The 115,343-nt window shown below is 41.4% G+C and carries 106 protein-coding genes, 1 other RNA gene, 29 pseudogenes and 1 other annotated feature (2 of these 137 cut by a window edge); of the genes and pseudogenes, 34 read left to right on the forward strand and 102 right to left on the reverse strand.

What is annotated here, in order from left to right; genetic code table 11:
* The 5 genes and pseudogenes from JCM19033_RS05115 to JCM19033_RS05135 all read left to right on the forward strand — a co-directional run.
* Positions 1-805, forward strand: the 3' portion of a protein-coding gene (locus tag JCM19033_RS05115) for a Na+/H+ antiporter subunit D (protein WP_054635511.1). 680 nt of this gene lie to the left of the window's left edge; 805 of the gene's 1,485 nt are visible here — the last part of the coding sequence; the start codon falls outside the window, past its left edge; it ends in the stop codon at positions 803-805.
* A 5-nt stretch (positions 806-810) separates the two neighbouring features.
* Positions 811-1,286, forward strand: a pseudogene (locus JCM19033_RS05120) (Na+/H+ antiporter subunit E).
* Positions 1,286-1,567: a Na(+)/H(+) antiporter subunit F1 gene (locus tag JCM19033_RS05125; RefSeq protein ID WP_054635512.1), complete on the forward strand. Its 282-nt coding sequence runs from the start codon at positions 1,286-1,288 to the stop codon at positions 1,565-1,567. The pseudogene JCM19033_RS05120 and the gene JCM19033_RS05125 overlap by 1 nt, the downstream one beginning before the upstream one ends.
* Positions 1,548-1,916, forward strand: a complete 369-nt coding sequence (mnhG, locus tag JCM19033_RS05130; protein WP_054635513.1) for a monovalent cation/H(+) antiporter subunit G — start codon at positions 1,548-1,550, stop codon at positions 1,914-1,916. The genes JCM19033_RS05125 and mnhG overlap by 20 nt, the downstream gene beginning before the upstream one ends.
* A gap of 506 nt (positions 1,917-2,422) precedes the next feature.
* Positions 2,423-2,695, forward strand: coding sequence for an HU family DNA-binding protein (locus JCM19033_RS05135; protein WP_054635514.1), 273 nt, complete (start codon positions 2,423-2,425; stop codon positions 2,693-2,695).
* Between the two features lie 132 nt (positions 2,696-2,827).
* On the opposite strand, the pseudogene sigK reads toward JCM19033_RS05135, so the two are convergent.
* Positions 2,828-3,540: pseudogene (gene sigK / locus JCM19033_RS05140) on the reverse strand (RNA polymerase sporulation sigma factor SigK).
* 453 nt (positions 3,541-3,993) lie between these two features.
* On the opposite strand from sigK, the gene JCM19033_RS05145 reads away from it, so the two are divergent.
* Both JCM19033_RS05145 and JCM19033_RS05150 read left to right on the forward strand, forming a co-directional pair.
* Complete coding sequence (locus tag JCM19033_RS05145) at positions 3,994-4,290, forward strand: HesB/YadR/YfhF family protein (protein ID WP_054635515.1); 297 nt, start codon at positions 3,994-3,996, stop codon at positions 4,288-4,290.
* Between the two features lie 745 nt (positions 4,291-5,035).
* The gene (locus JCM19033_RS05150) at positions 5,036-7,024 is read left to right on the forward strand and encodes a S9 family peptidase (protein WP_054635516.1); all 1,989 of its coding nucleotides are present in this window, start codon (positions 5,036-5,038) and stop codon (positions 7,022-7,024) included.
* A gap of 45 nt (positions 7,025-7,069) precedes the next feature.
* Here JCM19033_RS05150 and JCM19033_RS05155 read toward each other — a convergent pair whose 3' ends face one another.
* On the reverse strand, positions 7,070-7,276 hold the full coding sequence (locus JCM19033_RS05155; protein ID WP_232725404.1) for a hypothetical protein: 207 nt from the start codon (positions 7,274-7,276) through the stop codon (positions 7,070-7,072).
* Between the two features lie 145 nt (positions 7,277-7,421).
* Between JCM19033_RS05155 and JCM19033_RS05160 the strand changes: the two genes are divergently transcribed.
* Positions 7,422-8,054 (forward strand): CoA pyrophosphatase, encoded by a 633-nt coding sequence (locus JCM19033_RS05160; protein WP_269757972.1) that lies wholly within the window; start codon positions 7,422-7,424, stop codon positions 8,052-8,054.
* Positions 8,055-8,185: 131 nt separating this feature from the next.
* Here the strand turns inward: JCM19033_RS05160 and JCM19033_RS05165 are convergent, their stop codons facing one another.
* Together JCM19033_RS05165 and mtnN are read right to left on the reverse strand one after the other, a co-directional pair.
* The gene (locus JCM19033_RS05165; protein WP_054635517.1) at positions 8,186-8,458 is read right to left on the reverse strand and encodes a YrhC family protein; all 273 of its coding nucleotides are present in this window, start codon (positions 8,456-8,458) and stop codon (positions 8,186-8,188) included.
* Positions 8,459-8,575: 117 nt separating this feature from the next.
* Positions 8,576-9,268, reverse strand: coding sequence for a 5'-methylthioadenosine/S-adenosylhomocysteine nucleosidase (mtnN, locus tag JCM19033_RS05170; RefSeq protein WP_054635518.1), 693 nt, complete (start codon positions 9,266-9,268; stop codon positions 8,576-8,578).
* A gap of 106 nt (positions 9,269-9,374) precedes the next feature.
* On the opposite strand from mtnN, the gene JCM19033_RS05175 reads away from it, so the two are divergent.
* Complete coding sequence (locus JCM19033_RS05175; RefSeq protein ID WP_054635519.1) at positions 9,375-9,590, forward strand: DUF2536 family protein; 216 nt, start codon at positions 9,375-9,377, stop codon at positions 9,588-9,590.
* 399 nt (positions 9,591-9,989) lie between these two features.
* On the opposite strand, the gene JCM19033_RS05180 is transcribed toward JCM19033_RS05175, so the two are convergent.
* The 13 genes and pseudogenes from JCM19033_RS05180 to JCM19033_RS23180 form a co-directional block, all read right to left on the reverse strand.
* Positions 9,990-10,760: a YrrS family protein gene (locus tag JCM19033_RS05180; RefSeq protein ID WP_054635520.1), complete on the reverse strand. Its 771-nt coding sequence runs from the start codon at positions 10,758-10,760 to the stop codon at positions 9,990-9,992.
* Between the two features lie 204 nt (positions 10,761-10,964).
* Positions 10,965-11,441: a transcription elongation factor GreA gene (greA, locus tag JCM19033_RS05185; RefSeq protein ID WP_054635521.1), complete on the reverse strand. Its 477-nt coding sequence runs from the start codon at positions 11,439-11,441 to the stop codon at positions 10,965-10,967.
* Positions 11,442-11,720: 279 nt separating this feature from the next.
* Positions 11,721-12,998 carry a U32 family peptidase gene (locus JCM19033_RS05190; RefSeq protein ID WP_054635522.1) on the reverse strand — a complete coding sequence of 426 codons (1,278 nt, stop codon included), beginning with the start codon at positions 12,996-12,998 and terminating at the stop codon, positions 11,721-11,723.
* 13 nt (positions 12,999-13,011) lie between these two features.
* A complete protein-coding gene (locus JCM19033_RS05195; protein WP_054635634.1) occupies positions 13,012-13,944 on the reverse strand; it encodes a peptidase U32 family protein in 933 nt (310 codons plus the stop codon).
* Between the two features lie 5 nt (positions 13,945-13,949).
* A complete protein-coding gene (locus JCM19033_RS05200) occupies positions 13,950-14,597 on the reverse strand; it encodes an O-methyltransferase (protein WP_054635523.1) in 648 nt (215 codons plus the stop codon).
* 145 nt (positions 14,598-14,742) lie between these two features.
* Positions 14,743-15,234 (reverse strand): endolytic transglycosylase MltG, encoded by a 492-nt coding sequence (gene mltG, locus JCM19033_RS27135; RefSeq protein WP_306301229.1) that lies wholly within the window; start codon positions 15,232-15,234, stop codon positions 14,743-14,745.
* Positions 15,234-15,755: an endolytic transglycosylase MltG gene (locus tag JCM19033_RS27140; RefSeq protein ID WP_306301230.1), complete on the reverse strand. Its 522-nt coding sequence runs from the start codon at positions 15,753-15,755 to the stop codon at positions 15,234-15,236. The genes mltG and JCM19033_RS27140 overlap by 1 nt, the downstream gene beginning before the upstream one ends.
* Before the next feature lie 253 nt (positions 15,756-16,008).
* The gene (locus JCM19033_RS05210) at positions 16,009-16,308 is read right to left on the reverse strand and encodes a DUF1292 domain-containing protein (protein ID WP_054635524.1); all 300 of its coding nucleotides are present in this window, start codon (positions 16,306-16,308) and stop codon (positions 16,009-16,011) included.
* A 43-nt stretch (positions 16,309-16,351) separates the two neighbouring features.
* The gene (ruvX, locus tag JCM19033_RS05215) at positions 16,352-16,768 is read right to left on the reverse strand and encodes a Holliday junction resolvase RuvX (RefSeq protein WP_054635525.1); all 417 of its coding nucleotides are present in this window, start codon (positions 16,766-16,768) and stop codon (positions 16,352-16,354) included.
* Positions 16,765-17,037, reverse strand: a complete 273-nt coding sequence (locus JCM19033_RS05220) for an IreB family regulatory phosphoprotein (RefSeq protein ID WP_054635526.1) — start codon at positions 17,035-17,037, stop codon at positions 16,765-16,767. The genes ruvX and JCM19033_RS05220 overlap by 4 nt, the downstream gene beginning before the upstream one ends.
* Positions 17,038-17,233: 196 nt before the next feature.
* A pseudogene (gene alaS / locus JCM19033_RS05225) lies at positions 17,234-19,869 on the reverse strand (alanine--tRNA ligase).
* A 417-nt stretch (positions 19,870-20,286) separates the two neighbouring features.
* On the reverse strand, positions 20,287-21,756 hold the full coding sequence (gene putP, locus JCM19033_RS05230) for a sodium/proline symporter PutP (RefSeq protein ID WP_054635527.1): 1,470 nt from the start codon (positions 21,754-21,756) through the stop codon (positions 20,287-20,289).
* A gap of 27 nt (positions 21,757-21,783) precedes the next feature.
* Positions 21,784-21,933 (reverse strand): hypothetical protein, encoded by a 150-nt coding sequence (locus JCM19033_RS23180; RefSeq protein ID WP_157049743.1) that lies wholly within the window; start codon positions 21,931-21,933, stop codon positions 21,784-21,786.
* Between the two features lie 173 nt (positions 21,934-22,106).
* Between JCM19033_RS23180 and JCM19033_RS05235 the strand changes: the two genes are divergently transcribed.
* From JCM19033_RS05235 to JCM19033_RS05245, 3 genes are all read left to right on the forward strand, one after another.
* Positions 22,107-23,513, forward strand: a complete 1,407-nt coding sequence (locus JCM19033_RS05235) for a sigma-54-dependent Fis family transcriptional regulator (RefSeq protein WP_054635528.1) — start codon at positions 22,107-22,109, stop codon at positions 23,511-23,513.
* Positions 23,514-23,767: 254 nt separating this feature from the next.
* Complete coding sequence (gene pruA, locus JCM19033_RS05240) at positions 23,768-25,318, forward strand: L-glutamate gamma-semialdehyde dehydrogenase (protein ID WP_054635529.1); 1,551 nt, start codon at positions 23,768-23,770, stop codon at positions 25,316-25,318.
* Positions 25,319-25,574: 256 nt separating this feature from the next.
* Positions 25,575-26,486, forward strand: a complete 912-nt coding sequence (locus JCM19033_RS05245; RefSeq protein WP_054635530.1) for a proline dehydrogenase family protein — start codon at positions 25,575-25,577, stop codon at positions 26,484-26,486.
* Here JCM19033_RS05245 and JCM19033_RS05250 read toward each other — a convergent pair.
* The 12 genes and pseudogenes from JCM19033_RS05250 to JCM19033_RS05295 all read right to left on the reverse strand — a co-directional run bounded on the left by JCM19033_RS05250 (position 26,464) and on the right by JCM19033_RS05295 (position 34,750).
* Entirely contained in the window at positions 26,464-27,018 is a 555-nt protein-coding gene (locus tag JCM19033_RS05250) for an AI-2E family transporter (protein ID WP_054635531.1), read from the reverse strand. The two genes, JCM19033_RS05245 and JCM19033_RS05250, sit on opposite strands and share 23 nt — an antisense overlap.
* Positions 26,981-27,388 carry an AI-2E family transporter gene (locus JCM19033_RS05255; RefSeq protein WP_198153409.1) on the reverse strand — a complete coding sequence of 136 codons (408 nt, stop codon included), beginning with the start codon at positions 27,386-27,388 and terminating at the stop codon, positions 26,981-26,983. Before JCM19033_RS05255 ends, JCM19033_RS05250 begins: the two co-directional genes overlap by 38 nt.
* Positions 27,389-27,731: 343 nt before the next feature.
* A complete protein-coding gene (locus tag JCM19033_RS05260; protein WP_054635533.1) occupies positions 27,732-27,929 on the reverse strand; it encodes a hypothetical protein in 198 nt (65 codons plus the stop codon).
* Positions 27,930-27,944: 15 nt separating this feature from the next.
* Complete coding sequence (locus JCM19033_RS05265; protein WP_054635534.1) at positions 27,945-28,139, reverse strand: hypothetical protein; 195 nt, start codon at positions 28,137-28,139, stop codon at positions 27,945-27,947.
* A gap of 210 nt (positions 28,140-28,349) precedes the next feature.
* Entirely contained in the window at positions 28,350-29,516 is a 1,167-nt protein-coding gene (locus JCM19033_RS25095) for an AAA family ATPase (RefSeq protein WP_269757973.1), read from the reverse strand.
* Complete coding sequence (locus JCM19033_RS25100) at positions 29,507-30,115, reverse strand: helix-hairpin-helix domain-containing protein (protein WP_269757989.1); 609 nt, start codon at positions 30,113-30,115, stop codon at positions 29,507-29,509. Before JCM19033_RS25100 ends, JCM19033_RS25095 begins: the two co-directional genes overlap by 10 nt.
* Complete coding sequence (locus JCM19033_RS25105; RefSeq protein ID WP_269757974.1) at positions 30,084-30,608, reverse strand: ATP-dependent RecD-like DNA helicase; 525 nt, start codon at positions 30,606-30,608, stop codon at positions 30,084-30,086. Before JCM19033_RS25105 ends, JCM19033_RS25100 begins: the two co-directional genes overlap by 32 nt.
* Positions 30,609-31,268, reverse strand: a complete 660-nt coding sequence (locus JCM19033_RS05275) for a lipopolysaccharide assembly protein LapB (protein WP_054635535.1) — start codon at positions 31,266-31,268, stop codon at positions 30,609-30,611. It abuts the gene before it with no gap.
* An 81-nt stretch (positions 31,269-31,349) separates the two neighbouring features.
* Positions 31,350-32,470: pseudogene (gene mnmA, locus JCM19033_RS05280) on the reverse strand (tRNA 2-thiouridine(34) synthase MnmA).
* A gap of 17 nt (positions 32,471-32,487) precedes the next feature.
* A pseudogene (locus tag JCM19033_RS05285) lies at positions 32,488-33,634 on the reverse strand (cysteine desulfurase family protein).
* 104 nt (positions 33,635-33,738) lie between these two features.
* Positions 33,739-34,158, reverse strand: coding sequence for a cysteine metabolism transcriptional regulator CymR (gene cymR / locus JCM19033_RS05290; protein ID WP_054635536.1), 420 nt, complete (start codon positions 34,156-34,158; stop codon positions 33,739-33,741).
* Complete coding sequence (locus tag JCM19033_RS05295; RefSeq protein ID WP_306301231.1) at positions 34,091-34,750, reverse strand: YitT family protein; 660 nt, start codon at positions 34,748-34,750, stop codon at positions 34,091-34,093. The genes cymR and JCM19033_RS05295 overlap by 68 nt, the downstream gene beginning before the upstream one ends.
* Positions 34,751-34,979: 229 nt before the next feature.
* On the opposite strand from JCM19033_RS05295, the pseudogene JCM19033_RS05300 reads away from it, so the two are divergent.
* Positions 34,980-36,255: pseudogene (locus JCM19033_RS05300) on the forward strand (replication-associated recombination protein A).
* Positions 36,256-36,520: 265 nt separating this feature from the next.
* Positions 36,521-37,142 (forward strand): annotated as a pseudogene (locus JCM19033_RS05305) (RsfA family transcriptional regulator).
* A 48-nt stretch (positions 37,143-37,190) separates the two neighbouring features.
* Here JCM19033_RS05305 and JCM19033_RS05310 read toward each other — a convergent pair.
* The gene (locus JCM19033_RS05310) at positions 37,191-37,961 is read right to left on the reverse strand and encodes a ThiF family adenylyltransferase (protein WP_054635635.1); all 771 of its coding nucleotides are present in this window, start codon (positions 37,959-37,961) and stop codon (positions 37,191-37,193) included.
* Positions 37,962-38,048: 87 nt separating this feature from the next.
* Positions 38,049-38,229, reverse strand: a non-coding RNA gene (ssrS, locus tag JCM19033_RS21960) — 6S RNA.
* Between the two features lie 163 nt (positions 38,230-38,392).
* Between ssrS and JCM19033_RS05315 the strand changes: the two genes are divergently transcribed.
* Positions 38,393-38,716: a hypothetical protein gene (locus JCM19033_RS05315; RefSeq protein ID WP_269757975.1), complete on the forward strand. Its 324-nt coding sequence runs from the start codon at positions 38,393-38,395 to the stop codon at positions 38,714-38,716.
* Between the two features lie 282 nt (positions 38,717-38,998).
* On the opposite strand, the gene aspS is transcribed toward JCM19033_RS05315, so the two are convergent.
* From aspS to JCM19033_RS05370, 13 genes and pseudogenes are all read right to left on the reverse strand, one after another.
* Complete coding sequence (gene aspS / locus JCM19033_RS05320) at positions 38,999-40,777, reverse strand: aspartate--tRNA ligase (protein ID WP_054635537.1); 1,779 nt, start codon at positions 40,775-40,777, stop codon at positions 38,999-39,001.
* Positions 40,774-42,053, reverse strand: a pseudogene (gene hisS, locus JCM19033_RS05325) (histidine--tRNA ligase). Before hisS ends, aspS begins: the two are co-directional and overlap by 4 nt.
* Before the next feature lie 113 nt (positions 42,054-42,166).
* Positions 42,167-42,388 (reverse strand) — a binding site (T-box leader).
* A gap of 300 nt (positions 42,389-42,688) precedes the next feature.
* On the reverse strand, positions 42,689-43,129 hold the full coding sequence (dtd, locus tag JCM19033_RS05330) for a D-aminoacyl-tRNA deacylase (protein WP_054635538.1): 441 nt from the start codon (positions 43,127-43,129) through the stop codon (positions 42,689-42,691).
* 34 nt (positions 43,130-43,163) lie between these two features.
* A pseudogene (locus tag JCM19033_RS05335) lies at positions 43,164-45,334 on the reverse strand (bifunctional (p)ppGpp synthetase/guanosine-3',5'-bis(diphosphate) 3'-pyrophosphohydrolase).
* A 130-nt stretch (positions 45,335-45,464) separates the two neighbouring features.
* Positions 45,465-45,977 carry an adenine phosphoribosyltransferase gene (locus tag JCM19033_RS05340; protein WP_054635539.1) on the reverse strand — a complete coding sequence of 171 codons (513 nt, stop codon included), beginning with the start codon at positions 45,975-45,977 and terminating at the stop codon, positions 45,465-45,467.
* Positions 45,967-47,793 carry a single-stranded-DNA-specific exonuclease C-terminal domain-containing protein gene (locus JCM19033_RS05345; RefSeq protein ID WP_306301232.1) on the reverse strand — a complete coding sequence of 609 codons (1,827 nt, stop codon included), beginning with the start codon at positions 47,791-47,793 and terminating at the stop codon, positions 45,967-45,969. The genes JCM19033_RS05340 and JCM19033_RS05345 overlap by 11 nt, the downstream gene beginning before the upstream one ends.
* The gene (locus tag JCM19033_RS27145) at positions 47,700-47,996 is read right to left on the reverse strand and encodes a DHH family phosphoesterase (protein ID WP_306301255.1); all 297 of its coding nucleotides are present in this window, start codon (positions 47,994-47,996) and stop codon (positions 47,700-47,702) included. The genes JCM19033_RS05345 and JCM19033_RS27145 overlap by 94 nt, the downstream gene beginning before the upstream one ends.
* Positions 47,879-48,331: a hypothetical protein gene (locus JCM19033_RS27150; protein WP_306301233.1), complete on the reverse strand. Its 453-nt coding sequence runs from the start codon at positions 48,329-48,331 to the stop codon at positions 47,879-47,881. Before JCM19033_RS27150 ends, JCM19033_RS27145 begins: the two co-directional genes overlap by 118 nt.
* A gap of 75 nt (positions 48,332-48,406) precedes the next feature.
* Positions 48,407-48,703 (reverse strand): lipopolysaccharide assembly LapA domain-containing protein, encoded by a 297-nt coding sequence (locus tag JCM19033_RS05350; RefSeq protein WP_269757976.1) that lies wholly within the window; start codon positions 48,701-48,703, stop codon positions 48,407-48,409.
* Positions 48,704-48,763: 60 nt separating this feature from the next.
* Positions 48,764-49,681, reverse strand: coding sequence for a cation diffusion facilitator family transporter (locus tag JCM19033_RS05355; RefSeq protein WP_054635541.1), 918 nt, complete (start codon positions 49,679-49,681; stop codon positions 48,764-48,766).
* Positions 49,682-49,891: 210 nt separating this feature from the next.
* A pseudogene (gene secDF / locus JCM19033_RS27945) lies at positions 49,892-52,087 on the reverse strand (protein translocase subunit SecDF); the annotation flags it as partial.
* 169 nt (positions 52,088-52,256) lie between these two features.
* Positions 52,257-52,586: a post-transcriptional regulator gene (locus JCM19033_RS05365; RefSeq protein WP_054635542.1), complete on the reverse strand. Its 330-nt coding sequence runs from the start codon at positions 52,584-52,586 to the stop codon at positions 52,257-52,259.
* Positions 52,587-52,605: 19 nt separating this feature from the next.
* The gene (locus JCM19033_RS05370; RefSeq protein ID WP_269757977.1) at positions 52,606-53,031 is read right to left on the reverse strand and encodes a small multi-drug export protein; all 426 of its coding nucleotides are present in this window, start codon (positions 53,029-53,031) and stop codon (positions 52,606-52,608) included.
* Positions 53,032-53,210: 179 nt separating this feature from the next.
* On the opposite strand from JCM19033_RS05370, the pseudogene spoVB reads away from it, so the two are divergent.
* A pseudogene (spoVB, locus tag JCM19033_RS05375) lies at positions 53,211-54,745 on the forward strand (stage V sporulation protein B); the annotation flags it as partial.
* Positions 54,746-54,777: 32 nt separating this feature from the next.
* On the opposite strand, the gene JCM19033_RS21965 reads toward spoVB, so the two are convergent.
* Both JCM19033_RS21965 and JCM19033_RS05385 read right to left on the reverse strand, forming a co-directional pair.
* Entirely contained in the window at positions 54,778-55,428 is a 651-nt protein-coding gene (locus JCM19033_RS21965; RefSeq protein WP_083465278.1) for a DUF421 domain-containing protein, read from the reverse strand.
* A gap of 153 nt (positions 55,429-55,581) precedes the next feature.
* A pseudogene (locus JCM19033_RS05385) lies at positions 55,582-56,873 on the reverse strand (ArsB/NhaD family transporter).
* A 236-nt stretch (positions 56,874-57,109) separates the two neighbouring features.
* Between JCM19033_RS05385 and JCM19033_RS05390 the strand changes: the two are divergent.
* On the forward strand, positions 57,110-57,487 hold the full coding sequence (locus JCM19033_RS05390) for a TIGR04086 family membrane protein (RefSeq protein ID WP_054635544.1): 378 nt from the start codon (positions 57,110-57,112) through the stop codon (positions 57,485-57,487).
* A 173-nt stretch (positions 57,488-57,660) separates the two neighbouring features.
* On the opposite strand, the gene yajC is transcribed toward JCM19033_RS05390, so the two are convergent.
* The 10 genes and pseudogenes from yajC to JCM19033_RS05440 all read right to left on the reverse strand — a co-directional run bounded on the left by yajC (position 57,661) and on the right by JCM19033_RS05440 (position 65,074).
* Positions 57,661-57,915, reverse strand: a complete 255-nt coding sequence (gene yajC, locus JCM19033_RS05395; RefSeq protein ID WP_054635545.1) for a preprotein translocase subunit YajC — start codon at positions 57,913-57,915, stop codon at positions 57,661-57,663.
* 40 nt (positions 57,916-57,955) lie between these two features.
* The gene (gene tgt, locus JCM19033_RS05400) at positions 57,956-59,095 is read right to left on the reverse strand and encodes a tRNA guanosine(34) transglycosylase Tgt (RefSeq protein ID WP_054635546.1); all 1,140 of its coding nucleotides are present in this window, start codon (positions 59,093-59,095) and stop codon (positions 57,956-57,958) included.
* Entirely contained in the window at positions 59,076-60,134 is a 1,059-nt protein-coding gene (gene queA / locus JCM19033_RS05405; RefSeq protein WP_054635547.1) for a tRNA preQ1(34) S-adenosylmethionine ribosyltransferase-isomerase QueA, read from the reverse strand. The genes tgt and queA overlap by 20 nt, the downstream gene beginning before the upstream one ends.
* A gap of 78 nt (positions 60,135-60,212) precedes the next feature.
* A pseudogene (locus JCM19033_RS05410) lies at positions 60,213-60,432 on the reverse strand (DUF2905 domain-containing protein).
* Positions 60,425-61,427 (reverse strand): annotated as a pseudogene (gene ruvB, locus JCM19033_RS05415) (Holliday junction branch migration DNA helicase RuvB). The pseudogenes JCM19033_RS05410 and ruvB overlap by 8 nt, the downstream one beginning before the upstream one ends.
* A gap of 19 nt (positions 61,428-61,446) precedes the next feature.
* Positions 61,447-62,046, reverse strand: coding sequence for a Holliday junction branch migration protein RuvA (ruvA, locus tag JCM19033_RS05420; protein WP_054635638.1), 600 nt, complete (start codon positions 62,044-62,046; stop codon positions 61,447-61,449).
* A gap of 341 nt (positions 62,047-62,387) precedes the next feature.
* Complete coding sequence (locus JCM19033_RS05425) at positions 62,388-62,984, reverse strand: BofC C-terminal domain-containing protein (protein WP_054635548.1); 597 nt, start codon at positions 62,982-62,984, stop codon at positions 62,388-62,390.
* 71 nt (positions 62,985-63,055) lie between these two features.
* On the reverse strand, positions 63,056-63,811 hold the full coding sequence (locus JCM19033_RS05430) for a YebC/PmpR family DNA-binding transcriptional regulator (RefSeq protein WP_054635549.1): 756 nt from the start codon (positions 63,809-63,811) through the stop codon (positions 63,056-63,058).
* 172 nt (positions 63,812-63,983) lie between these two features.
* The gene (locus JCM19033_RS05435) at positions 63,984-64,292 is read right to left on the reverse strand and encodes a YhcN/YlaJ family sporulation lipoprotein (RefSeq protein ID WP_054635550.1); all 309 of its coding nucleotides are present in this window, start codon (positions 64,290-64,292) and stop codon (positions 63,984-63,986) included.
* Complete coding sequence (locus tag JCM19033_RS05440; protein WP_054635551.1) at positions 64,259-65,074, reverse strand: hypothetical protein; 816 nt, start codon at positions 65,072-65,074, stop codon at positions 64,259-64,261. Before JCM19033_RS05440 ends, JCM19033_RS05435 begins: the two co-directional genes overlap by 34 nt.
* 1,039 nt (positions 65,075-66,113) lie before the next feature.
* Here JCM19033_RS05440 and JCM19033_RS27950 point away from each other — a divergent pair.
* Positions 66,114-66,170 (forward strand): annotated as a pseudogene (locus tag JCM19033_RS27950) (hypothetical protein); the annotation flags it as partial.
* Positions 66,171-66,238: 68 nt separating this feature from the next.
* On the opposite strand, the pseudogene safA reads toward JCM19033_RS27950, so the two are convergent.
* Positions 66,239-66,433: pseudogene (gene safA / locus JCM19033_RS27955) on the reverse strand (SafA/ExsA family spore coat assembly protein); the annotation flags it as partial.
* Positions 66,434-66,629: 196 nt separating this feature from the next.
* On the opposite strand from safA, the pseudogene JCM19033_RS05450 reads away from it, so the two are divergent.
* Positions 66,630-67,174 (forward strand): annotated as a pseudogene (locus JCM19033_RS05450) (transcription repressor NadR).
* A gap of 29 nt (positions 67,175-67,203) precedes the next feature.
* On the opposite strand, the gene pheA reads toward JCM19033_RS05450, so the two are convergent.
* The 4 genes from pheA to JCM19033_RS05470 form a co-directional block, all read right to left on the reverse strand.
* The gene (gene pheA, locus JCM19033_RS05455; protein ID WP_054635553.1) at positions 67,204-68,094 is read right to left on the reverse strand and encodes a prephenate dehydratase; all 891 of its coding nucleotides are present in this window, start codon (positions 68,092-68,094) and stop codon (positions 67,204-67,206) included.
* A gap of 40 nt (positions 68,095-68,134) precedes the next feature.
* Positions 68,135-68,542 (reverse strand): ACT domain-containing protein, encoded by a 408-nt coding sequence (locus JCM19033_RS05460; protein ID WP_054635639.1) that lies wholly within the window; start codon positions 68,540-68,542, stop codon positions 68,135-68,137.
* A gap of 231 nt (positions 68,543-68,773) precedes the next feature.
* Entirely contained in the window at positions 68,774-70,057 is a 1,284-nt protein-coding gene (obgE, locus tag JCM19033_RS05465; RefSeq protein WP_054635554.1) for a GTPase ObgE, read from the reverse strand.
* Between the two features lie 10 nt (positions 70,058-70,067).
* On the reverse strand, positions 70,068-70,610 hold the full coding sequence (locus tag JCM19033_RS05470; protein WP_054635555.1) for a Spo0B C-terminal domain-containing protein: 543 nt from the start codon (positions 70,608-70,610) through the stop codon (positions 70,068-70,070).
* 203 nt (positions 70,611-70,813) lie between these two features.
* On the opposite strand from JCM19033_RS05470, the gene JCM19033_RS05475 reads away from it, so the two are divergent.
* Complete coding sequence (locus tag JCM19033_RS05475) at positions 70,814-71,074, forward strand: hypothetical protein (protein ID WP_054635556.1); 261 nt, start codon at positions 70,814-70,816, stop codon at positions 71,072-71,074.
* A gap of 202 nt (positions 71,075-71,276) precedes the next feature.
* Complete coding sequence (locus tag JCM19033_RS05480) at positions 71,277-72,242, forward strand: agmatinase family protein (RefSeq protein WP_054635557.1); 966 nt, start codon at positions 71,277-71,279, stop codon at positions 72,240-72,242.
* A 41-nt stretch (positions 72,243-72,283) separates the two neighbouring features.
* On the opposite strand, the gene hemY is transcribed toward JCM19033_RS05480, so the two are convergent.
* From hemY to JCM19033_RS23185, 8 genes and pseudogenes are all read right to left on the reverse strand, one after another.
* Positions 72,284-73,705: a protoporphyrinogen oxidase gene (hemY, locus tag JCM19033_RS05485; protein ID WP_054635558.1), complete on the reverse strand. Its 1,422-nt coding sequence runs from the start codon at positions 73,703-73,705 to the stop codon at positions 72,284-72,286.
* Positions 73,706-73,720: 15 nt separating this feature from the next.
* Positions 73,721-74,658, reverse strand: a pseudogene (hemH, locus tag JCM19033_RS05490) (ferrochelatase).
* On the reverse strand, positions 74,655-75,710 hold the full coding sequence (gene hemE, locus JCM19033_RS05495; RefSeq protein ID WP_054635559.1) for a uroporphyrinogen decarboxylase: 1,056 nt from the start codon (positions 75,708-75,710) through the stop codon (positions 74,655-74,657). The pseudogene hemH and the gene hemE overlap by 4 nt, the downstream one beginning before the upstream one ends.
* Before the next feature lie 454 nt (positions 75,711-76,164).
* Complete coding sequence (locus JCM19033_RS27160; RefSeq protein ID WP_306301236.1) at positions 76,165-76,911, reverse strand: penicillin-binding transpeptidase domain-containing protein; 747 nt, start codon at positions 76,909-76,911, stop codon at positions 76,165-76,167.
* Positions 76,866-77,156, reverse strand: coding sequence for a penicillin-binding transpeptidase domain-containing protein (locus JCM19033_RS27165; protein WP_306301237.1), 291 nt, complete (start codon positions 77,154-77,156; stop codon positions 76,866-76,868). Before JCM19033_RS27165 ends, JCM19033_RS27160 begins: the two co-directional genes overlap by 46 nt.
* Entirely contained in the window at positions 77,147-77,533 is a 387-nt protein-coding gene (locus JCM19033_RS27170) for a hypothetical protein (RefSeq protein WP_306301258.1), read from the reverse strand. Before JCM19033_RS27170 ends, JCM19033_RS27165 begins: the two co-directional genes overlap by 10 nt.
* A pseudogene (locus tag JCM19033_RS27960) lies at positions 77,452-78,281 on the reverse strand (transglycosylase domain-containing protein). Before JCM19033_RS27960 ends, JCM19033_RS27170 begins: the two are co-directional and overlap by 82 nt.
* Before the next feature lie 7 nt (positions 78,282-78,288).
* Positions 78,289-78,435, reverse strand: coding sequence for a hypothetical protein (locus JCM19033_RS23185; RefSeq protein ID WP_157049746.1), 147 nt, complete (start codon positions 78,433-78,435; stop codon positions 78,289-78,291).
* Between the two features lie 128 nt (positions 78,436-78,563).
* On the opposite strand from JCM19033_RS23185, the gene JCM19033_RS05505 reads away from it, so the two are divergent.
* Positions 78,564-79,196: a cytochrome c biogenesis CcdA family protein gene (locus tag JCM19033_RS05505; RefSeq protein WP_306301239.1), complete on the forward strand. Its 633-nt coding sequence runs from the start codon at positions 78,564-78,566 to the stop codon at positions 79,194-79,196.
* A 250-nt stretch (positions 79,197-79,446) separates the two neighbouring features.
* Positions 79,447-80,616, forward strand: a complete 1,170-nt coding sequence (locus JCM19033_RS05510; RefSeq protein WP_054635560.1) for a M20 family metallopeptidase — start codon at positions 79,447-79,449, stop codon at positions 80,614-80,616.
* A 12-nt stretch (positions 80,617-80,628) separates the two neighbouring features.
* Here JCM19033_RS05510 and JCM19033_RS27965 read toward each other — a convergent pair.
* The 5 genes and pseudogenes from JCM19033_RS27965 to JCM19033_RS05535 form a co-directional block, all read right to left on the reverse strand.
* Positions 80,629-81,305, reverse strand: a pseudogene (locus tag JCM19033_RS27965) (EcsC family protein).
* 122 nt (positions 81,306-81,427) lie between these two features.
* Positions 81,428-82,645 carry an ABC transporter permease gene (locus JCM19033_RS05520; RefSeq protein WP_054635561.1) on the reverse strand — a complete coding sequence of 406 codons (1,218 nt, stop codon included), beginning with the start codon at positions 82,643-82,645 and terminating at the stop codon, positions 81,428-81,430.
* On the reverse strand, positions 82,642-83,385 hold the full coding sequence (locus JCM19033_RS05525; RefSeq protein WP_054635562.1) for an ABC transporter ATP-binding protein: 744 nt from the start codon (positions 83,383-83,385) through the stop codon (positions 82,642-82,644). Before JCM19033_RS05525 ends, JCM19033_RS05520 begins: the two co-directional genes overlap by 4 nt.
* Before the next feature lie 167 nt (positions 83,386-83,552).
* Positions 83,553-84,044: a PCYCGC motif-containing (lipo)protein gene (locus JCM19033_RS05530; protein ID WP_054635563.1), complete on the reverse strand. Its 492-nt coding sequence runs from the start codon at positions 84,042-84,044 to the stop codon at positions 83,553-83,555.
* Positions 84,045-84,203: 159 nt separating this feature from the next.
* Positions 84,204-85,794: pseudogene (locus tag JCM19033_RS05535) on the reverse strand (long-chain-fatty-acid--CoA ligase).
* Between the two features lie 225 nt (positions 85,795-86,019).
* Here JCM19033_RS05535 and JCM19033_RS27970 point away from each other — a divergent pair.
* The 4 genes and pseudogenes from JCM19033_RS27970 to JCM19033_RS05555 all read left to right on the forward strand — a co-directional run bounded on the left by JCM19033_RS27970 (position 86,020) and on the right by JCM19033_RS05555 (position 88,931).
* Positions 86,020-86,447, forward strand: a pseudogene (locus JCM19033_RS27970) (HIT family protein).
* Positions 86,448-86,672: 225 nt separating this feature from the next.
* Positions 86,673-87,756, forward strand: a pseudogene (serC, locus tag JCM19033_RS05545) (3-phosphoserine/phosphohydroxythreonine transaminase).
* Between the two features lie 141 nt (positions 87,757-87,897).
* Positions 87,898-88,272: a YtxH domain-containing protein gene (locus tag JCM19033_RS05550; protein WP_054635564.1), complete on the forward strand. Its 375-nt coding sequence runs from the start codon at positions 87,898-87,900 to the stop codon at positions 88,270-88,272.
* A gap of 97 nt (positions 88,273-88,369) precedes the next feature.
* A pseudogene (locus JCM19033_RS05555) lies at positions 88,370-88,931 on the forward strand (HTH-type transcriptional regulator Hpr).
* A 24-nt stretch (positions 88,932-88,955) separates the two neighbouring features.
* Here JCM19033_RS05555 and JCM19033_RS05560 read toward each other — a convergent pair.
* Positions 88,956-89,294, reverse strand: a complete 339-nt coding sequence (locus JCM19033_RS05560) for a DUF1878 family protein (RefSeq protein ID WP_054635565.1) — start codon at positions 89,292-89,294, stop codon at positions 88,956-88,958.
* A gap of 600 nt (positions 89,295-89,894) precedes the next feature.
* On the opposite strand from JCM19033_RS05560, the gene JCM19033_RS05570 reads away from it, so the two are divergent.
* Positions 89,895-90,161, forward strand: coding sequence for a DUF3267 domain-containing protein (locus JCM19033_RS05570; protein ID WP_054635567.1), 267 nt, complete (start codon positions 89,895-89,897; stop codon positions 90,159-90,161).
* A 17-nt stretch (positions 90,162-90,178) separates the two neighbouring features.
* On the opposite strand, the gene JCM19033_RS05575 is transcribed toward JCM19033_RS05570, so the two are convergent.
* Positions 90,179-90,754, reverse strand: coding sequence for a YpmS family protein (locus JCM19033_RS05575; protein ID WP_198153411.1), 576 nt, complete (start codon positions 90,752-90,754; stop codon positions 90,179-90,181).
* A 145-nt stretch (positions 90,755-90,899) separates the two neighbouring features.
* On the opposite strand from JCM19033_RS05575, the gene JCM19033_RS05580 reads away from it, so the two are divergent.
* Complete coding sequence (locus tag JCM19033_RS05580) at positions 90,900-91,085, forward strand: hypothetical protein (protein WP_054635569.1); 186 nt, start codon at positions 90,900-90,902, stop codon at positions 91,083-91,085.
* A gap of 212 nt (positions 91,086-91,297) precedes the next feature.
* Here the strand turns inward: JCM19033_RS05580 and JCM19033_RS21970 are convergent, their stop codons facing one another.
* Positions 91,298-91,381: a YjcZ family sporulation protein gene (locus tag JCM19033_RS21970; RefSeq protein ID WP_035710302.1), complete on the reverse strand. Its 84-nt coding sequence runs from the start codon at positions 91,379-91,381 to the stop codon at positions 91,298-91,300.
* A gap of 463 nt (positions 91,382-91,844) precedes the next feature.
* Here JCM19033_RS21970 and JCM19033_RS25120 point away from each other — a divergent pair.
* A pseudogene (locus tag JCM19033_RS25120) lies at positions 91,845-92,428 on the forward strand (peptidylprolyl isomerase).
* Positions 92,429-92,476: 48 nt separating this feature from the next.
* On the opposite strand, the gene JCM19033_RS05595 reads toward JCM19033_RS25120, so the two are convergent.
* The 15 genes and pseudogenes from JCM19033_RS05595 to JCM19033_RS05660 all read right to left on the reverse strand — a co-directional run bounded on the left by JCM19033_RS05595 (position 92,477) and on the right by JCM19033_RS05660 (position 104,145).
* A complete protein-coding gene (locus JCM19033_RS05595) occupies positions 92,477-92,752 on the reverse strand; it encodes a sporulation YhaL family protein (protein WP_054635572.1) in 276 nt (91 codons plus the stop codon).
* Between the two features lie 82 nt (positions 92,753-92,834).
* The gene (locus JCM19033_RS05600; RefSeq protein ID WP_054635573.1) at positions 92,835-94,181 is read right to left on the reverse strand and encodes a cell wall metabolism sensor histidine kinase WalK; all 1,347 of its coding nucleotides are present in this window, start codon (positions 94,179-94,181) and stop codon (positions 92,835-92,837) included.
* Positions 94,178-94,855, reverse strand: a pseudogene (locus JCM19033_RS05605) (response regulator transcription factor). The gene JCM19033_RS05600 and the pseudogene JCM19033_RS05605 overlap by 4 nt, the downstream one beginning before the upstream one ends.
* A 123-nt stretch (positions 94,856-94,978) precedes the next feature.
* Entirely contained in the window at positions 94,979-95,866 is an 888-nt protein-coding gene (locus JCM19033_RS05610) for an ATP-binding protein (protein WP_054635574.1), read from the reverse strand.
* A 94-nt stretch (positions 95,867-95,960) separates the two neighbouring features.
* Positions 95,961-96,425 carry a hypothetical protein gene (locus JCM19033_RS23190; protein WP_157049748.1) on the reverse strand — a complete coding sequence of 155 codons (465 nt, stop codon included), beginning with the start codon at positions 96,423-96,425 and terminating at the stop codon, positions 95,961-95,963.
* A gap of 71 nt (positions 96,426-96,496) precedes the next feature.
* Complete coding sequence (locus JCM19033_RS23195) at positions 96,497-97,888, reverse strand: AAA family ATPase (RefSeq protein ID WP_198153412.1); 1,392 nt, start codon at positions 97,886-97,888, stop codon at positions 96,497-96,499.
* A complete protein-coding gene (locus JCM19033_RS05625) occupies positions 97,873-98,844 on the reverse strand; it encodes a hypothetical protein (RefSeq protein WP_054635577.1) in 972 nt (323 codons plus the stop codon). The genes JCM19033_RS23195 and JCM19033_RS05625 overlap by 16 nt, the downstream gene beginning before the upstream one ends.
* A gap of 38 nt (positions 98,845-98,882) precedes the next feature.
* Entirely contained in the window at positions 98,883-99,107 is a 225-nt protein-coding gene (locus tag JCM19033_RS05630) for a metallophosphoesterase (RefSeq protein ID WP_198153413.1), read from the reverse strand.
* 189 nt (positions 99,108-99,296) lie between these two features.
* Positions 99,297-99,869, reverse strand: a complete 573-nt coding sequence (locus JCM19033_RS05635) for a hypothetical protein (protein WP_054635579.1) — start codon at positions 99,867-99,869, stop codon at positions 99,297-99,299.
* 96 nt (positions 99,870-99,965) lie between these two features.
* Positions 99,966-100,589 (reverse strand): membrane protein insertase YidC, encoded by a 624-nt coding sequence (yidC, locus tag JCM19033_RS05640; RefSeq protein WP_269757979.1) that lies wholly within the window; start codon positions 100,587-100,589, stop codon positions 99,966-99,968.
* Positions 100,590-100,685: 96 nt separating this feature from the next.
* Positions 100,686-100,949 (reverse strand): hypothetical protein, encoded by a 264-nt coding sequence (locus tag JCM19033_RS05645; RefSeq protein WP_054635580.1) that lies wholly within the window; start codon positions 100,947-100,949, stop codon positions 100,686-100,688.
* 134 nt (positions 100,950-101,083) lie between these two features.
* Entirely contained in the window at positions 101,084-101,629 is a 546-nt protein-coding gene (locus JCM19033_RS05650; RefSeq protein ID WP_157049751.1) for a lytic transglycosylase domain-containing protein, read from the reverse strand.
* 358 nt (positions 101,630-101,987) lie between these two features.
* Positions 101,988-102,170 (reverse strand): hypothetical protein, encoded by a 183-nt coding sequence (locus JCM19033_RS27190; protein WP_374701194.1) that lies wholly within the window; start codon positions 102,168-102,170, stop codon positions 101,988-101,990.
* Between the two features lie 2 nt (positions 102,171-102,172).
* Complete coding sequence (locus tag JCM19033_RS05655) at positions 102,173-103,252, reverse strand: ABC transporter permease (RefSeq protein WP_306301241.1); 1,080 nt, start codon at positions 103,250-103,252, stop codon at positions 102,173-102,175.
* A pseudogene (locus JCM19033_RS05660) lies at positions 103,245-104,145 on the reverse strand (ABC transporter ATP-binding protein). Before JCM19033_RS05660 ends, JCM19033_RS05655 begins: the two are co-directional and overlap by 8 nt.
* A 223-nt stretch (positions 104,146-104,368) precedes the next feature.
* On the opposite strand from JCM19033_RS05660, the gene JCM19033_RS05665 reads away from it, so the two are divergent.
* Entirely contained in the window at positions 104,369-104,596 is a 228-nt protein-coding gene (locus JCM19033_RS05665; RefSeq protein WP_054635581.1) for a YhzD family protein, read from the forward strand.
* Positions 104,597-104,912: 316 nt separating this feature from the next.
* On the opposite strand, the gene JCM19033_RS05670 is transcribed toward JCM19033_RS05665, so the two are convergent.
* The 5 genes from JCM19033_RS05670 to JCM19033_RS05690 all read right to left on the reverse strand — a co-directional run bounded on the left by JCM19033_RS05670 (position 104,913) and on the right by JCM19033_RS05690 (position 109,119).
* Entirely contained in the window at positions 104,913-106,433 is a 1,521-nt protein-coding gene (locus tag JCM19033_RS05670) for a coproporphyrinogen III oxidase (RefSeq protein WP_054635640.1), read from the reverse strand.
* Between the two features lie 145 nt (positions 106,434-106,578).
* Positions 106,579-107,448 carry an HAD hydrolase family protein gene (locus JCM19033_RS05675; protein WP_198153414.1) on the reverse strand — a complete coding sequence of 290 codons (870 nt, stop codon included), beginning with the start codon at positions 107,446-107,448 and terminating at the stop codon, positions 106,579-106,581.
* Between the two features lie 105 nt (positions 107,449-107,553).
* Positions 107,554-107,907, reverse strand: a complete 354-nt coding sequence (locus JCM19033_RS05680; protein ID WP_054635583.1) for a YlbF family regulator — start codon at positions 107,905-107,907, stop codon at positions 107,554-107,556.
* A 77-nt stretch (positions 107,908-107,984) separates the two neighbouring features.
* Entirely contained in the window at positions 107,985-108,659 is a 675-nt protein-coding gene (locus JCM19033_RS05685) for a DUF445 family protein (RefSeq protein ID WP_083465281.1), read from the reverse strand.
* A 4-nt stretch (positions 108,660-108,663) separates the two neighbouring features.
* Positions 108,664-109,119, reverse strand: coding sequence for a DUF445 domain-containing protein (locus tag JCM19033_RS05690; protein ID WP_054635585.1), 456 nt, complete (start codon positions 109,117-109,119; stop codon positions 108,664-108,666).
* A gap of 131 nt (positions 109,120-109,250) precedes the next feature.
* On the opposite strand from JCM19033_RS05690, the gene JCM19033_RS23200 reads away from it, so the two are divergent.
* The 3 genes and pseudogenes from JCM19033_RS23200 (at position 109,251) to JCM19033_RS24090 (ending at position 110,133) form a co-directional block, all read left to right on the forward strand.
* Positions 109,251-109,424, forward strand: a complete 174-nt coding sequence (locus tag JCM19033_RS23200) for a hypothetical protein (protein ID WP_157049752.1) — start codon at positions 109,251-109,253, stop codon at positions 109,422-109,424.
* A 251-nt stretch (positions 109,425-109,675) separates the two neighbouring features.
* Positions 109,676-109,901: pseudogene (locus JCM19033_RS24085) on the forward strand (YheE family protein).
* A 64-nt stretch (positions 109,902-109,965) separates the two neighbouring features.
* The gene (locus JCM19033_RS24090; protein ID WP_198153415.1) at positions 109,966-110,133 is read left to right on the forward strand and encodes a hypothetical protein; all 168 of its coding nucleotides are present in this window, start codon (positions 109,966-109,968) and stop codon (positions 110,131-110,133) included.
* 275 nt (positions 110,134-110,408) lie between these two features.
* On the opposite strand, the gene JCM19033_RS05700 is transcribed toward JCM19033_RS24090, so the two are convergent.
* The 5 genes and pseudogenes from JCM19033_RS05700 to JCM19033_RS05720 form a co-directional block, all read right to left on the reverse strand.
* Positions 110,409-110,585: a hypothetical protein gene (locus JCM19033_RS05700; RefSeq protein ID WP_269757980.1), complete on the reverse strand. Its 177-nt coding sequence runs from the start codon at positions 110,583-110,585 to the stop codon at positions 110,409-110,411.
* Between the two features lie 149 nt (positions 110,586-110,734).
* Positions 110,735-110,947: an alpha/beta-type small acid-soluble spore protein gene (locus tag JCM19033_RS05705; protein WP_054635587.1), complete on the reverse strand. Its 213-nt coding sequence runs from the start codon at positions 110,945-110,947 to the stop codon at positions 110,735-110,737.
* Positions 110,948-111,059: 112 nt separating this feature from the next.
* Positions 111,060-113,005, reverse strand: a pseudogene (locus tag JCM19033_RS05710) (AMP-binding protein).
* A 17-nt stretch (positions 113,006-113,022) separates the two neighbouring features.
* A complete protein-coding gene (locus tag JCM19033_RS05715; RefSeq protein WP_054635588.1) occupies positions 113,023-114,552 on the reverse strand; it encodes an acyl-CoA carboxylase subunit beta in 1,530 nt (509 codons plus the stop codon).
* Positions 114,553-114,565: 13 nt separating this feature from the next.
* Positions 114,566-115,343, reverse strand: the 3' portion of a protein-coding gene (locus tag JCM19033_RS05720; protein ID WP_054635589.1) for an enoyl-CoA hydratase. The gene runs 2 nt beyond the window's last position; 778 of the gene's 780 nt are visible here — the last part of the coding sequence; its start codon straddles the right edge of the window (only 1 of its three bases is visible, at position 115,343); the stop codon is at positions 114,566-114,568.

A 115,343-nucleotide genomic window follows, 5' to 3' on the forward strand; every position in this document is an offset into this window, starting at 1 on the left:
CTGGCTCCCACGCTCATACTACGGGCCTCCTGCAGCTATTGCAGCCTTATTTGGCGGTTTACTTACAAAGGTTGGTATTTATGCGATAATTAGAGTGTTCACCTTAATTTTCACTCATGATCCAACCTTTACACACAACATTATTCTTGCATTAGCAGGGTTGACCATGTTCTTTGGAGTCCTTGGAGCCGTATCTCAATTTGACTTTAAACGGATTCTTTCCTATCACATTATCAGTCAGGTTGGATACATGGTTATGGGGTTAGGAATTTACACACCATTAGCGATTGCAGGGGCAATCTATTATATTGCCCACCATATTATCGTTAAAGCTGCTCTGTTCTTATTTGCAGGTGCTGCCGAGAAAATAACTGGGACAACTAATTTAAAGAAAATGGGAGGGCTCCTCGGAACTCACCCGTGGCTTGCATGGCTGTTTTTTATCTCAGCTATCTCACTAGCCGGTATTCCACCTTTAAGCGGGTTTTTCAGTAAATTTGCTTTGATGGTCGCCGGTTTTGAAGAACAGCGTTATATTATAGTGGCTGTTGCCTTAATTGTCGGGCTCCTAACACTATTTTCAATGATGAAAATCTTTATTTATGCGTTCTGGGGAGAACAAAAACATTCAGAGGAACAAGCTAAAATCAAAATTACGGATGTCTTGCTCCCTATCGCTCCATTAGTCGCTCTAACTATCATTTTAGGATTTGCCGCTGAGCCTATCTTTAGCTATTCACTAGAAATTGCTGAGGAACTATTGGACCCATCGGTTTATATTAATTCAGTTCTAGGGGAGGAGTAGAAGGTATGGCATTTCAAGTTTTATTAAACGTCATTCTTGCCATCATATGGGTTCTGCTGCAAAACAGCTTTACTCTTATCGATTTTTTCCTTGGCTATATTGTCGGGATTTTCATTCTCTTGCTGCTGCGCGGTGTAGTCCCTTTGACTTCTATATCCGGCGGGTTTACGCAGCCTTTAAGCTTGTATTGTTGTTTAGTAAAGAATTAATTTTAGCCAACATTGATATGATCAAAATTGTGCTTAGCCCGAAGATGAATATCGAACCAGGTATTGTTGCTGTTCCTACTGAACTTGAGTCAGAGTGGGAAGTTACACTGCTCGCTTCTCTCATTTCTTTAACACCTGGTACATTATCAATGGATTTTTCAGAAGATAGTAAGATCCTTTACATTCATAGTGTTCATGTACCTGACAGAGAAGAAGCGATCAAACAAATTCACGATACCTTCGAAAGAGCAATTAAGGAGGTAACCCACTAATGTTAGATATCATCTTGCTCGTTTCACTTGTGATAATGGCTATTTCCCTAGGGGTCTGTTTCCTGCGTGCGGTGATGGGTCCGACAATGTCAGACCGTGTCGTTGCATTAGACACGTTTGGTCTAATGTTAATCGGCTTTATTGGGGTCTTAATGATGATGCAGGGTACGTCTGCATATGCTGAGGTGGTGCTGGTCATTGGGATCCTTGCCTTCATTGGGTCAGTAGCCCTGGCTAAGTTCCTGGAAGGAGGTGTCGTCATTGACAGAGGTACTGATTAGTATATTCGTCCTCATTGGAGCATTTTTCAGCCTCCTTGCAGCCATAGGGATTATACGGATGCCCGATGTTTATGGACGGCTCCACGCGGCAACGAAAAGCGCTACACTAGGGGTTATCTCTCTTATGACAGGCACCTTTTTATACTTTCTGCTTGTTGAAGGCCTATTTGTAGCCAAATTCCTATTAGTTATTTTGTTCGTCTTCCTGACTGCTCCGTTAGCGGCCCAAATGATTTCCCGCTCTGCACATCGTATCGGGGTTTCCTTATGGGAAAAGAGCTCAATGGATGAACTTGAAGACAGCTATCCTGAAGAAGTAAAGAAAAAAAGAAAACAGCAGACTTCCTGAAAACCAGCTGGGATTGGCTATCAAGCCTTTCCCAGTTTTTTTCTTTCCCCCACTCATCAGTAGAATGTAGAATGATATACACTCCTTGGTTAGCAGTCCCCTCTTTTACTTTTCCCAGTTAAAACATAGATGTATGTATCCTTCGAGCATCCTTCTTGTTTCAGATTTTGCCTATGCCCGCTTGTTATTTCAGAGCGTAACGTTCAGAAAAAAACAGACTACATTACAAAAACAAAATAACGAATGGAAAAGCCCATTTTAAATGCTAGAGCTTTCTTCTTTCACTACACTGGTTCGGCGGAACCCTTACTTTCACTGCATTTTTTTATAAAAATAAAAATTCGACATAATTCTGTTACTAAAACCTCCAATATTTGGTTATAATAGATTCCAAATACCATCAATTTTCTCGTTTTTCCCTGCAAACACTTGACATGACAGGGTTTTTAAGAGTAAATTTGTAATGTACAAGCTCTATATAATTAGGAATGAAAGGGAGTTTTTTCATGAACAAAACAGATTTGATTAATGCGGTAGCTGAACAAGCAGACCTTTCTAAAAAGGATGCTTCTAAAGCAGTAGATGCAGTATTCGACAGCATTACTGATACTTTGAAACAAGGCGACAAAGTTCAGCTTGTTGGCTTCGGAAGCTTTGAAGTACGTGAGCGCGCTTCCCGTAAAGGCCGCAACCCGCAAACTGGAGAAGAAATTGAAATCCCGGCTACGAAAAACCCTGCATTCCGCCCAGGAAAGCAGCTTAAAGACAGCGTAAACTAAGATAATAATTGAACTTGAAAAGACCCTCTCTGGATTTTCCTTTGCGAGGGTCTTTTTCATCCTTCCCCTGCAGCCTCTCGACAAAATAAAAAGAGGAGAGCCTTTGCACTCTTCCTCCTTTACAACGAATGATTAAGATTTACCCGAATTTTTCTGGTGTCTGTAAAACTCCTGAAACAACTTAAACAGCGCCCGTTTTTCAATTCGAGAAACATAGCTTCTTGAAATGCCAAGCTCCTTGGCAATCTCTCTTTGTGTTCTTTCTTTTTGCATATCCAAACCAAATCGTCCTATAACCACTTCTCTTTCTCTTTTATCAAGGGTATCCAAATATGCAAGGACTTGTTTTTTTCCATTTTTAATTGGATAGCATCTGCGATGTCGGGGCCCTCTTCCTGTAAAACGTCGATGAGAGAAATCTCATTTCCTTCTTTGTCGCTTCCAATCGGATCGTGAAGAGATACATCTTTTTTTACCTTTTTTAATGCACGTAAATGCATGAGGATTTCGTTTTCTACACACCTGGCTGCATAGGTTGCTAATTTTGTCCCTTTATCAGGGGAATAGCTTTCTATGCCTTTTATCAGGCCGATAGTACCTATGGAAATCAGATCTTCTGTATCTTCCCTGGTATTTTCAAATTTCTTTACAATATGAGCAACTAGGCGCAAGTTATGTTCAATTAGGATATTCCGAGCATGCTGGTCGCCTTCCTGCATCCTTTGAAGGTATTCTTTTTCTTCTTTTTTTGAAAGAGGCTGAGGGAAAGCATTATTTTTTACATAAGAAACAAAAAGAAGAATCTCTTTCATTGCATAAGCGAGAGCTGCAAGTACACCGGACAAACGCCGCACCTCCTCTTGCATGCATTTAATACAATGTATGCAAACATAAGCGTGGCTTTGTCTGTCCCAGTCCTTTTCCTTCAGAAAATACAACAGCTACTCTTTGTCAGGCTCTTCCGCCTCCCCTGCCAGTTGCGATTCGCTCATTCTTTAATTACCTTTTTTTCCTCTTCTGTCAGCGGTCTTCCTAATCGCTCTTCAAATTCTTTCTTTATGGTGTAATACAACAACGATAAACTAGACAAATGATCACCTTATCAATACATTATTCAACTACCTAATCCTAAACTCCCTTAATATTACCAAAAAAGGAAATGAGATAGTATGAAATTGTGTATTTTTTAAAAGTTTTTGATATAAAACTAATTCACCATTGCTTTTCTTTGATGTTTAAGATCAAGTTTCGCTATAATGATGGAATAGACTTTATGACAACATTCAGGAGTGAACAAAATGGAGATAACAATCAGCCAGCCGGCACTCAAATGGTTTGAAGAAGAAATGGAGCTTAAACAAGGAGACTCGATCAGGTTTTTTGTCAGGTACGGAGGACATGCTCATATACACACAGGATTTTCTCTTGGGGTGGGAAAAGAAGCTCCCTTTGAGCCTGCAGCATCTCTAGAGAAAAATCATTACCTGTTTTATGTTGAAGAAAAAGATATGTGGTTTTTTAAAGATCATAACCTTCAAGTAAAATACAGCCGTAAGGCGGGCGAAATTGAATTTGAATTTCCTCCTCGATCCTGACGACAGTGCAAAGATGGCACTGTCTTTTTTATCAAATTATCACGAGCCTATTATTTTATTATCTTCCCACCCACTTCCTGCTATCTTCATTCCTGATCAAACAATTACACCTGACCTAAGAAAACAGTAAACCTAAATTCAAAAAAAAACTGCTTGCCATACAGTTGGCAAGCAGCATCAAGGGGAGAGAGTAGTGTTCGGAGAGTGTTCATGAACCCAATGGCCACATTCAACTCTATTCATATACCGCTTGGGTGGGAACGGGTCTACTATATGAGCAGGAGAGCATCACGTACGTAGAATGAAAACGATAAGTTGAATGGCCTTGAATCACCCTGTATTAGTAGTGTAATTGAAGAAGCTGAATTGTACATTGTTTATGGAAGATCTTCTTACAGGAAAATTAAAATCTCCTGTAGAAAGCTTCAGGGTTTGTATATTGTATAGGATCACTTGAGTTTGGAAAGCTATAGTACAAATACTGAATTGCTTTTTCTTCGGTACACATACATGCTTTATTGGAAGGTATTATTTGGATGGTAATTTAAACTATTCTTACTGTTTGAGTTTTTTTAAAACATTTACTATACTTGATAGCACAAAGGCCAAATTAACATGTAATGATAGATTGCTAAACAGTACACTAATGTCCTCGTTTTGCAGTCATGCCCACAAGAACATATTCCAGGCAATACATACGGTTTTTGCTTATCGCAGCGGAGCCAATAGAAAAGGGGGAAAATATATGGGACTAAATAAAAGACCTATTACAGCTGACGATTTAAAAAGAATTTCAGTAGTTGGAGACCCGCAGATTTCTCCAGACGGTGAAAGGTATGCTTATGTCCAAACTCACATTGATGAAAATGAGGAATACCGCTCTCATTTGTACATTCATACCTTAGGAGATGACATTCCTGTTCAATGGACATTCGGCAAAGTGAAGGATCAGTCACCAAGGTGGTCTCCGGATGGCTCAGAAATGGTGTTCTCGTCTAATCGAAGCGGCACTTCCCAGCTATGGATCATGTCAACAAGCGGCGGAGAAGCCAGACAGCTCACCACTTTAAAAAATGGAGCTCATTCCCCTGTCTGGTCACCTAATGGCCGTTATATTCTCTTTTCCACTCTGATGGATCCAGACGGCGTTCCTGAAGAAGAAACAAAAGAAGACGGCAGCAAAAAGCAAAAGCCTAAACCGCTTGTTGTCGAAAGATTAAAGTATAAATCTGACATGCGTGGATTCCACGACGAAAAGCGAAATCACCTTGCCTTGTATGATCTGAAGGCCCAGAAAGTTATTCAGTTGACCTCAGGACAGTTTGACCATACTCCTGGCAGCTGGTCACCTGACAGCAAGCACGTAGTGTTTACGGCAAACAGGGAAACAGATGAGGACAGGACCTTATATCAAGATCTGTTTACGATAGACATTGAAAGCAGAGAAGTAACAAAGCTAACTGATACAACTGGTGCATTTTCTCTCCCAAACTGGTCTCCTGATGGCCAAAAAATTGCTTGTTTTGGTCATCAATATGAATTCAAAGGAGCTACACTAAACCAAGTCTGGATTATTGATGTAGATACAAAAGAAAAAACTTGCATGACGCTGAAATGGGACGTTCAAATTGGCGATGCGATGATTGGCGACATTCGTTCCAACAGCCCCAATCCAGGGCCGGTTTGGTCTCTTGAACAAGAATATATTTACTTTACTGCCAGTGACCACGGCAATACAGGATTGTATCAAATGGACATGGAAGGCGAAATAACAACTATTCATGAAGAAGAAAATCATGTTTTTGGATTTACTTATCACAGAAACACAGACAGATTTATCGCTGGCATCAGTGACCCTTCCAACCCAGGAGACTTCTTTAAGATCCGGAGAAACGAAAGAGGAAAAATCCGCCTTACTGACGTCAACGAGAAATTTTTAAGAGAGGTCCATCTTTCCATACCAGAACCCGTTACCACAAAAGCTGAGGACGGCTGGGAAATCCATGGCTGGATCATGAAGCCTGCTGATTTTGAGGATGGCAAAAAGTACCCTCTTGTGTTAGAAATACATGGTGGTCCTCATGCCATGTACGGAAATACGTTTTTCCATGAGCTCCAGTTGTTGGCTGCTCAGGGATACGTTGTACTTTATACAAACCCACGAGGAAGTCACGGATATGGGCAAACGTTTGTAAATGCCTGCCGGGGAGACTATGGAGGCAGAGATTATACTGATCTAATGAGTGCCGTGGATCACGTGCTAGAAAATTTCGACTGTATTGATCAAGAACGACTAGGTGTCACTGGCGGAAGTTATGGAGGGTTTATGACGAATTGGATCGTCAGCCACACTGATCGTTTTAAAGCTGCCGTTACCCAGCGCTCTATTTCAAATTGGCTTAGCTTCTATGGAGTAAGTGATATTGGTTATTTCTTCACAGAATGGGAAATTGGATATCATTTGTTTGATGATCCTGAAAAGCTGTGGCACCATTCTCCTCTCCGTTATGTAAAAAACGTCAACACACCTCTTTTAATTTTGCATGGAGAGCAGGATTACCGTTGTCCAATTGAACAAGGTGAACAGCTATTTATCGCTTTGAAGCATTTAGAAAAAGAAGTGAAATTCGTCCGCTTTCCAGAAGCAAATCATGAGTTAAGCCGCAGCGGTCCTCCAACATTGCGGCTGGAGCGCTTAAATCACATTTGCAAGTGGTTTAAACAATATATCTAAAAATGAGAAAAAGAGGGGGGTTCCCCTCTTTTTCTCATTCTATCCTTAATACGGTCTATATTTTTTTTCCGTTGCAGATGTGTCTTTTGTTTTATCCTTTTTGCGATGGTCTTCCTCTTCAATTTTTTGTTCTTCAAGAGGAAGTTCATCTACAGGCATTGTTGACTGGTCACGTTCCATCTGCTTGTCCTTATCTTCTCGAAAAACCTTAGCATCACTCTCAGAAGCAGCTTTTTTATTTTGTTCTGCCACTGAAATCACCTCACTATTTTTATAGGATCACTTTTTACACTCATACCACTTACGTCGTTTTTCAAACATCCTGGTAAATAATATCTGCTTGTATTGCAAGATAAATTTTTAATAGAAAGAATATGATATGGGGGAGGAGCCTCATTTGAATAAAAACATGGAAACTATAAAAAAGAATCTTTTAGGAAGAAAGCAAGGTGTAATTGGGGAAAAAACATCCTCAAAATTCAGTGTAGTTATTCCTCTTATTCAAAAAGATGGAGAACTCCACATTCTTTTTGAAGTAAGATCTCCCTATTTAAATAGCCAGCCAGGAGAAATATGTTTTCCCGGAGGAAGAGTAGACCCCGAAGACCCATCGGAACAATACGCTGCGGTTAGAGAGCTTTGTGAAGAAGTCGGGCTAGAGGAAAAGGATGTAGAGATCATCGCCCCGCTCGATCGTTTTGTACCGCCGTTTAACCGAATCATCTATCCATATGTTGGCTTAATTGGAGAAAGTGCTACTCTTTCAGCCAATGAAGCAGAAGTAGCAGAACTGTTTACTGTCCCACTTCATTTTTTTCAAAAAAACGAACCAGAAAAACATGAAGTATTTCTCCAAGTTAAGCCTGGGGATAGTTTTCCTTATCACTTAATACCAGGCGGTGAAAATTATTCTTGGCGTGTCGGCAGTATCCCAGAGTATTTTTATATATATGAAAGCTACGTCATCTGGGGACTGACAGCAAGAATTCTGATGCATTTTCTTGAGGAGGCATCTCTTTTAGTGGATTGATATTTTTCAATCACCTTTACCTCTGTTCCTTTTAAGGAGTTGCAGCCTATTAACCGCAGTAACCGTAGGCACTTTCCTTCTTCTTAACAAAAAACAAGCAAGATCCTTATTCAGGGACCTTGCTTGTTTGTTTATAAATTCGAATCTTTTTCTTCCCAGCATTTCATGCTTATTCTATGAAGAACCATTGCAGCGCCACATAACGTAAATACTGTTAGGATCGTAATTTGCGGATACTCAGTGAATCCCGTGTTAGTATCTGGAAGAAAAAAACCTATTGTAATAAAAGCAGCAAGAGACAGCAATATGAAACTAAACCTCTTGTAATCCCCGGCTTTTGCTCTATCTGCTCTTGAGAGTTTTCGGCTGATTTTCTGTCTATCTTTCTGTTGTCCATTATCCATGCACCCTCTTCTTTAATATGCATTCCTACATATTTTAACATGGACAAGTAGTCAGTGAGTGAATAATTTTTGCCAAATTCGTAAATAATTCCCTTAATCTTTTTGTACTAAACCTTTTTATTGTATTTCTTTTACGATTTTCATTACTAGATTAGCTGAATGCACGGATGCTTTCTCAAGAAATTGATCATATGACATCTTTGCATCCTTGCCTGCGACATCACTTAAAGAGCGGATAATCACAAATGGAACCTCAAATTGGTGGCATACATGGGCTATTGCTCCTGCCTCCATTTCAGCGCATTGGGGTTCCTTGAATGTTTCTTTTACCAAAGCTACTCTTTCTTCTTCACTCATAAATGAATCACCTGAGACAATTAAACCAGTAACCGATGGAATGCCGATTCCCTGGGCACATCGCTGAGCCGCTTGAACCAGGCGGGTGTCTGGAGAAAACTCGGCAGGCATTCTAGGAACCTGGCCAAACTCATAGCCAAAAACTGTCGCATCAACATCGTTATAGCGAACTTCACTTGAAATAACAAGGTCTCCAGTCTGCAGAGCGGGATCGAGCCCTCCGGCTGACCCTGTATTAATGACAGCCTCTGGTTTGTAAAGCTGCAGGAGAAGAGTAGTTCCTATAGCAGCATTTACTTTTCCGATACCGGACTTAAGAAGCACCACATCCTGGCCCTCGAGTCTTCCATGATAGAAGAGCGCTCCTCCCACTGATGTCTCTTCTACGTCATCCATCTTACTACGTAATAGTTCTACCTCTTCTTCCATAGCACCTATAACAGCAATTCTCATTATGTAACCTCACAATCGAAATTATTATATTTTCTTCACAAGTTATGAATACTATTTTATAATACAAAAGCAGCTGCGAAAAGAGCAAGTAAAGGAGGAGTAACTGTTGAACCTGAACCTACAACCTATACACGACAAGGTAGAATTTTTTGAAGCCGAAAGCTTAAAAAAACTGGAGGAAAAAATCTCTTCACAAATTGAGACCAATGACGCCATCATGCTGGAGGTTCATCATGTTGGACACCATGTCTCTATTCATCCGAAAACATCTCAGCCATATTATACAGCAGTCGTTCATTTTAAGGCTAAAACAAGCAAATAAAAAGGTAATTGAAAAGAGAATCTTTCTCTCATTTTTTCATAAGCAGGCTTCTTATTCTGTTCCCTAAGTTTTACTTCAGGGCTCAAGTGAGATGGTCCTTTGTGGTGAATAACGGCCTGCATGGACATCTAAATAATAGGCTTTGTTACATCTGTTGTTGTAAAACGCTCCCTAACACAGGAAAGTACAAGTGCGACATCCATTCATGCCTCGCTTCATTTCCATTCACGGGGTGTCTTCTATGCCTGGGAGATGGCCTCAGCTTCGGTGAGACAACCACTTTGCTGGATCTTTGCCTCTGCTATTTCCGATTATTTATAAACAGAGCCGCATATTGAAAACAGGCTGTTGAGAGATTGTGCTCAACAGCCTGTTTTTCCCCTTTACAGGTTTATTTAATTAATTGGTGTAAGGGTTGCCGTCTAGTACTTCTACGTTTACCGGCTTCCACCCTTCCCCTTCAATGAATTCGATCGTTACACGGTAAGGCTGATGCCTTTCCTCATAGAGTCCGACAGTACCCACAGCCGTAGTAGCATTTCCGCCGTTTTCTAGTCGCCAAATTGTCATGTCGTCACGGCTGATTCCTGTTGCGTATTCCATAGCCATTTCCATTTCATTCCAATTTTGACTTCCACTGCTGAAATTATGGGTAAATGATCCAGACTGCTCTGTTCCGATGGGCTCCCAGTCACCTTCATTTTCTGGAATCTGAGGTCCATCGATTTCACTTCCTTCTTCATCAGAATCTTCCCGTGCTTCCTCTTCTTCTCTTTCATCAGCTGCGTCATCTCCGTCAGAATCCGCTTCTTCTTCCTCTTCTTCTCTCGCTTCCTCGTTTTCTTCTATAGCCTCATCATTTTCCTCTTCTTCGTATGCTACTGTGTCTGCTTCTTCTGGAACAGCATGCTCTTCAACTTCATTCTCTTCCATTGTATCCTCGTTCAAGTTCTCATCTGCTTCCTCTTCGGTTGCTACGTCATCTGCAGGGTCTGGAGAATCCTGCTCAGCCACCTGTTCATTTCCCCCAAAGAATAGAGTACCCCCAAAGAAAAGGACTAGAGCTGCCACAATTCCGATAGCCGTGTTAAGAATTCTGTTCATTTTCCTTCTTTTCCGCAATTCAAAACGTGTGTCCTCGCCAAATCCTCTATTATTATTATTATTCATTTCACTTATCACCTGCACTATTTCTATTTGATATCTTGATAAGCCGTGAATTTGCCTGACTCTTAATACCCTGTATATATCATAAAAGATTTTGTTAGAAGAATCGAGTGGTTTTCGACCTTTTTTTCATTCTTTGACACATTTTGATAAAGAAAAAGAGAGCGGCTCAAAAGTCAGACTTTTTGAGCCGCTCTCTTTCATTCATTAACTTACTTCAATAATTTCAACCTCTAGTTCACCGCCAGGTGTGTTAACCATGACTTTGTCACCGACTTTGCGTCCTAACAGGCTTTGTGCCATTGGAGAGGAATTGGAAATTTTACCTTCTAAAGGATCAGACTCAGCACTTCCGACAATTGTATATACTTCCTCATCTCCGTCAGGGAGTTCTTTGAATTTAACTGATTTCCCAAGCGCCACTTCTGAATTGTTGGAAGCATCTTCTTCAATTATTTCAGCATTTTTCAGCATCTTTTCAATTTGTGCAATTCTTCCTTCCACGAAGGCTTGCTCATCTTTTGCTGAATCATACTCTGAGTTCTCGGAAAGGTCGCCAAAGCTTCTAGCTACTTTAATCCGTTCAACCACTTCTTGGCGGCGCTCTGTTTTAAGAAACTCTAATTCCTCTTCCAGCTTTTTTCTTCCCTCTTCCGTCATATAATGCTTTTGATCTTCAACCATATCTTTCACTCCTCTTAAGCGCTTTACATCTTATCTAGGTAGTTATAAGAAATAACATATTTGGGAGTAATCGTCAGCGCCTTGCCCTTCCACAAGGAAAACACAATCCACTTGAAATCTCCGCTTATACAATAAGATAAGAAGAAAAGCAAGGTTACCCTCGCTTCTCTGAAAACCCTTTAAAATATTATTTCTGCCATATATCATACGCAGAAACAAGCATAATTACAATTATTTTTTTAATTAATTCTCTGATTAACCAATTTTTTCTTTTTTGGACTATGCCTGACTTTTATCCTTCCTCATCATATTGTAGGGATTCACAGGCTTATCCACTTTAAAAGAGACCGTTTGAAGAGGATGGCGGGCTGCATCAATGCTTTCTCCATCTTCATCATAAAGTTCTGTAACCACTTGGGAAAAGGGCTCAATATCCGGTCCGAAGAATTCAACAATATCTCCCGGCTTAAAGTAGTTTCGCTGCTGGAGAGTCACCATTTGATCCTCTTCATTATATGAAAGAACTAAACCGGCAAAATCAAAGGTAGTTTTCTTAGAATTTCCTCCCCACAATTGTTCTTTGTAGGATGGGGTATTTTCAAAGAAAGCAGGAGCTGTATCTCTATTTGCACACTTATCAAGCTCCCTCAGCCACTCTTTGTTAATCCTAAAGTTATCGGGGTCAGCACAGTAGGCATCGATTACTTTTCGATACACGGAAGCCACAGTAGCCACGTAATGTATAGATTTCATTCGTCCTTCTACTTTCAAACTGTCAATTCCCGCCTCAATCACTTTCGGGATGGATTGGATGAGATTTAAATCTTTCGGGCTCATTGTAAAGTTTGCGTCATCTTCTGCAAACAAAGGATTCTCAATTCGTCCTTCCCCATCTGCTCCTTCTTCATACAAATCGTAATTCCAACGACAGGACTGACAGCAGCCTCCACGGTTAGAATCACGAGCCGTCATATGATTGCTCAATACACACCGTCCTGAATAAGAAATACACATGGCTCCATGAACGAAGGCTTCCACTTCAATGTCTACATGTTTCTTTATTTCAAGCATTTCTTCCATGCCTACTTCTCTTGCCAGAACCACTCGTTCAAGCCCTTGCTCTTTCCAAAACTTCACAGCAAGCCAGTTAGCTAATGACTGCTGGGTTGACAAATGAACCTCAAGTTTTGGAGCTGCCCGGCGGCATGTCTCAATAATTAAGGGATCAGCTACAATAATGCCCGTAACCTCAACCTCTTCCAGGTCTTTCAAATATTCCTCCAGCCCATCCATATTTTCATTGTGAGCGTAAATATTTGTGGTCACATAAACCTTAGCCCCGTACTTTTTAGCAAATTGTACCCCCTCGCGCATCTCTTCTTTCGAAAAGTTATCCGCGTTTGAGCGCAGGCCGAATTCCTGTCCGCCAATATATACAGCATCTGCTCCGTAATGAACCGCTATCTTTAATTTTTCGAGATTTCCGGCCGGAAGCAAAAGTTCAGGCTTTTTTGTAATAACCCGTTTTCCTGCTTTGCGTTCTGCAATAGCTTCCATCATTTTTCCTCCTTTAATATACCGTTTCTTTAAAGAAGAAGCCGGTATCTAAACTGCGGTGCTCAGGCTGCAACGCCTCTGCCGCTTTAAGAAAATCTTCTCGTTTCTCATTATATTCATCCGGAGAATTTCTATAGAGATCAATGGCTTCTCTGTACAAGGCTGTAACGTTTCTAATATACTCAGCATTTTTAAGAATTCCATCTATTTTAAAACTGTCAACTCCAGCATCAAGCATTTCATCGAGCTCATCAATGATACACATATCGTTTGGACTCATGATATGGGTCCCATTACTGTCTTCAAAAATAGGATATTTCGCATCTCGTTCAGGGTCATACAAGAACATACCCCGGTCCTTGCTCCTGCGCTCTACTTTTAAGCTTTTCCCCTGGTATTCCATATAATTGCCGACTAACCGTCGTTTTGACTGGAACATGGCAGTCATTCCATGGACCTGGACTTCTATTTCCACGTTTGCATTTTCTTTTGTTTCGACGACGGCATCCAAATTAATCTCTCTAGCAAGGACTGCACGCTTTGCTCCTTTTTCTCCCCAGTAATTGGCTGTAAACCAGTTGGTTGCTGTCGTTTCCGTGTTCCAATGAAGAGGAAGATCTGGAGCCGCTTCTCTGGCTGCCATCAGGACTGCCGGGTCTCCAAATACGACAGCGTCTCCTTTGATCTCTTTCACATAACGTAAATAATCAAACAGGTCGTTAACCTGGTCATTATGAAAAATGGCATTCATAGCTACATAAGCTTTGATTCCTGCTGTATGAGCTGCTTCCACTGCCTTCTTTAATTCACCTCTGTCAAATTCTCCTGCTAAACGCAGACCATATGCCTCCTCGCCAATCAGGACTGCGTCCGCACCAGCCTCAGCAAGGGGGGCAATATCCTCAACTGACAATGGAGTCACAAGTAATTCAGGTCCTTTATCCATTATCATCACCAGCTTTCCTTTCTTGTGGTTACTGCAATTCCATCACCAACGGGAAGAATTGCCGTAGTATATTCAGGATGATTTAATAACCATTCGTTGTATTCTTTTACTTTACGTACCATCGTCTTCATTCTTTTCGGGCTTTGCTCAGGATCAGTCACGTACCCTTTAAAAAGAACATTGTCTGTAATAATTATCCCGTGATTATTTAGAAGCGGGGTATACATAGTAAAAAAGTTCTTATACTGGCCTTTGGCAGCATCAATAAATAATACATCATATGGAGCCATTTCTTCAAGCTTTTTACGTTCTTCTAATGCATCACCATACACAAGGGTAATCCTATCCTCTGCTCCGCTGCGAGCGATAAATTCAACTGCCTGGTTATATCTTTTCTCATCACGCTCGATGGTTGTTACAGTTAATCCCTTGACCCCTTTTGCCATACGCAAAGCAGAATATCCAATAGCCGTTCCAATCTCCAAAACTTTACTTGCATTATGCACTCTCAAAATCTGCAGTACTGCTTCAAGGGAGATGGTGTCAATTATAGGGATATTCTCCTGTCTCGCTGTCATTTCCATCTCCTTTAAGAGATCTTTCTGCTCAGGGTACAATGAGAGTAAATATGCTTCTATGGTTTCACCGTTCATTACTGTCTCCTTTACACTTTCTTATCTTGCGTCATTTTACCATAGAATATCTTTAATTTCTAAGCGTCGCACCATTTCCTTGCAGAGAAGAGATGAAAGGGTGACAGCATAAAAAAGGCTGCCCTGTCTGGACAGCCTGCAGAAATTACTCTGCTTCTTCTTCCTGATCTCCTCCGCCTTCTACCCATTCATGACGATACTCCTGATGTACCCGATTATGCTCTTCATAGGTCTCATTATAAATAACTTCTCCATTATACCGGGCATAGAAATATAAATAGCTGCTATCTTCAGGATTTAGCACAGCTTCTATAGAGTCCCGGCCAGGACTTGCAATCGGGCTTGGAGGCAGTCCTCCGTACATGTACGTATTATATGGTGAATCCTCGGCGGTGTGGTCAAAGGTTGTCATATATTGGTGCTCTCCAAGGGCATAAGATACCGTAGGGTCTACCTGCAATCGCATGTCTTCATCTAATCTATTAAACAAGACGCCAGCAATTAATGGCCGGTCTTCATCCTGCTGTGCTTCTCTTTCCACTATGGAAGAAAGAGTGAGCAATTCATGAATGGTCAAATTAGTATCTGCCATTTGCTCTTCATAATCACCAAGGACATCCTCAGTTCTATCCAACATTAATTCAACAACTTCTTCGATTGAAGGGTCTTCTTCATAGAATCATACCTTGATGGAAAGAAGTATCCCTCAAAGGCATAACGAATTTCCTCATCCAAAATATCATCAGTTAAAATATCATAACGATCAATCAAGCCTTCTACGTACTCTTGATCCTGTATCACATCCATAATGTCCTCTACATCATGGGGAGTATACTCAGCAACCGTCTCTACAATGGACTCAAGCCAATATCCCTCTGGTATAGTAAAAATGATTTCTGGTTCTTCATCTATACGGCCTTCTTTAAGCTCTTCAATAATCTCGTCAATATCCATGGCTCTTGAAAGCTCATATTCACCAGCCTGAAAGCCTCCTTCGTTTTGATAGCGGACATAGTAGCGGAAAAAGGTTCCATTTTGAATGATATTTTCTTCTTCTAATATTTCTCCAATCTGTGCTGTCGAAGAACCGATAGGTATTTCGACAATTTGTCCTTCCGCTTCTTCCTCCTGGGGGCCAATAGCAGATTGTACATACATGTAGCCCCTGCGAGTATTCCTGCTATAGCAATTACAATAACAAGCAGGGAAATCATTACAATTTTCCGTATAATTCTGGCTTGTTTCGCTCTTTTCGTCATTGATTTTTCTACTTCTTCTTTGTCAATATCCCGCACTCTCTTCCCCTCCCCGTACTATTATATAATATTAGTCAAATTTCGCTAAAGTCGGAGCCTTTTTTATGTATGAATAAAAAAGCCTTTCTGCTTTATGCAGAAAGGCTGAAATTCACTTAAATCTGATCTTCCGCGCTTAAAGTTTCAATCATCTCTTCAACCATATCCCACTCTTCATCTGATTCAATTGGATAAAGGGCCTGCTCCGCATCTTCTCCATCCTTTTCCTCGTAACGAAAAGCGTAAACTTCAATTTCTTCTTCCTCTTCTTCTTCTTCATCCTGCTGCTCACCAGCTGAAGTTAAAACCATATATGAATGGCCTGTCTGCTCCAGGTCAAAAGTAAACAGGATATCTAAAAGATGCTCATTACCTTCATCATCAGTTACTGCGATTGTTTTGTTTTCTTCTGCCATATCATACACCTCCTACTCTTTGTGTACCCTGATTCATTTTAGTTTACCCATGTTGATCCAAATATCCTTGTAAAATCATAACTGCTGCCATTTTATCCACTACTTGTTTTCTTTTCTTACGGCTTACATCGGCGGAAATAAGGGTTCTTTCCACTGCCTGGGTGGTCAGTCTTTCATCATACATTACAACTGGCAGTGAAACCTCTTTTTCCAGAGACTGGGCATACTCCTGGCATTGTTCCCCTCTTGGACCGATGGTTCCATTCATGTTTTTAGGGAGCCCGACAACAATTTTTGTTATTTCATACTCCTTGATAAGCTCTTTGATGCGAGGAAACGACGTCTCAACATCTTCATCTTTGAGATGAATGGTCTCTACCCCTTGAGCAGTCCACCCCATTGCATCACTAACAGCGATGCCAATACGCCGTGTCCCTAAATCTATGCCTAATACTTTCATTTTGATTCCTTTCTCGTGTGGTTCAAATAAGAACGTACTAATTCCTCAATCAACTCATCACGTTCCAGTTTCCTAATAAGAGAACGCGCTTCTTTGTACCGGGGAATGTATGCTGGATCTCCAGACAACAGATACCCTACAATCTGATTAATGGGATTATAGCCTTTCTCTTCTAAAGCTTCATAAACTGTTAAAAGTACCTCTTTTGCCTCTGCATCAAAAGAATCGTCGGGAACGTTAAATTTCATTGTGTTGTCATTAGAACCCACTGCACACACCTCTTTCTTCTTAGGTTAACGGTGAAGGCAACCAAGGAACAAACCGTACCTTTATATCATGAAAGTCCTGCTTTGAGACTGATATGGCATTAAAAGAGAATTTCCCATACATACAGTAACCTGTCCAAAGTGAAAGCTGCAACGTTAACCTATCCTCTTTTTTCCATTGTACATCAAATAATTCGGTTTAGGAAATGGCGCTGATTATACCCGGAACAGCGGCAAGAGCTTCTTGTAATTTTTCTGGCTTCTTTCCGCCTGCTTGAGCCATATCTGGGCGGCCCCCGCCGCCTCCGCCGCAAATGGAAGCTGTTTCTTTCACAATTACGCCTGCTTTATAGCCATTTTCAATTAAATCTTTTGTTACACCTGCGACAAAATTGACTTTCCCGTTATTTTCAGCTCCTAATACCACAATACCAGATCCTAGCTTGTTTTTCAGTTCATCAACTGTATTTCTCAAAGCATCCATGTCGGTTGCAGTTACTTGTTTTGCAATGACCTTAACTCCATTTACTTCCTCGGCCTCATCAATCAGGCTTCCTGCTTCCATGTTACCCAGCTTAGCCGAAAGAGATTCATTTTCTCTTTGAAGATCACGGATTTGCTGACGAAGGGCTTCTACACGCAGAGGAACATCTTCTGGTTTTTTCGCTTTTACTATATTCTCTGTTTCCCTCAGTATTTGTATTTGATCATTCATGACTTCATAAGCTTTTTTCCTGTCACAGCTTCTATTCTTCTGACCCCAGCGCCAATACCTGCTTCAGAAACGATCTTAAACAACCCTATTTCAGCAGTGTTCCTTACATGACAGCCCCCGCAAAGTTCAACGCTGTAGTCTCCAACTTGTACTACTCTGACTCTTGAGCCGTACTTTTCACCAAATAAAGCCATAGCTCCCATCGCTTTAGCTTCTTCAATATCTTTTTGCTCTATGACTACGGGAATTGCTTTCCAGACATGTTCATTTACAATGGCTTCAATTTTTTCAAGCTCTTCTTCTTTTACTTGTCCAAAATGAGAAAAATCAAAGCGGAGACGCTCTTGGCTCACAAGGAACCAGCCTGATTAACATGCTCTCCAAGTACATCTTTTAAAGCTTGATGGAGCAAATGAGTGGAAGTGTGGTTCTTAACAATATCAATTCTTTCCGTTTCTTCCACTGTAGCCTGTACTGTCATTCCCTTTTTTAAGGTTCCTTCTTTCACTTCAATCGTATGAAGGTGCTGCCCGTTCGGAGCTTTTTGTACATCCTTTACTAAAGCGTATACCCCGTCGCCTGTTAAAGACCCCTGGTCAGCGACCTGTCCTCCGCTTTCGGCATAAAACGGTGTCTTGTTTAAAATGACTTTCGCTTCACGACCGGCTGAAAGCGCATCTACTGTTTCCTTTTGATACACAATAACCTCCACTGCCGATTCAGCAGATAATTGTTCATAACCGGTAAATTCACTGTCAATTTTCACATCAGAGAGCACAGATTCCTGCGTCTGCATAGAGCCGCTGTCTTTTCGAGCTGCTCTTGCCCTCTCTCTCTGTTCAGCCATTTCCTTTTCAAATCCGGCTTCATCAATGGTAAAGCCTTTTTCTGTGACGTATTCTTCTGTTAAGTCTGCCGGAAATCCATACGTATCATATAACCTGAAGACCTCTTTTCCAGAAATAACCGTTTCTCCATTTCTCTTCGCTTCTTCCATCACATTCGACAGGATGGAGAGCCCTTCACTTAACGTTTCATGGAAACGCTCTTCTTCATTTTTTATTACTTTTTGAATAAAGGTTGATTTATCCTCTACTTCCGGATAGTAATCTTTCATAATTTCTCCTACTACCGGAACAAGTTCATACATAAAAGGACGATTGATATCTATTAATTTTGCATAGCGGACGGCCCGGCGAAGCAGCCTGCGCAGGACGTACCCTCGTCCTTCATTTGATGGGAGAGCTCCATCACCGACAGAAAAGCTAACAGTACGTACATGGTCGGCAATCACTTTAAAGGACTCATCTATTTGTTTGTTCTTCCCGTATTTTTTCCCCGAGATTTCTTCTGTTGCACGAATAATAGAGGAACAAATCAGTATCAAAATTCGTCTCTGCATCTTGAATGACAGAGACTATTCGTTCAAGTCCCATCCCAGTGTCAATGTTTTTCTTCGGAAGCGGTGTATAGGTATGGTCTGGATTGTGGTTAAATTGAGAAAATACAAGATTCCAAATTTCAAGGTACCTCTCATTTTCTCCTCCAGGATATAATTCAGGGTCATTTGAATCATCTCCGTATTCTGGTCCACGGTCATAGAATATCTCTGTGTTCGGACCGCTCGGACCCTCGCCAATGTCCCAGAAATTTTCTTCTAAACGTATAATTCTTTCTTCAGGAAGGCCTATTTTGTTTTTCCAATATTCAAATGCTTCATCGTCTTCAGGGTGAACGGTAACTGACAGCCGTTCAGGATCAAACCCAATCCACTTTTTGTCGGTTAAAAATTCCCACGCCCACTCAATAGCTTCATTCTTAAAATAATCTCCAATGGAGAAATTGCCCAGCATTTCAAAAAAAGTATGGTGTCTTGCAGTTTTTCCTACGTTTTCAATATCATTGGTACGGATTGATTTCTGGGCATTTACGATTCTAGGGTTCTCAGGAATCACTCTTCCATCAAAATATTTCTTTAACGTAGCTACCCCGCTGTTGATCCAAAGCAAGGATGGATCCTCATGGGGAATTAAAGATGCACTTGGTTCTACTGAATGGCCTTTTTCTTTAAAGAAATCTAAAAATTGCTGTCTAACTTCTGCAGCTGTAAGTCTTTTCATATATATCCTTCCTTTCATTTTTCAATTACGTGTCTCGCTTCTGGGACCAATAAGAAATCAGGCCAGATTGCGGCTGTTCGCTGTTCCAGGAAAGCTCCAGTAAACCAGCTAAGCTGTTTCAAGCACAAAAAAATCCCGTCCCTCCTTCAGGGACGAGAATATATCACGCGGTACCACCCTGGTTACGGATACAAGTCATCCGTCAACTCAGTCGGCCGTAACGTGGCCAGCGGCAGGGTTTTCCCGCACTCTGGAGTAGCTATTATGCCAATCTTCGCCTAGATTCCTTTCAGCCTCGGGAATCTCTCTCTGTTAGACGGGCTTTGGCTTTTCATTCCGTCATCGTATTATTATTTCTTTACATTTATCCTCTCTTATATATTAAACAATATTTATCCCCTATATTTCAAGTTTCCATTAGTTTTTTACCGAATTGAATTCATCAATAATCTCTTGCACTGGCTTTCGGTCCATGAGACTGACTGCAATAATCATTAATCCTCCAAATACAAAGCCTGGCACGATTTCGTAAAGGTCAAACAGACCTCCGCTTAGATTGCTCCAAATAATAACCGTTACTCCCCCGGTTACCATCCCAGCTAATGCTCCCCATTTGGTCATCCTTCTCCAAAAAAGAGACAGTAAAATAACCGGACCGAATGCAGCTCCAAACCCTGCCCACGCATATCCAACCAGATCTAATATAGTGCTGTCTGGGTTGTAAGCGAGAAGTGTTGCGATTAGGGCAATTCCCACGACTCCAATTCTCCCTATCCAGACAAGCTCTTTTTCCGTGGCAGCCGGCCTTAGAAGCCCTTTATAAAAGTCTTCTGCCAGCGCACTTGAAGAAACGAGGAGCTGTGAGTCAATTGTGCTCATGATCGCCGCTAAAATGGCAGCCAGTAAAAAGCCAGCTACCCATGGGTTAAACAAAACCTGGGTAAAAAGTATAAAAACGGTTTCTTCCGCACCCTCTGCAATAGGTGTACCAGGTCCGCCCCCTGCAAAGTAGGCAATTCCTGCAAATCCAGTAAATATGGCACCAAATAAGGCTAAAACCATCCAGCTCATTCCAATAAAGCGGGCTTTCCCCACTTCCTGGACAGATTTAATAGCCATAAACCTCGTAATAATATGAGGCTGGCCAAAATAGCCCAGTCCCCAGGCAAGAAGAGAGATAATCCCAATGGCTGTGGTTCCTGCAAACACGTCTAAATATGCAGTGTCCACTTCTCCTACAGCCTGAACACTTTCTCCCCAGCCGCCCATTTCATAAATGGCGACAACAGGAACAATAAGCAGGGCTAAAAACATAAGAATACCTTGAAAGAAATCGGTCCAGCTGACCGCTAAAAATCCTCCAAGAAAAGTATAGGAAATGATAACCGCCACTCCGATCCAAAGGGCGGACTCATAGGTCAGACCAAAGGAAGCTTCAAATAACCGAGCGCCTCCGACAAGGCCTGCAGAGGTATAAAAAGCAAAGAAAAGAAGAATAAACAGGGCAGAAATAATTCTCAGGATCTTCGTACGATCATGGAACCTGTTTTCCAGAAAATCAGGAATCGTAATGGAATCCTTTGCTACCTCCGTATATTGTCTAAGCCTTTTTGCTACAAACTGCCAATTTAAGTAAGCTCCAATAGCCAGGCCGACAGCAATCCATATTTCACTCATGCCTCCGACATACAACGCTCCAGGAAGACCTAACAAAAGCCAGCTGCTCATATCTGACGCCCCTGCACTTAAAGCGGCGACTCCTCCACCAAGAGACCTTCCTCCCAGGACATAATCCGACAAATTATGAGTGAGACGATAAAAAATAAGGCCGATAACAAGCATCCCTACTAGATATACAATAAAAGTAATTAATGTTGTTGTTTCCATTTCTAGTCCCCCTTTCCTCGTGAAGGATCAAACTTCCAAGTAATAAAAGATAAAATGATGAGCAGCGGCATTGGCACTAACAACCAAAACCATGTTGCTGCAGTTAGCGTGTACTCCACAAAACTCCCCCCTTTTGATCACGTCTACTATCATTGCAAGAACAATGCCAAGTTTCAACTATATCCTTTCCTTCTTATATATGCCAGAGCCTAGTCTGTTATTTCCCCTTGTCATGTGAATGAGTAAATTATAAAATAAAGCAAAAATGTTTTGCATTTACTGAAAATTTTTGCACTTTTGTTCTGCATCAGCAGTCTCCTGTCATACAACTATACCTGCGAGGTGAGGAAATGGAAGAAAAAATAAAAAGCGAGTTAATCGAGCCCCTTATACATCAAACAATCCTGGATAATATTGACCTAGGAATCAGAGTTGTAGATTCCGAGGCAAAGCCTATTATTTATAATAAAAAGATGCGTTCCATTGAATCCATGACCATGGAGGATTTTTCGAAAAAGAAAATTACTGATGTATTTCGATTTAAAAATAAACTGGACAGCAGGCTTCTTCAAGCATTACACCATGGAAGATCCTTTCACAATGAAAAACAAAACTATTTTAACAATAAAGGTGAAGAGATTACCACTATTAATAATATATTTCCGATAAAAAAAAGAGGAAAAACCATTGCAGCTGTTGAAATCGCTAAAGACATCACCCAGGTGGAGAAGCTGATTAGAGAAAATATAAAACGTAAGAGTAACACTACCTACACATTTGACAATCTAATCGGTGATTCACCACCGTTTAAAGAAGTAATTGAAAATGCTAAGAGAGCTACAAGGACCTCTTCTTCTGTTTTAATTGTTGGGGAAACTGGAACTGGCAAAGAATTATTTGCTCAAAGCATCCATAGTGGCAGTGAGAGAGCAGCTGGGCCGTTTATTACTCAAAACTGTGCCGCCTTACCAGAATCTTTAATTGAAGGCATACTTTTTGGCACAGTAAAGGGAGCCTTTACTGGTGCAATTGAACGCCCTGGGCTGTTTGAAGAAGCTGAAGGAGGGACTTTACTTCTTGATGAAATTAACTCTCTCCCCACTTCTCTTCAAGCTAAGCTCCTGCGAGCCATTCAAGAAAGAAAGGTAACAAGGATAGGAGAAACAAAAGAACGTCCCATAAATACACGTATAATAGCGACTATTAATGAAGACCCCATCGATGCAATTGCAGAAGGACGTTTACGAAAGGATCTTTATTATCGTTTAAGTGTCGTTACTCTTTTTATTCCGCCTCTTAGGGACCGAAAAGATGACACTTTCCCATTGGTGGAAGCTTTCTTAAGAAAATATAACTACCTTTTTCAAATGAACGTCAGCGGGATAACCGATGGCGTACGTGAGACCTTCCACTCCTATCATTGGCCTGGAAACGTCAGAGAACTTGAGCACGTGATAGAAGGGGCTATGAACTTAATTATTGAAGAAGAAAAAATTTCACATTCTCATCTTCCACCACACTTTCAGAATAAAATGAGGTTTGCTCACCACAGCCTGAAAGATGAAAATACCCTTCCCTTTTCATTAAAAAACGGAAACACTATGCCTCAAATGCTTGAAGAAATGGAAAAGTCCATGATCAAACATGCACTGCAAAATAATGAATATAATATAAAAAGATCAGCCAAAAAGCTAGGAATAAGCAGACAAAGCCTTCAATATAAGCTTGAAAAATTCAAAATTAATAAACAGGATTAGGAATGTTGTCTGCCTTTACCTCGTTTACACATTCGATTACCCGGCCTTCTTGGAATTTTACTAGGAAGGTTTTTCTATAACTTACATTTTCTTTACCTCTATGCAAAAAAATTTGCACTTAAATGCAATATATTTTTGCACTTTTCAGTCTCTTCTTGTTTTTCCTCACTGTTTTTATAAGCTTTTTATTTTGGCACGCTTTTTGCATTATTAAGTGGTGAAATCATTTATTAACGTAAAGGAGCTGATTTGTCATGGTATGGGCATATAGACACGAGCCATTCACTGATTTTACTAATCCCGATAATAAAAAAGAGTTTGATGAAGCCCTAACATTGGTTAAGCAGGAGCTTGGAAAAGAATACCCCCTTATTATAGGCGGAGAACGAGTAATGACAGAGGATAAAATAGTTTCTGAAAATCCATCTGACAAAAAAGAAATTGTCGGTTATGTATCAAAAGCGACAAAAGATCATGCAGAGAAAGCACATCAAAGTGCTCAGAAAGCCTTTGAATCTTGGAAAAAGTGGAAGCCAGAAGCACGGGCTAATGTTCTTTTTAGAACAGCAGCGATTGTTAGAAGAAGAAAGCATGAATTTTCTTCTTACCTCGTATATGAAGCAGGAAAGCCGTGGAAAGAAGCAGACGCCGATACAGCCGAGGCCATTGACTTTCTGGAGTACTACGGACGTCAAATTCTTACATTGAAAAATGGTGTTCCTATTCATAGCAGGGAGGAACTTGAGTTTAACCAGTTTACTTACATCCCCCTCGGTGTGGGTGTAACGATTTCCCCATGGAACTTTGCTTTTGCCATCATGGCCGGTACGACTGTCGGCCCCATGGTCTGCGGAAATACTATCTTGCTCAAACCAGCAAGCACAACACCTGTTATAGCATACAAATTTATGGAAGCTTTAGAGGAAGGCGGAATGCCTAAAGGGGTTGTCAATTACATCCCTGGAAGCGGCTCGGAAATTGGTGACTTTTTAGTTGATCATCCAAAGACAGCCTTTATTAATTTTACCGGTTCAAAGGATGTAGGAGTGCGTCTTTATGAGCGGGCAGCTAAAGTACAGCCAGGGCAAAAATGGTTCAAGCGGGCCAGCATAGAAATGGGCGGAAAAGACACGATCATTGTAGATAGTGAATGTGATATTGATACTGCCGTTGAATCTATCGTATACTCTGCCTTTGGATTCTCCGGGCAAAAGTGCTCCGCCTGCTCTCGTGCCGTTGTACATCAGGATGTATATGAGGAAGTGCTTAACAGAGTGACTGAACGAACGAAAGAATTAACTGTTGGAAACCCTGAAGAACCTGATAACTTCATGGGGCCGGTGAACGACCAGGCTGCCTATGATAAGATCATGGACTATATTGAAATTGGAAAAAGAGAAGGCACCTTAAAAGCAGGTGGCTTTGGTGACGACTCAAAAGGGTATTTTATCAAGCCTACTGTGTTTTCTGATGTGGAGCCTGAAGCGAGAATTATGCAGGAAGAAATATTTGGTCCTGTTGTGGCTTTCTCTAAAGCCAAGGATTTTCAGGAGCTCTTAGACATTGCCAATAATACGGATTACGGTCTTACTGGTGCTGTGATTTCAAATAATAGGGAACACCTCGAGAAAGCCCGTGAGGAATTCATGGTTGGAAACCTTTATTTTAACCGGGGATGCACAGGAGCTATTGTAGGATACCAGCCATTTGGAGGATTTAATATGTCCGGTACAGACTCTAAAGCCGGAGGTCCTGATTACCTTCTCTTATTTATGCAGCCAAAAACTGTGACTGACCAATTCTAGAACATATAAAGGGGGTGTCCTATTAGGCAAACAGGGTATCGTTTTAACTAACCTAGGCTGAAATACAGGTAGACTCCAGACCCGCAGGCATAGAGGATATCGTGGAGGCACATGAAGTGAGCGTAAAAATGTTGATTTACTTGTGCCTTTATGAAAAGTGAAGTGTATATCTCCTGAAAAGAGCCTTTTGAGGACACCCTAGTTGTTCACTCATACCATGGTTACTTAAATTCATCGGTGCGTGGAGGGGTTGTAATTGAAAAATGTATCCAGAAGTTTTTTCCTTTATCTTTCACAAAGTAAAACGTTAAATAAAAGTGCCAAAAGATGGGGGCTTCGATTAGGGGCCTCCAAGGTTGTGGCGGGTACGACAATTGAGAGTGCCATGTCCACAGTCAAATCCTTAAATGCACAAGGCATTTTGTGCACGGTTGATCACTTAGGTGAGTATGTAACTGATGCAAAAGATGCTGCGGAAGCTCGAGAGTACTGTATCAAAATACTACAAGCAATAGCTTTAGAAAAAACTGACTGCCACCTATCTTTAAAACTGACTAAGCTTGGCTTGGACATTGACCGGTCTCTTTGCTTAGACAACATGAAGAGCATAGTAAGTGAAGCTAACGAACATGGTTTGTTTGTAAATATTGACATGGAAGACTACGGCCGTTATCAAACAACATTAGATATTCTGGCAGAGCTTCGAAAAGAATTTGATAATGTCGGCACAGTAATTCAAGCTTATTTATACCGTGCAGAAAGTGACCTTGATGCATTAAAAGGCATACCGCTGAGGGTAGTAAAAGGAGCCTACAAAGAGCCTCCCACCGTTGCCATGCAATCAAAAAAAGATATAGACGCCAACTTTTTAAAGCTAATAAAAAAACATCTTTTAAATGCCAGCTATACAGCCATTGCAACCCATGATCATGTAATTATCGAAGAAGTAAAGAAATTTGTGGATGATCACAATATTCCAAGAGATCTATTTGAATTTCAAATGCTGTATGGCTTCCGCAATGAGCTTCAACTTCAATTGGTTGGGGAAGGATATCGTTTTTGTTCCTATGTTCCTTTCGGTAATGACTGGTACGGCTACTTTATGCGCAGGCTTGCCGAACGGCCTCAAAATGTAAGCTTTGCAGTTAAGGGGCTGTTTTCCAGGTAGTTTTCTGTTCATTAAAGGCCCTTATCACTTTACTTATAATAACAAATACAGGTACAGCCAGAATCAGTCCAAGAACACCTGCTACTTCAAATCCTAACAATAAAGCAAATATAATAAGGAGGGGGTGTAAGTGCACGCTCTTACCTACTATTAGAGGTGAAAGAAGATTCCCTTCGATTTGCTGAATAATCAGGAGGGTAATACTTGTAATGATCAGCACCCTGAATGAGACTGTAGCTGCAACAAGGAGGGCGGGGATTGCCCCCAGGAATGCTCCGAAATAAGGTATAAGTTCCATTAAGGCAGCAAAAATCCCTAATAAAACAGGGAAAGGAACTCCGATAAGCCACAAGGCTGACGTTGTAATCAGTCCTATTGCCAAAGCAACAAGTACCTGTCCTTTTATGTACCCACCCAGTGCTTCATCTACTGCTCTTACTAATAAAAGACCCTCATCTCTCCACTTCTTTGGTGTAATTTGAACAACTGTTTTTTCAAAAGCCTCTAAATCTTTTAATAAATAAAAAGACAAGAAATGGAAGCAAAAAGATCACAATCATTCCATCAAACATTAGCTGCCAGCTTTCAAGCAAAGAACCAAGTCCTCTTTGAATACTTTGTTCTACTCGATCAATTCCTTCTTCCATTGCATCATGAAGAGCCGGGGGGAATTGGTCCGCTCTATGGTGAATCCATGTCATAGTCTGACTGAACTCCTGACTCCACTCTGGAATCTGCGTGATTAAACTTTCCACTTGATCAAATAAATAGGGCCCTCCCTTAATCACTCCCCACACGGTTCCGCCGATAAATAAACCATAAATCAGGAGAATGGAAAGAAATCTTGGGACTTTCCATTGTTCTATCTTATCTACTAATGGATGCAGAAGGTAAGTAATCAATCCGGCAAGAAGAAAAGGAAGAAGAATCTTTCCTGCTTTCTTTACTCCTTCCACCACCAGGGGAGAGAAGCATTAACAAATAAAAGCCTATCAGGATCAAAACAATGATTAAAATTCTAAGAACCCAGATTGTTTCTTTCTTCCTTTCCACCTTTCACCACCTCTATTTCCTAGCATGACTTTTTTTTACAAAAGTATGTACTCCCTCTAAATTAACTTGATATATGCCAGCCAATAGACAACATCCTGAAGCCGCTTTAACGCTCCTGTCTTTCTTCATCGGAAACAAACTCCGAAAGGTCAAAAAAACACCCTTTCCCGCAGGAAAGAGTGCATATATTTGTTAAATAGCCTTATTTACTCTTCGTCTGATACGCTGCATTGCTGAGCTTCGAGCCGGCATCCATTCTTCGACATCGAAATTCATCATTGGCTCCATCATACGCTGCCACATGTTCTTTCTTCTTCGCCCTTTTGTCATGGCGTATGCCGCAGAGGTTACCCCTAAGGCAAGCATTGAAGTCCACATTGTTGTGCGCATGCTGTTTTGCCTCCTTTACCCTTCAGCTTCTATTTTCATCTCTTCTTCTTCAAATAGATCATCCAAAGAACTTAAAGAGCCGTCTTCTTCCACTTGGTATAAAGAGCAAACACCATCAATGACAGTTAATTCAACAAAACAATTCCAGCAATAATATTGGTTTGCGCTTAATTTCCCCAGGTCTTTGCGCTTACAATTGGGACATTTCATTACAGTCACCTCTACCTAGAGGCTCTCTACAGCCTCTTTTTGGTAACCATCATGTCCTCTTTGCTGGAATTATATACTTATTTATCCAGTGAATCTCCTTTTCTCCATACTCCAACTACTCGGAGTATGTTTAGAATGTGACAAAAAGTGATCACTCATGCTGGTGAGTATCTTCCAGCAGGGCTTCCTGGAGCTTTTCCTTCAAACGAGTCAAACGGCTGTCCTTATTATGCTGCTGATGCCAAATTCCAGTGCCCTGCTTTCCCCGCAAAGGATCAAGTAATCCTTTGCCCTTGTGACTGCTGTATAAATAAGATTTCTTCTAAGCATTCGACGGTAGGACATCACCATTGGCAAAACAACGATGGGAAACTCACTCCCCTGGGCTTTATGAATTGAGGAACAATAAGCAAGTGTAATCTGTTTAAGATCTTGTTTTGTGTATGTTACCTCTATTCCATCAAAAGAAATCACGATTTGAATTTGCCTATCGACTGTTTCTTTTGCCGTAAATATCGCTACAATTTCTCCACGATCCCCATTAAAGACCTGTTCTTCAGGGTTGTTTACAAGCTGAAGAACAACATCCCCAGTGCGGTATATCTTTTCACCAAACTGCACTTCACGCTTCCCTTCTTTTGCCGGGTTAAACAGTTCTTGGAGGCCTTCGTTTAGCATATCCACTCCCGCAGGACCCCTGTACATAGGAGCAAGCACCTGTATTTCTTTTGGTTTGTAGCCCCGTCGCACTGCCCCCTCGCAGACCTGTTCAATCACTTGTGCTACCTGGTGTTTTCCGCAAGGAAAAAACCTCCGGTCACTTTTAGGCTGTTCCAGCTTCTCAGGAAATTCACCATTTTTTATGATATGAGCCAAATCAATAATGGAAGACCCTTCTGCCTGCCGGTAAACTACTGACAAGGAGACAACAGGGACGCATTCGGAATGAATCAAATCCCCCAACACCTGTCCGGGACCCACAGAGGGAAGTTGATCTTCATCACCCACTAAGATCACCTGCATGTCATCTGGAACTGCTTTAAACAATTGATTGGCAAGCCACATATCGACCATGGACACTTCATCAATAATAAGAAGTTTTCCTTCTAATGGCTGCTCTTCACTTTTTTCAAAGCCTTCCTCTTCCGCTTCTCCTTTATAGCCCAGCAATTTGTGAATAGTGGTGGCAGGTAGTCCTGTCGATTCTTTCATTCGTTTTGCAGCCCGTCCAGTCGGTGCTGCCAAAAGGACCGGAAAGGGTTCATCATTTTTGTAATCGTTTTGATCTAAAGAGTACCCATGAAGACTAGCAAATATTTCCACAATGGCACGTATAACAGTGGTTTTGCCTGTCCCGGGGCCGCCTGTTAGGACCATAAGGGGGAATGTATGGCTTTTTGTATAGCCTCACGCTGTTGATTTTCATATTCAATGGTAAACCGTTCCTCTGCTTCACCTAATGCTTTTAAAAATTCCGCTTCCGGGAATGGATCTTCTTCGTCCTTTGTTAATAATCTCCGGACATTCGTGACAAATCCCTTTTCAGCAAAATATAAAGAGGTAATATAAGCTCTTTCATCCTCAACAGCAACTTTTCCGTCTTCAGCAAGTTCCAGAAGACCGTTCCACACTTCATCTTTTGATATAGCTTCTGATTCCTCACTAAGAAGTTCAACAGATTTCTCTTCAAGAAGATGCTGTGGCATATACACGTGACCGTCCTGCATAGTATGCTCGTACAAGGCGTACAGCACACCTGCCTTAATTCGTTCCATGTTATTATCCTTAATTCCCATCTTTCTTCCCAGTTTGTCTGCTTTATGAAAGCCAATTCCTTCTACATCCCAGACAAGTTGATAAGGATTATTCTGAACAGTTTCCAAGGTCTGGTCTTTATACGTATTATAAACCTTGACTGCAAGATCAAGGCCAAAGCCATAACGGTCAGTAAGAGCATCGCCCTCTCCATCCCTGATTTTCCATCAATTGATCAAATAAGAGAGTACGCTTTTTTTCGTTTAATCCTTGTACTTCCCTTAAAACGTCTGGATTATCAAGGATTTTATTTATGGCATCATTACCCAGGCTTTGTACAATCGACGCAGCTGTTTTCTTCCCAATCCCCGTAAAACGGTCACTGGATAAATAAGAGATAACAGCTTCTTCTTCTGTAGGAATATCCTTTCGATATGATTCTGCCTGGAGCTGTTTCCCAAACCGTGGATGCTCTTTGAAAGATCCTTCAAATTCATACGTTTCTTCTGGTTCAATGACTGGAAAAAACCCGACCACGGTAACCGTGTCACCTTCCACAGAAGGCTGGGCCTTTTTCACCTTCACTTTTGCTACTGTGTAGCCATTATCGTCGTTTCGAAAGATAAGATGAAGGACACTGCCCCGAATATAGGGACGGTCTTCTTCCTCTGTATTAAATTGAGAAGAATGATCCACCATTACTTTTTCCTCCACTTAATTTCCCAGCAGCTCTTCTACTCTTTTTTTCCCGTTGGCAGCAAGCATGTGATCCGGCTGGATCTCCAAAGCTTTCTCAAAATGATTCAGCGCTTCTTCTGCTTTCTCTTGGTAAATCATTGCCACACCAAGGTTGAAATGGGCATCTGCATGCTCTTCATTTTCATTGATCACTCGCTCAAATTCCAAAATGGATTCTTCTATCTGCTCCGACTGGGCCAGACATAAACCATAGTAAAAGCGCGCTTCTGTATCCCCTTCATTCTGCTCCAGAGCCCTTTTCAGTGAAGCCAGGGCCCTTGGAATCCTTCCAGACTGATAATACACAAGCCCCATCATATAATGTAAATTCGGATCATCCAAACCTGCTTTTAATGCCTGCTGGTACATGGTAAGAGCCTCTGCCATTTTATCTTGATTATATAATACATTGCCTGAGCCGTAATAGGCAGTAGCAGCATTTTCATCCAGCTCTAGTGCTTTTTGATAAAACTGCAGAGCCCTGTCTTCCTCTCCCACGCCGGCTAAGAGGTTGCCAAAATTAATAAAGTTAACCGGATCGTTTGGATCTTCCTCAATAGCTTTATGTAATGCTTTTGCCGCTTCCTCCATATTTCCTTCCTGCAGGGCTTGTCTAGCTTTTTCATTTTCATGCATGGTACTTCTCCTTTCTTCATCAATGACCTTTTCAAATTGTCCTTTTACATCTGTACGATGAAAGAGGAAAAGGGAAAACGCTTAAGAGTGCACGCTTTCCCTTTTAATGGCTCGTTCAATTGTACCTCCGCCCAGGCACACATCACCGTCATAAAATACTACGGCCTGGCCTGGAGTAATCGCACGCTGAGCTTCCTCAAATATCACTTTTACCTCTCCGTTTTCCAGGGGATGAACGGTAACTTTTTCATCAGTTTGGCGGTATCTGAATTTCGCTGTACACGAAAACGGCTCATTGAATTCCTTACCAGTGATCCAATTCAGCTCTGAAGCATACAAGCCTTCAGAGTATAACGCTTCGTGGTGATAGCCTTGGCCTACCAATAGAATATTATTTTCCAGGTCCTTGTCGAGAACGAACCATGGCTCTCCTGCTCCGCCAATACCAAGCCCCTGCCTTTGTCCAAGGGTATAGTACATTAATCCCTCATGAGTTCCTTTGACTTCGCCGTCGAGTGTCTGCATTTCTCCAGGCTGTGCTGGCAGGAAGGATTGTAAAAACTCCTTAAAGTTTCTTTCTCCAATAAAACAGATGCCCGTACTGTCTTTTTTCTTTGCTGTAGCGAGCCCTCGATCTTCTGCTATTTCACGGACTTCCTTTTTGGCAGATGGCCAAGTGGAAACATCACCTTGCTTAGCTGCTCCTGGTTTAATTGATTTAAGAAATAAGTCTGGTCCTTGTTGTCGTCAACTCCGCGGAGCATTTCTACTTTCCCGCTTTTGCTTCTGCGAACTTGAGCATAATGGCCGGTGGCGAGATAATCCGCTCCCAGAGACATCGCGTGATCTAGAAATGCTTTAAACTTAATTTCTTTATTACACATGACATCAGGGTTAGGTGTCCGGCCTGCTTTGTATTCATCAAGGAAGTAGGTGAATACTTTATCCCAATATTGCTTTTCAAAGTTCACAGCGTAATATGGAATGCCTATCTGGTTACACACCTGGATAACATCCTCATAATCTTCTGTAGCCGTACACACACCATTTTCATCGGTGTCATCCCAGTTTTTCATAAAAATACCGATGACTTCATATCCTTGTTCCTTCAAAAGAGTGGCTGCCACAGAAGAATCTACACCTCCCGACATCCCAACGACCACACGGGTATTTTCCGGTGACTTTTCTTTTGTTGAATTCATGTTCTTTCACCCCGTTTTCATTCAGCCTGAGCGCTCAAACGCTCAGTAACCTTTTTCAACTCCTCAGTAACGTGCTCAATTTCTTCCACGGAATTGCCGTACCCAAGGCTAAACCGAATAGAAGAATAAAGTTTTTCTCCTTCTCCGTACATTGCAGCCAGTACATGAGATGGTTCAATAGATCCCGCCGTACAGGCTGAACCACTAGAAGCAGCAATCCCGGCTAAATCCAGGTTTACAAGCATGGACTCTACATTTATCTTAGGAAAGCTGAGATTTAGAATATGAGGGAGTGACTTATTTCTATTTCCATTAATATATCTTCTTACTTCCTTCTCTTCAAGACGGTCCAGAAAAAGATCAGTTAACTGTCTGTATTTGTTCCATCGCTCTTCTTGTTCCTTAACGGCCAGCTCAGCAGCTTGGCAAAGCCTACAATCGACGGAACGTTTTCTGTTCCAGCCCGTCGTTTCCGTTCTTGTTCGCCCCCCGTCACAGTCGGGGAGATATTTATCCCGTTACGGACATATAAAAAGCCTGTCCCCTTGGGTCCGTTAATTTTGTGCGAAGACACAGACAGCATATCCACAGGCAAAGTCTTCATAGTAAGAGGAAGAAGACCGTATACCTGAACTGCATCAGTATGAAAGGCTACCTCTTTTTCCCTTAATAAGGCCCCTATTTCTTCAATAGGCTGGAGAGTACCCACTTCGTTATTACCATACATAATCGAAACTAGAATTGTATCCTCCCGGAGAGATGATTCTATTTCCTGTACAGAGACAAGTCCCTCTTCAGAAACAGGGAGATACGTAACATCATACCCCATTTTTTCAAGTCTTTCACAAGTATGAAGGATAGCATGATGCTCAATTTGAGTGGTAATAATATGCTTCCCTTTTCCTTGATTGGCTTCTGCATAACCTATTAAAGCAAGGTTGTCCGCTTCTGTTCCGCCGCTTGTAAAGATGATTTCTTCTGGAGAGGATTCAATAGATTGTGCAATCGTCCTTCTTGATTCATCTAATGCTTGACGTGATCGTCTTCCAAATTGATGAATGCTGGACGGGTTTCCAAAGTGCTCTTTCATGAAGGCAGCATTGCGTCAATTACCTCTTCCCGGACCGGGCTGGTGGCAGCATGGTCCATATATATCGACTTCATAATTTTTACATACCCTCCTTCATCACCATGAACTGCCTGTTTTCTTGCAAGTATTGACTAAAGACTTTCATGTAAAGCAGTCTATTTCATTTTTCTATTATTATCTAAATATAAAACATAAAGTATTCCTGATCGCCTTTATCTTCATATGTGGCTAAATCATGAAGCGTGGTATTATCAAGGACCTCTTTCACCGCATCTCGAATTTGAATCCAGAGATTTCGTTTCGCTGGCTCTTCATTTTCCATAACTTCCACAGGACTAATGGGGCCTTCAAGCACCCTAATAATATCACCTGCTGTAATTTCCTCTGCGCTTTTTGCAAGCATATAGCCACCATAGGCGCCTCTAACGCTTTTTACAAGCATAGCATTGCGAAGCGGAGCAATAAGCTGCTCAAGGTAATGCTCTGATAAATTATGCTCTTTTGCAATAGACTTTAAAGAAACAGGCCCTTCACCGTACTTCTTTGCCAACGCCATCATAATGGTCAGCCCGTATCGTCCCTTTGTTGAAATTTTCATCCATACCACCTCTTTTAATCAATCGATCAACAAACTGCTGGCATTGTGGCAGTGTAATGCCCACTACTGCTCCAATTCCAAAACAAAATAATATTGTCCCCAGAAAAACTGGTCCTCCCAGGAGCCAGCCGACTGTTAAAACAACGATTTCCATAATGCCCCGAACTCGTGATACCTTCCAGCCTGTCTTTTGAGTCAGGGCAAGCATCAAACTATCCCTCGGGCCAGCTCCACAATTTGGAGCAATATACAAACCTATTCCATAAGCAATGACAATGATACCGCCAAGCAGCATTAGAAGCTGCCATAAAAAAGTTCCTCCTGCCGGGAGTACAAAGAGAAAGACATCTATAAAAACCCCGACAAGCACCATGTTAACGACTCCGCCAAGCTGAGGACGTTCTTTTGTCAGCAAAGACGTGAATCCAATGATAAATATCCCCATAATGATGCTCCATGTTCCCACTGTTAACCCAAATTGAAGAGTAAGTCCTATATGGAGGACATCCCAAGGGGCGCTTCCTAATTCGGCCCGGATCATCAAGCAATACCAAAAGACATAATAATTAAGCCAATCATAAAGATCAGCCACCTTAAAGTTAAAAGCTGGGCTTTCCCCATTATCCCTTCCATGGTAAACCTTCTCTCTATTGTCTCAAATTGCACATAACGCTTTTCGTCCCTATGAATTCCCTGCTATTATAGCATGGATAAATACCAAATTGCATGATTCTGTTTCCGATATTCTTTATATGTTTACAAAGATATTAAAAGGAATTAGAATAGAACTAATGTTCGACGTACAGAACGGAGGCAAGAAGATGAGGAAAAACCAGCCCCTCGCTTACCGTATGCGCCCTCAAAGCATTGAGGAGATTCTAGGGCAGGAACACATTACAGGAAAAGGCAGGCTATTGCGGAGAATGGTTGACGCTCGCAAGCTCTCATCCATGATTTTGTATGGTCCTCCCGGCACAGGGAAAACCTCTATTGCACGGGCAATTGCCGGAAGTACAGACACCTCTTTTAAAATGCTTAACGCTGTGGTCAATAACAAAAAAGATATGGAGATTGCAGTAGAAGAAGCAAAGATAAGCGGCCAGCTGATCGTTATCATGGATGAAGTCCATCGGTTAGACAAAACCAAACAAGATTTTCTTCTTCCTCATTTGGAAAAAGGCTTGATTATTTTAATAGGAGCCACTACAGCTAATCCTTATCATGCAATAAATCCAGCTATTCGAAGCAGATCTCAGATTTTTGAGCTCCGGCCTTTATCCGAAGAGAACGTTAAAACAGCATTAAAAAGAGCCGTCGAAAATAAAGAAAACGGGTTAGGAAAAATGCCGATAGCAGTCGATGAGGAAGCTCTAAACCACCTTGCCACAGCCAGCGGAGGTGATTTGAGGGCTGCATTGAACGCCCTGGAACTTGCTTCTCTTTCCACGCCTCAAAATGAAAATGGGGAAATCCCCATTACATTAGAAGCGGCTGAGGAATGTATACAAAAGAAAAGCTTCACTCATGACAAAGATGGAGACGGTCATTATGATGTTTTATCTGCCTTCCAGAAATCAATTCGCGGAAGCGATGTCGATGCAGCTCTTCATTATCTTGCCCGTCTTGTTGAAGCAGGTGATCTTGTGAGCATCGGGAGAAGACTAATCGTAACAGCTTATGAAGATATTGGACTGGCCAATCCCCAAGCAGGGCCAGAGCCTGGCTGCAGTTGAGGCAGCTGAACGTTTAGGTTTCCCGGAAGCACGTATTCCTCTTTCCAATATTATTATTGAACTCTGTCTATCACCGAAATCTAATTCAGCCTATAAAGCTCTGGATGCGGCAAGACAAGATCTCCTTGACTCAGCCACCCCTGAGATTCCCCTTCATCTGAAAGATGCCCACTATAAGGGAGCGAGCAAGCTTGGAAGAGGGGTTACCTATAAATATCCCCATGATTATACAAATGGGTGGGTTTCTCAGCAGTACCTTCCAGATAAGTTAAAATATAAACAATACTATCATCCTAAAGACAATAGTAAATTCGAACAGACATTACAAGAGATCTATGTAAAGCTCAAGCCTAAACATAAATAAAAAAGACGTGATCTGGCAATCTGCCAGGTCACGTTTTTTTATGAAACATCATAGTAGAAGCTAAAATACCCGAGCATACCCAGTCTTCCTCTTCAAGTTTTCCTTATATAAGGGGAATACCTGTCTAAAAAGGTATAAAAAAGAAATGTTTGTCTACATTAAGAGACTAATAAGGTGTTTCCTGACTGCTATATTCATTTTTGTATCTCTTATTTTACATCAAATTTATATATTAAATCCTGAAAGCATATAAGGAGTGATCATTGTGAAAATCAGGCAAGATGCATGGTCCCATGAAGACGATCTATTATTAGCTGAAACAGTTCTCAAGCATATTAAAAACGGAAGCACTCAGCTCCGTGCGTTTGATGAAGTCGGAGACGAATTAAACAGAACTTCTGCTGCATGTGGTTTCAGATGGAATGCAGTGGTAAGAAACCAATACGATAATGCGATTCAACAGGCTAAACGGGAAAGAAAGCAGAGACAGCGACAGGTTGCTATTCAAGCAGTAGCCCCGCAGAGCTTTTCTTCTCCCCAGACCAGTTTTTCTCCTCCCATGGAAGAAGAGATGAGTTTGCATAAGGTTATTACCTATTTATCTTCTCTTTCCTCCCAGTCAAATGATAGATACGCTGTTAACCAGGAAAACAGTCAATTAAAAGAGGAAATTACTGCCTTAAAAAAACAAATTACTTCCTATCAAAATGAACTAAAGCAACTAAAAGAAAAAATATACTTCAGTAGAAGAAGATTATAAATCACTTATTGAAATTATGAACCGTGCTCGCCGGATGGCTTTTTTAGGTGACGAAGACAGAAACATGACCTCCAGTTTCCGGATGGATAAAAACGGTAACCTTGAAAAAATCGCCAAAGCGGAATAGGCAGCGAAACCATAGTGAAGAGTGAAAAGGGTAACCCGTTTGTCCGGGTTACCCTTTTTCCTTATCATATCTCTGAATTTCAATGGGCTCCAAAAGGCGGCTCATGACATGGCCCGTAGCGATTAATCCAGCTACCGAAGGAACAAAAGCATTGGAAGAAGGAGGGATCTTTGCTTTTCGTATTTCTGCCTTTTCAGGAGCAATTTCTTTTCTTACTTCCTCTTTGATCTGAATAGGAGACTCTTCTGAAAAGACTACATCTATTCCCCCGTAAATTCCCTCTTTTCTAAGCTTTCTTCTTATCACTCGTGCCATCGGATCATAAGATGTTTCGGAAATATCTACAACTTTCAGCTGCGTCGGATCCATTTTGTTTGCAGCACCCATGCTTGAAATAATAGGAATATCCCTTGTTAAGCACTCTTTCATTAAATGTACCTTATAGGAAATGGTATCAGAAGCATCAATAACGAAATCGAGCCCATGTTCAAAAAAAGCTTCATAGGTCTCTTCTGTGTAGAACATTTTTAAGGCAACAATGTCACACTCAGGATTAATATCTAAGAGTCGTTCCTTCATCACGTCTACTTTCGGTTGTCCGACAGTGGAAAGTAAAGCGTGAAGCTGGCGGTTTACATTTGTAATATCTATATTATCCTTGTCTACCAACACTACTCGTCCTACGCCTGAGCGACCCAGTGCTTCAGCTGCAAAAGAACCTACTCCCCCGATTCCAAGCACAGCTACAGTTTTATTTTTTAATAGCTCCAGCCCTTCTTGTCCGATAGCTAACTCATTTCGCGAAAATTGGTGTAACATGCTTTTCTCCTCTCCCTTTATCTTCATGCGGTGACAAAATAAAAAACCCGGGGATTCCCCCTCGGGTTTGTTCGTTATGTAGGTCAAAAAAGTCCCGCGGTGCCGTAAAATTGACCTTGTTTTGAAGCCTGCTCCTGGCAGGTGGGTGCCTTGTTCAGATCTTCATACTTCCACAAAAAGAGGCGTGTACTCCGAAAAGAAACGACAGGCTCCCGATGTTGAAGTGTTGGCTCAAAACGTATAGTACCTACGTACACCTCAGGACTCTCTTATTGCTTAAATATATGATAGCATGAGAACCATAGGCGGTCAATATAATTTGCTCTTTTACGAAGAACACTAAATAGGTCCTAATTTCTCAAAAAAGGAGGAATTTTGGTTTATTTTTTTCAACCTTTGGGTATAAATGTCACTTGCTGATTGAAAGGGAGGTGAATGAAAAAAGAGTTCTTCTCTTTTCAGAACCTATGACCATGGAACCGTTAGCTATTCAAGAAGTGCTGTATATTGAACAAAAAATTGAATGGACTGAAAAATTTACCGTAGAACACATTGAATCAATGAAGCTTTTTGATGACAGGATAATAGTATTTGACCAGGAATATTATCTCACCCATATATTTGATATTTCTTACCGTCAGGAAAGCTGTAAAATGGGTTTTTTATACCTTCATACGAGCAAGGGCGTACGAACCTATTATATTCGAAAGGATCCTTCCTCTTTTATTCAGGCATTTAAACAGCAGCAATCTTAAAAAAGAAGATTGAGCAAAACAGAACCCTTAAGGATAAAAAAGTTTTGATCATCATAATCCGAGGAAAAGCTAAAGCCTTTTCCTTGATTCACCTTTGGGGAAAGCTGCGCTAGCAGCCATTGTCCATAATTTCCTGAAACGAAACAAGTGACCCGCCTGTTTCAGGAAACAAAGCAGATTGCAAAGAAAATCCAGGATATGCCCTATCCTGGATTTTTCTCTACCTACATGTGATTTTGAGACAGCCTCATTCTTTTTCTCGGTTGTCTTCCGTCTCTTTCTTTATTCTTTCTTTCCTTTGGATACTATTTTTAAGTTAAGCTCCTTTAACTGCTTCTCGCTTACTTCTGATGGAGCTTTTGTCAAGAGGTCGCTGGCACTTGCCGTTTTAGGAAAAGCGATGGTATCCCGAAGGTTGGTGCGGCCTGATAAAATCATAACCAGTCTGTCAAGGCCAAGGGCAATCCCGCCATGTGGCGGAGTACCATACTCAAAAGCTTCTAACAAAAAGCCAAATTGGTCTCTGGCTTCTTCTTGAGAAAAGCCAAGAGCTGTAAACATTTTTTCCTGGAGTTCCCGTTCATAAATACGCTGAGAGCCTCCTCCAAGTTCGTAGCCGTTAAGGACAAGATCATATGCTTCTGCTCTCACCTGAGCCGGATCCTCATCCAGTACATTAATGTCTTCTTTTACCGGACGTGTAAACGGGTGGTGCATAGCAACATGGCGATTTTCATCCTCATCGTATTCCATAAGAGGAAATTCAGTAACCCATAGGAAATTAAATACAGACTTATCAATTAAGTTAAGTTCTTTTCCAAACTTCAAGCGCAAAGCACCCATAGCATCGAATACTACTTGCGGCTTATCTGCTCCAAAGAAGAGAAGGTCCCCCGGCTCCGCATCTAAAGCCTCGCGAATTGCTGCTGTTTCCTCATCACTGAAGAACTTCGCTATTGGTCCTTTTAATGCGTTCTCCTCAACCTTCAGCCAAGCTAGACCTTTTGCTCCATAAATGGCTACAAAGTCGGCAAGATCGTCTATTTCCTTACGAGACATAGTATCAGCCACACCTTTTACATTCAGGCCTTTTACAATGCCGCCATTTTTTACTGCCTGGGCAAAGACTTTAAAATCACTGCCTTTGACGATCTCTGAAAGCTCTACAAGTTCCATGCCAAAACGTGTATCCGGCTTGTCCGATCCATAACGATGCATCGCTTCTTCATATGTCAAACGAGGGAAAGGCGTTTCAATTTCTACACCATGTATATCCTTAAGCAAGGTAGCCATTAACTCTTCCATCATGGCCAGAAGATCTTCTTTATCCATGAAGGAGGTTTCAATATCGACTTGCGTAAATTCAGGCTGGCGATCGGCTCGTAAATCTTCATCTCTGAAGCAGCGAACGATTTGGTAGTACCGCTCAAGTCCAGATACCATTAACAACTGCTTGAATAGCTGCGGTGATTGAGGAAGAGCATAAAACTCACCATGATGCACCCGGCTTGGCACTAAATAATCTCTCGCTCCTTCAGGAGTGCTTTTTGTAAGCATTGGTGTTTCCACATCAAGAAATTCATGGTTGTCGAGGAAGTCACGAATGATCTTGGTAGTTTTATGACGAAGCTTGATTGTCTCTGTCATTTCTGGCCTTCTTAAATCTAGATAGCGGTATTTCAGGCGAACATCCTCCGTAATCTCCCCGTCGCTGTCGACAGCAAAGGGCAGAGCTTTTGAAGGGTTAAGAATTTTAATTTCATTTACCTGAACTTCAACCGTACCGGTCGGAATTTTGTCATTATAGGTTTCTTCTTCTCTTTTAATTACAGTCCCTTTTACATCTAACACATATTCACTTCTCACCCTGTCTGCTGTCTGAAGGGCCTCCTCAGAAATCTCCGGATTGAAAACAATTTGTACAATACCTGATCGGTCACGTAAATCAATAAAAATAACCTGTCCTAAGTCACGTCTTGTTTGAGCCCAGCCTTTCAACTGTACTTTTTCTCCAATTAATGCTTCTGATATTTCCCCGCACTGATGTGTTCTTCCAATCATATTGATTCCTCCATATTCTCTTTCATGTAAGTAATAAAATCACTAAGTGCTATTTCTTTTTGTTCACCTGTTTCCATATGCTTTACATTGATCTTTTCCGCTTCCAATTCATTTTCACCAAGAATGGCAGTGTATCTGGCCTTTAAACGATCTGCTGATTTAAACTGCCCCTTAGGTTTTCGGTCAATGTAATCCTTATCAGCTGTCAGGCCCTCTTTTCTTAATTCGTATAAAAGAACTGCTGCTTTATCTTTAGCTTTTTCTCCCATAGCAACTAAATAACAATCTATGGATTCTTTTATTTCAAGATTAATTTCCTGAGCTTCAAGTGCCATAAGGAGTCTCTCTAAGCTTAACGCGAACCCTATACCAGGTGACTCGGGTCCCCCAAGCTCTTCCACAAGGCCGTTATAGCGGCCTCCGCCGCTTAATGTCGTGATTGCCCCAAATCCTTTTCCTTCAATCATAATCTCAAAGGCTGTATTGTTGTAATAATCTAATCCACGGACCAACGCAGGATCAACCTCATAAGAGACTCCCATCTGGTCAAGGAGGAATTTAACCTTTTCGAAATAAGCCGTTGATTCTTCATTTAAATAATCCAAAATAGATGGAGCTGTTTTCATTAGCTCATGGTCCGCATCCTTCTTACAATCCAAAATGCGAAGAGGATTTTTTTCTAATCGCTCCTGGCAGTCACTGCAAAATTCATTGATTCTTGGTTGAAAATGATCAATTAGTGCTTGTCGGTGAGCTTCACGGCTCTCTTTATCTCCTAAGCTGTTAATCACCAATTTTAATCCTTTTAAACCAAGTTCGCTGTAGTAATCCATAGCAAGTGCAATTACTTCAGCATCTACGGCAGGATCGGCACTTCCAATTGCTTCAACACCAAACTGTACAAACTGTCTCATCCTTCCGGACTGAGGTCTTTCGTAACGAAACATTGGCCCGATGTAAAACAGCTTTGTCGGCTGCTGTGCTTCCCCGTGCATTTTATTTTCAACATAGGACCGTGCAACAGACGCGGTGCCTTCAGGGCGAAGTGTCAAGCTTCTCCCGCCTCTGTCTTCAAAGGTGTACATTTCTTTTTGTACAATATCAGTTGTGTCGCCAACCCCTCTTTGAAAAAGCTCAGTTTGCTCAAAAACAGGAGTTCGTATTTCTTTGTAATTATACCTTCTGCAAAGGTCGCGGCTTTTTCTTCAATATATTGCCACTGTTCGACTTTTCCAGGAAGAATATCTTGTGTTCCTCTAGGGATGCGTATATTCATGGTCAGTTCTCCTCTCCGATTTATACTTTCTTGATATCATTTCTTCGTTTCCGTCGGAATACACCTTAATTTTCCTATGTAAATAAACAAAAAAGTCCCGTCCCCTCGCTAAAACGAGGGACGAGACTTTCCCGTGGTGCCACCCTTTTTGAAACATATAGTTTCCACTTTTACAGTTAACGCCTGCTTACGGTGCTTTTTACTAAGATATCTTTTCAAAAGCACACCTAAGGAGTGTTCTTTCATCAAGTTGTTCGCAGAAGGGCTTTCAGCCTCGGGCACCTTCCTCTCTGACCGACTTGCACTTGACTACTTTTCTCCCTCATTGGTTCATTTCGTCTAAACTATTTGCTGTTTTCTATCATACGAATGAAGAGAAAACTTGTCAACAACTTCTCTTTTGCAGAGCTACCGAAGTCTGGACTTCTTCTTGCAAGCTGTCCTCTCTAGAGGAGCAGTAACCCCCCAAGGAGAAAGACTACTTTCTTCTAATTCCATCTTTTCATACGGAAAAGGGTCAGCCTTTATGCTCCCTTGAAGCGATTCATTAGAGACAGCTGTAGACATTGGAACCTTCACTACTCTCACCCTTTTAAAGTATTTAAAAAGTAGTATGGCCCCTTTGATTTTTTTAATCAAGGATTTTCAATAATCAATGTTACTGGGCCATCATTGTTTAATTCAACATCCATCATTGCTCCAAATTCCCCAGTTTCTACCTTGATGCCTTTTTCTCTTAATGAATCATTGAAATGCTCGTAAATAGTAACAGCATGATCTGGTTTAGCTGCACTCATAAAATTAGGACGCCGGCCTTTTTTGCAGTCGCCATAAAGAGTAAATTGAGAAACCGATAAAACCTCTCCATTCTGATCTAAGAGAGAACGGTTCATTTTCCCCCCTTCATCTTCAAAAATGCGAAGGTTGGCTATCTTTTCTGCTGTCCAATCTGCATCTTGTTCTGTATCCTCATGAGTGATGCCCACCAAAGCAACGATCCCTTTTCCTATCGAACCGATCACCTCGTTCTCAACTGTTACTTTTCCGTAACTCACACGCTGAATAACTACTCTCATGTTATTTAAACCCCTGTCCTGCTATTCAATAAATTTAATTCATTACACGGCGAACAGAATATATATCTGACAGCCTCTTAATTCTTTCCACCACTTGATGAAGGTGATCTACGTTGTGAATGGCAATACTCATATCAATCACTGCCAGTTTATTTTTGTCAGACCGGCCAGATACAGCATTAATATTTGTTCTTGTTTCAGTGACTGACTGTAGAACTTCATTGAGAAGGCCCCGGCGATCATACCCGGTTATTTCTATATCTACATTGTAGTTTTTCCGCTTTTCATCTGCCTCCCACTCTACTGGCAGAAGCCTTGTTTTTGCTTCTTCGGTATTAACGTTAGGACAGTCCTCACGGTGTATGGTGACCCCTCTCCCCTTTGTGATAAAGCCTACTATGTCATCTCCCGGGACGGGATTACAGCATTTAGAAAGACGGATTAACAGGTTGTCTACCCCTTTTACTCTCACACCGATACTTGTTTTTCTTCCAGAAGATTGGGGAGTCAGCTCTTTTACTGCCTCTGCAAGTGATTTCTCCTCCTGCTCTTCCTCTTTCTTTTGGCGGTATTTTTCAGTTAAGCGGGTCACCAGCTGCTTAGGACTGATTCCATTATAGCCAACTGCCGCAAACATGTCCTCTTCACCTGTAAAGCTGAACTTATTGGCAACTTCAGCAAGATTTTGTTCCGTCATAATTTCCTTTGGGTCAAAATCCTGTGTCTTAAGTTCCTTTTCAACCATTTCTCGTCCTTTATTGATGTTCTCTTCCCGACGTTCTTTTTTGAAAAATTGCTTGATTTTGTTCTTGGCATGAGAGCTCTGTGTCAGCTTCAGCCAATCCTGGCTCGGACCGTATGAATGCTTAGACGTGAGCATTTCCACAATATCCCCGGTTTTGAGTTCATGGTCCAGGGGCACCATTTTGCCATTTACTTTAGCGCCGATCGTCCTGTTTCCAATTTCGGTGTGAATCCGGTAGGCAAAGTCAATAGGAACGGACCCCCGTGGGAGCTCGATAACGTCCCCTTTTGGCGTGAAGACAAACACCATATCAGAAAACAAGTCGATTTTTAACGACTCCATAAATTCCTGGGCATCAGAAGCTTCGTTTTGCCACTCTATTATTTCCCTGAACCATGTCAGCTGGTCGCCTAAGGATTTTGACTCAGTTCCCCCTTCTTTATATGCCCAGTGAGCAGCAACCCCGTACTCTGCCACTCTGTGCATATCTTCGGAGCGAATTTGAACTTCCAATGGTTCTCCTTTAGGCCCCAGTACAGTAGTGTGAAGGGATTGATACATGTTTGCTTTTGGCATGGCAATGTAATCCTTGAAGCGTCCTGGCATCGGCTTCCAACAGGTATGAATGATGCCCAGAACCGCATAGCAGTCTTTAATGCTTTTTACAATTATTCTCACGGCAAGTAGATCGTAAATTTCATTAAACTGTTTCTTTTGCTTGACCATCTTATGGTAAATACTGTATATATGCTTTGGGCGTCCTTGTATATCTGCTGAGATATGAATGTCCTGCAGACTATTATTAATATTATCTATAACTTCTTCGATATATTGCTCTCTCTCTGCTCTCTTTTGCTTCATCAGGTTTACAATCCGATAATACTGTTGAGGGTCGAGATAACGAAGGGCTGTATCTTCAAGCTCCCATTTTATTGTTGATATCCCTAAACGATGAGCTAACGGAGCAAAAATTTCTAACGTTTCATTAGAAATGCGACGTTGTTTTTCCGGGGGAAGATGCTTTAACGTTCTCATGTTGTGAAGCCTGTCTGCCAGCTTGATTAAAATCACTCTTATATCTTTGGCCATCGCAACTACCATTTTGCGATGATTTTCTGCCTGCTGCTCTTCTTTTGATTTATATTTGATCTTTTTCAGTTTGGTGACTCCATCAACCAGCATGGCCACTTCACTGTTAAATGCTTCTTTCAACTGTTCAACCGTTACATCAGTGTCCTCAACAACGTCATGCAAAAAAGCACCAGCAATTGTGTCCGGGTCCATCTCTAGATCCACCAATATCCCTGCCACCTGGATAGGATGGAGGATATAGGGTTCTCCGGACTTGCGATATTGATCCTTATGGGCTTCTTCTGCATACTTATAGGCTCTGTCTAAAAAGAAACATCCTCTGCCGATAGGTACACTTTTGCCTTTTCCAACACTTCATCGATGGTCATGGAATCACCCTGCAAGCCTTTCATATTTCTTTATATTATCTTTAAGTTTATCATTCCTGTAAAGTACCATGCTTCTTAATATAAAACAAAGAGCGCTCCTAAGAGAGCACCCTCTGACGGCAGTCTATCCTTAAAAATCAACCAGTGAAAATAATTCGTATTGATCCAAACCGCTCCGTCCTTCAAGATAGGTGAGTTCGATCATAAAGGCCAGCCCTGCAACGATTCCCCCAAGCTCTTCTACAAGCTTGACAGTGGCCTTGACTGTTCCACCGGTGGCAAGAAGATCATCTGTAATAATAACTCTTTGTCCCGGTTTAATAGCATCCTTATGAATGGAAAGAGAATCGCTGCCATATTCCAATCCGTAATCCGCATCAATGGTTTCTCGAGGAAGCTTTCCTTTTTTTCTTACTGGGACAAACCCTTTTTCCAATTCATAAGCAATCGGACAGCCGACCACAAATCCTCTTGCTTCAGGCCCTACTATAACATCTGCGTTTTGTTTTCGGGCGAACTCAGCCATCTCATTTATAGCTTGCTTATATACCTTTCCCTCTTGCATTAACGTTGTAATGTCTTTAAAACGAATGCCAGGTTTCGGATAATCTTCGACTACTGTAATATGTTCTTTAAAATCCATGTTCTACCTTCTCCTTATTATCTTGTTCTCCTATATATAAAGAAACCTGGTTTTTTAATTCTTTATAGGAAGCGTATAAAAGTTCCTGTTCAACACGCGTACGCTCTTCATAACTGCGATACGTGGGGGAATCTTTGAGGTCTCTTTTAGCCGGAGCATCTTGCACTGTTATTAATCCGTTATTTATTGTAACAAAATCCAGCTCAGAAAACACCTTTGCCATTAATGAAACAGTGGAAGAAGACCATCCTTTCTTCTTGGCAAGAAGCTCTCCATGCTTTTTCAAATCGAAGGTGCCCTGCTTCTTTAAGAAACCGTAAAACCATTTAAAGTGATCCCTTGTAAGCCTGGTTTCAAAAAAGAAGCCGCCATGGTCTTTGAAGAGCAGATAGACCCTTTCAATCTGTTTAAGGTGCTTTAAAGCTTTGGAGAACTCTTCCATAGTCTTAGGCAAATCGACCATCACGATATACGTTTCCTTTTCTTTTTGAGGTGAAACATCTATTTCACTAACATGTATGATATCCAGATCTAAGACTTCTCTTCCAAATACCTCTACTGTTTCTCTTTCAAATGCTACACCTATCGTCTTATCAGAAGGAAGAGTTTTCAATAATTCAGTTGGCTTTTTCTCCCGACGACGGTCAAAAAGCTGCCATTCTCTCACAGCAAGATCTTCTAAAAAGAACTGTGGCTTTCGGTAACCATTCCATTCATTTATAGAAAGCTCCCCTACCGCAGAAACTTTCGTACCCGATTCAACTTCCTCACATAAATATCCAAGATGAAAGCCTACCCCTTCTAATTGATAATTTTCTTTTCCAAATAGCATTTTAAGATGGTTTTGGTTAGACCCGATCTTCTTTGCCGATTTAAGATCAACATCTTCAAGCATAATCTTCGGCTTAGGATTAGCTATTCCATAGGGCTCAAGCTGCTTCATTTCTTCGATCACAGCAAGCGTTGCTTGTTCAAGAGGCACAATCATGTCCACAGAAGTGACAGGAATAAAATCCTCCTCGCTCATTTCTTCATTTGCCTGTGAAATCAAGCGTGCTCTCAAGTCCTCAATATCTTCAACTTTCATCGTAAGACCGGCAGCCATCGGGTGGCCTCCAAAGTGTGGAAGGATGTCTCTGTTCTTGGACAGGTTTTTAAACATATCAAATCCCTTAATACTTCGGGCTGAACCTTTGGCTTCGCCTTTTTCCGGGTCAATCGCCATAACAATTACCGGCCGGTAAAACCTCTCTGTAAGACGGGATGCCACAATCCCAATTACACCGGGATTCCAGCCTTCCTTTGCTATAATAAGTACAGAGTTGCTTTCCGGAGGATATGCCCTCTCTACTTCCTCTACTGCTTCTTTCGTCATCTCACTGACAATTTCTTGTCTTTCCTTATTTAAATCATCGATCACTTCAGCCCACTCTTCGGCTTCTTCCGCGTTTGAAGTGGTAAGAAGGTGAACTGCAGGATCAGCAGAGTCCAGGCGGCCGGCAGCGTTTAAACGGGGGCCAAAAGCAAAGCCTACGTTGTCTGCTTCCATGACCTGTCCATCTACCCCGCAAAGTTTCTTTAAGGCCTGAATCCCTGGCTTGGAAGAGGATGTTAACTGTCTCAATCCGTAGGTTGCGAGCACACGATTTTCGTCTATAAGAGGAACTAAATCACTTATCGTACCAATCGCTACAATATCCAGCCATTCCTCAGGAAGCCGTCCTAACAAAGCATGAGCAAGCTTGAAGGCAACCCCGACCCCGGCCAATTCTTTAAAGGGATACGGACATCCAGGCTTCTTGGGTTGATAATACAATATGCCTCAGGTAATTCAGGAGGGGGTTCATGGTGATCGGTTACAATGACGTCAATTCCCAGCTCTTTGGCTGCAGCAATTTCCTTTACGGCAGCAATACCGGTATCGACAGTAATGACAAGGGAAACCCCTTCTTCTTTCGCTTTTTCGAAAGCTGGAATGTTTGGCCCGTACCTTCCGTGAAGCGATTGGGAATATACCAGCCAAACTCAGCTTTTAATTCCTTAAGCAGGAAAATCATAATAGAGGTGCTTGATACCCCATCAGCATCGTAGTCCCCGAAAACCAATACTTTTTCATTATTACTGACCGCTTCTTTTAATCTGTTAACCGCAGTCTCCATCCCATCCATAAGAAATGGATCGTGCAGCTGTGATATTTCTGTATGTAAAAACTTCAAAGCTTCTTCGGCACTTGTAATCCCGCGGTTCCATAATAACCGTGCGGTAACCTCTGAAATTTGCAGTTCTTTACTAAGTCGTTCAATATTTTCATTGGTCTCTTGTTCAACAATCCATTTTCGTTTCGATTGCAGCATAATAAAACACCCCTTGACCCACCTATTATACTAAAGGGGACAAGGGGAAACAATTGTTATCTTCTTTCATTTTCGTTATTTTCTTGAGCTTCTGCCTGCATTTGCTGTACCATCGGCTCCTCCAGTCCTTCTGCTGTTCTCCCGGGCATTCTTCTCATTTTTTGAATGACTGCCTGTACCAGAAGCCTGTTTTAATTGCTTATTTTCTTGCTGGAGACGGTAGACTTTTACCATTCCTACAAAACCCACAAGAAGTCCTCCCATTAAAACAGATCCTAAAATAATCAGCACTAAAGGCCAGTCAGCTGTGCCAAATAAATAGTTCACTTCTACCGGATCGACATTTATTACCGCAAATACTGCAATTAGCAAAGCGATGATAAGGCCGATAATTAACCGTATTGCCCCTTCATAGCACTCGCTCCTCCCAAATCAGCGGTTCTCTTTTTCTTCGGCTTCTTCGTATGGATTCACATGGACTAATACGTTATGCACATAATTTTCTTTCATTAAAATTCGTTTTACTTCTTTTCCGATTGCATGACCTTCCTCTACTGTAATTTTCGGATCAACCGCTATTTTTATATCAATAATGACATAGTGGCCATGTTCTCGGGCAAAGAATTCATCAATCTGAAGGACACCAGGCACCCCTTGTGCTTCTTTTTCCATTTTCTCAGTATCTTCTGGATGAAGAACATGATCAAGAGCATTGTGAATCGATTCTTTTCCAAGCTTCCAGGCCATTTTCATAATCAGGCCTGCAACAAAGATCCCGGCAGCCAAATCAGCATAGGCAAGCCAATCGATTCCATAAGCTCCTCCAGCAATGGAAGCGCCGATTCCTATTAAAGCAGCTAACGAGGAAAAGACATCAGATCTGTGGTGCCAGGCATCTGTCATCAATGCCTCGCTTTTATACTTTTTACCCAATTTATATTTATAGCGAAACATTAATTCCTTTACAACGATAGAAACGATAACTGCGTATAAAGCCAGGGTCTGAGGGACAGTTACAGGTTCAGTCATGTCCTGAATGGAGGAAAGGGCAATTTCGAAACCAACCACAAACAACAAGACGGCTACAATAATTGCTGCAACGGATTCAGCTTTCCCGTGTCCATAAGGATGATCTCGATCTGGAGGCAGCTTTGCAGCCCGGACTCCGATTAAAACGGCAACCGAACCTACCACATCAGAGGCGGAATGGACGGCGTCAGCTACTAAGGCACGGCTGTCAGCGATTACGCCAATCACTCCTTTTAAAATAGCCAATACAATGTTTCCAATGATTCCTACCCAGGCACCGAATTTCACTTTACTATAACGTTCTTCTTCAAATGTGGACATCGCAGCCTCCCTTCATCTCTTTTCACCTTTCTTTATTTTATCTAATATCGCTGAACTTACGCAGAAATTTTCAACCTCTCCAAACCCAATATCATTTGGTTTAATCTTCCATTTTATGAAAGCAGATAAAAAGCCATGGCTGCCGTACCATGGCTTTTTTATTCTTTTTGATTTACGCTTCCCTCTCTGCTGTTTCTGCAGGCTCAGGCTCTTAAATTTCCGTCTTTCAATTTGCTTCCACTTCCAAATGAGCCATACCTGCGAGGCGAGAAACAGAGACGAATACGTTCCTGCTACAAGCCCTACAAGCAATGCAAAGGAAAAGGATCGAATAGCTTCTCCTCCAAAAAGGAAAATAGCTCCTGCGGCAAACACGACAGTCAGGACTGTATTAATCGATCGGGCTAAGGTCTGTACGAGACTTTTGTTTACCACCGCAGACAGGTCTTCAAAGGTTTTGATTTTCTTTGCAAACTTCATATTTTCCCTGATTCTGTCAAAGGTAACAATTGTATCATTAATTGAATAGCCGACAATAGTGAGCACTGCTGCTATAAATGGTACATTCACTTCAAACTGAGTGATGCTGAACACCGCAATAATAAAGAAGGCATCGTGGACCAGGGCAAGGATAGCCGCTAATCCATACAAGAATTCAAATCGTATCGTCACATAAATGATAATACCCACAGAGGCAATCAGGATAGAAATCAAAGCGTTCATTGCCAGCTCCTGGCCAACCTGGGGTGAGACGGTACTTACATTCGGCTCTACTCCATATTCCTCGATAAAATAAACTTGAATTTCTGCAATCTCTTCTTGCTCGAGCATACCGATGAACCGGGCATGAGCCAATTCATTGTTGTCACCAGCTAAGGTTACATCGTCAGGTTCATATCCCTCACCAATTTGAGCGAATTCCTCATACACCATTTCTTCCGTAAAAGGCTCATCGCCTTGTACTTCGACCCGAGAGCCGCTTTCAAAATCAATCCCTAAATTTAATCCAAGAGTGGACAGAAGGATGACACCAATTAACATAAACGCGAGTGAAATACCAAAAAACTTTTTTCGGTGCTTAACAAAATCAATGTTCCGATTCTCAAAGTTATAGTTCACTGATTTCACTCTCCTTTACACCAAAAACCCTGGGCTTTTTATTAAATACCCGGCTTTTCACCCATAGACCTAAAAGGAGACGTGAGCCATACACTGAAGTTAAGAAGCTCGTTAAAATGCTGACAATCAGCATGACTGCAAAGCCTTGCACTGAACTGGTCCCGTAATAGAACAGAACACCTGCAGCCAGAATCGTCGTAATGTTTGCATCAAGTATGGTTGATAACGAACGGCGGCTTCCAGCTTTAAATGCCGACATCACAGATTTCCCTGATTTCAGTTCTTCTTTTATCCTCTCATAGGTAATAATGTTCGCGTCAACAGCCATACCGACACCAAGGATTAATGCTGCTATTCCAGGAAGAGTCAGCACGCCTTGAATCAGATTGAACATTAACATCACGATATAAATATAAGCAGAGAGGGTGATCGCGGCAATAATTCCCATAAACCTGTAATAGATGAGCATGTAGGCCAGGATTAACGCAATCCCGATAAAACCTGCATAAATTGTCATTTCCATTGCCTGTTCACCTAAAGAGGCACCAACGGCGTTTGAATATACTTCATTTAATTCAACGGGCAGGGCACCGGCATTCAATACTTCTGCTAAAAACCTGGCTTCCTCGATGGTGAAGTCACCTTGAATGACTATATTTTCTGTATACAGAGGCTGGTGTACCGTTGGTGCTGACAAGTACTTAGGATCAGCCTGCTGGGCTTCTTCATAAAATGAATCACCCTCTTCATAATCAAGCCAGATAACAAGGCGGCTTTCATACTGATCATAACGTTCCATAATGTCTTCTGTAATTTCACCAAAAGCATTTCCATCTCTTAATGTTACCCCGACTTCCGGCTGATTGGCTTCATTAAACGTGACACTTGCCCCATTTTCCGCAAGCTCGTCCCCAGAAAGCATTAAATTATCGTCCACATCCCGGAACGTGAGGTTGGCTTCTGTAGCCAAAAGCTCTCGTGCCTGCTGCTGATCCTCAACCCCAGCTAACTGGACACGAATTCTATCCTCTCCTTCAATCGAAATGTACGGTTCGGATACACCCAGGACGTTCACTCGTTGATTTAAAGCACTTACGGTTGCGTTCAGTGCGTCTTCCGTAATCTCTGTATCCTCCGTAGCTCTACTTGATACAAAATCTCAAAGCCGCCTTGCAGGTCGAGTCCTAAGTTTGTATCAGCTGCAAGATCGTCTGCAGTCTGGTAAATGACGCCTCCAAGCAAAAGGACAATCACAAAAAACACAGCAATTCTCCACATTCTTCCCATGTACCTTTCATCCTCCTTCGGCTCTATGAGCCTTTTCCCTGCTTTCAAACACAGGGAGAACCCCGGACAGATTAGCTCTCCGGGGTCAATGCTTAAGCTATGATCTATGTACGGTTTACAATAGTGTGCGCTGCAATATTTAGATTATACTGATAGACTCTTACACCTGTCAATCTGCTCTGGTATCTTCCGGCTTTTCCACTTCCCCCAACAAAGCCCCAAGTTCATCTTCATAGGAACTGCTAAGCAGGTCTGGGCCTTTATACGCTTCAATTGTAAGCTGATTCATATAATCGCTTACCCTTAATGTGAAAATTTCGTTAACAAGAGCATGAAACCTGATAAACTCTTTTTTCTTCTTTACTTTGTGCATGACACACTGCCATACTTCCTCATTTGTGGCCTTATCATAACCCATTAATTGAAATTCCTCTGTTTTGCTTGATAAGACTGGTTCAAGGTCATTCTTCCATACGTCGAATTGCTGTTCATTCTTCACAACAAAACCTCCTTGAAAGTTAAATGAAAAGAGGGTATGAAGCAATCCCTATAATGGTGGTGGCAATCACTACTCCAAAGCTTATCGCAAAAAACGCGGCACGAAAAGGGATAAAAAATAACACTGCCGCCAGGCAGGCCGAATAGGCCCCGGTCGTCGGCAACGGAACGGCCGTAAATAATATTAAGCCTGCAGCCCCCCATTTTTGAACTTGGGCCCCCTTTTTCATCGTGCGTTCAAAAACCCAATCATAAAACTTCTTGTAATACTGAAACCTGAGCAGCCACCTGCTGACAGGACGAAATAATAAAAGCACAGGTGCAATGGGCAAGAGATTGCCTAACAGGGCAAATAACAAAGCGGATTCAAACGATACCCCTAACAAGGCAGCTGCAGGAATACCTCCTCTTACCTCAATGACTGGAAATGCCGACAAAAGCAGCACAAGCAGTTCAGAAGGAAAAAACCAAAAGACTCCATTATCAACTCTGAAAAGGCCTCTTTCATGAATGACTCCCTTTCTGTCTGATTTCTTTCATTCTATGAAACTTGTCATGCTTGACCCTCTTCTTAGCATATTAATTATTGCGCGGAAATACCATCCTTTTTTGAAGGAGGAGGGAGATGTCAAAACAAACCTTCCTGCAGGGAACATTGATTTTAATTATGGCAGGACTGATCACACGCTTTTTAGGCTTTATTAATAAAATTGTTGTAGCAAGGATAATGGGGGCTGAAGGGGTAGGATTATATATGATGGCTGTTCCTACCCTGTTATTAATTATCACTTTAACTCAGCTTGGTCTGCCCGTAGCTATATCAAAATTAATTGCCGAGCTGATGCCGAAAACGACACAAAAAAGATGAAAAAGATTTTGGTTGTTTCTTTAGCTGTAACAGGATCTTCAAGTATTATCTTTACAATAGGAGTCATGGCAGCTGCTCCTTTTCTTTCCTCATTTCTCCTGACAGATGCCCGGGCTCTTTATCCCTTATTAGCGATTATTCCTATCGTCCCTATTGTTGCATTGTCTGCCGTGCTGCGAGGTTATTTTCAAGGCCGTCAGAATATGAGACCTACCGCATATTCTCAAGTTATAGAGCAGGTTGTCCGCATTACCTTAGTTGCTATATGCACGAAAGCTTTTCTTCCTTATGGAGTTGAATATGCTGCTGCAGGGGCCATGCTTTCAGTAGTAGCTGGTGAGCTTATATCTTTGCTCTATATGATCTGGATGTTTAAAGCTAAGAAACCTATGAAAGTTCGCAAACAGTTTTTCTCCTACGTCAAAGGAGGGAAGAAAACATTTAACGATCTCATGACGATTGCCCTGCCGACTACCGGCAGCCGTCTTGTAGGGTCCCTGTCGTTTTTCTTTGAACCAATTGTCGTTGCCCAGAGTCTTGCCATTGCCGGCGTCGCTACTGCGGCTGCGACTGCTCAATACGGTGAGCTCAGCGGCTTTGTGATTCCATTACTCACTCTGCCTACTTTCATCACTGCTTCCCTTTCAGTCTCACTCGTACCTGCCATTAGTGAAGCTGCAGCTAGAAATGACTACCGTACAATTCAAAAAAGGCTGAGACAGGCTTCCAGAGTAGCTTTTATTTCTGGTGGAATTTCAGTCGTGGTCTTATATGTATTTGCTGCACCAGTCATGGACCTTATGTATAACGCTCCTCATGCAGCTGTCTTTTTGCATGTAATGGCTCCTTTTACCATATTCCTTTATTTCCAAGGACCGCTCCAGGCAACCCTGCAAGCTTTGAATATGGCAAAAGCTGCTATGTACAACAGCCTGGCTGGGGCGATTGTTAAAATAGGAACCATTGCTGTTCTAGCCTCCCAGCCTGGCTTGGGAATCATGGGGGCAGCTCTTGGCATTACTGTCAGCATGGTTTTAGTGACACTGCTTCATTTTACAGCTGTGGCAAAAACGATCAGCATTACAATCGAAACAAGAGAAATTCTTTCCATACTGGTTATCATGCTTGGTTCAGGTTGGGCCGGACACTGGTTTTTTCATGAAGCCCTTCAGCATTCCCTCCTTCTTCCAAGGACAATACTTGCCCTCATTTTTACAGTGCTTTGTTACGTGGCAGGGTTATTTCTCTTTAGAATCGTAACGATAAAGCATGTGTTACGCTTGCCCTTCTTTACATTTTTTCAAAAAAATAGCCCTTACGCGGGCTATTTTTTGTTATCATCCAAATCCACAAACATGGTGCCATCTGCCCGGAAGGCACAGTATGATACTTCTTTAACTGTTTTAATTCCCGCTTTTCTTAATTCCCTTCTCAGCCAAAGTTCATTTTTGCCTGCTTTTTTTAAATGAGAATGCTGAATAACCCCGTCAATGATAAAGGGGAGAGGCATAGAAATTTGGTCTTCATCATTTTCTTCAAATACAGAGAGCTCTCCTGAAGGCTCCAGAATAGCAAATTCTACATCAGAAAGATCTTTTATGTTTTTTTGCCTTAACTGCATCATCAAGTCATCAAAATTGTATCTTTGTCTACGCATTTCCTTTTCATCTATTTTTCCCTCTTTAATAATGTATGAAGGAGTACCGTCTACCAAGTGGCGGATTTTTTCACTTTTCAAAGAAAGAAATGCTAAAGCAATTTGGATGACAGATAAAAGGACAATAGGAAGAAATGCTTCCAACATGGACATCCGAATATTTTCAATGGAGATGACCGCTAATTCTGCAATCATTATCGATACTACAAAATCCAATATCGAAAGCTGCCCAAGTTCTCTTTTACCCATAACTCTCAGGATGATCAGCAAGAAAATATAAACAAGCAATGTACGAATAAGGATAGTTACCGGATCCATACTATTCACCCTTCTTCCCGCTGCAATTTCTAATCACGGAATGTTAGTATGCCCCCTTTACTTTTTTTCATAAAGGAAACAAAGATACAAAAAATCCCTCGCTTTTTACAAGCGAGGGATTTTTTAGTTTGCTCTGGAAGTTGAAGTCAGTTTTTAGTAGAACATTAAATACCTTACATAAAGATAAATCGTTGATATCAGAAAAGACACTAAAGCAGTAGGGGCACCGACTTTAAAAAATTCATAATAAGAAAAGCCCTGATTTGCTTTTGCTGCAAGACCAGCAACAATCACATTAGCCGTAGCTCCAATAATCGTGGCATTGCTCCAAGGCACGCTCCAAGAGCCAACGCCCACCATAAAGGCTCAAGATGGCCAATACCATAGCTTTCAAATTCCAGTATAACTGGAATCATGGCTGCCACAAAAGGAATATTATCTACAAACCCTGATACAATGCCTGAAACCCAGAGAATAAGCAAGGAAGTCTGAGGCACGTCTCCCCCTGTATAATAAATCAGACTTCGTGCCATTTCTTCAATCAAACCTGATTCTTCTAAACCTCCAACGAGCATAAATAAACCGATAAAAAAGAAGATCGTTACCCATTCAACCTGTTTAAAAACCTCTTCTACATTAGACTCTTCATGCGTTAAAAACAAGAGAAGAAGGGCGCCACCCATTGCAATAGCCGTTAATTCCACCTGAAGCATAGGCTGGGCAATAAAAGCTGTTACCGTCAGAAACAAGACAAACACTGATTTAATTAAGACGGATTTGTTTTTAATATAAGAAGCTGCGTTGATTTCCATCAGCTTCTTTTGAGCCATATTGTTTTGATTCGTTTGAAACTCACCCTTGTAATAAAATGCAAGTCCAGCCATCACCACGATGAAAATTAACACTACCGGAGGTCCCAGGTGAACAATAAAATCATTAAAGGTTAAGTGGGAAACAGCCTGGCCGATCATAAGATTTGGCGGGTCTCCAATTAAGGTGGCCGTCCCTCCAATATTTGACGCCATTACGATAGCTATCAAAAAAGGAACAGCGCTCATTCCCAGGATTCCGGTTAAGGTAAATATAATAGGTGCTACCAAAAGAACTGTGGTGACGTTATTTAAAAATGCAGATCCTACTGCAGTGAGAACCGAAAACATAATTAACAGAGATATTGGCTTTCCACGCACGATTTGCGCAGCTTTCACGGCTACATATTCAAACATACCACTCTGACTGGAAACAGACACCAGGATCATCATCGAAAAAAGTAAAGCGATGGTATGCCAGTCGATGTACCGAAAAAAAGCCATATCCAAGTCAATAATTCCTGCAAAGAGCATTAAAGAGCCGCCTGCACATGCTACTAAAGCCCGGTTCCCCTTTTCTGTAATAAGAAAGAAATAGCTGAAAATGAAAATAGAGATGGTTAAGATAGCTTCAATCACAAGGCCGCCACCTTTTCTCGGGGTTTGTACTATTTGTATGAGCAGGCTGCCCTTAACATGAAACTTGTTTTTCTGCTTCGTACAAATCAATCTCCAATGGCAGGGACTAACAAGCTCTTGCTCTTAATTGATCTATAAAAAATTTTAAAAAGATCCTTTGAAAAGGATAGTACATTCTATTTAAGACGGGCCATGAATATACATGAGTACAAACTGTAAAAGAGGTGTGGACCATGGCGGAACAGCAACGGTTAATGACGGCAGTGTTCTATGGAACCGGGACCATCATTGCTCTTGTTTTTTTGTTTAGCTTCGTACTGTCTTTAATTCTTCGATTCACTAGTTTTTCCGAGCAATCTCTAACATGGCTTGTGGTTACTCTGTCTATTGGCGCAATGCTGGCTGGAGGAATCACAGCAGGGGTACGATCCTCTTCAAGAGGTTGGCTGACAGGATTTCTTGCGGCTCTTCTTTTTGTTTGCTTAGCTTTTTTAGTTCAATTCTTAGGCTTTGATAATGCCTTTACAGGACACCAAATGTTAATGCATGCCTTATTTCTCGGAACTGCAACGTTAGGAGGCATGATAGGAGTCAACCTTTCTTCTAATTAAGATTGTTTACTACGCTGACATTGCTGACAATCTTGCATTGCAGCTAAATAAGAAACAGGCAATATCCGTATAAAGGCCTGACTCATTGAATTAAGTTTTATTTCTATAAGCAAAAAAGCACACAGCCTATGTATGAGCTGTGTGCTTTGTATGTAGAAGTCATGAAGACTTAATTAATCTTCATTGACAACTTCTCTTACTGCACTGCGGTCAAAAGTCAGCTTACGGTTATCGTTTACAAGAACGATAATCGTATTTTCATCTAACGCATCGATCGTTCCGTGCAGTCCGCCAATTGTGACAACCTTGTCCCCTTTTTGCAAGTTATCGTGCATCTCACGCACTTGCTTTTGACGTTTTTGCTGAGGACGAATCAGCAGGAAGTAAAAAATAGCAAACATCAGGATCAGCATAATTATAGCTTCCATGAATGAAGTCCCTCCCTTCTTAACCTAATTGAATGAATTGTTAGAAGTTCTTGGCACCGGGCTTATTAAACCCATATTTCTCAAAGACCTCGTCACGGAAGTCCAGCAGACGGTCTTCTCGAATCGCTTGTCGAACCTGCTCCATTAATTCTAACAAGAAATAAAGGTTGTGGTAAGAGGTTAACCGAAACCCGAATGTTTCATTGCATTTGACTAAATGACGAATGTAAGCCCGAGAGTAATTTCTGCAAACATGACAGCTGCAATTTTCATCTAATGGCCCAAAGTCTCTGGCATACTTAGCATTCCTGACCACAACTCTTCCAGTACTTGTCATACAGGTCCCGTTGCGCGCAACACGAGTAGGCAGGACACAATCAAACATGTCAATGCCTCTGATAACTCCGTCGATCAATGAATCAGCTGAACCTACCCCCATTAAGTAACGAGGTTTCTCTTCAGGCAGCAGGGGTGTGGTGAATTCAAGCACCTTATTCATTACATCTTTCGGCTCTCCTACCGATAATCCACCTACAGCATACCCGGGAAAGTCAAGAGAAATCAAGTCTTCTGCTGATTGTTTCCTCAGATCTTCATATTCTCCTCCCTGTACAATCCCAAATACAGCTTGTTTTTCAGTATTTTTATGAGCCTCCAGACAACGCTCTGCCCATCTGCTTGTCCGCTCTACTGATTTCTTCATATAGTCTCTCTCTGCTGGATAAGGAGGACACTCATCAAACGCCATCATAATATCTGAGCCGAGAGAGTTTTGAATCTGCATGGCCTTTTCAGGGGAAAGAAAGAGTTTTTCACCGCTAATATGATTACGAAAATGCACTCCTTCTTCCTTTATATCCCGCAGATCACTCAAACTGAATACTTGAAACCCTCCAGAATCTGTGAGAATAGGCTTTTTCCAGTTCATAAAGCTGTGAAGGCCGCCTGCTTCTTCAATAATATCTTCCCCAGGTCTGAGCCAGAGGTGATAGGTATTGCTTAAAATAATCTGAGAACCCATTTCTTCTAGTTCTTCAGGGCTCAATGTCTTTACTGTGGCAAGGGTGCCTACGGGCATAAAAATCGGAGTCTCTATCGATCCATGAGGGGTATGGATGCGGCCTAAGCGCGCCCCGGATTGCTTACATGTCTTAATCAATTCATATGTTACTGCTGTCATTTGAATCCTCCCTGTGGGTAATAAACATAGCGTCTCCAAAACTGAAAAAACGGTATTTCTCCCTCACCGCTTCGTTATAAGCCTTTAGAATAGTTTCTCTTCCGGCGAGCGCACTCACGAGCATGACTAACGTGGACTTTGGCAAGTGAAAATTTGTAAGGAGAGAATCAATACCTTTAAACTGATAACCTGGATAAATAAAAATATCTGTCCAGCCTGAGTCTTCACGAAAAGACCCATTATTTCTGCCAGCTATTGTTTCCAGTGTCCGTGCTGAAGTTGTCCCTACTGCAATAATATTGCCGCCCTGCTCTTTTGTTTTATTCAATAAATCTGCCGTTCCTTGACTCATTTGATAAAATTCAGAGTGCATGACATGTTCACTAATTTCATCTACAGCAACAGGGCGGAAGGTACCTAATCCTACATGAAGCGTAATGGTTGTCACGTGAATACCTCTGGCTCTTGTCGCGTCCAGAAGCTCATTAGTAAAGTGAAGGCCTGCTGTTGGAGCAGCTGCCGACCCATCTTGTTCCGCGTAAACGGTCTGATAGCGTTCACGATCATCCAGCTTCTCTTTAATATAAGGAGGAAGCGGCATTTCACCTAAGGATTCAAGGACCTCAAGGAAAACACCTTCATATTGAAAATCAAGCACACGACCTCCATGTTCTAACACATCAGTGCAAACAGCTTTTAATCGGCCGTCTCCAAATTCAATCACTGTACCTGGTTTGACCCTCTTTGCAGGCTTTACCAGCGTTTCCCATTCATCGCCTTTTACTTGTTTGAGTAGCAGGACTTCTGCCTGACCACCGGTTTCCTTTTGGCCGAGAAGGCGAGCTGGAAGCACCCTTGTGTCATTTAAGACAAGGGTGTCTCCTTCTTTCATGTAATCTAAAATGTCCGGAAAATGTCTGTGCTCTACATTTCCATCAGCAGGGTTTACTATCATTAATCTGGAAGCATCTCTTTTTTTCAGAGGAGTTTGAGCGATCAATTCCTCTGGTAATGTAAAATCAAAATCATTGACGTTCATTACGTCTACCTCTTTTCTTTCTGGCGCTGCGTAAACAATCTTTCTCATCATACAAAAAACAGGTATCTGTGACAAGCTTTACCTAAATCGTCCAATAATAAAAAGGATAATCGACAATACCACACTGATAATGATTGAAGTAACAATCGGAAAATAAATCGTTGTATTTCCTCTTTTTAAAAAGAATATCCCCTGGCAGCTTGCCAAGAGATATGAATTTTCCTCCTACTTGCCAAATCAGCCCAAAGATAATTAATGCTATTCCTATTCCGATAATTATTTTGGGAAAATCAGCCATTTTTTGGCACCTCCATATTGAAATGCTCGTAAACAAGGTGGGTTACAACTCTTCCTCTCGGGGTTCTTTGCAAAAAGCCGATTTGCAGCAGATAGGGCTCATATACGTCCTCAATGGTGTGAGACTCTTCGCCTATCGTAGCAGCAATGGTTTCAAGCCCTACCGGACCGCCACGGAACTTTTCAATAATATTTAATAAAAGCTTGTGATCGATATGATCTAACCCCAGCTTATCTACCTGGAGCCTTTCAAGCGCATCCATTGCAAGCTCTGTTGTGATTATCCCGTTTCCCTGCACCTGGCAAAATCTCTGACCCTTTTTAACAGACGGTTTGCTATTCTCGGGGTTCCTCTGGATCGGCGGGCCATTTCCCCGGCTGCCTCTTCCTCCATCTCTACCGTAAGCAGGTCCCCTGTCCGACTCACAATATCAGCAAGTTCTTCTTCTTTATAGTATTCCAGTCTTGAGAGGACGCCAAACCTGTCCCTTAACGGAGCAGACAGCATCCCCGCCCTCGTAGTAGCTCCTACCAGGGTAAAAGGAGGAAGATCCAATCGGACGGATCGGGCGGTTGAATCCTTTCCAATGACTATATCAATACAAAAATCCTCCATAGCCGGATAAAGAACTTCTTCGACCGACCTTGGCAGTCTGTGAATTTCATCAATAAATAATACATCCCCAGGCTCTAAAGCAGTCAGAACCGCTGCTAAATCACCAGCCTTTCAATGGCAGGGCCAGAAGTCGTCCTTATATTGACTTGCATTTCATTAGCTATGATCATCGCAAGCGTTGTTTTACCAAGTCCGGGGGGACCATAAAGCAGGACATGGTCCAGGCATTCCTCTCTCATCCTGGCTGCTTCAATAAAGATCTTCAGGTTTTCTTTTACCTTTGTCTGCCCAATGTATTGGTCAAAATCAAGAGGGCGTATCCCTTGATCAAAGGATTCTTCTTCAGCCTGGGCTTCTTGTGAGATAATTCTCTCGTCCATACTTACCACCCTCTCTTCATTAATTTAACATGAGCTGAAGAGCTTTTTTCACATATTGGTCAGCAGAAAGCTCTTCTTGTTTGAGTTTCGGAGTGACTTTGCTGATTTCCTTTTCACCATATCCTAAGGCCCTTAAAGCCTCCAATGCCTCCTCAAGGGATGACATTGAAGCTGTGGATTCCTTGTGGGATGCTTCTGCAAACAAGCCTTCGGCCTCTACATATCCCAGCTTTCCTTTCAGGTCTAAGATCATCTGTCTGGCTGTCTTTTTGCCGACACCAGGAAATTTAACTAGAAATTTTTCATTTTCCTGTTCGATGGCTTCAACTACTTGATCCGGTCGTCCAGATGCTAAAATGGCCAACGCACCTTTTGGCCCAATTCCGGAAACCTGTAGAAGCTGCTGAAAAAGCTCTCTTTCCTGACGAGCCGAAAAGCCGTATAAGCGAATTGCGTCTTCTCTGACATGCTGGTATGTATAAACGGTTACTTCTTTTCCTTCATCCTTTTGATAAATGAAGGGATTAGCACAATAAACAAGGTATCCGATTCCTTGAACATCCATCGTAATAAATTCAGTCTCTATATAAACGATCTTTCCTCTGACAAACTCAATCACTGTTGCTTCTCTCCCCATGGCATTCAATTATAAATGCGAACGTGCATTTCCTTTATCATAGCAAATATATGGCAAGGTGGAAAATAACTCTTTTGTCGAATCTTTTCCATGTCAATGATTTTCCCCTATTCGAAGGCTTTATTTTGACTGATCTCATGAAAAAAAGCAGCCTTTCGGCTGCTGGAGCTTAGAGCTGTTGGGTATGTCCTCTCAACAGCCTGCTATTTTAGTAATAGGCCTTTCTTGCACGATAAGCGAGGTTTTGGTCATGAAATATATAAAGAAGTGGCTCTCACCAAGGGTGAAACCCCTTGTTTACCAGACTTTTATCCAAGCCTCATTCACATTTGTTCTGCTTTGGCTTCTTCAAGGACTTTTAGGACACTTTCGTATGTTTCTTTGGTTTTTACAGGAATTCCTTCCCCTAACTGCTCAAGATAATGACTTTCCAATCTCTCTGTATCAATTTGGTAAAAAGACTGAATGACTTCATTACCCTCTGGTCTTCCTTTAAATATAGTAAGAACACCGTTTTCATCTAAGCCAAAATAGCCGCTCCATTTTAACAGGGGAGAAATATCTTCAATGTCCTGTGTAAAAACAATTCTTTCATTATTTTGATCCTTTAACGACCATCCGGAATAATGAGCCCAAAAATCTTCTTGTGCCCAAATGGTCTCCTCAATCGTCTCTTCACTTATCTGGCCATCTAAATAACGTCTTTCAAGCACTACTTTTACCGTTTTAGGCCCTTTGACTGTTTCAACACTTTTTTCTAATTCCAGACTTTCCTCTTGATTGATCCTGCTTTCTCCACTTGTATTTTCTTCAGAACCAAGTAGAGCTGTAGAGGCATAAGAAATGACAAACAATAAGGCTAATAAAGCTGTCATCAAGAAAATAGCTGATTTCTTTACGCTTACTTCTTTTTTACTCATACTTTTCACCGCCAAAAAAAGCTTCCATTTTGGTATAGTGTCACCAATATTGGAAGCTTTTATGCAGGAGTTTAAACCTCGAGCCGATCAAGCTGCTTTTGATCTATTTGAAAATTATGGTACACACTTTGTACATCATCGTTATCTTCGAGGGCATCAATAAGCTTAATCATTTTTTCAGCATCGTTGTCCCCAAGCTCGGACATGGTTGTAGGAACCATCGTAACTTCCGCTGTTTTAAAGGTGTATTCAGATTTTTCAAGGGCATTTTTCACGCTCTCAAAATCCTCCGGATCTGTCAATAATTCGTATGATTCTCCCAACACTTCAACCTCTGCAGCCCCTGCTTCTATGGCATCCAGCATTAAATCCTCTTCATCTCCCTCTGCCGATTCCTTATCTATGGCAAGTACCCCTTTTCGTTGAAACAAGAAGGATACACACCCATTTTCACCTAGGTTCCCGCCGTTTTTGTTAAAAGCAAGTCGCACATTAGCGGCAGAACGGTTCTTATTGTCCGTAAGAACTTTCACCATAACAGCAGCCCCTCCCGGGCCATATCCCTCATAAGTTAATTCTTCGTATGTAACTCCTCCCTCTTCACCTAGAGCTTTCTTAATTGTACGTTCAATATTATCGTTTGGCATATTCTCAGCTTTGGCTTTGCTTAATGCCAGCCGTAATCTCAGGTTCGTTTGTGGATCATCTCCACTTTCTCTCACTGCTGCAAATATTTCAGTGGATATTTTGGTAAAAACCTTCGCTCTTTTAGTATCCTGACTTTCTTTTCTTCGTTTTATATTATTCCATTTAGAATGTCCTGCCATTAGGCTTCACCCTCTCTCCTTGCATTCCGTATTCTATACTATCATAACAGAGGTCAGCGAACTCCCTGAGTAAAATGAGCGAGTAAATATCAGAAAAATTTGTTGCCTGTCATATTTCTCATATTAAAAAAGGGCCCGACAAAAGCTAGGCTTTTGGGACCCTCTTCCAAAGTTAACGGCTGCGTTCAAAAGGACGTTGAGCAAAGTTTGCTACATCTTGAATCATATCGGTTATTGTTTCTCCAACTTCTTCAACAGGCGCTCCGCCTCTAAGCTGCTCATCAATGTTTCTAACGTTGGTATATTGCTCTTCATCAGACACGACATAAACATTTTTTTGTCCGTCAAATGCCTGCTCTACTTTTCTCTCGATACGGTTGCCTAACGTTTGTTTTTGTTCATCATTAATACCAGTGGTGTCGATGCCAATCAATACATCATCTTCTCTTACAATGACACGAGATTCGTTAACAGTGTCCATTTTTCAACTGCATTTGAAATCTTCTGTGCTGTTTGTGCATCATAATCTTGATGGTAATTTCCTAATGCCTGAGGCTGCTGTTGAGTTCCAAATCCTCGATTTCTTTGAACTCCCTGGCCAGCTTGCCCTTGCTGTTTCTGGGCCCCCTGACCTGTAATTCCTGCCCCGGTACCTGCTCCACGCTGCTGCTGGCGAGCATTCAACGTGCCATTTTCACCAACCATACCAGGCCCGCCTACACGGCCGGTACGAGGAGCCAGCTGGTTTTGCATTCCATGGGTCATCTGCCTTCTTTCATTAAAAGCGCCAGTACCTGTCATTGTTCCGCCATAGGTACGGTCACCCCCGGCAAATCCGGTAGTTCCTCCCATTTGGCCGGCTCCCCTGCGGTTGCCTTGCCCCAATCCAGCTCCTGCTCCCATGCCATCTCCTGCACGGTTTGCACCTACATTACCAGTACCTGTCTGGTGTCCTCTTGTTCCCATATTACCAGCGCCCATACGATGACCAGTTCCCATACCTGCTCCCCAGCCTGTTCCACGCTGGATATTGTCACCTGTACGGCGGTCATCCACAGTCAGCATATCTGTAACGGGACCTTCACCACGATAATTATTACGCTGGCCAAATTGACCAGTATCACCACGTTGATCTAAACCTTCATATCCAAAATTTCTTGTATCTTGAGCGCCCATGTCGGCATTTTGATTATCTGCTCCACATCCAGCCAGCCCTCCAGCAATTATAGAAGCTGCTGTAATACTTAAAGCGAATTTTTTCATATTTTAAAACCTCCTTTCACCGATTAGGGTGAGTAAAGGAGGCTTAAAATAAACTGTTAGTTAGAGGAAAGAGTGGTAATCTCCCTAACGTTCTTTATACACTAGGTTTTATTCTTCGTCTTCCTCTCGCTGATATGGCTGAGGAGCTTCCATCTGACCATTTGGCCACATTCCATTGTAAAAATTTTGAGGGAACTCACCATTCATTGGCTGCATCATACCGCCATTGGTGAAATAATCTTCAAAGCCTGCCTGTGGCCACTGCTGATCTGGCCATTGCTGAGCCGGATCAAATTCCTGGCCAAGGTCGTGCATAGGCATCATCGGCTGCATTGGCTGCATCATCGGCTGCATCATTGGCTGCATCATTGGCTGGGCTCCATATCCAAAATAATCCGGATAAGCTCCCATCCCCATACCATAAGGATGAGGTGCAGGCTGATAACCTAAAGGAGCACACCCTGGCATCACCGGAGTCACAGGAATCCAATGCACAGGAGATGGTGGGCACGGATAAGGTTGCTTCAATGGTTTATGGACCTCTGGTGCTTTCGGCATTGGCTGGTGGACTGGCAATTTAGGTGCCGGAGCTGTAGGTGCCACTTTTTTAGGTTTCTTCATTTCAGGTTTTTTTATCTCTGGTTTTTTTATCTCTGGTTTTTTTATCTCTGGTTTCTTTATTTCAGGCTTTTTCATGTAAGGCTCTTTCTTAGGTGCAGGTTTTTTTACAGGAGGTTTTACTGGCATTTTTTTCTTAGGTTCTGCTTTTGGTTTTGCAGGGGGCTTCGGTTTAGGCTGTACCTGCGGCTGGTATGGTGATTTGTAAAAGTTGATATTCATCTGCTGCTGCGGCTGAATGTGTGACACATGAGGCTGCTGTGGTTTCATTTCTGGCATTTTAATTTCTGGCATTTTAATTTGTGGCGGTTTTGGCGGCTTTGGAGCTTCTTTTTTCTTTGGGGCTTTCTTTACAGGCTCTTCATAAACAGGCTTTTCCTTCACTGGTTTTTCTTTCACCGGCTTTTCCTTCACTGGCTGTTCTTTTACAGGTTGTTCTTTTACAGGCACTTCTTTTACCGGCTGCTCTTTAGGTTGATATTCTTTCTTTACTTGCGGCTTTTTAGGTTCTTCTTTTTTAATTTGAACGCTTTTTGAAGGAACCTTAATTTTCATTCCCGGCATAATCATATCAGGGTTAGCCAGATGAGAATTCGCTCCCTTTAATTCTTCAAAGTCCACCCCGTATTTTTGTGCCAGATTCCACAACGTATCTCCTTTTTGGACGATATGAATTTTCATGCATTTTTCCCTCCTATAGGAACTGCAAATATTTATATAAATAACAATAAGGCCACACATTCTTCTTTGAATACAAACTTGATTTTCGTTCAAGCTACTCAGCACAACATATGCTGAAATCTCTAGTCATATGCCAAGGGACTCTTCGCACACGACAAGGGGAGCATGGTACAATAAGGAGTGTACTTAGGAAATAAATACTAATAAAGTCTGCACGTTTCTGGCATGCACTTTACCATAAACGGAAGGGAGAATAGTGGTGGAAGTTAATAAAGAAAAGATACTTGGAGAAAAACGCAGGAACTTACTTTTACAATGGCTTCGAGAATCTTCCAGCCCATTAACCGGAAGCAAACTTGCTGAACGTACCAATGTAAGCAGACAAGTCATTGTACAGGATATCTCTCTCCTTAAAGCAAGAAACTATCCAATTTTAGCCACAGCACAGGGGTATATGCTTATTCCCGGGGAGACGGAAAACATGAAACGCAAAAAATTGTCTGTTTTCATGAAGATGATCCTGCAGTAACTGCTAAAGAGTTAAACTTGATTGTAGACCATGGCGCCACAGTTATCGATGTTTCCATTGAACATCCTTTATATGGGGATATCACTGCCTCTTTAATGCTTTCAAGCCGAAGAGATGTAAAACAGTTTATCGATAGGCTCTCATCAAGTAATGCTGGCCTGCTTTCAGCCCTGACTGATGGAACGCACTTACACACGATAGAAGCCGCATCAGACGAAGTCCTTGATGAAGTAGTACAGATTCTTGATCAGGAAGGGTTTCTCTTAAAATAGTTAATAACATGCAAAAAACCCTGCTCCATTTATTTAGGAACAGGGTTCTTAACGCCTTCTTCTACGTTTTGTAACGAAAAACAGGGATAACTCCCAAGGACTCTTACCCCACAGCCGAGCGCTTCAAGCTCTTGAACTACTCCAGGGATTAACACCTCATCCATTGCCTGATCCACATCGATCACAAAAAAGTAATTACCCAGGCCCGTTTTCATGGGACGAGACTCTATCTTTGATAAATTCAGCTTTCTCCATGCAAAGGCTGAAAGCACCTGGTGAAGAGCTCCTGAATAATCGGAAGGGAGGGTTACCATTAAAGTTGTTTTCTCACCGGTCTTTAAAGAAGAAGAGACTTGAAACGAAGTCTCTGGCCTTTTTAAAATGACAAACTTTGTATGGTTATTCACATAGTCGTGAATGTTTTTCTGGGCGATTACAAGGCCGTATTTTTGTGCTGCAAGTTCATTAGCAATAGCAGCAATAGGCCGGTCAGACTCTTCCAGCACTTTTTTAGCGGCCGCTCCTGTGGAATTTGTATATTGCAAGTCACTTCCAGGCAGCTCTTTGTTGAGAAAGTCATGGCATTGTGCAATGGCATGGGGATGAGAATAAATTTCTGTACATTCCTTCCATTTATCTGCCATTGAGGGGGCTACAAGAAGATGTTGTTCTATAGGAACTACTATCTCTCCTATTATCGGGAGGGTATGCTTGTGTATTAAGTAATCCATGGATAAGTTAACTGAACCCTCAATTGCATTTTCCAAAGGCACAACTGCTAGATCTGCTTCCTTATTTGCAACAGCATCCATACACGCTGGAATAGTTGAAAATGGAAGGTGGGATCCTTCTTTAAATAACCCTTTTACCGCCAACTCCGTAAACGTTCCTTGGGGGCCTAAATAACCTATGGTCTTCATATTCTTTAAACAATCCTTTCTTCCGGTCTCCTGTCATCTCTTATGAACCTGAACCGATGATTTCCACGCTTACCACCGCTTCAATTTCCTTAATCTTGGAGACAAGCTGGCGCAGCTCCATGCTTATAGCAGCAGTATCTATGGTTAATGTTACATTTGCTCTTCCTTGCAGTGGGATGGTCTGGTTGATCGTAAGAACATTAGAGTTCGCTTGTGCCACTACTCCTAACAACTCTGATAAGGAACCAGACCGGTCTTCTAAATGTATTGACAGAGTAATGATTTTCTCTTTTATCATCGTATGAAAGGGAAAAATGGCGTCCCTGTATTTGTAAAACGCACTTCTGCTCAAATCCACCCGTGTGACAGCGTCTCCTACTTTCGTTTCCTTGCCGCTTTCTAAGAGTGCTTTTGCATCTAATGTCTTTTGCATCGCTTCAGTGAGCATATCCTGCCTTACTAAATAAAATCGGTCAATGCGATCTGCCACAATTGTTCACCACCAGCGTTTTACTAATACTTAAAATAAGATTAGTCATGTCTTTACTCATTTGTCATCCTGACAAATAGTATAACTGTTTATTCATTATAAAGATGTATGACTTTTTTGACAATGTTTCTTGTTATGATATGGGCCCCTCATACATGGAAGAAGGCTGCTTTTACAGCAGCCTTCTCGCTATTCGATAAATTCAAATTCAAAATCAAGGAGACGTACGGTATCTCCGTTTTTTGCTCCTCTCTCTCTTAATGCTTCGTCTACTCCCATGTTACGAAGCTTTCTTGAGAACCTTCGAACAGATTCATCATGAGTTAAGTCTGTCATTTTAAAGAGTTTTTCAATACCGGCCCCTGACAAAACAAAGGTGCCATCATCATCCCTTGAGACAATAAAAGGTTTCTGTTCTTTTTCATATTTGTAAAGGACTCGCTGCTCTTGTTCTTCTTCATCATAGAGTGGAAATTCAGGTGTCTGTTCAATTAAGTCAGCGACCTTTAATAACAACTCTCTCAGTCCTTGTCTGGTCAGGGCTGAAATTGGGAAAACAGGGTAGTCTTCTGAAAGCTGTTCTTTGAATAATTCTAATTGAGCTTCGCTATCCGGCATGTCCATTTTGTTTGCTACGATGATTTGAGGGCGCTCAAGAAGTCGCATATTGTATTGTTTCAGCTCATCATTGATCTTAAGGAAATCTTCATAAGGATCTCTTCCCTCAAGGCCGGACATATCAATGACATGAACAATAACTCTCGTCCGCTCAATATGACGAAGGAATTGGTGGCCAAGACCTACTCCTTCATGTGCTCCTTCTATTAAACCAGGAAGGTCAGCCATCACAAAGCTTCTTCCGTCACCTGCTTCTACTACTCCAAGATTTGGGCTCAACGTTGTAAAGTGATAATCAGCGATTTTAGGTTTAGCGGCTGAAACAACGGATAGAAGGGTTGATTTACCTACACTTGGGAAACCCACCAGCCCCACATCAGCCAGCACCTTTAACTCCAGGTTTATAAATCGTTCTATTCCTGGCTCCCCATTTTCACTGATTTCAGGAGCCGGATTTGCCGGAGTAGCAAAGGTTGAATTTCCCCTTCCTCCTCTCCCTCCGCGTGCAACTACAGCTGTCTGCCCGTGAGTAAGAAGATCTGCTAATACTTCTCCTGTCTCATCATCGGTTACAGTTGTCCCCGGGGGAACTTTAATAACCAGGTCTTTTGCATTTTTCCCATGCTGGTTTTTGGACCTTCCATTTTCCCCGTGTCCTGCTTTAAAATGCTGCTGATAACGAAAGTCCATCAGCGTCCGCAATCCCTCATCCACTTCCAAAATAACATTAGCACCTTTTCCACCGTTCCCGCCAGCAGGCCCGCCTTCCGGTACATACTTCTCACGGCGGAAAGCTACCATTCCATTCCCGCCGTCACCGCCTTTAACAAAGACTTTTACCTTATCTATAAACACTAGGGTCACCTCATTTATCATTCATCATTAAAACTAATACTTCTTCGTTCTTTATTACAGCTTCCTTGGGAACCCAAGAAGTCTTTTGCTGCCACTGCCGCTCCACCCATTCCTCCATGGAAGCTTTATTCTTTAACTCCCCTTGAAAGTCCATTTCAATGTAAGGGGCATCTGTTAAATGGAACGTTACCAAAAGGTGGTTGTCTCCTTTTTCACTCACTGTTTTGTCAAGATGCTTTGTAAAAGAAGTGATTAATGTATACCAGTCTTCTTCAAACCCGGCATAATCATTCGTTTCCCCCAGTACTTCTACATCTAAGATAAACCAATGGTTTCCCCAGTTGAAGGTTAATAAAAAATCAGCAACTTTTGGTACATTCATTGTCGACAGTCTGCTCTCGTGTCTTGCTTTCTGGACAATACCCCTTATAATTTCTTCCACGCGCTCATATCTGCCCAATGATATATTTCCCTGAATAAGCTGTATTTGATTCAGCCAATCATGTCTAGCATGCTTTAGTATTTCTACTGCCCTTGTACTATTTTCCGCCATAATTGCACTCCTATAACTCTAAACTTCGAGCTTTTTATTGCAGATAACTCATATTGTACCATAAAGTAACAAAAAATTGGCAGAGAGGCTTTTTTAAGGAAGTATCCTTGATTTATATCGCTGTTGCTTACTGATGTATATTCTAGGAGCCAGGGGACAATATAAATATCGCTACACCATTTATCTTTTCAGGGAGGTTCATTATGCCACAACAAAACCAGCAAGCTCAACAAGCCCAACAAGCAATTCAACAAGCTCAACAAGCTGTACAAAATGCCCAGAATAATCCCCAGCAGCTTCAGCAGGCTCAACAGCAGCTTCAGCAAGCTCAGCAAATGCTTCAACAGGCTTCCCAGCAGGCCCAGCAGCCTCAGCAGGCCCAGCAGCAGCAGTTCCAGCAAATTCAACAAGAGCTTCAGCAGGCTCAGCAACAGCTTCAGCAGGCTCAACAGTCTCAACAATAAATCATGCAATGTTAAGCGGAGTCGGACCTATCCGATTCCGCTTTTTTTAGAAATGCCGTTTTGTAGAACAACCAGAACCATTTATCCATTCACACTCTGGGACATAGCTGCTTCAAACTCATTAAGGCATGAGAATTTTAATGTTTGATTATTTTTAATTAGGGAATTTTTAACCTTATACTTATGTTGAAAGGAGCCGCCTATGTCAGAGGAAACAATTTATGGAAATACTCCTTGCTTTTTAAACAGTGAAAACTTAGTTAATAACCGGGATAAAATGAGCGAAAAGGATATAGTTTTTTATGGAGTGCCATGGGAAGGAGCTGTCACATGGGGGGATTATACAGGCTGTGAACTTGCTCCTAAGGTAATCCGCCTCTGTTCAGCGAGATACAGCTGCTATCTCCCAGAACTTAATCATATGGACATGGCAGAACACCTTACCATGGGCGACCTTGGAGATGTGGATGTAGTGCCTGCTCAAGTAGACGAAACAATGGAAAGAATCCAATCTTTTTCCGGAGAAATATGGAAAAGCGGTGCCTTTCCGATTGCTTTTGGAGGCGATCATGGCATCACCTATCCAATTATCGAATCCTTAACCAAGGAGACCGAAGGCAAAGTAGGTATTATACACCTTGATGCCCATTATGATAATAACCTCCGCTCCGGGGGCGATTTGTATGGACGCGGGTCTCCCTTTGCCCGCCTGTATGAAACCGAAGGAGTGAGAAATGAAAGCCTTGTCCACCTTGGAATACACGGTCCTAGAAATAAACCCGAAAATGGAAAGCTTGCTAAAGAAGCAGGAGCTTCAACGTTTACGATTAAAGATATTCGTGAAGCTGACAGCCTCGAGAACTTTTCCAAAAAGATTTATGATATTGCCTCTGAAGGAACAGATAAAGTGTACCTGAGCATTTGCAGTGATGTGCTAGACTATGCTTTTAATCCAGGGGGCCCGGCTGACGGAAACGGACTTACACCTTATGAACTTGTCACTATGATACATGAGTTTGCCAGCATGGGCCTTTGCGGGATGGATTATGTAGAAGTATATCCTCAGCAAGACACAAACGACTTTTCATCTCACTTTGTTTCGACAGCCGTGCTTTATGCGCTGGCAGGTGTAGTAAAGAATCGCCAGTCCGATCAAGCTGAAGCGTAGAATAAAAAAGAAGCCGCTCTCTTTTAAGTGCGGCTTCTTTTTTACTTAGAAACAGCCATAGGTTTTTCGGGAACAGAAGAAAGAACTTTGTGTACTGCTTTTTCCCCTTGAGTAATACAATCAGGAAGACCAAGCCCTTCATAAGAAGCCCCGGCCAAATGTATACCCGGCATTTCCTTATCAAGGAGTTCCCTCATTTTTTTAAGTTTCTGCTTGTGTCCGACTTCGTATTGTGGCATTGACTGCCTCCACCTTGTAATGCGGGAAAAGGAAGGCCTGCCCTCTACGTTCATGATTTTGTTTAAATCCTTCAATACAACCTCAAGGATCTCTTCATCACTTTTCTCAACGATTTCTTCTTCTCCTGCTCTTCCTACATAGCACCTGAGTAATGCTTTCCCTTTAGGAGCTACATGTGACCATTTTTTATGAGTCCACGTACAGGCAGTAATCGTATAGTTACTTTTTTTCGAAACGACAAAGCCAGTTCCTTCAAATTCCTGTTTTACCTGCTCTTCGTCAAAGGCCATAGCTACTGTGGCTACTGATGTTGAAGGAATTTCCATAAAATCGTCAGTATGGAGATCTTCAGGCAGCATGTTCTTCACTACATCCAGCGGGGTTGTGATAATGACTCTGTCAAAATAAGCTGTGGACTGATCTTTAAAGTTAATTTCATACCCGCTTTCCTTCTTTTTAATAAGGGTAATCGGCGCATTTTTATGAACTACATCCTCATCAAGATGATTTTCAATACTATCAACGAGGGATTGCAGCCCTTTTTTAAAAGAAAGAAAATTACCTTTTGCTTTTCCCTGAGCAGGCTGTTCTTCCTTCTGAGCCATTGAGGACTTCATGCCAAGGATTAAACTTCGATGTTTCTGTTCTATTTCTTCAAATTGCGGGAAAGTTGCTTTTAAGCTTAAATTATCTATATTCCCTGCATAAATACCTGAAAGAAGCGGATCAATTAAGTAATCAACCACTTCATCACCCAGGCGAGTGCGAAAAAATTTCCCTAGTGATTGATCATCGCTTCCGTCACCAGATTTAGGGATGATTAAGTCTCCGGCAGCCCTTGCCTTCCCAAGAGGAGAAAAAAGCTTGGTCTTTACAAATGGCCCCCACTTTGTCGGAATCCCCATCACAGCCCCTCCTGGAATTGGATGCAATGTTTCCTCTTTAAGCACATATGCCTGGCCGGTCTGGTTGTAAAGGAGCTCCCCTTCAAGTCCAACTTCTTTTGCCAGACGGGAAGCGCTCATTTTTCGCGCCAAAAATGAATCTGGCCCTTTTTCAATAATAAATCCATCCGAGTAATCAGTTTGTATTTTTCCACCTAAGCGGCTGTCTGCTTCATACAAATGATACTCAGCATCCAGATTCTTGGCCAAAATTTCTTTTTGCAAGTAATAAGCGGCTGATAACCCTGTAATTCCTCCACCTATAATGGCTATTTTCATATCTCATTCCCCGTTTTAAATGATCCGTACTTTTTCAAGCTTGTCACTCACAATGTCTGCCAACGCATCTATAAAAAGCGGCTCGGCATTAGGCATGGCCGGACGATAATACTTGGCTCCAATTTCATCAGTCACCAGCTTACATTCCACATCGTTGTCAAACAGTACTTCTAAGTGGTCCGCGACAAATCCAACCGGACAATACACAAAAGAGGTATACCCATGTTTGTTGTACAAATCCCTGGTTAAATCCTGGACATCAGGACCAATCCATGGTTCAGGAGTGTTCCCTTCGCTCTGCCACCCGATTTCATAATTCTTAATGCCAGCTCTCTCAGCTATCAAGTCAGCAGTTTCTCTCAGCTGTTCAGGGTAAGGATCATTGTTCTGGATAATTTTCTCTGGAAGGCTGTGCGCAGAGAAAATGACGACGGTCTCATCCTTATTTTCAATTTCGGCAAAAGTGCTTTCAACTTGTTCTGTCCAATATTGAATAAATTTGGGATGATCATACCAGCTTTCGATACTGGCAATCTCAGGACCACCGATTCTCCCTGTTTCTTCCTGGGCCCGTCCGTTATAAGACTTCACACTAAACGTGGAGAAGTGAGGAGCGAGGACAATGCTCACGGCTTTTTCAATCCCGTCTTCCTTCATTTGTGCAACAGCATCTTCAATAAACGGATCAATATGCTTCAGTCCAAGGTAAGGATAAATTCTTGATCTGGGTGGATTTCATTTAGACGCTCCGCAAGGCGATGTGCCTGCTCTTCTGTTATTTTTGCTAAAGGAGAGATTCCCCCAATCGCTTCATACCTGGAAATCAAATCTTGAAGGGCCTCATCGGAAGGTTTTCTTCCTCTGCGAATGTGCGTGTAATAAGGCTCCACTTCTTCAAGACTTCTAGGTGTTCCATACGCCATGACCAATAATCCTATTCTTTCTCTAGTCATGCCTCTCTCTCCTTTTTTCTCTGTGAAGTATAGTCATGTACAAATGCAGTTAACTTTTTTAAAGTTTCCGGCTTTACTTCTGGAAAAACGCCATGACCTAAATTAAAGATGTATCCATCATCTTCCAAGCCTTGATCCAGAATCTTTCTTGCATGCTCTTCGATTACTTCCCAAGGTGCCAATAAAATGGAAGGATCAAGGTTCCCTTGCAGGGTCTTGGTTACCCCCATTTCCCTTGCTTCTTTTACTGACAGGCGCCAGTCAAGACCAATTACATCCAACGGAAGGTCATCCCATTCTTTAATTAGATGACTTGCACCAACACCAAACATGGTTAGTGGTACCCCTTCTTTTCTAATGGCTGTAAAAATCTTGTTCATAACGGGCTTTACAAATGTGCGGTAGTCCTCTACATTCAGCGTGCCCACCCAGGAATCAAATATTTGGATAGCCTGGGCTCCTGCTTTCACTTGTGCCTGCACATAAGTTATTGTCATTTCCCCAAGCTTATCCATCAACTCGAACCAGGCTTCTTGCTCAGCATACATAAAGGCCTTTGTTTTATGATAGTTCTTTGACGGGCCGCCTTCTATCATATAGCTTGCAAGAGTAAAAGGCGCACCGCTGAAGCTGATTAAGGGAACAGATAACTGCTCTCTTAAAAGTTTAATCGTCTCAAGTACATAAGGAACGTCTTCTTCCGGATTGATTTCCCCGAGCTTTTTCACATCGTCCAGTCCTGTTATCGGGTTATCAATTACCGGGCCTATCCCTGATTTAATCTCTACATCTACCCCTATGGCAGGAAGAGGAGTCATAATATCTTTATATAAAATAGCTGCATCATTGTTATATTGATCTACCGGAAGCTTCGTCACATAAGCACACAGTTCAGGCTGCCTTGTAATTTCAAATAATGAATATTTTTCTTTAAGCTTTCGGTATTCGGGCTGAGACCGTCCTGCCTGTCTCATGTACCACACTGGTGTATGATCTGCTTTTTCCTGCCGGCAGGCTTTTAAATAGGTATTATTTTCTGGCTGTTGCGCCATATATAGCACTCCTTTATTTCCTAGTAAGTTATATCAGTATGTACTCTTTATTATTGTTTCACACGAGCAAATTCCAATCCCTTTTTACCATAACCCCATCCTTTTGTCATGTATAGTCCAAATAAAAAATGTTCATAAAATAGAAGAAAACAACCCCTATTCTGTTTGCTGCCGCCTAATATCAGCGTATGTTACCTTTACCACTTTCTATTAAAAATTGATACAGCAGCATAAACCATTATATCCTGACAAGTTTGTCATAGGAAAAACTTATGCTTACAAGAAGAGTTCATCATTTCTCCTAAGTCCATTTCAGTTCCTTTTATGGAAAAAATATCCATACCCTAAAAACAGAATAGCATAAAAAATGAGCCGGGATATTTAATCCTGGCTCATTTTTTCGAAGGAAGGTGTGGGACAGTCCCTGAATGTCGAACACGCAATTATAAAGCATTTAAAAAGAGAAACCGATATTAACCTCAGCCACATTAGAAGGTTCGCCTTCTGTTTCTGTAAGTGGATTATAGGGGACGATCATGTAATCATCTAATGAAAACATATTGACACCGTCAACTGTATATTCACCTTTTCCTTCCACTTCTCCAACCTTTTCACTTTCACCATTTTTCACTTCATAAACTTGATAAATAATTCGATCATCCTGCGAGGGCGTCCAGGATAAGTTTACATTCAGCAGACCTCCACCTCTCAAGCTGAGTGAGGCATTTAAGTCACCAATGTTTGCAAGCTGTATCGGTTCTTCTAAATCTTTCACGTCTTCCGGCTTATGAAAGGCAATGCTCTCTCGATCCAGATCCTTTCCATTCAAAATCTTTTTAAATAAGGCTGTAGGATAGGAGCTGCTGGCAATCGATTCTTCTTCAACAGCTTCGTCGTATCCCATCCACAGCGCCCCGGTCCATTTTGGTGTGAAACCGACAAACCATGCATCTCTCGCTCCTGTTGTTGTCCCTGTCTTGCCTGCTAATGCATGCTCTGTGGCCCCGGCAGTACCTGTACCTTCCGTGACGACATTTTCTAGCAGCCTTGTCATATACCAGGCATTTTGAGGACTTATTACTTCATTTAATTCAGGGTCTGCTTCCCCTATTTGCTGCCCATTCCTATCATAAATTTCTTCAATGACATAGGGCTCTACTCTATTTCCTTCATTTGCAAAGGCTGTATATGCTGAGGCCATTTCAAGGGGGTATAGCCTGTAGAAAGACCGCCTAATGCCACTGCCAGCCCGTCATCCTCAACAGGAAGGCCGAAATCCTCCATCCAGGAGGTTGCATAATTTACTCCTAGTTCATTAAAAAGCCAGACAGCAGCTGTGTTAGTTGACTGTGCCACAGCTTCAGCCATTGAGATTTCCCCTTGATATTCTCCATTAAAGTTCGCAGGTGAATAACCATCGTAATCAATCTGCTCATCTACCAGCATGGAATAGGATGGTAGCTTCCTGATTCCAGTGCTGGACCATAAACCGCAGCGGGTTTAATAGCAGATCCTGGCTGCCGTTTTACATTAACCCGGTTAAGGCCATGCCTTACATATTCTCTTCCTCCTTGGAGTGCAGCCACACCGCCGGTATGGTGATCAATCATCACATATGCGCCCTCTACAACATTTCCTGGGAAATTCCCGGAATCCTGAAACATGTCATAGGCTTCCAGCTGCAGCTCTTCATCTACAGGAACCACAATATCATACCCGCCTGTATGGATTTCTCTGGAAGTCAGATTATACTTTTCTTCTGCCTCTTGAAGAACCATATCAATATAGGTGAAATAAGCAGGATTATTTTCATACCTCTGCAAATCCTCAGAAAGAGACCTTCCTTGATAAGCACCGTTTCCTCTGCAGTCAAAAAGCCGTGGCGTTCCATAACAGCCAACACTGTATTTCTTCTTTGTTCTGCTCTTTCAATATCATTGGCAGGAGAATAATGGCTTGGTGCTTTAGGAAGAGAAGCGAGCAGGGCTCCTTCGTCCACTGTGAGTTCCCCCACATCTTTTCCAAAATACAATCGTGAAGCCTGTTGAATGCCGTAGCTCCGTGCCCAAAATATATATTATTTAAATAAAAACCAAGGATTTCATCCTTGCTGTATTTTCTTTCAAGGCTCATTGCAATGAGCACTTCTTTTGTTTTTCTCAAAAGCGTTTTGTCGTGGGTCAAAAAGACATTTTTTGCCAATTGCTGAGTGATCGTACTGCCGCCTTCTACCCTTGCACCAGCTAGAATATCTCTATACAGGGCGCGGCCAATTGCTCGCGGGTCAATCCCCTGGTGATTGTAAAATCTTACATCCTCTATTGCCACAAAGGCATTTTGCACGTGAGATGGTACGTCATTAATGTCTACAACCTCTCTGTCTTCCTGAAATAGCTTTGCTATCAATTCGCCATCTGTATCATAAATATGGGAGGTTTCATTCATAACCAGCTGTTTCTCATCAATCGCTACTGTCCCGATGACAACTACTGCAAAATATATAGCAACACCAAGTCCAAAAACAGCGCTGAGCATGGCCATCCATAATAAAATTTTTCTTTTTATCCTCATTCGACAACTAACTCCTTTTGTCGATCACTTCTTTATGTAAAATCATTATAGTATAGATTCGTCCATACCTGAATATATTTTCTCCAATTGTGGTGCCTGGCACCCCATCTTTTTGTAACATTCCTGTAACATACAACTCTTGGTCAGTTTGCACTTCCTCACCCCTTACTGCTGTTTCGTTTGTAAAAATGTCAATGTTCGTCCATTGTTTCTTTACTAAAATAAGCTATAATTTACTATGGTGCTTTTCTTTAAATATCTTTCGCATTGGAGGTGCCTTATTTGACTGAGGTAACCATCTGGTTAGCATTTGGAGCTGGTGTCATTTCTTTCCTGTCTCCTTGTATCTTTCCCCTGGTGCCAGCGTATCTGGCTCAATTAACAGGGACAACCATATCAGAAAACCAAATTCATGCCGAACGCCGCATGATTGTATCAAGAAGTCTTGGTTTTATTTTAGGGTTTACTATTATCTTCCTTATTTTAGGAGCATCCTCTACCTTTATCGGCCAGTTCTTTGCCAGATACAACACGCTAATTGAACAGCTCGGCGGAATTATCATTGTAATTTTTGGTTTGCAAATGGCCGGGATCATTTCTATTCGTGCTCTTTTATCTGAAAAGAAAATGAAACATAACCCTAAAAAGTCAACCAGCTTTGCAAGCTCAGTCGTATTCGGTCTAGTATTTGCTGCTGGTTGGTCACCGTGCATAGGACTTGTTCTTGGAGCTATCTTGACTCTTGCCAGTCAGGCAGAAACAATGACTTCTGGAATGGTGATGCTCTTTGTCTATTCTATCGGACTCGGGATTCCTTTCCTTTTAGTTGCTCTTTTATATTCACGCTCCTTAAACAAAATGAAGAAAATAAATAAGATTATTCCTCGCATTCAAAAGATAAGCGGTATATTATGATCGGCCTTGGAATTATGCTCTTTACCGGATACTTTCAACTGATTTCCAGTTATTTGGCAAGGTTTGTTCCTTTCGGTATTTAATTTAATTCTGGTAGAATAAAAGAATAACATTGTCTCTCAATAAGATTGGCTCATACAGCAATACCTTCGGGTTTAAGCATAAGCTTGGCTGTATGAATAATTGGGAGACTTCTTTGTTGATAAATATTTCGCTTAACGAAAAAAATCAAAAAGGGGGCTAAGAAACTATGGAAAACAAAGTATATGATTATCTGGACACGCTATACAATGAAATGGTTGATATCCGCAGATATCTTCACCAGCATCCTGAACTTTCTTTCCAGGAAGTACATACACCTAAATACATCGCCGAGTTTCACGAAAAACTTGGCCACAAAGTTGAAACAAATGTTGGCGGTCGAGGAGTCGTAGCACGTCTGGAAGGCGGAAATCCTGGTCCTGTCATTGCTCTCCGTGCTGATTTTGATGCTCTTCCTATTCAAGATGAAAAAGAAACCCCTTATAAGTCCACCGTTGATGGCGTAATGCATGCCTGTGGACATGATGGTCATACTGCCACATTACTCGGTTTAGCTAAAGCACTGAACAAAGTTAAGAGTGAACTTAAAGGTACGATAGTTTTTATCCACCAGCATGCAGAAGAGTATGCTCCAGGCGGAGCGATTGAAATGATCAAAGACGGCTGTCTCGATGGTGTCGATGTTATTTTTGGAACCCATTTGTGGGCCACAGAGCCAGTTGGAAAGATTCAATATCACTCAGGGCCAGTCATGGCAGCTGCAGATCGTTTTGAGATCAAAATCCTTGGAAAAGGTGGACACGGTGCTATGCCTCACCTTACAAAGGACGCCATAGTCATTGCTTCTCAGCTTGTTGGAAATATACAACAGCTTGTAAGCCGCCATGTAGATCCTCAGGAATCTGCAGTAGTTTCTATCGGAAAGTTTGAAGCGGACAATGCCTTTAATGTGATTGCTGATACAGCTAAGCTTGTTGGCACGGTCAGAACTTTTAACGAAGAGGTCAGGGATCAAATTGAAGCAGATTTAAAAAGATTAGTAGATGGTGTATGCCTGGGAGCAGATGTGCAAGCTGAATTTGATTACTTTAGAGGGTATCCTCCTGTAGTGAACCATGAGGAGGAAACTGCCTATCTGGCTGCTGCTGCTAAGGGTGTGCCGGGAGTAGAGATTATTGAAGATATGAAACCAATGATGGGCGGCGAGGATTTTGCCCATTATCTAGAACAAGTAAAGGGAACCTTTTTCTTTACAGGGGCTAAAAACCCTGAATGGGAAACTGCCTACCCGCACCATCACCCCAAATTTGATATTGATGAAAAAGCCATGCTGATCGCAGCGAAAACGATGGCTAAAGCAGTTATTCAATACAAATAGAAAAAGAGGATCCTATTTATGAGGATCCTCTTTTTCTGTTAAAAGACGGAGGCGATATCCGTTCTTTGCTGTTTCCGCCAGCACATCCAGGAAATGATAGTTCGCGGCTGCCCCGACAATAGCACCAAAGCCCGGGATCAGCTGAAGCGTTTTAGGGAGGTCAATAAAATCCCGGTATTCAAGCTGAAACTCAGTCCAGTTCACCTCGTCATTTAAGGAAAGCTCTTTTGGTTTATCTTTAATATACTCTCCCCAATTTTCTATCTGTCGACTACTTCCAAACGCTTTCTTTCACTTGAAAATGCTGTTTGAAATAAATGGAGAATGTATAATCTTTCTCTGTAATCAGACGTATCAAAGCCATAAATGGCTGCTGCTGAAAACAAGAACCTCATCTTTATTCCCAGTAGAAGAGGAAAATCTGCCATTCCTAAAAGAATTCCTCCTGCGCCGGTGCCAGCTCCCTCAGCTGCTGCTGTTCTCCTGTATGCAGCAATGGTTTCTTCTAGTTTTCTTTCCCTTTCTTCTAGTGAAGCGTGCAAGATGACTTCTTGTTTTTTACCATACTCTGTCCCTGCCAGAGCTGTGTTTACCACATGCCTTACGGCTTCCCCTATAGAGTCATGAACTTTCTTTGGAATATAGCTGTTCATTTTCGTCTGCATTGTTTTTGTTAGTTTCTTAGACATAGAGGAAGGCTTTTTTACCTTTCTCAGCCAGCTTTCAAGCTCATCATGAGCTCGTTGTTCATATTTATAAGCAGTCACAACAACCCTCCTCTTTGATCAAAGGTGCTGACTCTTTATCCACTTTATGCCGTTTTCCTTTTTTTAAATACCAGTTTTCTTGCATAATACGAGCTAAATACGATACCGGCGGCTAAAGCGGCTATGAGAATAAAGATATTGACTCCATAAAGTCCTAATATGACACTAAACAAAAGAGCCTGCCCCCAAAGGAGTCTCTCTATAATAAACGTGAAAGACTGCTTTTTTAATTTATGTCTGACCGGGTACAAGTCCGTCCAAATTTTCACATCATAATGATTCCAAAGCGTGGAAAGCTGAAGTCCGGTCATGTAAATAAACAAGACTGCTAAAAACCCTCTCCCCAAGTCTGAAGGAATAACAGACATCACTAAGCTTCCTACGATAAACAACCGAACATAAATGCCAAAGTAATCATTTGCTCTAATAAATGTTTTTCCATAAAGATATGTGTATACGGAGGTCTTATTATGGGCGGCTTTATCTACCCATTTAGAAGCCCATAAACGTCCCTTCACGCTTGACTTCAAGTGTGGAACATCGGTAAATGAGTTAGCAATCCTATAGAAGAAGCTTACCATTCTCTCTTCCATTTCTAATATATGCTGCCACTTTAATCCATGTTGGGTATGAAGTTTCCGATAGTAAAAAAGATAGACAAATACCATAGCCCCAATGATCACAAGCGGATAAACGACAGGAGCTGCTGAAAAAAGGAAAAACGTGAATGTAACGTTAACTAAAAACCTTAAACCAATGTGAATATCCCGAGTGGTGACAGATTGAATTCTCATCTCTGCCCACCTGCTTATAAGGTTCCACCATTTCCCTGCAGCAAGCCAAAGAAGGACAGTAAATAGATAACCTGTATCCGGATAAATTCGATCTAAAAATAAGGGACCGAGAACCATAAATAACAAAGCGATGAAAAAGAGCTGCATGATGAAGGTATATATCAATGATTTTCTAAAATAAGAAGTAAGCTGGGTCTCGACTGGAAGCAAGAAAACCAGGTCTCCTTCTTTTAAGAAGGTACGGATGGGGCTTCTTGTCAAAAGCAATGCAAACAGCACTGAAAAAAACAGAACAGCTGGAAAGGCCGGAGGCAGCCATTCTAGAAATGAACTGTAATAGTATCCCCCCATCAAAAACAGGACATATAAAGTGAACACAAACCCGCTGTTCCCTATCAAACGAAGATACCTGACAGCTTCACTCCAAAATGTTTGGGATCGATGTCCCCACAATTCTTGAACCTTCATGATCCTTCTTCCTTTGTCATTTCAATGTAAATATCATCCAACGTAGCTTCAGGCATTCCAGCTTGTTCTCTTAGTTCACTCAGGCTGCCCTGCATACGAATTCTTCCTTCGTGCAGCAATACGAACCTGTCACAATAGCGTTCGGCCGTAGAGAGAATGTGCGTAGACATTAAAATCCCTGCCCCCTGAGACTTCATTTCCATCATCATGTCAAGTAGTGACTTAATAGCCACTGGATCCAGACCTACAAACGGTTCATCAACAATATACAAATCAGGCTCTACAAGGAAGGCACACATAATCATAACCTTCTGACGCATCCCTTTGGAAAAATGGCTTGGAAACCATTTGCGCATTTTTTCCATTCTATATTCCCGAATAAGCTTATCAGAACGTTCTTTAAAGGTTTTTTCGTCAATGTTATAAGCCATAGCGGTCAAACGGAGATGTTCCATTAATGTTAATTCTTCATACAATACCGGTGTTTCAGGGATAAAGGTAAAATTCGAACGGTATCGGTCAGGGTCCTGCTGAAAGGTCTTTCCATTTATGCGGATCTCACCTTTAGAAGGCTCCATAAGCCCTAAAACATGTTTAATGGTAGTACTTTTACCTGCTCCGTTTAAACCTATTAAACCGACTATTTCCTCTTCGTTGATAGAGAAAGATAGGTCGTGAAGAATTGGTTTATGTATGTTGTACCCTCCGCTTACTTCCTCTATTTCGAGTAACCGTGCCATAGTGGATGCCCCTTTTTATATAAAGATAATCGTCTCTGACATGTAAAGTATGTAATTAGATATTATACGTTGCTCCGGTTCCTATAGCAAAATGTACTGCCTTTACGTCTATTTCATAGAAAAAACAGCTTTCTCCTATATAGAAAAGAAAGCTGTTTTTGTAGTCTTTACGCTTCTGGCTGCGGAGTAGGAGTAGCTTCAGGATAGTCACCTGTATTATAGTAGTCATCAATAGCATCTCTGATTTCTTTGTCTGAAGCACCATTTTCACTCATTTGAACAGCAGAATATGCTATTTCAAGACAAACACCGCATTTCATGCCATGATCATCCCAAGTAATTGTACCATCTTCATTTACTTGATTTACAAAGCAGTCATACACATTCCGGTGGCCTGCAGATTCATAACAACCACAGTAACAGGGAATATGTTCAAGAAGGTCTTTATGATGGACAGACTCAGCATAGACAGAGGAAATATCTTCATGAGTATGCTCCAGAAACTCAGGAAGTTCTGCAGCTGAAGCTGTGGTTTCTAAGATATCAAAGCCGTGCTCCTTTTGTTCCCCGACTGCTGGACTTCCGTCTGCATTTTCATTCCCGCATCCTGCCAATCCTGTCAGTAGAACTGCGAGCATTAGAATACTCAGCCATTTCATAACAGCTCTCTCCTTTACTGTCGATAAGATACCTAGAAAAAATTATAGCACAGCAAATATGAGGATGGAGAGATAATTTTTGTCGAGGAAATGACAGAATGGGGCTCACTGTAAATATTCTAACACCAATCTTTTCATCCTGGGCCGAGCCCTTACCTCTTAATTTACCATTCGGTCGTTTTCTCCCCAAAATTCCTTTCTGATTTGTACTTTTTGTATCTTTCCAGAGGCAGTTTTTGGCAGGGCGTCTGTAAAGGTGATCCCTTTTGGGGCCTTAAAATGAGCCATGTTAGAGCGGACAAATGAAATTAATTCTTCTTCATCAGCTTGGGCTCCTTGTTTGAGTACAATCACAGCGTGAGGCACCTCTCCCCATTTCTCATGAGGAACAGCAATAACGGCTGCTTCCAAAACAGCTGGGTGATTATACAGCACCCCTTCCACTTCGATTGAAGAAATGTTTTCTCCTCCGCTGATAATAACATCCTTTCTCCGATCTACTATTTCTATATAATTATTATCATAGACCACAGCCATATCCCCTGTATAAAGATACCCGTTTCGTATCGTTTCTGAGGTAGCTTCCGGATTTTTCAAGTATCCTTCCATTACATTATTGGACCGGACGGCGATTTCTCCAATCGTTGTTCCGTTACGAGGCACTTCCTCCCCGTTTTCATCTAAAACCTTCACGTCAGTGCCTATCATGGAATACCCTGTTTTTGCTTTTAACAAGTGTTTCTCTTCTTTCGGCAAGTGTTCTAACGTAGAAGGAATATCTGAGATGGTAACTAAAGGGAGATCTCCGTCATCCCATATACCTGAATAAATTCCCAGCCAAAGTCCTCCTCCACTTTTGTGACAAACGCCGGCGGTGGAGCTGATCCTGCAATGACCACTCTCATATCCTGTCCAAGCACATGTTCTTCAGGTTCAGACTATGCTCTTCAAGGAGCATATTTAAAACGGTCGGAGCCATATGAGCAATGGTTACCCCGTACCTGTCGACTTTTTTAAAAATTTCCTTTGGATCGACTTTACGCTGCATAACCTGTGTTGCCCCGTTAGCAGTATAGTAAAAAGGCGACCCCCACCCATTAACATGAAACATAGGAAGCACGTGTAGAAGTGTATCTCTGTCAGATACTCTAAGATGATGCATAACGGTCAGAGCATGCAAGTAATTAGACCGGTGCGTTAACAACACTCCTTTAGGGTTTCCAGTGGTTCCGCTCGTGTAAAGGAGGCTCGCTATATCAGATTCATCAAGTTCCTCCCGATCAAAGGCTGAGTCTGGAAATTGCGTAAGCCACTGATCGTAGCTGTAATAATTCTCCTGATCTTCGGCTGCTCCATGGGCAATGATTGTTTCAATTGTAGTCAGCTGATCTTTGATCGGTTCTATTAATGGGTAAAGTTCCTTTTCAACAAACAGCACTTTACTTTCACTATGGTTTAAAATAAAAAGATAATCTTCTGGCTTTAATCTTGTATTTAGCGGAGTCATTACAGCTCCAAGCTGAAATACTCCATAAAACCCTTCAAGCATTTCCAAAGTATTAGGGGCTAAGTACGCTACCTTGTCCCCTTTTCTGATATTAAGCGCTTTCAATCCATGAGAAAGCTGATTTACCCTGCTGTTTAACTCTCTGTACGTGGTTTCCCTTTCTTCATCAATTACAGCAACCTTTTCACTATACAGCTTTACGGCCCGGTCTAGAAATTGTGTTAATACGAGAGGGACATACATAACAGTTCCACCTTTCCCTTCATTGCTATTTCAATATTTTTTCTGCCTCACAACTATAGTACAACACATTTGCTAAAAGTGTAAGAAAATTTAGAAATACGGTAAAATCCTTTTCTATTGATATATTTTTTTAAGCAATTGTTATACAACATGACTATTCTTGTACAGGCAATACCATTTTTTGCTACACTAAGGTAGGACGTCTTTTCATAAGGAGGAAATCATATGTCTCACTCGCCCGATTGTATTTTTTGTAAAATAATAGGTGGAGAAATACCTTCAGCAACTGTTTATGAAGATGAACACGTAGTAGCATTTATGGATATTGGACAAGTGACTAAGGGACACACCTTGTTAATTCCCAAAGATCACCAGGAAAATATTTTGAACTTGAAGAGGAAACAGCTGCTCATTTATTTTCAACTGCTCCGAAAATTGCACGTGCATTACGAAAAGAATTTCAGCCTAAAGGGATGAACCTTGTGAATAACAATGGAAAAGCAGCATCTCAGTCGGTGTTCCATTATCATTTACACTTCATTCCTCGATATGACGAAAATGATGGATTCCAACCGACCTGGGAGGACAATAGTTCCGATTATTCCCCGGAAAAGTTACAGGAAATGGCTAAAGCTGTGCAACAAAATATGTAAAAAAGTGCACCATAAAGGTGCGCTTTTTTTATCGGTTGGTTTTGACTCTTTCGTTTTAAGAACTGAAAAAATCACAATTTGTTCTTTTCCCGGAATGTTTGCTTTAAATTTTCTTTTTTTATGGTGTTAGAAGGTTCACAAACTTAACAGAAAACTGTAACGTATTAAATATGTAAAGCAAAGTAACCCTAATTACCAGAGATTTAAAAGGAGTGGAGAGAGAAAATGAACCGAGCCCATAATTTTAACGCCGGTCCTGCTGCCTTGCCAGCCGAGGTATTAGAAAAAGCGAAAGAGGAACTTCTTAATTTTGAAGAAACAGGCATGTCTGTCATGGAATTAAGTCATCGGAGCAAAGAATACGACTACGTACATAATAAAGCAATATTGCTTCTAAAAGAGCTTCTTAATGTACCTGAAGATTACGAGGTTATTTTATTGCAAGGCGGTGCAAGTCTGCAATTTTCCATGATCCCTATGAACTTTTTAAAGTCAGGAGAGACAGCAAACTATATACTTACCGGCTCATGGTCTGAAAAGGCTCTAAAGGAAGCCAAAATTCTTGGTGAAACGAAAACAGGAGCTTCTTCCAAGGAAACGAATTACGACCGTATCCCGGAACTTTCTGAAATAGACGTAGATCCAAAAGACTCTTATGTCCACCTTACTACCAACAACACCATTTTTGGTACACAGTGGCCATCCTTTGAATTTGATTGGGATACACCCGTAATGCTGATATGTCCAGTGACATATTATGCCGTCCAATCCCTTTGGAAAAATTCTCTCTTATTTACGCCGGTGCTCAAAAAATCTTGGTCCATCAGGTGTTACAGTGGTTATACTTAAGAAATCCCTTCTTGAGAAAATTCCTGATGATATTCCTACGCTGCTGAGATATGACACACACACGAAATCTAATTCGTTGTATCATACACCTCCAACTTTTGGTATTTATATGCTGAAAAACGTTCTTGAGTGGATTCAGGAGCATGGGGGATTAGAAGGCATGGAGAAAAGAAATAAAGAAAAAGCAGATATTCTCTACAAAGCTATTGATGAGAGTGATGGCTTCTATAAAGGCCACGCTGATAAAGACAGCCGCTCCTTAATGAACGTGACTTTCAATCTGCCCAATGATGAGCTTAACAAACTGTTTTTAAATCAAGCCAAAGAACGTAACATGATTGGCTTAAACGGCCATCGTTCGGTTGGCGGCTGCCGCGCATCCATATACAATGCTGTTTCACTCGAGTCTTGTAAAGCCCTTAGAGACTTTATGGTTGAGTTTCAGAAACAGCACGGATAATAACTTTAATTGCACAGGACCTCCGTCCTGTGCTTTTTTCTCAAAGGTATCTTTAAATAATAGTTTGAAGGGATACAGAAAAGAGGAAAATAACCAAATAAGAGTTTTCCGTAAAAATATTTTCAAAAAGGAGCGAGAATCGTGAATACAAAATCAATTGTTTCCGGAATAGCAGCTGGCATTTTAATGGGAGGAGCCTACGTGCTGTTAACCGCGCCCCAATCAGGAAAGGAGCTAAGAGAAAAGGCTAAAAGAAAAGAGGAATGGACAGCGCTTAACGAACAGACGCTCAATAAAAAGGATGAGATAAAAGAAAAGTGGAATGAAATTTCTACAGAAGGAAAAGAAGCACTCTCAAATCTTTCCTCAGAGATGCAAAGAACCTATAACCGTTATGAGGAGGAAGTAAAGCCTGAAGTACAGGCAATTCAAAAGGAAGTGCAGGAAATTTCAGACACAATTGCCACTTTAAGTGAAAAAATAAGGAAAGAAGCTGATGGAAAAGAAAATAAATAATATTATTTTATAAAAAAACCTTAGTTCTCCTTTATTCCTTACTCAATTGTTGTCATAATAGTAAGAAAGTATCTGCCTATAATAAGGGGGGAAATCTATGGCTAACTATTCTTCTGACTCCATTCAGGAGTCCATTATTTTCAGCCACAAAGTGGCACAATTAAGTAAAGCATTGTGGAAATCCGTTGAAAAGGATTGGCAGGCGTGGATTAAACCGTTTGACTTAAATATTAATGAACACCATATCCTATGGCTCTCTTACCAAATGAAGGGTGCCTCTATATCTGATATCGCTAAATTTGGTGTCATGCATGTTTCAACTGCTTTTAACTTTTCAAAAAAGTTAGAGGAAAGAGGCTATTTAACTTTCTCTAAGCGTGAAAAAGATAAAAGAAATACCTATATAAAATTGACTGACAAAGGTGAAGAGCTTTTGCTAAAAACTTTTGAAAGTTATGACCACAATACCTATAGTGTTTACCAGGGGCTATGCCAATTAAAGAATTGTATGGAAAATTCCCAGAATTTTCAGAATTATATACCATTGTTCGTTATATATACGGGACTGAATTTATGGATTCTTTAGATGAGTCCTTCATACATTCGAAGAAGAATTTAAAGAAGAAGAGGGGGCTCTTCGTCCAACTTCTGCAAAGTAGCCGGGTTTAGTAATTCCCCCCTATTCATCTCTCCCTTATCCGATCCTGGAGGACCGTCACCAAATCTATGTACAACCCCTGCTTTTTCAGTGCCATGATGGTTTCTTCAGGATTTAACTTAGGGTTCAGTTCTCCTATAAATTCATCCAGCAGCTCCCCGTGATAGACCATTCCCTGTTTTCTTTCTTCAGCCAGCTTTCGCTCTAACACAGCGCACAAAGAATACAGTTTACTCATTTCCTTTTCTGTTATCTTTCTTTTTATAATTAGCCGGTAAAAGGGATGTCTTTCATCAATAAGCTCCATTAAAAGCTTTTGATGAAACTCCAGCCTTTCAATTCTCTCTCTCCATTCTTCATCCATATAATAATTTTTCCTCCTTCCCTTTTCTTTTTTGTCTCTGTTAAAGGCGAATGTTGATTTTTAAAAGTTATTTGCGTGTGGATAAAGTCGTGAAGACCGCGTGAATTCAGATGAAGAGAAGCAAGGTACCTTTCGGTGCAAGCGAGCGTCTAAAAACAAAAATCAACGACAAATGGAACAAAGCTTTTTTATAAGAAAAGTACAAAATTGTCGAAAATCTATGTTTTTTAATAATTTATGTCTTACCTATTGATTTTTTAAGCAAATCCCTCTAAATTAATCAAAGAGATGGCTGAAGGGAGGAGATTGGGATGAACTGCTGGAAATCAGTAAATACACTCAAAGATTTCGATTCATCACGACTGATGCTTATTTCATTAGGTATAACATTATGTATTTTCATTATAAGTTACCTGATTTTTAGTCTCTATTTTGGAGATATCAGCTCACAAGGCATCGGTTTCACGCTTACAGTTGCTGCCATAGTCACTTTATATCCAGTTCATACCATGTTGCATTATGTCCCCCTTTGGTTTGCAGGGATCAAGACGGACGTACGGCTTTATAAAGTGAAAAAAAAAGGAAAACAAAAAAGTAACAATGAAAGTAAAGTTTAACAAGCCTGTGGCAAAAAATCTCTACATTACTGCTTTACTATTTCCCTCATTTTTAATTACGATAGGGGCTCTTCTTGGAGCATTAACCTGGCCTGAGTACATGCATTATTTTCTGTTACTCACTTCAATTAATGCAGGGCTTTCTGTTTATGACTGGGTATATGTAAAACAATTAATAAAAGCACCTAAATACAGCGTAGTAGAGAGAAATAAAAATGGTGTAGACATTTTAGTAAAGCAGCCATCTTAAGACGGCTGCCTTACCAATTATTCCTGAATTCTCATAATATCAATTTCGATATTATTTTCCAGCAAATCAATTTCTCTAATCGCTGGTACATATTCATCATTAATCTCTATTTCTGAAAGAGAGATATAGATGGCTCGCTCTTCCGGATAAATTTCTGCCCACTCAGGCAAGTCTGCTTGTGATTTAAGGACTTGTAAGGCTTCGGGTCCTGGCAGCTGCAAAATGCCAAGACGGAGACCATCCTCGCGAAGTATAAGATCTCCATTTTCCTGAACCTCTGGAGCAAAGTTCATCTCTAATTCAATAGACCTCCCAAGAAGCTCTATTGAAGATTCAAGGATCAGACGGTCCTCTGCTGCTTCTACACTGAATTCTTCATCTTCCAGTTCTTCATATAAGAAATAATTCAGTTGTTCCTTTGTAGTAGTAAGGGTAAAAACCGGTTCGCCTGGCTCTTCCACTGTCGTATCAGGCAGCTCTTTAGAGTCTTCTGTCTCAGGTAAGTAATGGTTGATGGCTGCCACCCCTCCGATTATAACAATTATATTTACACTAAGGAGGAGGAAAAAGGCAATCATCCAAATATTTTTCATTTTTCTGCTCTCCATTGCCACACACCTGCTTTATAAATTATTTCCTCCGCTTTCTTTGTAGTTTCCTTTTTTGGAAGTGAAAAACTATCTTTTTCCTTGAACTTTTGGTAAGGTAAAGAAGATATGAGTTATTGGGGGTAACATTATGTTCGTTGTCTTCTTTGTAATTTTTGCTCTTTTTTATTTATTTGTAATCAATTCCATGACTAACGCCCTTTGCACACAAAAAGAAATCTCGGAAGAGCGTCAGCCTAAAGTGTTTCGTACAATTAACGTTCTCATTACAATTTTGTTAACATCAACGTACGTCAGAATGTTAATTGCAGCCTAGACGCATTTCATCCAGGCTGCTACAGTATGCAATTCAAGCCTGAACCAGGTCGTTTATCAATAAGGGTCTCCCTTGAGGCTTTTCTTCATGTTTCCAGCAGGAAATGGTTCTGTTTCTATCTGCCCATTTCTTTTTGGATCCAGTGAGGAGAAGACAACATAAGGGAGACCTTTTTTTGGTTAAATAAGCTGCTCGAAAGCTAACTCTTTATCTTAATACCATGAAGCTCCAACAATAACTAGTAAGATGAACAGGACTACAATTAACGCAAACCCGCCGTAATATCCTTTAGACATGAGAACACCTCCCCCTGCCATGTTTACAATAGTTTATTCTTTCCCTCTTTCGGATGCGTGGCTTTTGCCTAAAAACTCTTTTTTCTTCTATAGCGTTTATGGTATAGTATGTTTGTCTATGAGAAAGGCACTACTTGAGGAGTGAACAACAAAAATGAATAAGCGATTAATCACGTTGTTAAGCATTGGCGGAGCTGTAGCAGCCTTAACTGCTTGTAACAACAATGAACAAGAGGCACAAAACGGTGAAACAATTGTTGAAGTCAATGATACTGTTATTACTGAAGAGGAATTTATAAACGAACTAAAGGAAACTTACGGCGAGCAAATGTTAAATGAAATGGTACAAACAACTGTGCTTGAAGATAAAGCTGAAGAAGTTGGAGTGACAGAAGAGCAGGTTCAAAATGAATTAGACCAGTATAAGGAAAACTTTAATGCAGAAGATGATGATGAGCTGCTCATGCTGTTACAGACACAATATCAGCTTCCTGTTACTTCTATAGAGCAATTTAAGAATGAACTTATCCGACCACAGCTTATTCTAGAAGAGCTAACACGTGAAGATGTTGACCTATCTGATGAAGCGAAACAAGAATATTTTGAGGAGAATGAAGAAGACCTGGCTGAAGTCAGGGCTCGCCACATTCTCGTTGAAAGTGAAGAAGAAGCAGATGAGCTTTATGAAGAATTACAAGAAGGTGCTGACTTTGAAGAGCTGGCATCAGAGCATTCAATTGATCCAGGATCCGGGGCACAAGGCGGAGACTTAGGATTTTTAGCCGCGGAGAAATGGTAGAAGAGTTTGAAGAAACTGCATTCTCTCTTGACGAAGGCGAAGTCAGTGAACCTGTAGAATCAGACTTTGGTTTCCACATTATCGAAGTCATAGAAAAAAGGGAATCTTTTGAGGAGCTTGAAGAGCAAATTGAAGAAGCACTCATTCAGCAAGAAGCACGCAGTCCAGAAGAAGTAATGGAGGAAATTATGGCTGAGGCAGAGATTAATGTGCAAGACCCTGCATACAGCGATTGGATTGAGCAATAAGAAAAAAAGCGCGGGACAGGCTGATAGCCAGTTCCGCGCTTTCTACATTCAAGAAAGAGAATTTTCCCTGCTTCTTTTTGCCTTTTCATCTTCCATCCGCCGAATAAAGATTCTACCTTCCTGCTCTATCCACTTTTGTTCTTCCTGCCGTTCTTCTTTCGATGTTTTATACCACATATACCCGCAATATACTGAGCCGACAGCTATTAAAATAACCCACCAGGGCAAGGCTATCCCGCCCATCTCGGCAAGACGCTGTAAGGTTACCAACACTAAGAATAAGGCCACTGATATAAAAAGCAATCGCTTGGAATGAAGGTTCATGGTCTCCCCCTCCTCTTACATTTAAACTTGTCCTCCTGGTTATTAATTTATGAGCGGGAGCACCATTGTATGCCAGGGTTTTTTACGATTTAGGAATCGTAATCTTAAAACTTACACCCTCTTCTTCATTAAGAACCTCGTGATAGCCGTGATGAAGCTCAGCTATGCGACGGACGATAGCCAGTCCTAATCCAAATTGCCCTTTGTTCCCTTTTCTGAAAGGATCAAATAAATGTGGGATGTCCTCCTCTTCTATCTTTTCACCATTGTTTTTTACAATAATGGCTATATTTTTTCCTTCATCAACAGCCCGAATCCATATGGTATCCTTGGCATACCTCATCGAATTTTCTACAAGGTTTTCCAAGAGAACTTGCAGATGCTCAGAGTCCCCTTTGAACTTCAGGTCGGCTCCCTCAATGACAAAGGTTATATCCTCCCTTTGCATCCGGAACCTCTCTTCTATTCTGAATGCTAATGCTCCAAATACAAGTTCCTCCAAGTTAATTGTTTCTTTTTTTAAGGCGTCAAGTTTTGTAAAATAAAGCATGTCCTTTACACGCTTATCCATCCGGTCCGCTTCCTCCAAGATAACATCCATGGTCTGCCCGAGATCATCTTTAGGCATGATGCCGTCTTTTACTGACTGGGCATACGTTTTTACCACCATAATGGGTGTCTTTAATTCATGGGAAGCATGCTGGATAAATGTTTTTTGAGAACGGTCGTACCTGATAAGATTTTGGCGCATTCGCTCAAACTGATCTGAAAGCTTTTGAAAATCTTCGTCCCCTTCCCATCGAAATGGCTCTTTCCAATTTCGTTTAGCAATCTGCTCAAACCGATCTCCAAGCACTCTTAAAGGTTGTCTTAAATATCGTTTAAGCCAAATAGCCGGCAGAAGACTGAGGGCACTTGTAATTAACATTAAATAAACTAGTCTTTCCCATAGACGATTTACCATCAAATCTCTATATGTGTCCCACATATAAGAGATCTGATAGGCCTCTTCTCCATCAGATTCGATACGAGAAATTACATAGAATAAAGTAGCTCCGTGATACGTTAACTCATACCTTTGCCGGTTTCCCTCCTGGTTTACTGCATTTGAAACGATTTCCTGCAGTACCTCATCCGGTGGAATAGGCTCTCCGCGCAGAGTGCCGAGCTGGTCAAATAAGAATAAATGACCTACTGACCTTTCTGCTTCCCTTCTTTCAATAAAATCAAGCTCTGATTGCGGTGGAGAGAAATAGTCACTGAATGGATTGGCAAATCTGGCCTGCTCCTGTTCTATAATCCTGTATGTTTCATCAGTCAAAGTGCCGCGAATCGAAATTGGATAAATAACCGTAATTGTCAGGCCAACCAGAACAATAATTGCAATAAAAGAAAGCCAGATTCTCTGGGTTAAATTTACCTTCATCATGATGATAGAACACGGTATCCATAACCATACAGTGTTTCAAGATGTATGCGATCCATCTTCTTTCTAACTCTGCGCACAACATCATCCACTGCCCGTTCAGACCCGAAGTAATTTTCCCCCCATACTTGTTCAATGATATCCTCTCTGGAAAGAGCTTTCCCAAGCTCTTCTGTAAGCAAAAGAATTAAATCCATTTCCTTTGTAGTTAAATCAATGACTTCATTATCATTAAGTCTGTCTGTTACTGTTCTTGCCTCAGGTCGATAACGTAATCGTTAAGCTCCCTTTTCTTTACTTCCTGAACCTGAGAGCCATATACGCGAGAGAGAAGCTTTTTTGCACGTATGATTAACTCCTGGGGGAGAAAAGGTTTAGCTAAATAATCATCACTTCCCATTTCCAGTCCCAAAACCCGATCAAGATCCTGGTCCCGGGCTGAAATAAAGATTACTGGGACCTCTCCTTCTTTTTCACGGATCCCTTTTAGAATTTGATATCCGTCTGTTCCAGGAAGCATAATATCCAGGACACAGGTGGGGAGGCTTATCGATCGCGGCAATGGCGTCATCCCCATTATCATATATCTCTACTGTCCAGCCCTCTTTTTCCATATATGCTTTTAAAACTTCCGATAAATTCTGTTCATCTTCCACTAAGTAAACGGTATAACTCATAAGCCTCTATTCCTTTCACCTTAACGTTATTTGGCCTTACAAGGCTTTACCTTCGATCTCTTCCCACACATCGTATCAATCTTTTTATGAAAGTGCCATCTCTTTGTAGTAGATACCAAATTTTTAAACACTTTCTCCGTATTCCTCAGATAAGTGATTAACCTTGGCAGGGTTTATCTCTTCTTTACTATGAGAATGACATGAAAAGTAAATAATCTGCCGGGTTTGTGACAATTGGCTTAACAGGGCAAAAGCTCGTTTTCTTCGCTGGTCATCAAAATTCACAAAAGGATCGTCCATAATCAGCGGAAAGGAAAGGGCAGGATCATGAATTTCGGCCAGTGCTAAGCGTAAAGCCAGATATAACTGTTCAGCCGTTCCCCTGCTTAATTCCTCAGGAGAAAACCTTAGACCAAGTTTATTTTCTGCCACAAACCGCTGTTCCCCCAAAGGGGCAAACAAATTTACGTATTCCCCTTCTGTAAGGTCAGCAAAGTATCTGGCTGCCTGTTTCATCACTTGAGGCTGTCGTTCTTTTTCATGGACAGCTTTTGCTTTTTTAATCATTACTAACGCCGTTTTGTAAACGGCCCATTCTTTTGCCAGTTCATTTACGCTTATTGTATCTTCTTTGTACCGTTGAAGCTGCTCTTCATAGGTTCCTCCCTTTTCTATAGAGGTCAGCCTTTGTTTCTTCTCTGCTTTTTTTTCTTGAATTTCCTTTTCTCTGGCCTGATAATATTCTATTTTTTGTTCCTTCTCACCAAGCAGTACAGAGGATGGCTCATCCATTGCTCTTATTTCGGCCTTTAGTTCTTCAATAGTCTCTCCTTCATCCATGTAAGGTTTCATTTGACCCAAAATGAGTTCATATCTTTCAGTCAAGCGGTCATGCTCACGTTTTTTTGTCATTGCGTTATAATACTCTTCAACTGTGTTTACATGAAAAGAAAAGAGGATTGAATTGATAGAATCCTTTATTTGATACATGTTTTCTTTTTTCTTTTTCATTTCTTTTTTGCAGATTCATCCATTCTTTTTCTTTATCGCTTTTTTCTGTTGCTTTTTTCTTTTTCCAGGTCGATAGCTTTTTCCATCTGGTAAATCAACATTCGAGTTTCCTTGACAGATGAAACCGAAAACGTATCAGCCAGCTGTAAAACCTCTTTTTCATACTGATTAAGCTTTTTTCTAATTGCCCGATATCTTCTTTTTTTTGAGCCAGGGAACGACTCTTGTTTTGCAGTTCTTTTATCCGGTAAAACAATTTCTCAGCTAACCTGATATTCAGGTAATCTGGGAAACCATACTCTTCTTTCCAATAAACAAACTCGGTCTCTTTTTGAAGGCGAGTGCGGGAAAATTCTTCTTTCTTTTCATGAAGCTCCTGAAAAGTCTTTTCTTCTTTTTCTTTTTTCCATTGCAATTGCTCCAACTGCCTTTTTAAAAAATCATCATCCTCTATTCTTCTTCTTGCATCCATGCTGTTGTCATAATTTACAGAGCCTTGAGTTCCGTTTTTATTTGCTCCTTGTGTTCTTACCAGCCATAAGTAACCTGCTAACGCCAAGGCAAAGAATAACACCCCGAGAAAGGGAGAAGCTGTAAAGACCTGCCAACTTCCTAGGAATACGAAGCTTATTATAAATAACGATACTGCAAAGACAGAAGAAGAGGTATTCTTGTCTTCTCGTTTAGCTTGTACCTTTTCTTGTACATTTGCTCTTTCCTCATAAGAGAGCAGCCTCCTATTCGCTTCTGTTGCTTCTTCTTCTGCCAGTCTGACTTTCTCTTCCTGAAGGGAAAGTTGTTCTTGAAAAAGCGTTCACGATCAAGTGCCTGCCTTACGGCTTCTGTAATGGTTACCAGTTCCTGCTCTGCTGCAACTGAGGTATCTGGATAAAAAACGTCTTCAGGTCTTTCGCTTTTCCAGCCCGCATCTCTTGCCAGCGATAAAATTTCCTCTTTTTCTTTTTCCGCTTCTTTTTTTATCCCGGCGATTTCTTCTTTTTGTCGTTCATGAACTCCAAGGCGGTCTTTTAGAGCATAAAAATGTAATTGGTTTTTCAATACTGTTTCATTTATCTTAATGGAAGAGATATCCTCTTCAAGCTCTGTCATCTTATATGTTTCTGTTTCAATACTTTCAGAAAGCTCCTTTTCTGCTCTCTGTAAACGCTCTAGTTCTTTCTCAGCACTCACTGAAAACAAACTGTACTCTTTTAATTCTTGTCCTCTTTTTTCAAGATGTCCATTTCTTCTACCAATGTTTCTAAGGCAAGAAGACGTTTTTGTTCTTTCTATTTCCCTAGCTGTTTTTTCTTTTTTCTTTTGCAGCAGCTGAACTTCTTCTTGTAAAGATTTATGTTCCTCCTGAAGTTTATCATATTCAGAAAAGTAAGCTTCCCATTGGAGTAAAGCCTTCTTTTTCTCTTGTAAATCATTGATCCCCTTATTAAGAGAAGGATTTTGGCCTCTGGGCTTAAACAGTTCATCAAGCTTTTGTTTATATTCCTTTTCAATATAAGAAACCTGTCTGGTTCCAGTCATTCCTGCTTCATACAGGTAGTTGCTCAATGTCTTACCGCTTGCCTGCTGTATATGATAAAGGCCCTCAAGGCCAAAGCTGTAAATGGCTTTATATAAAGAACGGTCCATTTGATGCAAAAAGGCATTCAGCCATTCTTCCCCTTCGGTTGTACCGTCCTCCAGAAAAACACTTACATCTCCTGTTGCTTTTTTTCCTTTTACACGCTGTATTTTCACCTTATTACCATCTTTTGAGATAAGAGTAATAATACCTCCATATGCAGAAGAAGATCGAGGTTCTAAGCGCTGCTCTTTTTCCTTTTTTGTAGGAAATCCGAATAATACAGCTTGAATGAATGCCATTATCGTAGACTTTCCAGCTTCATTTTTCCCATAAATCACTTGAAAGTGATCATCCGAAAAAGATAGAGAAAAATCCTGAAACTGACCGAAGCCAAATATATAAATTTCCTTTATTCTCATCAGCATTACTCCTTCATCCAAGCATCACCAAGCAATTTTTCTGCTTTTTCAATGATTTCCCTGCTTTCATCTCTATCAGGCTTCGTAATAAACTTTCTTGCCTTGGGGTGGGAAAAGAGCTCCTCCCATTCTTCCCATATAGATTCAGGGTCATTTTTGAAGACTTCTCCAGCTTTAAAAACGTCACCTAGAAAATGACCTTCCCTTGCCAATGCTGCTTTGTCCCATTCGAGGTTTGTCTCGTTTTCTACAGCAATGACTTGTATAAAAGGTTTATCAGTCTCTCCAAGAGTATTTATAACATCTTTCATTTCCTCTACAACTTGTTCTTCTGATAAATGTGATGAGAGAGCTCCCGTGCCTGTTAAACAAAGTGACACAAGGTAAACTTTCACTTCTTCCAAAACATTCATCTTCATTTTTTCCCAAAACTTATTAATCAGCTCATCTACGCTTTTACAGTCAGTCACAGAGAGCGTTATATTAACAAATTGTACAGGAGCGGAGGAACAAAAGGTTACCACAGGATCCTGGGATTCTTTAAGTTCTACATATAAATACCCTTTTTGTCCTGTTTCTTTCTTGTTTCTTCCTTGAATATTGCCCGGGTAATGAATGGAGGGATGAAGAGACTGCCTGGTGTGAATATGTCCTAACGCCCAGTAATCCATTCCTTTCTCTGATAATTCTTTTACAGTAAAAGGTGCGTAAGGAGCATGACTATCCAGCGACCTTTCCTGTCCATGTAGAATGCCAATATGAAAGCAGGGTTCGTCTTGCTTCTTATAGGAAGCAGCCAGGTTTTCAGTTACAGCCTTTTTGGGATAACTGCAACCGTACAAATTAGCAACAGGAAATTTATCTTTCTCCACTGTCATAGCTGTACTTGCTGTAGGAAAAACATAGACATTGTCAGGCCAGGTGACAGGAGCAAAGCGGCTGTCCAAAGGATCATGGTTCCCAAAAACGATGTACACCTTTATGTCAGCCTCCTTTAGCTTTAAAAACTCCTCTCTCAGCCAAAGCTGTCCCTTGACACTTCTGTTTCATCATCAAATAAATCGCCTGCTAAAATGACAAAATCAACCTTCCTGTCAATTGCATCACGAACCATCCTCGTTATTGACTGATGAATGCACTCCCTAATAATATCTTTTATATAATCGCTTCCATGAATTTGGGCAGAAATAGGACTGCCTATATGTAAATCTGCAGCATGAATAAATTTCAATTCTTTCATAAGTTGATACACCTGCTTTTTATATCCTTTTTTCTCCATTATATCAAAAAGGGAGCATTTGTTCTTACATATAATAGTTCCTTCTATGTTTACATTTTTCAGCAAAAAATAAAAGAAGGCACTAAGAAAGTGCCTTCGTGTCTTACCAGTATCCAAACCCAGGTAGTGCAGAAAGAGCGACAAGAGCTGCTAATGGAAGAATAAGCCGTTGGAAGCGGCGCGGACGCGGGAAGAATGGTGGACGACCATACCATCCGTATGGATATCCTCCAAAACCATAACCTCCTCCATAGGGCCTATAAATTGTCTTTGTTCTTCAGCCCCTGGGCTCGCATTTCTTGTACCGCAGCCGCATCCTGATCCTGCCGGCTGCTGCATCATATGTGTCGGCATATGCTGTGTCGGCATGTGCTGTGTCGGCATGTGCTGTCCCGGCTGCATGCCACCATAAGGCATCATCTGCTGATGCATCTCTGGCATCATGTGAGGCTGATGCATCATTTGCTGCATATGCATCATATCTGTTTCATCGTATTCAGGTACAGACAGATAAACATTTTCATCATCTACATTCTCAATAATCCCGTTGAACATTTGATGATCAGCGGTTTGCAGAGCTACATGCTGGCCAATGTGCTGCTGACAAAGCTGTTTCATATCCCCCATGGCGTGATGGGAACCAGGGTTATTATTCCAATTATTGTCCCAGCCATTGTCGTTCCAGTTATTATTGTTCCAGTTATTGTTGTTCCAGTTATTCATGATAAAAGCCTACCCCCTTTTACACGAGTATCCTATTCAGGGAGCAGGCTTAGTGTGTTAATTATTTTGTTTTTAACACGAGGTACGTTTGTGTAATCATAAATAAACTTCCTGCGAACCAGTACAGTGAAAGGCAGAAGGCAGGGCAAACCCGACACCAATAAGCATCACAGGCATTAAATACATGGCAGGTTTCATATTAGCAGGCATTTCATTCATTCCGAGCTTTGTCTGCATAAACATTGCAGCACCTGCCAGAAAAGGCATGATATAAAAAGGATCAGGCTGACCAAGGTTCATCCACAAAAACGAGTGTGAAGAAATCTCCTCTGTCCTCATAATAGCAAAGTAAAAGGCCATCAGAATTGGAAGCTGTACCATAATGGGGAGACAGCCCGCAGCCGGATTGATTCCATTGCTTTGATAAAGACCCAGCATCTCTCGCTGATACTTTTGCATTTCTTTTTCTTTCTTTAGATCATACTTATCTTTAAGTCGCTCCATTTCAGGCTTTAAGTCTCTCATCGCCTTCGCGCTCTTTTGCTGCTTTAAAAACAAAGGAAGGAGCAGAATTCTAATAAAGATAGTCATTAGAATAATAGCCGCACCGTAGCTTCCATTTAAAAGGTTGGCAACAGCAATAAGCATCCAGGAAAGAGGAAAGACAAAGTAATGATTCCAGACCCCTTCACTTTCCATTGTGATAGGAGATTTGTCCATTCCGCAGCCTGCTGCCAAAACAGAAAGTAAAGCAAGCAAAACAATAAAGATTAGCGTTTTTTATTCAATTATTATTTCCTCCCTATAATCGTATTTTTAAAATACAAATAGGGAGGTGTCTTCGTCATCCTTATTTTCGTCTGCTCCGGGAATTTTCCTGCGCTGCATAATAAAGGTAAGACGCCTTGCTGTTCGCTGAGCAGGAAGCGTTTCTTTTTCAGATACGGAATGGGAGACAGGACGTTTATGGAACGAAAAAGCTGCGCCTAGTACTTGAACTGCTATCCAGCCGGAAATCATAAGCACGGATAGGGTAAAAATAATTTCAAGCCAGCTTATATCAAGTAATAACTCCAGCATTTTCCTGTCCCCCCTTTCGCTATTTATTCTTCCTAATAGACAAGGTTTTACACCGGCCTGTGCTTGCCATCCAATTCACTAACGTCCTTCATTATATCCGCTCTACAGGACATTCATAATCAAAACAGCTATTTTTAAGGCAGAAAACTTGAAAATAGTTTCATTACGGTTTGTTCAGACTTATCTACTGCAACAACGTTTTCGCTATAGTTGTCTGCGTATTCCAGCACCTCATCGACATACCAGTCTGCCCGATTGTAAGCAAAGACAGCATTTTCATAGTTCCCTTCTGCAGCTCCATTAGCAGCAAGGAATTTAGCTGCAGAAAATACTGCGTCCTCAATGTCCCATGGATCAGCTTTCCCATTACCGGATGCATCGACGCCGTATCCGCCATACTCATTAATCACGTCCGGATCGGTCATTTCATCTTCGGCTATTTCAGCATCCCCTAAGCCTCCGGCACAACCTGGGTAGTTCCAGCCTACAAATGTACAAGGCATAAACTGCATATGACCGATTGCCCCTGCAGGGCTCACCATGTTATCCATAGTGGAAAACACGGTTTCTATTCTATGAATGGAAGCTAATAGATTCCAAGGAACTCCGTATTCCTCCTCCGCTTCTTTATACACAGGTATATATTCCTCAGGTATTTCATTTTTTCCAAAATAAGTCATAGACCCGCCTTTAAAGCCTCTGAATGAGTCTTTGTTTTCTATATAAAAACCCCAACCCAGCGCCAGTACAGCTATGCAGAGAACTGCCGGGACGATAATCAGTCTTTTTTTCTTTTTTCTTATTTTTTGCCATCAGACACCTCCGGCACCCTATTCAAAGGCACCCCATTTACGATTCTATGATCTTATTATACTTCACTAGAGAAAAAAACAAAGAGATAAAATAGGCTATTTTCGAAACATTTCTTTCCTTTTTTCATTGCTGCACCAGGACTTTGAGCCGAATTTAAAAAGGAAGAGCACACGCTCCTCCTTTTATTACAAAATCATTACAATCTCTCTTGGTGCCAGGCACCCTTTATTTTAGCTTGAATGCTTTTCTTAGTTCTTTCAGGGAACGAGAGGTGCCATACATCAAGACTCCCCCTCTGTATACACGAGCACCGACCCAGGCAAAGAAAGCGATAGCAGCCAGCATCAATACGATAGAAAGAGCGACTTCCCATACCGGCACCTCCAGCATTCCCACTCGCAAAAACATAATCATTGGTGTAAAAAACGGGATAAAAGAGGTAACCGTGATAATTGGCGATTCCGGCTGCTCAACCCAAACATTGCTATGAAAAAAGCTGATATGACAAGCATGTTCACAGGTGTAATAGAGGCGTTGACATCCTCTATGCGGCTTACAATTGAGCCGAGCATGGCTGATAGGGTGGCGTATAACAAATATCCAAGAAAAAAGAAGACAAAAGCATATAAGAGTAATACAAGAGAAAGATCAGTAGCTTCAAAGAACGGCAGGCCTCCAGCTGGCTCTTGAACGTCTGCTGGCTGCTGAGCCGGCTGACCCTGAAAGGACCAGAGCCCTATTAAGAAAATCAAGAAAAACTGCGTTAATCCTAACAGGCCGATGCCTGCTATTTTACCGAACATCTGTTTCACCGGAGAAGCGCTGGAAATTAGTATTTCCATAACGCGAGACGATTTTTCCGTGGCCACTTCCATTGCTATTAAGCTCCCTAAAAACAAGACAGAAAAGTAAATGACAAATAGAAGAATATAAACGAGAAAACGAGCTTGATTTAATTCCGCTTCAGACCTTGCTCCTTCATCTAACGCGGTTCTTTCAAACGACACAGGAGCGTAAATCGCTTCCACCGTTTCCTGATCAAGATCTAAAGTAGCAGTCATATGCTCTATTTTCACCTGCTGGAGAGCCTGCTCAAGCTGCAGCGGCAAGCTTTGTTCTGCGACAGTCGGTGCATAGTATTCACCGCCTGGAACCTCCCCATTTTCATAATCTAAAATCAGCAGGCCGTTAAAATCTCCTCGTTCCACAGCTTCTAACGCCGCTTCTTCATTTTCACCTACATCAACCAGGATAATATTGTCGTATAATTGCTGAACATGATAGTCTGCCGCTTCAAACAAATGGTTTGTTTCATCAATCACGGCTACCTCTGCAGCCGGTTCATCATCCGATTCAAAAAGTGCTATAATCCGATCTATGTTCATAAACCCGAACACAAATAACAGGGTAATCAGAGTAGTAACAATAAATGCCCTTGATTTTAGTTTTGACAAGTACGTATGGAACATAATGATAAAGAATTTATTCATAAGACTTACCTGCCTGTTCAATGAAAATATCATTTAAGGACGGATCTTCCAAAGAAAACCTGCGGACAAAACCTCTTCCCTGCAACGATGAAAATATATGATGAGCTGTTTCTTCCGAGCTGATTTGCAGTAGCACCCCTTCTGCTTTTGGCTGGTATTTCACGACTCCTTCTACATTTTCTAAATACCTTGTGTCAAAATCTGCATGAATAAGTAAATTCATTTTGCCAAAGGAGCGTTTTATCTCTGTCAGTTTTCCATAAACGACAGGGCTTCCTTGCTGAAGTATGCAAAGGTGCTGACATAGCTCTTCTACATGCTCCATTCTATGACTTGAAAATACAATCGTGGTTCCTGTTCTCTTTATATCTAGTACGGCTTCTTTGAGCATTTCCACATTTACAGGGTCCAGCCCGCTAAAAGGCTCATCCAAGATCAGAACTTCTGGTCTATGTAAAATAGAGGCTATAAATTGTATCTTTTGTTGATTTCCTTTTCGAAAGCTCTTCTACCTTCTTTTTTTCATAATGAGCTACTTCAAAACGCTTCAGCCATTTCCTCATTTCCGGAATAATGTCAGCCTTTTTCATCCCTCTTAACCTGCCTAAGTATACAAGCTGGTCTACCACTTTTACTTTAGGATATAATCCTCTCTCTTCGGGCAGATAACCTATTCTGTGACTTTCTTTGTAGCCAAGTGGTTTCCCATTCCAAAGAATGTTTCCTTTTGTAGGGTCAAGAAGCCCAATAATCATGCGAAAGGTTGTGGTCTTTCCAGCACCATTTGAACCAAGCATTCCAAACATCTCTCCACTTGGTATCTCAAGGTGTAAGTTATTTACAGCAGTATGCCCGCCAAACTTTTTTGTAACTCCTTTAAGTTCTAATGACATAGTTGTCCTCCTAAGACATATAACAAGTTTCAAGATACATTATGATACCACAAGCTGCTTATTCGAGAACAGAAGTCCTTACTGTTTCCTAGTATAACAGCTATGAGCCACGACCATTTATTTTGTGGCGGTGTTAATTTCTTTCTTCTATCTTGCCATTTTAAAAAGGTTTCTTTACAATAAAAATATGAATGGTTATTCAGTCATGTGAGGGGGAGATCTAATGAAGGATTATTTTCTGACGGTCTTTGATAAAAGCGGAGAAATGCTCTTGAATGAAAGTTTTCAGTTCAAATCCGATGATGAAGCTATTACTCATGGAAGAAAGCGTTTAGAGGAAGAAAACTATGAAAAAACAACACAACCGAATGACCCGTTCTGGAAAATTACTTATTTTTCAGCGTTAGAATTAAAAAAGGGGCTTTGTCCCTTCAGGTTGCTAAGTAATTAAATACTGATTAAAAAATTTTTGGATGTAAAAAAATTGGAGCAAAGCCCCACCTAACAAGAATGAGGCAGGAACAAAACCCAGCCAGAGAGAAGAGCCCTCACCATTGGTGAAAGCTCTTTCTTTATTTTCAATACTCTATTGGCTGAATGTTTAAAGGTAACACTCGCACACTAGGCAAAAACGTCCGAGTGTGAACTGTGTTTCTAGTGGGGGAATCTTATTTAATACCACATATTCATCTGCAGCATCTAAGTAACAATAGTAATATCGTGTAAAAATGGCTGTTCAAAAAGCCTGCGGGGAACCACATCCCTCTTTACTTTGTGGATGCGGCTGAGTCATTGATTTGAAACAGCTCTTCTAGCTGTTTAATTTTTTTATTTGTATAGTCTTCATATCCATTATTATAACTGACAGGGTCTTTGGGATTGGCAAACCGGGTTATTTTTCCGGTTCCAGGCTCCACCCATTTGCTGGCTGCCCCGCACCCCAGCCCGATAATCGTCTGCACTTCTTCCATAATAATAATATTATAGAGGCTTTCTTTCCCTCTAAAGGAGTACCCCACGTTCTCTAAATTTCCAAGGATGTTTTTCTGCCGGTATAGATAATAAGGGACATACTCATTTTCCTTTGTCCATTTTGAGGTCATATCCATCATTTGTCCAATTTCTTTACGGCCAGCCACTTTATATTTATTTTTTTGCTTTGTCATGGCAGAAGCTCGTTTAAAAGAAAGTGTATGAACTGTGAGAGATTCAGGCTTTAACTTTTCCGTTTCCTGCAAAGAATACTCCATTTCTGAAACTCCCTCTCCCGGAAGCCCTATGATTAAATCCATATTAATATTTTGCAGTCCCATATCGCGTGCAAGCTTGTATTTTGTCACAGTTTCTTCCACAGAATGGTGGCGTCCGATTGCTTTAAGAGTCGTATCCTCAAAAGACTGAGGATTAATGCTGATGCGATCGATATTCCACTTCTTTAGTACTTCAATTTTTTCCGGGGTAATTGTATCAGGCCTGCCGGCTTCTACAGTAACTTCCCTTACCTTCTCCATTCCAGAAAAAACCTTGTACATATGACTGTATAACTTGTCCATTTCTTCTGCTGAAATGCTTGTAGGGGTCCCCCCGCCAAAATAAACAGTCGTTACGGGAATGTTATGTTCTTTAAGCCATTTTCCTGTTTGTTCCATTTCATAATGAAGACCTTCAAGGAAGGTTTCCACTGACCCGTTTCTACCGTTTATAGCATAGGCTGGAAACGTGCAATAGGCACATTTCGTAGGACAGAAAGGAATACCGATATAAATGCTTACACCTCTGTCAAGCTCATATAAATCAGGGAGGACACTGTGCTGGCGCTCAACAATCTCCGCTAAAAGATCAAGTTTTTCGTCTGAAAGGAGATAGTCTGTTTTTAAATATGAATGGATTTGGGTGGTTGTCCATCCTTCCCGGATAAGCTTGTGATAAAGCTTTGTAGGCCTGATGCCCGTCAAGGTGCCCCAGGGCTGTACGGTACCGGTATACTCGGATAAAAGCTTCACCATAATGTGACTTACAGCTTGTTTTGCTTTCTTTTTTCTATCCTTGTCACTTTCACCAGAAAACGTTTCCTTCCAAAAGTCTGCTTTTTTAGTGCCGTCTTTTTTGTCCTGTAACTGTCCTTCTGTATAATAGGCGGTTTGTTTATCTGCTTGGATAATATGAATAAAGAGATCCCACTGATCGGTTTCTCCAATTATGATTGTGCTTTCTTCATAATAAAGATTGGCAATATGCTGAAGGGTTTGATGCATATTTTCTTCTACTCCGGTGACCTTTATAATCATCGCTAAAATCCCTTCCTCTTCTAAAATCACGTTAAGTTTACAGAATTGCCTTCGCTCAGTCAACTGTATCTTAGCCTTTTCTCCTTATTTGCCGTTCTTGAGTTTCTTTTCTTTACCAAACCAAAAAAGGGCACCTGCCGGCCCTTTAAGGTTGATCTACTTTCATTTGTTTTCTAAATACCTCTTTTATCATATAAGGAACGCCATTCTGGTTATTCGAACGGGTAATCCAATTTGCTTCAGCTTTTACTTCTTCCGGCGATTGTCCCATGGCCACTCCCAGACCCGTCATTTTAAGAGAAGGAATATCATCCGGCTTTGAACCAACCATGACTACCTCTTCAGACTGAATACCCAATTCTCTGATCAAGAAAGCCAAGGCATTTTCTTTTGAAGCCTCTTCCCTGCATATTTCCAATTCCTGTTCCTTCCTCCGTACCTTGATTCCGGGGATGGAATGATTCAAATCTTCAAAAGCCTCTTTGCTTTCCTCTCTGCTTTCAAAATTGCCTTTTATTTTTAAGGCACCAATCTGATGGTCAAAGATATGACCTGTTAAATTATCTACATATGTTTTAGGATAGAACAAAGACTCGCTAAGGCCTACAGACATTTTTCCTAATAAATTCTTGGACTGCTGATGTCTGTTTGCCAGCTCAAACCTTTCATTTTCTACTTGTACCTGACAGGAAAACCTTTCAAGAATTTCAACCACATCATAAGTCAGGTCTGGGTTCATTCTGGCTTCATAAATTGGCTTTTCCACATGGCCCGCAATAAATGCACCGCCATGGGAAATAATCTCATGCTCCATCTTTAGCAGTTTAGCTACCTTTTTCGCTCCATGATGTGTTCGGTTGGTAATAAGAGTGACATAGACGCCTTTATTTCGTACGAAGTCAATAGCCTCTTTGGTTTCTTTCGCCATTCTGCCATTTGACCTTAAGACTGCCCCATCAATGCTTAAAGCTAATAAACGATAGGTCACTGCTGCATTCCCTCCCTTGTCGTTCACCTTTTCTTCTACACTTTATGTAGGACAGGATGCAAATAGAACGAAAAAGTCAGGACGTCCTCCAACCATAAAAAAACCCTGCTCTTTTGAGCAGGGGTATTACTTTTACTGTTCTTCCGGCTTGCCGTAAAGTTCTTCTAATGGTTCAGTAATAATTTTGTTAACATCGCCAATCACTGTGCTCATACGTTGTTCTTCTTCCATCAATTTTGAAATCGTCTCATGCTGCTGTACCATTTCAAATTGCTTTTGAGCCTGTGTGATTTCCTCTTCTGTTGGCTGCTGGCCTTGCATTTGCTTTTGTTGAAGCTCTAATTGAAGCTGGCGGAAATTATCGAGCATACGCTTTGCCACGTCGTCATTTTCCACTTTTTCATGAAGGTCCTTCAAATTAGAAAATTCATCGCTCTCACGCAATGTGCGTGCTAGTTCATGTGCCTTATCATATACATTGGACATAGTTTATAGTCCTCCTTTAATGAGTCTTTTACGAGGATAACATGAAGAAGGGTTAAAAATCACCAATAAACAACGATTTATGCGAAAAAAGTTACGATAATACCTTGAATAAAGCCGACAAATCCTCCTAGAAGTGCTCCAAGGTAAGTAATCATTTTAAATTCTCGGCGTGAGATCGTAAGGACCATGCTTTCGAGTCGCTGCACAGAAAATGCTTCAACCTGTAGTCTGATCACTTCAGCTAAATTTAAACGCTGTAAAAATCCACTTAGCCTCGAAGCAAGAAAGGACTGGGCTTCTGTCACCATATAAGGAACCCCTTCATAGAGTACTTTTTCCTCATATTGCATTACCCACTCATTTAAAGGAGCGTCAAGCCAGTCATATACAGGGACCTTTTGTACCACCCACTCTGTAACTTTCCCGGCACTTTTTTCTTTGTCAATCCAAGTTTCAACCTTAGAAACTGGAAGTTCTTTCAATTGGTCCCATTCTTTATAAATCAACTGCTCAATAAAACGTCTTGAAGCAGGATCTTTAAAAAATTTCACAATTTCAGGCTGAAGTTTAGCTACTATTTTATCATTTCCAAACATTGTCCCTAAAAAATTAAACATTGAACCTTTTCCCGCGAAGAATTTCTCAAGAAGAACATGAAGCTGATCTTTGCCTTCCTGGCTGGAAAAATACTGAGCTCCTCGTTTCGTAACCCATTCTCCTATAAGGGGTGCTAAGTCATCTCCTCTTTTAATACTTCTAACGGTGCGACATCTTTAATTTTTTGTATCTGTTTTCCTCAAAGAACTTACCAATCGACTCTTTTATAAAGTCATGAGTCGTTTGTTCAGCCCACTCTCTTGGATTTCGCTCAAATTTCTCAATCATAAATCCAGAAATCGATTGCTCGGTTCTAAGGAGCTTAGACGTTTCATCCTGAGCCCACTTGGTCATTTCTTCTTTGAAAAAAGGGTCGTTAATTTTCCCCTGAATTCCTTCAGGAGTTAACAAATGAGTAACGACTAAGTGCCCAAGCTGTTCAGCCAATTCTTTTCTTCTCTTTGGAATCAGGCCGGGAGTAAAGGGCACCCTCCACTTTCCGATATATTTTGGGCTGTAAGGCCGGAATAACATTTTTATCGCTAATGAGTTCGTCATGCCGCCAATTAATGCCCCTATGATAATCATCAGCAAAAATAAAAAAATAACTTCCATTTATGTGCTCTCCTTTTTGACAACCTCACACTTTTTGAACGTGGAACATACAATACTGTATCAACTCCTATGTTTTACCGCAAGCATGGCCGCCTACCTTTCCCTGGGAGAAAACGAAAGGAGTAAGCTTCATGATAATTCTCTCCCTTCACCAAAACAATTGGCGCAAATACCGGAAGAAAGCCTTAAAACTCATTAAAAAGACAGGAAACAAAAAAGAAAGACAAGTATTTTCTGCGATAAATGAAGAAGACATCAATTCAGGTTCAGTAAAAATTGAAGCTGTGTTATGGGATGAAAAATAATTGCACTATCTATTATTTTTCCAAGGATTCAGGCCTGGTGGACGTTTATTGATCCAGATTATTATTTTACCTCTATTTCGTATTTTGTAAAAAGCAAGCAGCCAATAGTTACACACTGGCACCAAAAGGTTTGGTTTATACCCAACTGGTCTTCCTAGCGTTTCGTCCAAAGAAACGCTTTTCTTACGAAAACGCTGTCATTTGTGCTAAAATATATACTAACTGATAATGCACTTGAAGGGGCGAACTGCATGATTTCTCATTTTCAATGGAAAGAGCTGCGCAACAATTTAGTTAGAAGAGAATGGGCCTTTTCTTTCTATTATAAAGGTACTTTTTATAAAGGCACGTATTATAAAGACGGCACAATTGAATGGACACTAAAAAGAACCTGCAAACGAGAAAGAAAAAGTCGAACAACAAATTCATGACCTTATGCTGTATCACATTTACGAAGACCATAACCCCATTTCTTAAAATATAAACATAATTACCTCCCTGTCTGACATACTAAGCCTATCTAATTCTAGGGGGCTTTTTTATGGACAAAAAACAAAAAGGGCAAGTACAAGGAAAAAACTATTCTATAGATGTTGACCGAATGATTAGTGAGGGCATGGCAGGAGGAGTAGTAAAGACGGACCACGACTTCCCGCAAATTGAAGGGGCTCGTGAATTAGACAAAGAAGAGAAACCTGGTGAAAATTAATCTCATACTGCAGAAAGGCCAGAGTTATTCTTGAGGGCCTTCTCCGGTTTGAAAGAAGTCGGGAGAGCATTCAGCTCGTTTTTTCATAGGAATTGTTGCAGCAGGTGCTTCCAAGCTACCTGCTTTTAGTGCTGAGACCGCTCACACAACGAGGCAGAGAAGAGCAAAGCCAGTCCCCTTAACATAACCTACTACTCCAATCTTCATTAAAACTTCCAAAGAAACAGGCTGCTGAGAATTCTTTCTCAACAGCCTGTTTCCAGCAAAAGTCGCTTTTATTTTTCTTTTATATAAATAATGGTTTCACGTTTACATTCAGGGCAAAAAACAAGGTGAGGACAAATATGATTCACTAGATCATCCTTGATCCCATCTGATTTTTTTTGCATGTCAATATCTTCATATGGACTGTAATCGTCAAAACGGTCTATCACTTTGCCAATATCGTCCATTACATGAAAACAGCTCGGGCAATTTATTTTTTCTAAAGGTTTTAATCCGTTGCACACAGGACATAATGACATAAGAAAAGAATGGCAAACAGCAAAATGATCAAAAGAAGAGACAGCTAATGCTGTCTCTCTCTAGCCATATTATTTAATTATTGCTGTTGGAAGCCGCCCATTTGCTGTTCAGCCATTTGAACAAGACGCTTAGTGATTTCTCCCCCAACAGAACCGTTTGCACGAGAAGTTGAGTCAGCTCCAAGATCTACTCCAAATTCTTGAGCAATCTCATACTTCATTTGATCTAGAGCCTGCTGTACTCCAGGTACAAGTAACTGGTTAGAGTTGCCGTTGTTGTTGCTTGCCATGGTTGTCACCTCCTCTTTCTTTGTACTCCTAGTTTGCATCGAAATTGCAACTCTATTCTTACCAATTTCAGTCAAATCGTCCAAAATAAAAAACCTCCGTTAAGGGAGGCTTTTATAATTGTTTCCCAAGTTTTCTTATCTCCTCTACTGCTGATGGATTCTCAAGTGAAGATAAGTCTCCTGCTTCTTTATTTAGAAATGCAGCCTTAATCGCTCGACGCATCACTTTGGCATTTCTTGTTTTGGGAAGGTCACTGACAGAGAATATTAATTTAGGGCGCAGTGCTTTTCCAAGCTTCTCTCCGGCTAAAGCCACCAATTCTTTTGAAAGTTCATTAGTAAGCTCAGTTCCTTTTGTTAACACTACAAAGCAGACAGCGGATTCTCCCTTCATATCATCAGGTATGCCGATTGTGCCCGCTTCCACTACTGCCGGATGATCTACAAGCACTGATTCCATTTCAGCCGGACCAAGCCGTTTCCCGGCTACATTTAAAATATCATCCGAACGCCCAGTAATGGTCCAAAATCCTTCTTTGTCTTTCATTACCCAATCACCATGTACCCAGACATCCTCCCATCTGGACCAGTATGTGTCTTCATAACGCTGCGGCTCTTTCCAAAAGCCTTGCGTCATTCCGACCCATGGCTTTGTCAACACCAATTCTCCGACTTCTTCGGCTACGGGCTGTCCTTTTTCATCATATACATAGGCAGCCATTCCCGGAAGAGCAGAATTAAAGGTCACAGGACCAATAGGCTTAATGAGAACGTTCCCTAAAATGCCTCCTGAAATTTCAGTTCCGCCGGAATAGTTAAATATAGGGATTTGCTTCTTTCCGACCTTTTCAAAGAGCCATGTCCAGGGTTCAGGATTCCAAGGTTCACCGGTAGAACCAATCACGCGAAGGGTTGCTAAGCTGTGCTTGCTAACCCACTCTTCCCCTAACTTCATAAAAGAACGAATTAACGTGGGAGAGATACCTAGATGTGTAACTGAGTGATCCGCCACCAATTTCCATAAACGGTCAGGCTCGGGGAAATCTGGCGTTCCTTCATACATAACCATGGAAGCACCATTGATTAAAGCTCCATATACAAGAAAAGGCCCCATCATCCAACCCATATCGGTAAACCAGAAAAGTGTTTCTTTTTTCTTCAGGTCCATTCCGATTCCAGCATCAAAAGCTGCTTTAACCGGAAACCCAGAATGAGTATGGACGGCTCCCTTTGGTTTACCTGTTGTACCTGAGGTATATAAAATCATTAGTGGATCTGAGCTTTCCATTCTTACTGTTTCGGTAATGGGAGGAGCTTTTAGCATGTCTCCCCACTCAACATCCTGATCCATATTCCAATTTACGTCACGGTTTAATCTCTTTATAACAATTACCTTTTCCACTGACGGGCATAATTCCACTGCTTTATCGGCTTCCTCCTTCATAGGAACCTCTTTGCCCCTGCGTAGAAAACCATCAGCAGTGATCAGGAATTTAGATTCGGCCGCATTCATGCGAATGGCTACTGCATCAGCCCCATATCCCGAAAAAGTTGGTGAATAAATTCCCCCCAGTTTTGATATAGCCATCATGCGATAACTGTTTCTGGAACCATCGGCATGTATATGGACACTATATCGCCTTTTTTCAGTCCAAGATTACGAAGGCCCCCGGCAGCACGAGCCACTTCCTCCGCTAATTCTTTGTAAGTATAATTTATGACTTCCCCAGTTTCACTTTCCCATATTAAGGCTTTTTGCCCTGCCATATCAGGATCCTTAGCCCATTTTTCGATGGAGAGGTGAACAGCGTTCACTTCTCCATCAACAAACCACCGAGGCCACTTGGTTCCTTTTGAATCATCCAGAACCTTTGAATACTTAGAATACCAGTCTAAATCCAATGCCTTTTCTGCTTCTCCCCAAAACCAGCTGACATTATCAGTAGAATCTTTTAGGAATGTGTCATAATCTTCATATCCTAATTTTTTTATCCATTGATACAACCGCGTTGCTTCTATTTGAGATTTTTCCGGGAACCACACTGCGTCTGAAGACATGGATTCACTCTCCCTTCTTATACCGGATACACTGGATGCTTTCTCTCTGAAAATACCATATACTTACTCATATATGCTTCAAGGCGAACGGAAAGCTCTTGGCGCAAATCATTTCCGCGAACAATATCATCAATCACCATCTCTGAAGCAAGTCGGTAAATATCGATATTTTCCTTGTATTCTTTTCGTTTTTCTTCAATAAAAGCTGGTCTTTCTTCTTCTGGCAGCTCAGCAATCTTATTTGCGTACACAGCATTCACTGCAGCTTCAGGTCCCATTACTGCAATTTGCGCACTAGGGAGTGCCAGGCAGCAATCAGGTTCAAATGCGGGACCGGCCATTGCATATAACCCAGCTCCGTATGCTTTTCTCACTACAACAGACATCTTTGGCACAGTTGCCGAAGACATTGCTGCAATCATTTTTGCTCCGTGCCTGATTATTCCAGCTTTTTCTACTCTCGTTCCAATCATGAATCCAGGAATATCAGCCAAAAATAATAATGGAATATTAAAGGCATCACACAATGTAATAAAACGTGCTGCTTTATCGGCTGAATCATGGAATAAAACGCCGCCTTTTGCTCGAGGCTGATTAGCAATAATCCCCACAGCCTGGCCTTGCAGTCTGGCAAATCCTGTGATCAATTCAGGAGCAAACAGCTTTTTCATCTCAAAGAAGCTGTCTTTGTCAATTACCTGCTCAATAAACGTATACATGTCAAAGGGTGCATTTTGGTTGGCAGGTATTAGTTCCTCAATTGTTTTTTCAAACGTCTCTGGTTCAAGGGGGAGGTTCTCCGGAGGCAGCTCACGGTAATTGGCCGGGAAGTATGAGAGGTATTCCCTTGCCTTTTGAATTGCCTCTTTTTCATCGCCAGCAAGAATATCTCCGCAGCCCGAGACGGAGCAATGCATTTTTGCCCCACCCATTTCCTCAAGTGAAACTTTTTCTCCTATAACCATTTCAGCCATCCGAGGAGAACCTAAATACATTGAAGCATTTCCGTCAACCATAATTACTACATCACAAAAGGAAGGGATGTAAGCACCTCCTGCTGCCGAAGGTCCAAATAAGAGACAGACTTGTGGCACCCTTCCCGAAAGCTTCACCTGGTTATAAAAAATTCTGCCGGCTCCTCTTCGTCCTGGAAACATTTCAACCTGATCTGTAATTCGAGCTCCAGCTGAATCGACAAGATAAAGCATGGGGACGGCAAGCTTGTCTGCCGTTTCTTGTATTCGTATAATTTTTTCCACTGTTCTAGCTCCCCAGGATCCAGCTTTAATCGTCGAGTCGTTTGCCATAAAGCATACTGTCTGCCCATTCACTTTGCCGGTCCCGGTTACCACTCCATCTGCTGGAAGCCCCTCGGCATTACAATTTGCAAACTTTCCGTCTTCAAATTTCACTCCATCGTCAAACAGAAGCTCAAGACGCTTCCTGACAAACATCTTTCCTTTTCCTTCATTACTAACATGGTATTTTGGTGCACCGCCTTTTTCTATCTTTTCCATTCGATCCTTCAATTCCGCTTCCCAAGTCATAATCCTTCCTCCCCTATTTCCCAGAGTATTGTGGCTTGCGCTTTTCCTTGAACGCTTGCAGTCCTTCCAACCTGTCTTTTGTTGGGATGATTACCTCGTAACACTTTTCTTCTAAAGTAAGCCCTGTATTAAGGTCCGTTTCAAGGCCTGCATTTACAGCTTTTTTTGCCTGCTTTAAGGCCACCGGGCCATTCTCTGCTATTTTCCCCGCTATCTCTTGAGCTACAGATAGGACTTCTGCAGATTGGGCACTGCAGGATACCAAACCTATTTGCTCTGCTTCCCGCCCTGAAATTTTTTTGGAAGTAAAAATTAGTTCTTTAGCTTTTTCCGCTCCTATCAACCTTGGAAGTCTTTGGGTCCCACCGGCCCCTGGAATAATCGCAAGGGAAGTTTCGGGCAACCCGTATTTTCCGTCTTCTGCTGCCACTCGAATATCACAAGCGAGCGCCAGTTCCAGTCCTCCTCCCAAAGCACTGCCGTTCATGGCAGCAATCACTGGCTGTGGAAGCTTTTCTACAGCCTCGACTGTTTTCCGGATAAGAGCGACCGTCTTTTTGACTTGCACTGGATCCATACCCGCTCTTTCCTTTAAGTCAGCGCCTGCACAAAAGACCTTGTCTCCCGCTCCAGTAATAATAAGAGTACGGACTGAATCATCAAATGAGAGATCCTGAAAATAATGATTCAGTTCTTGAAGCATTTGCAAAGAGAGTGCATTAGCTGCCCTTGGGCGGTTCAGTGTAATGATTGCTACATTGCCCTTCTTTTCTAAGGCCACCTGGTTTTCC

It is taken from the genome of Thalassobacillus sp. C254 (genome assembly GCF_001310615.1).

Coding starts and splice junctions, on each gene's coding strand:
- JCM19033_RS05125 (WP_054635512.1), top strand. CDS start 1,286: ATGTTAGATATCATCTTGCTCGTTTCACTTGTGATAATGGCTATTTCC.
- JCM19033_RS05135 (WP_054635514.1), top strand. CDS start 2,423: ATGAACAAAACAGATTTGATTAATGCGGTAGCTGAACAAGCAGACCTT.
- JCM19033_RS05145 (WP_054635515.1), top strand. CDS start 3,994: ATGGAGATAACAATCAGCCAGCCGGCACTCAAATGGTTTGAAGAAGAA.
- JCM19033_RS05150 (WP_054635516.1), top strand. CDS start 5,036: ATGGGACTAAATAAAAGACCTATTACAGCTGACGATTTAAAAAGAATT.
- JCM19033_RS05165 (WP_054635517.1), bottom strand. CDS start 8,458: ATGGATAATGGACAACAGAAAGATAGACAGAAAATCAGCCGAAAACTC.
- mtnN (WP_054635518.1), bottom strand. CDS start 9,268: ATGAGAATTGCTGTTATAGGTGCTATGGAAGAAGAGGTAGAACTATTA.
- JCM19033_RS05180 (WP_054635520.1), bottom strand. CDS start 10,760: ATGAATAATAATAATAATAGAGGATTTGGCGAGGACACACGTTTTGAA.
- greA (WP_054635521.1), bottom strand. CDS start 11,441: ATGGTTGAAGATCAAAAGCATTATATGACGGAAGAGGGAAGAAAAAAG.
- JCM19033_RS05190 (WP_054635522.1), bottom strand. CDS start 12,998: ATGGAAGCTATTGCAGAACGCAAAGCAGGAAAACGGGTTATTACAAAA.
- JCM19033_RS05195 (WP_054635634.1), bottom strand. CDS start 13,944: ATGGATAAAGGACCTGAATTACTTGTGACTCCATTGTCAGTTGAGGAT.
- JCM19033_RS05200 (WP_054635523.1), bottom strand. CDS start 14,597: ATGAACGGTGAAACCATAGAAGCATATTTACTCTCATTGTACCCTGAG.
- mltG (WP_306301229.1), bottom strand. CDS start 15,234: ATGTTGGATAGAACTGAGGATGTCCTTGGTGATTATGAAGAGCAAATG.
- JCM19033_RS27140 (WP_306301230.1), bottom strand. CDS start 15,755: ATGTATGTACAATCTGCTATTGGCCCCCAGGAGGAAGAAGCGGAAGGA.
- JCM19033_RS05210 (WP_054635524.1), bottom strand. CDS start 16,308: ATGGCAGAAGAAAACAAAACAATCGCAGTAACTGATGATGAAGGTAAT.
- ruvX (WP_054635525.1), bottom strand. CDS start 16,768: ATGAAAGTATTAGGCATAGATTTAGGGACACGGCGTATTGGCATCGCT.
- putP (WP_054635527.1), bottom strand. CDS start 21,756: ATGGAAACAACAACATTAATTACTTTTATTGTATATCTAGTAGGGATG.
- JCM19033_RS05235 (WP_054635528.1), top strand. CDS start 22,107: ATGGAAGAAAAAATAAAAAGCGAGTTAATCGAGCCCCTTATACATCAA.
- pruA (WP_054635529.1), top strand. CDS start 23,768: ATGGTATGGGCATATAGACACGAGCCATTCACTGATTTTACTAATCCC.
- JCM19033_RS05260 (WP_054635533.1), bottom strand. CDS start 27,929: ATGCGCACAACAATGTGGACTTCAATGCTTGCCTTAGGGGTAACCTCT.
- JCM19033_RS05265 (WP_054635534.1), bottom strand. CDS start 28,139: ATGAAATGTCCCAATTGTAAGCGCAAAGACCTGGGGAAATTAAGCGCA.
- JCM19033_RS25095 (WP_269757973.1), bottom strand. CDS start 29,516: ATGGTCCTAACAGGCGGCCCCGGGACAGGCAAAACCACTGTTATACGT.
- JCM19033_RS05275 (WP_054635535.1), bottom strand. CDS start 31,268: ATGCATGAAAATGAAAAAGCTAGACAAGCCCTGCAGGAAGGAAATATG.
- cymR (WP_054635536.1), bottom strand. CDS start 34,158: ATGAAAATTTCAACAAAGGGACGATACGGGCTGACCATTATGATGGCG.
- JCM19033_RS05310 (WP_054635635.1), bottom strand. CDS start 37,961: ATGTTACACCAATTTTCGCGAAATGAGTTAGCTATCGGACAAGAAGGG.
- aspS (WP_054635537.1), bottom strand. CDS start 40,777: ATGATTGGAAGAACACATCAGTGCGGGGAAATATCAGAAGCATTAATT.
- dtd (WP_054635538.1), bottom strand. CDS start 43,129: ATGAGAGTAGTTATTCAGCGTGTGAGTTACGGAAAAGTAACAGTTGAG.
- JCM19033_RS05340 (WP_054635539.1), bottom strand. CDS start 45,977: ATGGATTTTAAAGAACATATTACAGTAGTCGAAGATTATCCGAAACCT.
- JCM19033_RS27150 (WP_306301233.1), bottom strand. CDS start 48,331: ATGCTGCAATCGAAACGAAAATGGATTGTTGAACAAGAGACCAATGAA.
- JCM19033_RS05355 (WP_054635541.1), bottom strand. CDS start 49,681: ATGTCCACATTTGAAGAAGAACGTTATAGTAAAGTGAAATTCGGTGCC.
- JCM19033_RS21965 (WP_083465278.1), bottom strand. CDS start 55,428: ATGGATCCGGTAACTATCCTTATTCGTACATTGCTTGTTTATATTTTC.
- JCM19033_RS05390 (WP_054635544.1), top strand. CDS start 57,110: ATGGCGGAACAGCAACGGTTAATGACGGCAGTGTTCTATGGAACCGGG.
- yajC (WP_054635545.1), bottom strand. CDS start 57,915: ATGGAAGCTATAATTATGCTGATCCTGATGTTTGCTATTTTTTACTTC.
- tgt (WP_054635546.1), bottom strand. CDS start 59,095: ATGACAGCAGTAACATATGAATTGATTAAGACATGTAAGCAATCCGGG.
- queA (WP_054635547.1), bottom strand. CDS start 60,134: ATGAACGTCAATGATTTTGATTTTACATTACCAGAGGAATTGATCGCT.
- JCM19033_RS05425 (WP_054635548.1), bottom strand. CDS start 62,984: ATGAGTAAAAAAGAAGTAAGCGTAAAGAAATCAGCTATTTTCTTGATG.
- JCM19033_RS05430 (WP_054635549.1), bottom strand. CDS start 63,811: ATGGCAGGACATTCTAAATGGAATAATATAAAACGAAGAAAAGAAAGT.
- JCM19033_RS05435 (WP_054635550.1), bottom strand. CDS start 64,292: ATGGACACTGTTAACGAATCTCGTGTCATTGTAAGAGAAGATGATGTA.
- JCM19033_RS05440 (WP_054635551.1), bottom strand. CDS start 65,074: ATGAAAAAATTCGCTTTAAGTATTACAGCAGCTTCTATAATTGCTGGA.
- pheA (WP_054635553.1), bottom strand. CDS start 68,094: ATGAAGACCATAGGTTATTTAGGCCCCCAAGGAACGTTTACGGAGTTG.
- JCM19033_RS05460 (WP_054635639.1), bottom strand. CDS start 68,542: ATGCTCACTGAAGCGATGCAAAAGACATTAGATGCAAAAGCACTCTTA.
- JCM19033_RS05470 (WP_054635555.1), bottom strand. CDS start 70,610: ATGGCGGAAAATAGTACAAGGGCAGTAGAAATACTAAAGCATGCTAGA.
- JCM19033_RS05475 (WP_054635556.1), top strand. CDS start 70,814: ATGCCACAACAAAACCAGCAAGCTCAACAAGCCCAACAAGCAATTCAA.
- JCM19033_RS05480 (WP_054635557.1), top strand. CDS start 71,277: ATGTCAGAGGAAACAATTTATGGAAATACTCCTTGCTTTTTAAACAGT.
- hemY (WP_054635558.1), bottom strand. CDS start 73,705: ATGAAAATAGCCATTATAGGTGGAGGAATTACAGGGTTATCAGCCGCT.
- hemE (WP_054635559.1), bottom strand. CDS start 75,710: ATGGCGCAACAGCCAGAAAATAATACCTATTTAAAAGCCTGCCGGCAG.
- JCM19033_RS27160 (WP_306301236.1), bottom strand. CDS start 76,911: ATGGCCTCAGCATATACAGCCTTTGCAAATGAAGGAAATAGAGTAGAG.
- JCM19033_RS27165 (WP_306301237.1), bottom strand. CDS start 77,156: ATGCTGGTAGATGAGCAGATTGATTACGATGGTTATTCACCTGCGAAC.
- JCM19033_RS05510 (WP_054635560.1), top strand. CDS start 79,447: ATGGAAAACAAAGTATATGATTATCTGGACACGCTATACAATGAAATG.
- JCM19033_RS05520 (WP_054635561.1), bottom strand. CDS start 82,645: ATGAAGGTTCAAGAATTGTGGGGACATCGATCCCAAACATTTTGGAGT.
- JCM19033_RS05525 (WP_054635562.1), bottom strand. CDS start 83,385: ATGGCACGGTTACTCGAAATAGAGGAAGTAAGCGGAGGGTACAACATA.
- JCM19033_RS05530 (WP_054635563.1), bottom strand. CDS start 84,044: ATGAAATGGCTGAGTATTCTAATGCTCGCAGTTCTACTGACAGGATTG.
- JCM19033_RS05560 (WP_054635565.1), bottom strand. CDS start 89,294: ATGGATGAAGAATGGAGAGAGAGAATTGAAAGGCTGGAGTTTCATCAA.
- JCM19033_RS05570 (WP_054635567.1), top strand. CDS start 89,895: ATGAAAGTAAAGTTTAACAAGCCTGTGGCAAAAAATCTCTACATTACT.
- JCM19033_RS05575 (WP_198153411.1), bottom strand. CDS start 90,754: ATGAAAAATATTTGGATGATTGCCTTTTTCCTCCTCCTTAGTGTAAAT.
- JCM19033_RS05580 (WP_054635569.1), top strand. CDS start 90,900: ATGTTCGTTGTCTTCTTTGTAATTTTTGCTCTTTTTTATTTATTTGTA.
- JCM19033_RS21970 (WP_035710302.1), bottom strand. CDS start 91,381: ATGTCTAAAGGATATTACGGCGGGTTTGCGTTAATTGTAGTCCTGTTC.
- JCM19033_RS05595 (WP_054635572.1), bottom strand. CDS start 92,752: ATGAACCTTCATTCCAAGCGATTGCTTTTTATATCAGTGGCCTTATTC.
- JCM19033_RS05600 (WP_054635573.1), bottom strand. CDS start 94,181: ATGATGAAGGTAAATTTAACCCAGAGAATCTGGCTTTCTTTTATTGCA.
- JCM19033_RS05610 (WP_054635574.1), bottom strand. CDS start 95,866: ATGAAAAAGAAAAAAGAAAACATGTATCAAATAAAGGATTCTATCAAT.
- JCM19033_RS05630 (WP_198153413.1), bottom strand. CDS start 99,107: ATGAAAGAATTGAAATTTATTCATGCTGCAGATTTACATATAGGCAGT.
- JCM19033_RS05635 (WP_054635579.1), bottom strand. CDS start 99,869: ATGAATAACTGGAACAACAATAACTGGAACAATAATAACTGGAACGAC.
- yidC (WP_269757979.1), bottom strand. CDS start 100,589: ATGGACAAATCTCCTATCACAATGGAAAGTGAAGGGGTCTGGAATCAT.
- JCM19033_RS05645 (WP_054635580.1), bottom strand. CDS start 100,949: ATGCTGGAGTTATTACTTGATATAAGCTGGCTTGAAATTATTTTTACC.
- JCM19033_RS05650 (WP_157049751.1), bottom strand. CDS start 101,629: ATGACTTATTTTGGAAAAAATGAAATACCTGAGGAATATATACCTGTG.
- JCM19033_RS27190 (WP_374701194.1), bottom strand. CDS start 102,170: ATGTTTTTGCGAGTGGGAATGCTGGAGGTGCCGGTATGGGAAGTCGCT.
- JCM19033_RS05655 (WP_306301241.1), bottom strand. CDS start 103,252: ATGAATAAATTCTTTATCATTATGTTCCATACGTACTTGTCAAAACTA.
- JCM19033_RS05665 (WP_054635581.1), top strand. CDS start 104,369: ATGAAGGATTATTTTCTGACGGTCTTTGATAAAAGCGGAGAAATGCTC.
- JCM19033_RS05670 (WP_054635640.1), bottom strand. CDS start 106,433: ATGATTATAAAGGTCACCGGAGTAGAAGAAAATATGCATCAAACCCTT.
- JCM19033_RS05680 (WP_054635583.1), bottom strand. CDS start 107,907: ATGTCCAATGTATATGATAAGGCACATGAACTAGCACGCACATTGCGT.
- JCM19033_RS05690 (WP_054635585.1), bottom strand. CDS start 109,119: ATGGAAGTTATTTTTTTATTTTTGCTGATGATTATCATAGGGGCATTA.
- JCM19033_RS23200 (WP_157049752.1), top strand. CDS start 109,251: ATGATAATTCTCTCCCTTCACCAAAACAATTGGCGCAAATACCGGAAG.
- JCM19033_RS24090 (WP_198153415.1), top strand. CDS start 109,966: ATGGACAAAAAACAAAAAGGGCAAGTACAAGGAAAAAACTATTCTATA.
- JCM19033_RS05700 (WP_269757980.1), bottom strand. CDS start 110,585: ATGGACGATATTGGCAAAGTGATAGACCGTTTTGACGATTACAGTCCA.
- JCM19033_RS05705 (WP_054635587.1), bottom strand. CDS start 110,947: ATGGCAAGCAACAACAACGGCAACTCTAACCAGTTACTTGTACCTGGA.
- JCM19033_RS05715 (WP_054635588.1), bottom strand. CDS start 114,552: ATGACTTGGGAAGCGGAATTGAAGGATCGAATGGAAAAGATAGAAAAA.